Here is a 115,343-nt window from a genome sequence, read left to right on the forward strand (position 1 = left end):
CGCCGTCCTCCCCGGCCAACGTCTTGTGATCGATGCCGACCGGGTACAGCGTCTTCAGCGCAGTCCACAGCTGCTCGAGATCCCAGTCCTCGACGTATCCCTCGGCGGTGGCACCGTCGACGTAGGCGGTGACCACGTCAGTGATCATCTGCTCGACCTGGCCTTCCATGTCCTCACCCTCGAGGATCTGGCGGCGCTCCTTGTAGATGACCGTTCGCTGCTGGTTCATGACCTCGTCGTACTTGAGGACATTCTTGCGAATTTCGAAGTTCTGCTGCTCCACCTGGGTCTGAGCGCTCTTGATGGCCTTCGAGACCATTTTGGCTTCGATCGGGACGTCGTCGGGCAGGTTCAGGCGCGTCATGATCGACTCGAGTGCCGAACCGTTGAAACGGCGCATGAGCTCGTCACCGAGCGAGAGGTAGAACCGCGATTCGCCGGGATCACCCTGACGTCCGGAACGACCACGCAACTGGTTGTCGATTCGGCGCGATTCGTGACGCTCGGTGCCCAGGACGTACAGGCCGCCGGCATCGCGGACCTTCTCGGCGTCTGCCTTGACCTCAGCCTTGACCTCGTCCAGGACTGCGTCCCAAGCTGCCTCGTACTCGTCCGGCGTCGTGACCGGGTCGAGGCCCTTCTTGCGCAGCGCGATGTCCGCGATGATGTCCGGGTTACCACCGAGCACGACGTCGGTACCGCGGCCGGCCATGTTGGTCGCGACGGTGACCGCGCCGGAGCGACCGGCCTCGGCGATGATGGTCGCTTCCTTCTCGTGGAACTTGGCGTTGAGGACGTTGTGGGCAACGCCGCGCTTGGTGAACTGCTTGGACAGGTACTCCGAGCGCTCGACGCTGGTGGTACCGATCAGGACGGGCTGGCCGTTCTCGTGGCGCTCGACGACGTCGTCGACCACCGCGTCGAACTTGGCTTCCTCGGTCTTGTAGATGAGGTCACCGTTGTCGACTCGGACCATCGGACGGTTTGTCGGGATCGGGATCACACCGAGCGTGTAAGTCTGGTGAAGCTCGGCAGCTTCCGTCTCGGCGGTACCCGTCATGCCCGACAACTTGTCGTACAGACGGAAGTAGTTCTGCAGGGTGATGGTGGCAAGGGTCTGGTTCTCCGCCTTGATCTCCACCTTCTCCTTGGCCTCGATCGCCTGGTGCATGCCCTCGTTGTAGCGGCGGCCGACCAGCACGCGGCCGGTGAACTCGTCGACGATGATGACCTCACCGTCGCGGACGATGTAGTCCTTGTCCTTGGTGTAGAGCTCCTTGGCCTTGATCGCGTTGTTCAAGTAGCTCACCAGCGGCGAATTCGCGGCTTCGTACAGGTTGTCGATACCGAGCTGGTCCTCGACCAGTTCGACGCCCGCCTCGTGCACACCGATGGTGCGCTTGCGGATGTCGACCTCGTAGTGAACGTCCTTCTTCAGCAGCGGCGCGATGCGCGCGAACTCGCTGTACCACTTGCTGGAGCCGTCGGCCGGGCCCGAGATGATGAGGGGGGTTCGGGCTTCGTCGATGAGGATCGAGTCGACCTCGTCCACGATGGCAAACGCATGGCCACGCTGGACCAGGTCGTCCAACGAATGCGTCATGTTGTCGCGCAGGTAGTCGAAGCCGAACTCGTTGTTGGTGCCGTACGTGATGTCGGCTGCGTAGGCGACGCGGCGCTCGGCCGGCGTCATGCCCGAGAGAATCACACTGGTCTCGAGGCCGAGGGCGCGGTGAACGCGGCCCATCCACTCGGAGTCACGCTTGGCGAGGTAGTCGTTGACCGTCACCACGTGGACGCCGTCACCCGCGATCGCGTTCAGGTATGCCGGAAGAACACAGGTCAGGGTCTTGCCCTCACCGGTCTTCATCTCGGCGACGTTGCCGAAGTGCAGGGCCGCGCCGCCCATGATCTGCACGTGGAAGTGCTTCTGGTCGATCACGCGCCACGACGCCTCGCGGGCAACCGAGAATGCCTCGGGCAGCAACTCGTCGAGAGTTTCCCCGGCGGCATAGCGCTCACGGAACTCGGTGGTCTTGGCTTTGAGTTGCTCGTCTGTCAGGCCTTCGACATCGGGCGACAGAGATTCCACATGCTCGGCGATGTGCTTGAGCCGCTTGACCATGCGACCTTCACCAACACGGAGCAGCTTCGATAGCGACAGCGACGGCACAGTCTTCTTCGTCCTCAATCTTCGGCGACAGGGGGTCACACACTGAAAATCCGGCCGGGGTCCGAAAACTCCGGCCGGATTCCATGGTAGGCGCTACCGGCGGCGAGCGAGCAAACCCACCACCGATTGGGTCATGTCAGGCGGATCAATCCGTAGTCGAAAGCGTGACGACGGTAGACGACGGACGGCTTGTCCGACTCCTTGTCATGGAAGAGAAAGAAGTCGTGTCCGACCAGTTCCATCTCGTAGAGAGCGTCGTCGATGGTCATCGGCTCGGCCGGGTGATCCTTCGTGCGGACCACGCGTCCCGGGCCGTCGTACTCGTCCGGCTCTTGACCGTTCAGCGAAATGTCCGGTGTGACTCCGAGTGAGTCTGCGTCGACGAGGGAGGCGGTTGCCTCCGCGACGGACACCGGTCGCTTGTCGCCGTAATGGACCTTCTTGCGGTCCTTGGTTCGACGGAGGCGACTCTCGAGCTTGTCGATCACCGATTCGAAGGCGGCGTAGAAGCTGTCTGCGGACGCTTCGGCTCGGGCCACCGGGCCTTTACCTCGAGCGGTGATCTCGACGCGCTGGCAACTCTTGGCCTGTCGTCGGTTGCGTTCATGTTGGAGTTCCACGTCGAAGTGGAATATGGAGGGGTCGAAGTGTTCGAGTCGCGCCAGCTTTTCCGAAACGTAGATTCGGAAGTGATCGGGGATCTCGACATTTCGTCCCTTGACTACGACGTCGGATCTCGGAGCTGCGGCATTCTCGGAACGCTCGATGGTGGCGTCCTCGATGAAAAACGAGGCTTGCGAAGGGGTCGTCACTCGTACCTCCCAATTACGGCCCCGCCCCACGGTGGGCGGCGGCAAATTCTGCAAGTACCGAGAGGGGATCCGCCCGGCACCAGTATCGAAGTACCACCTCCTACCAGTATTTTCGGGTGTGCCGCCGACGCTAGTACGTAACGCGCGCGAGTGCCACTGTTCCAACGAAATTCATCTAAGCCCCTGCAAGGACAAGCACGAGAGTTGTCCGAATCCCACTGAGCGAGAGGGCCCGAACCGACTCTGCCGCAGTCGCTCCCGTGGTGAGGACGTCGTCGAGCAGGACGATGTCACTGTCCCCGGCAATCGAAGAGATCGCAGTGGTGTCGAGAGACACATGACCGTTCACGTTGGTCACCCGGTCGGCCGCGGACAGTCCCACCGAGTCACGTACACCTCGCGTCATCCGGAGAATCGGACAGACACGTACCGGACGACCCGCGACAGAACCAATTTCCCGCTTTCCGCGCATACTTTCGGCTATCCGGCGAACCGGATCACCCCCGCGAGATCGCGCCGCTCGGGCGCGCGTGGGAGCCGGCACCAGCACGATCGGCGGACGACCCCCGCTGCCGAGCTCGCCCCACCGTTCCAGAGTGGCCAACGCGTCGGCCACAGCGATCCCCAGAGGCATCGCGAGGTCCCGACGACCCCGTTCCTTCATCTCGATCACACTGCGCCGCCTGGGGCCGTCGTAGCGGCCGAGTGCCCAGACGGGCACGCCCGGATCCACGCGCGGACTCAGTTGAAGCGGATGATCGCGCAGCAGTTCCGCGCACTCACCGCACCACAGAGTCCCCGAGCGGCCACACCCACCACACTCGCGTGGCAACAGCAGGTCGAGCAGACCGGCACCGAATTTCTTGTCCCCCATGGCCGAATCATGAACCTGAGCACCGACATGCATCAGAGCGCAGACATTCACCAGAGCGCAGAGGCGTCAGCCAGGCAGAACCGGAATCGCCTTCTGTCCGGTCAGCACGGTCACCTCACGCCAGCGGCGATCCCCGGCGGGGTCGTTGTTGTTCAGTTGGAACACCGCACGCGCGTCGGCGACGTACTCGGTGGTCGGCGACGCATCCACGGAGGTGACGGGAGCGGTCAGGTTTCCACTCGGCAGCGCGTCCATTCGTGAGCCGTCGATCGCGACCTGGACGACCGGTATGTCGGCTCCACTGCGCGCGATCACGATGGTGTCGCTGTTGCTCCAGTCGAGTGAGAGCGCGGTACTGCCCAAGCCGGAGGCCACTGCGCGTGGACTCGTCAGGGCATAGACCCCGCTGGCGGTGCGCACGACCACAGCCAGGTAGACCTTGCCGTCGATGATCATCGCCGCTCGCACGCCGTCCCGCGACAGACGCAGTTCCGAGATCGTCGAACCGACCGACGTCAGGGCCCCGACATCGACGTTGGTGACCGACACCCGGCCAGTGCCTGGTTCACGGACGACCCGAACGACGGTATTGCCGTTCACAGCCGTCCAGACCGCGTTGTTGTCCAACTCCCACGAAGGCCTGGTGATGGCGCTGCCTTCGAGTACCGGAACGGACCCTTCGCCGTATGTCCCGAGCGACAAGTCGAATCTTGTGCCTGGATCCGGCCGAGCGGTGTCCGCGACGGCTGCCACCAACTTGCCGTCCCGTGAGAGAGCAGCCGCCGTGAGGTTGCCCGCATTGCCCGCGAAACCGGGCACCGGAGTCGCCTCTTGCTCGGTGACACTCACCAGTGAACCGTTGCGCAGTGCATGCAGTCCGACGGTTGCACTCGTGGTGGCCAGTGGGTTGGTGGATGCGACGTCGGCGGTGGTCCAGCCGTCGGCATGAGCCGCGTCCAGCGGTTCGCCGTCGATCTCCAGAACGTACGGCCCTGCCACATCGGCGTTGGCGAGCGTCCAAATGACCTGTGCTGCAAACAAACCGCGAGTAGCAGCATCCATCGGGTTGTCAAGGCGGAAGTTGATGCGCACACCACCGAGACCGACTCCGACCTGTCCCGGCTTACCGTCGGCCTTGGTGATCGGACCGATCACCGACACGCCATTGCCCAGTTCGTTTCGCACAGCCGGCGCCAGCGCTGCCTTCGGTCCGTCGATCATCAGACCGATCAGCTGAGCCGCCACCTGGTCCTGCCCGCCGGAGATCCAGCGAAGATCGGGGACGACCGTCTGGCTGGTGGGGTCGAGGAAAAACAACGACTTCCGCTGGTAAGCGCCGAGGAACTGCGGACGCTCCATGATCACGCCGGGAGGCAGATCACTGATCCGCCATTCGCCGTCGGTCAACGCCAGGGTCATCCTCGCTTCGAAGCTGCCCTCTTCGGGAACGTACAGTCCTCCCGGGTCGAGGCGACCGACCTTGTTCACACGAATCGTGTAGACGGCTTCGGTGCTGGTTCGAGAAACCGAGAGCACATCGACCTTGTCGACGATGACAGCACTTGCCGCGTCGTCCCAACGCGCCGACGCGTCCTTGGTGAGGTACTGACGGGCTGCGGCATGCCGGTTGGACGGATCGGTACTTGCCTTGACGAAGTCACGTACCAGCAGGTCCGGCTCTCGCCCCGATGCCGGTGATTCGACGGAGGTTCCGGGCACGGCTGTCGCCAGAGTTCCGATTGCCTGTGGCGACGAGGACTCCGGCAAACTCGCGCATGCACCGGTCAGCAACAGCACGCTGAGCGTTGTTGCGAGAAGTGCCAGACGGCGGCGGGTTCCGATCATGATCGATCCCCACCGTTGGACTCGTTCCGTGAGTCAGTTTCGCGCGGAGTCGGCAAGGACGATGTGACCTCGCCGACGGTATCGGCGACGATGTCGGCTTCGCTCGGCGTGCGGACGAACTTTGTGGTCGTCGGCTTGAGAGGCAGTGGGCTCGACACGACTTTCTTGCCACGGGTGCGCGAGAGCGTCAGCCGGAAGCAGGCGCCGACTCCCGGTTCGCCCCAGGCCTCGAGCTTGCCGTCGTGCAGATTCGCGTCTTCGACACTGATCGCGAGGCCGAGTCCGGTGCCGCCACTGCGGCGCACGCGGGACGGGTCCGATCGCCAGAACCGGTTGAAGACCAACTTCTCCTCGCCCGGACGCAACCCGACGCCACTGTCGCGGACGATGAAGGCGAGGGCATTGTCGTCGGCGCGAAGGCGAAGCAGAATCGGCTTCCCCTCACCGTGGTCGATGGCGTTGGCAAGGAGATTTCGCAGGATGCGTTCGACGCGGCGCGGATCGACATCTGCCATGACCGGCTCGTCGGGCATGTCCACGATCAGTTCGGTGCCGGATTCGCGGGCGAGATGGCGAACCGTGGAAACGGCCGCTCGCGCACACATACGGACGTCGAGTTGTTCGGACGCAAGTTCCGCGACACCGGCGTCGTGACGGGAGATCTCGAGGAGGTCCGCCAGTAGCCCTTCGAACCTGTCCAGTTCGGCGACAAGCAGTTCCGACGACCGACGCAGCATCGGGTCGAGGTTCTCGCTGCCGTCGTAGATCAGGTCGGCTGCCATCCGGACCGTGGTCAGAGGTGTGCGGAGCTCATGGCTGACATCGGAGGTGAAGCGTTTCTGGAGACTGCCGAACTCCTCCAGCTGGGTGATCTGTTTGGACAGACTCTCGGCCATCTCGTTGAAGGACATGGCCAGGCGCGCCATGTCGTCCTCGCCGCGGACCGGCATTCGTTCCTTGAGTCGGCCGTCTGCGAAACGCACCGCGATTCGTGAGGCCGATCGGATGGGAAGCACGACCTGCCTGGCAACCAACAGCGAAATCGCAGCCAGGAGCACCAGCAACACGGCTCCACCGATCAGCAGGGTGCTTCGAACAAGCGACAGACTCCGGTCTTCGCTGGCGAGCGGGAAGATCAGGTACAGCTCGAGTCCCGATATCGACGACGCGGTGGGGCTACCGATGATCAGCGCGGGTCCGGAGTAACCGTTCGGGTTGGACACCGTCGCGAATTGGTAACTGATCTGGCCGCGTTTGACGAACTCGCGAAGGTTGTCGGGGATCTGATCGACCGGTCCCGAACTCGTCGGCTGGCGCGGCCCGTCCCCTGGCACGATGAGCACCGGGTCGAAGGTGCCGGCCGACCCGGAGGCCTGGCCCGAGGTCTGGTTTCGACGGCTCGTCAGTCCGGATGCAGCGCTTTCCAATTGAACGTTGAGCGCCGTCGAATCGTCGACGCCCGCGAGTTGGTCTTCGACGATGCCGCGGGCTCGGTCCATTTCCTCGGTCGCCGCGGTGATCTTCGTTTCCAACAGCCGATCGGTGATCTGGCTGGTCAGCACGACACCGAGAATGACGATGACGATCAAGGACAACGTCAAAGTCGAGACGACCACTCGCAATTGGAGCGAGCGTCGCCACGTGTGCGCGAGGGTGTTGCTCATCGAGTGACACCACCGCAGAAATGGCGTCAGCCGTCGGTTGAGACGACGACGCCACCTGGAAACTCCGCTCACGGCGGTCCGGCCTTGTAGCCGACCCCCCTGACCGTCAGAACCACTTCGGGATTCTCGGGATCAGTTTCGACCTTGGCGCGCAAACGCTGAACGTGCACGTTCACCAGGCGGGTGTCGGCGGCGTGGCGGTATCCCCACACCTGCTCGAGGAGGACTTCACGGGTGAACACCTGGCGCGGCTTGCGCGCCAATGCGACCAGCAGGTCGAATTCGAGTGGTGTGAGCGAGATCTGCTCGCTGCCGCGGCTGACCTTGTGTGCCGGAACGTCGATCACGATGTCGGCGATGCTCAGCAGTTCGGCCGGCTCCTCTTCCGTGCGGCGCAGGCGAGCACGCACCCGCGCCACCAGCTCCTTCGGCTTGAACGGCTTCATGATGTAGTCGTCCGCGCCGGATTCGAGGCCGAGTACGACGTCGACGGTGTCGGTCTTGGCCGTCAACATCACGATGGGCACGCCGGAATCCGCACGCAGAACTCGGCATACGTCGATCCCGTTCATTCCGGGAAGCATGAGATCGAGCAGGACGAGGTCGGGCCGGGTCTCACGCACTGCCGCGAGCGCCAGGGTTCCGTCGCCTACCACGTAGGGATCGAAACCCTCACCACGCAGCACGATCGTGAGCATCTCGGCGAGTGCCGTGTCGTCGTCGACAACCAGAATCCTTGGTTTCATATCCCTATCGTTGCATCTCGGAGCGATGAATCAGACCGTTACGAGGCCGTGCGGCGTGCCGCGTCTTTCCCTCTACTGTGCCGGAAAGTTCGAATCCCGGCCGCAAGGGTGACCGATCACGCGAAATCCGCGAGCCTGCGCGCCAGTTCGCCCGGGTCCGTCTCCGGCCCCACGATCCACCAGGGCGAGACCCAGTCCGTAGCTGCCAACTGCTTGTAGAGCTCACCGGTTCTGGCCTGCAGGCCGCCGTCGCGCTCGTAGGCGTCGAGCTGACGCGACGCGTCCTCGGCCTCACGCGAGCGAGCACGCTGCTCGGCCAGAGCTACCGGTACGTCGAGGTACAACTGCAGATCGGGAGCGGGAAGAGCGAGTCGACCCAACTCCAATTCACGGACCCAGGCGACCATCTCGCCGTCCACGCCCTGATGCGCGCGCGCCGCGTTGTAGGCGGCGTTGGACGCCACGTAGCGATCGAGGAGAACAATGTCGTTGGCGGACAACAGGTCCGAGATCCGATCCGCCGCACCCGCGCGGTCCAGGGCGAACAGGACTGCCATCGCGTTCACGGATTCAGCCAGGTCTCCGTGCGATCCTTTGAGTGCCTCGGCAGCAAGATCCGCGTGGATCGACTTCCCGTACCGCGGAAAATCCAGAGTCGCGATCGACGTGCCGCCGCGGCGGAGTTCGCTCTCCACTTTGCCGATCAACGTTCGCTTTCCAGCGCCGTCGAGGCCTTCCAATGCCACCAGTGTTCCCACGGCGGACAAGCCTATCCCCCGGCCTGCTTGCGCAGACCGGGGGACGGCGGACACTACATCCTCAGCGACGAATCACCGGGTCAGTAGCGGTAGTGCTCGGGCTTGTACGGGCCTTCGACGTCGACGCCGATGTACTCTGCCTGATCCTTCGTGAGCTTGGTCAGCGTGCCACCGAGTGCCTCGACGTGGATCTTGGCGACCTTCTCGTCGAGGTGCTTCGGGAGGCGGTAGACCTCGTTGTCGTACTCGTCCGGCTTCGTCCACAGTTCGATCTGCGCGATGACCTGGTTGGAGAAGCTGTTGCTCATCACGAACGACGGGTGGCCCGTCGCGTTGCCGAGGTTGAGCAGGCGGCCTTCGGACAGCACGATGATCGAGTGGCCGTCGGCGAACGTGAACTCGTCGACCTGCGGCTTGATGTTGATCCGCGTGACGTCGCCGGACTTCTCGAGGCCGGCCATGTCGATCTCGTTGTCGAAGTGACCGATGTTGCCCAGGATGGCCTGATGCTTCATGGCCTTCATGTGCTCGAACGTGATGATGTCCTTGTTACCGGTGGACGTGATCACGATGTCGGCCCAGCCGATGGCCTGCTCGACTGTCTTGACCTCGAAGCCGTCCATGAGCGCCTGCAGGGCGTTGATGGGGTCGACCTCGGTGACCGCGACGCGAGCGCCCTGGCCGCGAAGTGCCTCGGCACAACCCTTGCCGACGTCTCCGTAACCGCAGACCAGCGCAGCCTTGCCGCCGATCAGAACGTCGGTGCCGCGGTTGATGCCGTCGAGCAGCGAGTGGCGCGTGCCGTACTTGTTGTCGAACTTGCTCTTGGTAACCGAGTCGTTGACATTGATAGCGGGGAACGTGAGTTCACCGGCAGCGGCAACCTGGTACAGGCGCAGAACGCCCGTGGTGGTCTCCTCGGTGACGCCCTGGACGGACTCGGCGATTGCCGTCCACTTGCCCTTGTCGGACTCGAGGGACTGACGCAGAAGTGCAAGGAAGACCTTGTACTCGTCGGAATCCTGGTCGTCGTCCGTCGGCGGGACGACGCCGGCCTTCTCGAACTGTGCGCCCTTGAGCACCAGCATGGTGGCGTCGCCGCCATCGTCGAGAATCATGTTGGCAGGCTCACCCGGCCAGGTCAGCATCTGCTCGGCTGCCCACCAGTACTCTTCGAGGGTTTCACCCTTCCAGGCGAAAACCGGAACGCCCTTGGGCTCTTCCGGGGTGCCGTGCGGACCGACGACGATGGCGGCGGCAGCGTGATCCTGCGTGGAGAAGATGTTGCATGAAGCCCAGCGGACCTCGGCGCCGAGCGCGGTCAGCGTCTCGATCAGCACCGCGGTCTGAATGGTCATGTGCAGCGAGCCGGAAACGTGAGCGCCCTTGAGCGGCAACACCTCTGCGTATTCGCGACGAAGCGCCATGAGGCCGGGCATCTCGTGCTCTGCCAGACGGATTTCCTTGCGACCGAACTCCGCGAGCGAAAGATCTGCAACTTTGAAGTCGATGCCGTTACGGCTCTCGGCCACGGGCGTTGTTGAAACTGAGGTCGTCATCTGCCTCTCCTGGTTGACGTGCATACTCTGCACAAGCCTATCGGTGTACCAGGCTATCGGTTAGACGCCCTCTCCCGCCCGCCCCTCTACTGCGCGGCCCTCGCGCGCCACGTCGATGAACGGCCCGAGCAGTATGCCCAGATCCTCCGCCACCGAAGCCTCGGACTCCGGCGGCATCGAAATGTAGCTCAGCCCGAGACGCGCAATCGCCCTGGCCAGAATTCCGGCGTCGGCGGGTGACGCCTGAATCCACCCTCGCTGGAAACTCTCCGCAAGCCGCGACGACGCGCGCTCGATGATGACCGCACTGTCGGTGGTGATCAGGCGAAGCAGGTCCGGCTTGGCCTCACCGGTGAGCAGAGAGATCACCAACGGGTCGGTTGCACTGGAGGCGAAAAACGATCCGAAACCCGCCGTCAACGCCTCGACTGCACGTCCGTCGTTCGCCACCATGGCCTCGTCCACCGCGTCGACGAAGCCGTCAGCAAGGCGAAGCGCGTACGCCTCGGCAAGCCCTTGCCTCGAGCCGAACTCGTTGTAGAGCGTCTGACGACTCACACCGGCATGCTTGGCCAGAACCGTCAGCGTCACCTCGGACCAGTCGCGCTCGGTCAACAACTCACGCATCGAATCGAGCACCGACGTACGCAGCAGCAGGCGCGACGCTTCTTTCTGCGGCAGACGAGTGGGCGTCGAAGTCATGGTGACGACACTACCGCCGCACCTAGGTCCGTTCGACGCCGACGCATCTCACCGTCGTTCGACCTCAACCATGAAGAAGTCGCTCTTCGCCGCCCCGCAGTCCGGGCAACTCCAGTCTTCGGGAATGTCGTCCCAGCGAGTGCCCGGTTCGATACCGTCCTCCGGCCAGCCGACTGCCTCGTCGTACTCGAAGCCGCATTGCGCGCACTGATACAGCTTGTAGTCGTTCATGATTCACTCCCCGCCGTTGCCGGCATCGGCTCGAAGTCCAGCTTTTCCCTCACGCCGCAGTCCGGACAGCACCAGTCGTCCGGCACGGCATCCCACGGCGTGCCCGCCGGAAACCCTTCTCGTGGTGCACCCTTCGATTCGTCGTAGACGTATTCACACACCGGGCATCGATAGCTGCTCATCACGCTGCTCCGTACCGAGCAAGGATGCGATCACGCTTGGACGGCTGAACGTTGACGCGGGTGATGTCGCCGCCGTAGTGCGCAAGGACTTTGGGATCCATCACTTTTCGCCACAGCGGTGGAACGTAGGCGAGGATGATCATGCTCGCGTACCCACTGGGCAGGTTGGGCGCACCGTCCATGCTTCGAAGCGTCTGATAACGACGCGTCGGGTTCGCGTGATGATCGCTGTGACGCTGGAGGTGATACAGGAAGATGTTGGTGCAGATGTGATCACTGTTCCAACTGTGCTCCGGTGCTGCACGCTCGTACCGCCCGCTGTCCAGACGACGACGCTTCAGTCCGTAATGTTCGAGGTAGTTGACGGTTTCGAGCAGACAGAATCCGAACACGGCCTGCAGCACCAGGAACGGCAGTACCGAGAGGCCGAAGACGGCGACGAGGACACCGAACAGTACGACGGACATCAACCACGAATGCAGGACGTCGTTGCGAATTGTCCACGGCTTCTTACCCAGTCGATCGAGTCTGGCCTTTTCCAGGGACCACGACGAGCGCAGAGATCCCCACACACTGCGCGGCAGGAAGGTCCAGAAGCTCTCACCGAAGCGAGACGACGCCGGATCCTCGGGCGTGGCGACGCGCACGTGGTGTCCACGATTGTGCTCGATGTAGAAGTGGCCGTAAAACGACTGCGCCAGAGCGATCTTCGACAACCAGCGTTCGAGATCGTCCTTCTTGTGACCGAGCTCGTGTGCGGTGTTGATCCCGATTCCTGCGACACAACCGATACTGATCGCCAGACCGATCTTGGAGATCAGCCCAAGTCCCCCGTCGATTCCGAGCCAGGACAGATCGGTCGCCGACCAGAGGTAGCAGGCCAGGACCAGGCTGACCAACTGGAACGGTATGTAGATGTAGGTGCAATACCGGTAGTACTTGTCGTTCTCGAGGCGCTCCATCACTTCGTCCGGCGGATTCTCGCCGTCCGGGCCGAAGAAGATGTCGAGGATCGGGAGCAGGATGTAGACGAGAAGCGGCCCGATCCACCACCACACCGGCGAGACCGCATTCCATCCGAGACTGTTGAACAACGCGACCAATCCGACGGCGATGAAGACCGCCGTCGGCGGCACGAGGCCGAGCAGCCAGAGGTATCTCTTCTTGTCACGCCACTGCTCGGGCGGGAGCGTCTGGCCGGATTGCGAGTCCACGTGCGTCGACACGGTCTACCTCCTCGATTCGGACCGACCCGAAAACTGTGAGTCAGTTCACTATGAGGTAGACAGTACTACTGATTTTGTACAAGTGATAGACAAATCATAAACTTTGTACATCTACTCGATTTCGCCGCGTTCACGCTTCCCGATCATCGAATGCTGCCTGCTGTAGGCAAAATAGATGACAACGCCGAGGGCCATCCAGACCACGAACCTCATCCAGGTCTCCACCGACAGGTTGAACATCAGCCACAGACACGCGAGGACGGCCAGAATCGGGACCAGCGGGACCAGCGGCACCCTGAACCCGCGAGGTAGGTCGGGACGCGTCCGACGGAGCACGAGAACCCCGATCGAGACGAGAACAAAAGCGAACAGTGTGCCGATGTTGACCATTTCCTCGAGGGTGCCGATCGGAAAAACGCCGGCGAGCACCGCGACCACGACGCCGACCAAGATCGTGATCCGCACAGGGGTTCCGTGCTTGCCGGTCGGTGCCAGGCGTCGTGGCATCAGACCGTCGCGTGCCATCGCGAAGAGCACCCTGGTCTGCCCGAGCATCAGCACCATCACCACTGTCGTGAGACCGGCCAAAGCGCCGAACGAGATGACGTTTTTCGCCCACGTGATGTCGTGGAAAGCGAATGCCGTTGCCAGGTTGGAGGTATCGCCCTCGAGCTCGGTGTATTTCACCATCCCCGTCAGCACCAGTGTCACCGCCACGTACAGAACCGTGACGATCAGGAGAGAACCCAGGATGCCGCGTGGCAGCGCCTTCTGCGGCTCCTTCGCCTCCTCCGCCGTCGTGGCGACGACGTCGAAGCCGATGAACGCGAAGAACACCAGACTGGCTGCCGCGAGCAATCCGTACCACCCGAACGTGCTGCCACCGGCCCCGGTCACGTACGAGAACAACGACTGGTGGATGCCCTCTCCCGTCGAGCCCGGCTCCGACGGCGGAATGTACGGCGAGTAGTTGTCGGTGTCGATGTAGAACAGACCGACGATGATCACCAGCAACACCACCGCGACCTTGATCGCCGTGATCACCAGTGACACCCTCGACGAGAGTTTTGTGCCGGTCGCGAGCAGGATCGTGATGACAGCGATCACCAGCACCGCACCCCAGTCGAAGGATATCGGCCCCAACTCGACGATCGGGCTGCGTGAGCCCATCACTTCGCCGAGGTACAGCGACCAGCCTTTGGCGACCACCGAAGACGCCAAGGCGAATTCGAGGATGAGATCCCAGCCGATGATCCAGGCGACGAATTCGCCGAACGTCGCGTACGAGAACGTGTACGCGCTACCGGCAACCGGGACCGTCGACGCGAATTCGGCGTAACACAGCGCTGCCAGTCCGCAGGCGATGGCGGCAATGACGAACGCGAGCGAGACCGACGGCCCGGCGACATTTCCCGCCGTCCGAGCCGTGAGTGTGAAGATGCCCGCACCGATGACGACTGCGACACCGAACACCGTGAGATCCCACGAGTTCAGTTCTTTCCGGAGTTTGGTTTCCGGCTCGTCGGTGTCCTTGATGGACTGCTCGATCGATTTGGTTCGAAACAGCTTCGACCGTCCAGATCCGGCCTGCTCGTCCTTGACAGCCATTGCCGCCTCCTTGCTGGGGACCAGCAGGTCCCACCATGGGCAAGTAGAGAGATGGCATCAGCCTAAGCCCGCAGGCGCAGCTTTGTTCAGGGTTTGTCGGGGGCCTGTAGATCTGTTTCAGGGCGATCTCCTGCGCTGAGACGATCCAGGTCCGGCTCGAGGTAGATCACCCGCGCCGCAGGCACTGCAGCGCGCACGCGAGACTCGGCCTCGTCGATCGCCGTCGCCACGTCCGAGATCGTCGATCCGATCGGCACCGCAACCTTGGCAGCAACAAGGATCTCCTCGGGACCGAGGTACTGCGTCTTGCAATGAATGACGCGTTCGATACGAGTTCCGTCGACCAGGGCGTTGAGGATCAGTTCGGTCTCCACCGCCGTTGCGCCCTCACCGATCAGCAGCGACTGCATTTCGATGATCAGAATGACCGCGATGATGCCGAGCAGGACACCGATGCACAGAGTTCCGATGCCGTCGAAGACCGGATTTCCGGTCACCATCGTGAGGCCGACGCCGCCGAGTGCAAGGACGAGACCGATCAATGCGCCGGTGTCCTCGAGCAGCACAACCGGGAGTTCCGGGCTACGAGAGGTTCGGATGAAGTTCCACCACGACGCATTTCCCTTGAGCGGTCGTGATTCCTTCGCTGCGGTCCGGAAGCTGTAGCCCTCCAGACAAATCGCTATGACAAGAATAGCGATTGCCACGAAAGCCGAATTGAGTTCTTCCGGATGTTGAATCTTGTGAATACCCTCGTAAATCGCGAACAGCGAACCGAGGGTGAAGAGCACCAGTGCAACGACGAACGAATAGAAGTATCGGTTGCGCCCGTAGCCGAACGGGTGCAGTTGATCCGCGTCACGTTCTGCCTTCTTCTGCCCCAGGAGCAGCAAACCCTGATTGGACGTGTCGGCCACCGAGTGCACCGATTCGGCGAGCATCGACGACGATCCGGTGATCAAGAATCCGGCGAACTTGGCTACGGCAATTCCGGCATTGGCTCCGAGGGCCGCCAGAATTGCCTTCTTGCCACCATGAGCCGACACAATGTCTCCTAGTTTCCGACTACGGCACTGAAAACCTGCGCAGTCGGGGTCCGTGTGCTCAGGTGTATCGCAGGCTCGTCGGCAGCGATCCACGCCGCGCGGCCTCGATCGAGGTCGAGAGTGTCGGCGCCGCACGTCGCAGTGACCGCGCCGTCGGTGCAGATCAGAATCCGCGGGCCTGAAGCGTCGACGACGATGTCCGTGGAATTAGCGTCGAACTCCAGACGCGTCAAACGAAATTCGGGCGCCGGCGTGACGTACTCGTATCTACCTGATCCTGACTGACCTGATCCAGATGACGGGGCCGGATCGAGCACTTCGATATCGGCCCCGACGAAGTCCAGAACCCTCAGCAATTCGGGCACGTCGACGTGCTTCGGTGTCAGCCCGCCGCGCAGAACGTTGTCGGAGTTGGCCATGATCTCGACCGCGAGTCCATGGAGATACGCGTGGAGATTGCCGGCAGCGAGAAACAGTCCTTGGCCGGGCTCGAGGGTGACGCGGTTGAGCAGCAGTGCCGCCAGAACACCGGCGTCGCCGGGGTACGCCTCGCTCAATTCCAGCGCGGTGCGGATCTCGGTCACGAATTCGGCGTCGTGGTGCGCGACGTAGGTGATGCACCCGGCAAGTACGGCAGGGAGCAAGGTCCCGAGCACCGTGGACGGCAGCGTGATCCATGTCGTGAACAACGCCCGCAGTCCGTCGGAATCGGGTTGGCCTTCGAGCAGACCGATGTACGGCTCCAACTCGTCGACGGCCAGAGCGCGCAGCAGTTTGACAGTCCGCGTCGGCTCGCGGAATCCGGCAAGCGCTTCGAATCTGCTGAGCGCGACAACGAGTTCGGGCTTGTGGCTGCCGTCCTTGTAGTTGCGAATCGGCGATTCCATGGGAACGCCGAGTGCGTTCTCACGACGAAAACCCTCGTCGGCTTGAACGGCGCTGGGGTGCGCTTGAAGTGACAGCGGTTCTTCCGCCGCAAGCAGCTTGAGCAGGAATGGGAGTCGCTCACCGAATGTCTCGAGGTTCTCGCGGCCGAGTTCACGTTCGGGTTCGCGGTGCAGGACCTCGAGCAACGACTCGCTTCCGGATTCGGCGATCACGCGCGCCGGGTCACCCGGGTGCGCGCCCAACCACAATTCCGCTTCGGGATGATTCGACGGAGTCGAAAGACCGCGTAGTTCGGCAATTGCCGTTCGCGAGCCCCACGCGTAAGAACGAAGTGCACCTTCGAGTTCACGCACTTACTTCGCACCGCCCGTCAACTGCACGTACGCCGCGGCCATGTCTACTCGAGACGCCAACACGAATACCTGCTCCATCTCCGATATGACCACGTTGGTCTGGTCTTCGTCTGCCGCAACCACCAGGTCGGCGTCAGCCAGTGCGTCCATCCGGCGCCTCGCCTCCCCGCGCGTGGATTCGGTCGCGAAGACGAACGCCCGCGCCGGCGGGGTCGGCAGCGCGCCGTCGAGTTGCGGATCGTGAAAGAAGGGGTCGTGGAACACCGAATCACGTGAAGCTGCGTCCGGCGCGAACAGTGCCCGCGCCGAACGAATCACCTCGGACATCTCGGCGGCAGCGGCGTTCAGGCCGGAGCTCATCAGCGCAACGCTCGAGAACTCTGCGAGTGCTGTTGTCACGGAACCACTTCCACACAGAACGACTCGCCGGCCGCTCATCCTGGTGGCCAACGACTTGGCCGGGTTGTGGAATACCTCGTTGGCCGGTCCGTCCCGCAGCGCCTCCGCATCAACTGCGTCGGCGATTCGACCGAGCACCGCCGAACGGTCCTCGATCGATCCCTTGCCCTCGATTTCGGCGGCAACCGCGAGGAAGACGGCGAGGAACCGCGTCATCGTGTGCCGGGGCGAGGCGTAGAGCCGCGGCGGCAAGGGCATGGTGCGCCCGGCCGCCACGGCTCGCATGGGCCCCTCGTCGGGAACGGCGACAACAACCTCGGCGCCGCGGCGTACGGCACTGTCAACGGATTCGACGAGGCGTGGATCACCGGCATCGTCACCGGCGACGACGATCACGTCCAACGGCCCGGCCCACGACGGCGTCCGGTCGAGTACGAGGAGCGGGCAACCGACCGAATCTCCGACGAGAGCAAGCGCGATCCTGGCTCCGTGCCGGGCGCCACCCGCGCCGGCGATCAGTACGACGCTGCGCGGACGCAGACCGGCCAATCGGGAGATCACACCCTCGCCGACGGCCGATGCGGTCGCCCGAATCTGTGCGCCGCCCATGGCTACAGACCGCAGTAGCCCTTCCGAATCGGCAGCTGACAAACCCTCGCTGTCGTCGAGGTCGAGAAGCGGCATCGGCGCTGTCATCTCACCGCACCCCCTTCTCCGTTAGCAGTTCCCGCACCATCCAGCATTCCAGCTCCACGCGGTCCGTGGTGGCAAAGCCCTCGTTCCCGAGGCCGTGGTTCCTGAGATAGTCCCCCAACTATCCCAGGGCTTCGGCTCACCGACAAACCGATCAGACTCGGATTCAAGCCCGGACGATCGCCAGAATTTCGTTCACCAATGCGTCGACATCGGCGGACGTGGGTGCTTCGACGTTGAGTCGCAGCAGCGGTTCGGTGTTGGACGCGCGCAAGTTGAACCAGGCATTTCCCTCGAGACTGACCGTGACACCGTCGAGGCGATCCACCGACTCGGTGCGGTCGGCAAATGCCGCCAGTACAGCGGCCGTACGATCTGCCGCGTCAGCCACGGTGGAGTTGATCTCGCCCGAGGCCGCGTAGCGGGTGTACTCCGCCATCAACTCGGAGAGCGGACGATCCTGCTCGCCCAGTGCCGCGAGTACGTGCAGCGCCGCGAGCATGCCGGAGTCGGCGCCCCAGAAGTCGCGGAAGTAGTAGTGAGCGGAGTGCTCGCCGCCGAACACCGCACCGGTCTCGGCCATCTCCTGCTTGATGAACGAGTGGCCGACTCGGGTACGAATAGCGACGCCGCCGAGTTCTTCGACCAGTTCGGGCACTGCCCGTGACGTGATCAGGTTGTGGATGATCGACGCGCCCGGTTCCTTCGCGAGTTCGCGCTTGGCGACAAGTGCCGTCACCGCGGACGGCGAGACCGGGTCGCCCTTCTCGTCTACGACGAAGCAACGGTCCGCGTCACCGTCGAACGCCAAGCCGATGTCCGCTCCGGTTTCGCGCACGTAGGCCTGCAGGTCGACGAGGTTGGCCGGATCGAGCGGATTGGCTTCGTGGTTGGGGAACGTGCCGTCGAGCTCGAAGTAGAGCGGCAGGACGTCGAGGGGCATCGGCCCGAATACGGCCGGCGCGGTATGGCCGCCCATACCGTTGCCTGCATCGACTGCGACCTTCAGCGGGCGCAACGCAGCCAGGTCGACCAATCCGCGGAGGTAGCTCGCGTATTCCTCGAGGACGTCCTTGGTGCTGGCGGTGCCTGCCGGTCCGTCGTACGCGGGAACACCCGAGACGACCTCGGCAGAGATGACTGCGAGGCCGGTGTCCTGACCGACCGGCTTGGCGCCGGCCCGACACATCTTGATGCCGTTGTACTTGGCGGGATTGTGGCTCGCCGTGAACATCGCGCCCGGGCAGTTCAGCAAACCGGATGCAAAGTAGAGCTCGTCGGTCGACGCCAATCCGATGTAGACGACGTCGAGCCCTTGAGCAAGCACGCCGTCACCGAAAGCCGAAGACAGTGTGGGCGACGATGCGCGCATGTCGTAGCCGATCACAACCGTCGTGGCGGCGCCGGCCTCGTCGCGGACCAGGCGGGCGAACGACGCACCGACGTCGCGGACAAAATCTTCGTCGATCTGCTCACCGACCACACCGCGTACGTCGTACGCCTTGATGATTGCAGCAACCGACTCGGCTGTTCGCCCCACTGAAAACTCTCCTTGTGCATGCACCCTCACAGACGGGAACGTCCGGGCGCATGGCGTCCGGAGATTCGCAGTACTCGGGTGTGGAAGTACTCGGTCGAGCCTAGCGTCTACGGCGACGAATCTCGCGTCAGTTGGACGGGTCGGGCAGAACGCGTAGGTGTCCACGACGCCCTGTACGGGCAGTACTCGGAGCTGCGGGACGTATGTCCTCATCTGCATCGACGTTGGACTTGCTGCGATCTCCGAGACCGGCCTCACGTACAGCTTCAGCCAAAGCGGTCAGATCGTCTTCGTCGGGAGTACTCGACGCGAATCCGCCTTCGTGGCGGACGAGTTCCCACCCCTTGGGGGCGGTGATTCGAGAGCCGTGAGTGTCACACAAATCCCATGAATGGGGCTCGGCGACGGTTGCCAGCGGCCCGACAACCGCAGTGGAGTCCGAGTAGACATACGTAAGCGTCGCGACGGCGGGGTTCTTGCACCCGGGGCGGCAGCAGCGACGCAGAGATCTCACAGGTACGGAGCCTAGCCCTCCCCACGTCCGGAACCTACTCGGACACACCGAGCAGTTTCTCCTGTCGTAATCTGGCGCCATGCCACAAGCCCGCCGCCGACGCTCGGTCACCACTCGTTCCATCGAGCGACACGGCCGTGGCCTGCGCGGACCGCTACTTCCCCCGGAGGTGCCCGCCAGGCGTACCCGCGCGGAGAAGTTCGATCTCCTGGTGCTCGACGCCTTCTCTCCCGTCGACCTCGCGTGGCACGACCGGCTGACGAAACTCGACATCGCAGTGGACGAAGTTCCGAAGATTCACGCGCACGATCCGGAGTCCGTCACATGGCCGCCGGAGGTCATCGCAGACGGCCCGGTTCCACTGTCACGACTGATTCCGGCCGGAATCGACCGTCACGGAAATACGACTCGCGCAAGAATTGTGCTGTTTCGCCGCCCATTGGAGCAGCGAGCGAAGGATCCGGAAGAACTCACGGATCTGGTGCACGACGTGTTGGTCCATCAAGTCGGCACGTATCTGGGCGTCGACCCACAGGTCATCGACCCCACGCTGCCCGACGAGGACTGATACTGCCCGACGAGGACTGACGCACTGTCAGACGAAAAAACTGATGTCACACGAAGAAGTAAATCCACACGAGGAACAAAACAGTCGTTGCTTGACCTGCAATTCCCCGTTGCAGGTCAGACTTTCGAAGACCGCCCGTCAGCCCCGACGCTGACAGAACCGATTCAGCAGCAGATCAGATGATCCCCCGCTTGAGTCGCCGACGCTCGCGCTCGGACAACCCTCCCCAGATTCCGAACCGTTCGTCGTTCGCGAGCGCGTACTCGAGGCACTCGTCACGAACTTCACAACCGAGGCAGATCCGTTTTGCTTCCCTCGTCGATCCTCCCTTTTCAGGAAAGAACGCTTCGGGATCGGTCTGCGCGCAGAGAGCACGCTCCTGCCACTGATCCTCGATGGTGTCGAACAATTCTTCGAAGCCGGTGACGAGACTCAGCACTGGCCGAGTACTCATACCGTCGAACTCACTGCTGCAGGCACCTTCTGCTGCGCCTGCTCGGGAATCGGTCTGCGGTTCGTCGCTTACTGTCATTGCGAGAGAACTGATCTCGACATTTTCATTGGGCATCGTTCCGCCTCCTCACCTGTAATAGCGCAGAATTTTCACTCCATCTTCAACCCCACCCCGTCGACCGTTCGAAACTGTGTTCGAAACCGGCCCCGCTGCAAGTGAACTCACAAGTAGCGGTTGGAATGACACATTTGAGATTACACACGTCCAGCGTGTCGCGGTCAAGCTAAACGAGATGAATCCATTAGTATTCCGGCCCTCAATTGACGGGACCTTCTGCCCGCCAGACACGACGACGCGCCGACCGCCTAGGCTCTGTTGTCGTGAACGTGACTGTATTGGTTGGCGGCGTCGGCGGGGCCCGTTTCCTTCAAGGTGTTCAAAACGCGCTCGGAATCGCCGGTGGTGAATCCCTCGAGAAATACGAAGGCCCACATCGCATCACGGCCGTCGTCAACGTCGGGGACGACGTGTGGATGCACGGTCTGCGCATCTGCCCCGATCTGGACACTTGTATGTACACACTCGGCGGCGGCATCGACACCGAACGCGGGTGGGGGCACGCCGGCGAAACCTGGAATGCGAAAGAAGAACTCGCCGCGTACGGCGCGAAGCCGGACTGGTTCGGCCTCGGAGATCGCGATATCGCAACGCATTTGATTCGCAGCCAGATGCTCCGCACGGGATATCCGTTGTCCGCGATCACCGAAGCGTTGTGCAATCGCTGGAATCCCGGTGTCGCACTGCTTCCCGTGAGCGACGACCGCAGCGAAACACACGTCGTGATCACCGATCCGGAAGACGGTGAGCAGAAGGCGATTCATTTCCAGGAGTGGTGGGTACGCCATCGGGCACAGGTGGAAACGCACAGCTTCGCTCACGTCGGCGCCGAGCAGGCCAAGCCCGCGCCAGGGGTGGTCGAGGCGATCGACGGTGCCGACATCGTGCTGATCGCACCGTCCAATCCCGTCGTGAGCGTCGGCGCGATCCTCGCGGTGCCCGGCATTCGCGGTGCCCTGCGAACAACCGCGGCCAAGGTTGTCGGCCTCTCCCCCGTCATCGGCGGAAAACCGTTGCGCGGCATGGCTGACGAGTGCCTCGAGGTGATCGGGGTCGAGACGACTTCGGAGGCGATCGGTCGCCACTACGGAGCTCGTTCGATCAACGGCATTCTCGACGGCTGGCTCGTCGACGAAGGTGACACGGCCGACATCGACGGGGTGGACGTGCGAAGCATCCCACTTTTGATGACGTCCCCCGAAGAGACCGCGAAAATGGTTCGCACGGCTTTCGAGATCGCCGGAGTCGAACTGTGACCGAGCCCGGAACCGAAGCAAGCCGCGACAGAAATCACTCTCCCGGTGATCACTCCCCCGGCGCCGCAATCGAAGTCATTCCAGTGCTCGGGCTTCCCGAGTTCCGGCCCGGAGACGACTTGGCCACCGCTGTCGTCGACGCGACGCCGTGGCTCGAGAGCGGCGACGTCGTTGTCGTCACGAGCAAGGTGTTCTCCAAAGTCGAGGGTCGCATCGTTTCCTCACCGACCGATCCGGAAGAGCGCGACGCGGCACGACGCCTCCTGGTGGATCAGGAAGCCGTCCGCGTCGTGGCACGCAAGGGCCGCACTCTGATCACCGAGAACAAACTCGGAATCGTGCAGGCCGCATCGGGCATCGACGGCTCCAACGTCGACGGTGCCGAATTGGCGCTACTCCCCGTGGATCCGGATGCGAGCGCTGCGGGTCTGCGCGCCCGAATTCTCGAGAGCACGGGCAAGTCCGTCGCCGTCGTCGTCACCGACACGATGGGTCGTGCGTGGCGCAACGGGCAGACCGACGCCGCAATCGGTTCCTCCGGCATTCCGGTCCTGCACGGCTACCTCGGAGCACAGGACAGTCAGGGCAACGATCTGATCGTCACCGAGATCGCGATCGCGGACGAAATCGCCGCTGCGGGCGACTTGGTCAAGGGAAAGCTGGGCGGCGTTCCCGTCGCCGTCGTTCGTGGGCTTCGGTTCGAGGACGACGGTTCGAGTGGCCAGGATCTGATTCGCCGCGGCCCGGACGATCTGTTCTGGCTGGGCACCGAGGAAGCTACGGCGATGGGCCGTGGCCAGGCGCTGCTGTTGCGTCGATCGGTCCGACAGTTCGCAAGTGATCCCGTCGACGCGGAGATCATTCGCAGCTCGATCGCCGAGGCACTCACCGCTCCCGCACCGCACCACACGAGACCGGTTCGATTCGTGTGGCTACGCACGGAGTCGGTCCGCACGGCTCTTCTCGAGCAGATGCGCGAGAAGTGGGCCGCCGATCTTCGCGCCGACGGTCGCAGTGACGAATCCGTCGAGGCCCGGGTTGCCCGCGGAAACATCCTGTTCGACGCCCCCGAGGTCGTCATTCCCTTCTGCGTGCCCGATGGCGCACACAGTTATCCGGATGCCGGACGAACCGCGGCGGAGTCGACGATGTTCACGGTCGCCGCCGGCGCGGCAGTGCAGGGACTGCTGGTCTCGTTGGCCACCCGCGGCGTGGGAAGCTGCTGGATCGGATCGACGATCTTCGCCGCCGATCTCGTACGCGAACAACTCGATCTCCCGGCGGATTGGCAGCCACTCGGTGCCATCGCAATCGGGCACCCCCTCGAACCACTGACTCCTCGCTCTGTCTCCGCCCCCGGGGACGCGTTGGTGGAGCTGTAGGTCCATGTCAGCCGAATCGCTGCACGCCTCCGCCAAGGGTGTCCTGGAGGGCTGGGAGACGTCCTCCGAAGCGGACGAATCGTTGCGGCACACGATGCTCGCGTTCCTCGATTCGGCTCCGGACGGCTGCCTTCGTCGCCACGCACCGGGACACATCACCGCGTCGTCTCTCGTTCTCGACGAGAGTGGCTGCCACGTCTTGCTGACCCTGCATCCCAAGGTGGGCAGGTGGATTCAGCTCGGCGGCCACTGCGAGCCCGACGACGAGACGGTGGTAGATGCGGCATTGCGGGAAGCTCGCGAGGAGTCCGGAATTCACGACGTTCGGATAGACGCGGACCTACTCTCGGCCCACACGCATCCGATCACGTGCTCACTCGGAGTACCGACTCGCCATCTCGATCTACGGTTTCTTGTTGTGGCGCCGGACAATTCACATATCGTCCGCAGCGCAGAGTCCACCGACCTCAGATGGTGGCCGGTGGACGCGCTCCCACCTACAGCGGAACGCGAGACCATCGACCACCTGGTCGCGCTCGCCCGTCAGCGCAAGAATCAGGACTGAATCGGAGAAAGCTGGGGCTGTTTGGCGCTCACGCCGTCGCCCGAAGATGTTCCCTTCACGCGCCGAGCTACCCACGGCACCAAGAACTCTCGCGCCCATTGACGATCCTCGCGACGAGTTTCGGCTTTCGTGAGGACCGGCGCAGGCCCGAGATCGGGTGGGGTCAATCCGTGTTCGACGCCGAGCACGTCGAGCACACGCGTCGCCATGTTCTCGTGCCCGGAGGGCGACATGTGGAGGCGATCCCAGTCCCACATCCGAAGGTCCTGATATTCGGAGAATCGCCAGAAGTCGACGAGGGTCGCGTCGTGGCGGTCGGCCACCTCGCGAACAAGCTCGTTGTAGATCGCCAGACGTCCGCGGAGCTTGCCGAAGAAGGCGGACCATCCGGTGTCGTACGCGGTGAACATCAGAACCCGAGCGCCGGATGCAGTGAGCTGACCGATTGCCGAATCGTAGCGGGCGACCATCGCATCGATGTCGAGCTTCGGACGCATCATGTCGTTTCCGCCGGCGTAGATGGTCACCAGATCGGGCTTCAACGCCAGAGCGGGTTCCAACTGCTCGTCGATGATCGGTCCGAGTAGGCGACCACGAATCGCCAGGTTGGCGTAGCGGAAGTCGGGATTGTTCACCGCCAGCTGCTCGGCCACTCGGTCTGCCCACCCGCGCAGACCATTGGGGAATCGTTCGTCGGCGTCGCCGACGCCCTCGGTGAACGAGTCACCGAGGGCAACGTAACGGCTCGGAAGAGAAGTCATACCCGCCAGTATTCCAGTAGGTCAGCTAACGATCACACATCTGTGCTGAAGCGCACGCCACCGTCCGGCAGCGTCACCCCCGGCCACACGCGTGCGCCGCGCAACAATTCACACCGCGCACCGATGTCCGCGCCGTCTCCGATGACAGCGTCGCGGACCAGCGCTCGGGGTCCGATACGGACGCCGAATCCGAGGATCGATCGTTCGACCACCGCCCCGGCTTCCACAACGGCGCCGTCGAAGAGAATTGCACCGTCGAGGCGAGCGCCTGCACCAACTTCTGCGCCTCGACCGACAACCGTGCCGCCGATCAGAACAGCGCCCGGCGCGATTCCGGCTCCGGGGTGAACCAGCGACTCGCCGCGCGGACCTTCGAGAGCCGGCGAAGGTGCGATACCTCGCACCAGGTCGGCGGAACCGCGAACGAAGTCCTCGGGGGTTCCCATGTCACGCCAGTACGACGAGTCGACGTGGCCGAACACCCGCTTGCCCTCGGCCAGGAGATTCGGGAACACCTCGCGCTCGACCGATACCGGTCGTCCTTCGGGGATCTGTTCGATGATCTCGCGCTTGAAGACGTAGCAGCCGGCGTTGATCTGATCCGTCGGCGGATCCTGGGTCTTCTCCAGGAATGCCGAGACTCGTCCGTCCTCGTCGGTCGGAACACAACCGAATGCTCGCGGGTCTCCCACACGAACCAGATGCAGGGTCACGTCGGCGTCCGTCTTCTCGTGGGTCTCGAGAATGCCGTTCAGATCGGTGCCACCGAGCACGTCGCCGTTGAACACCATGACGTTGTCACCGCGCAACTTCGGCAGCACGTTGCGGATTCCGCCACCGGTGCCGAGAGGTTCGGTCTCGAAGACGTAGTCGATCTCGAGGCCCATCTTGGAGCCGTCGCCGAAGTAGTCCTCGAATACCTCTGCCTTGAAGGACGTTCCGAGCACGACGTGCTTGATTCCGGCTGCCTCGATGCGGGCGAGCAGGTGCGTCAGGAACGGAAGGCCGGCTGTCGGAAGCATCGGCTTGGGCGCCGACAGCGTCAACGGACGCAGCCGAGTGCCCTTGCCGCCTACCAGGATTACGGCGTCGGTCGGATTCGGATCGGACATCATTTTCCCCCGTGGTTCGAAACTGATGGGTTGTCGGTCGAGTTGTCGGTGCGAGCGCGCTCGCGAACTGCAGAAGCTACGGCGATCTTGGATCGCACCGCGAGGCCACCGCGCAAGGCAAGTCGTAGCGGAGCCTGCCACCAGTGCGGATGGCGATCAGCCTGGAACTGGTACGCACTGCGATGATGGGCAGGCAACATCAGTTCCGGATGACGTCCTGCCGCATGGCCTTTGGCATGGGTGACGACGGCCGAGGGGACGAATACGTTGAGCCACCCGGCTTTTCCGAGGCGGTCACCGAAGTCCACGTCCTCCATGTACATGAAGTAACGAGAGTCGAAACCTGAGATGGTGTCGAAGGCGTCGCGTCGCACCAGCAGGCACGACCCGGAAAGCCACCCCACTGCACGCTCGGTGACGGCCTCGTTCTCCTGACGGTAACGAGCAGTCCACGGGTTCTTCGGCCATACGGTACCGAGCAACGCGTGCCCGACGCCCGAGGTGATGTCGGGCACCGTTCGCGCCGACGGATAGACACTGCCGTCCGGTTCGAGGACCTTCGGCCCCAGTGCACCGGCCCTTGGCCACCGATTTGCCGCAGCCACCAATTCGTCGAGTGAACCGGGTGCCCATTGGACGTCCGGGTTGGAAATCACGACGAATTCGATCGACGAATCGATCTCCGCTACAGCCCGATTTATCGCTCCCCCGTACCCGATGTTTCCGCCGGTTCGAAGCAGACGGACATGCTCGTACTTGGCATCGGCGGCCTCGGGGGCACCATCGGTCGACCCATTGTCGGCCATGATGACCTGGGGTTTTTCTGTCGTCGCCACAGCGAGCGTGCTCAAGAAATTCTCGAGATGCTCGCCTGGCGAGTAGGTCACCGTTACCACGGCCAGCTTGGGACTCACGCCGGTCAGCCTAGCCGTCCGCGGCCACTGTCCCGAACAATGCTCACGCCAGAGCGGCGTGCAGAGCCTCTCGCCACGGACGCAGCGGCGTCATTCCCGCGGTAACCCACGCGCGCTCGGACAAGACCGAATATGCCGGGCGAGAGGCAGGGCGTACGAACTCCGCACTACTGCACGGGCGCACCCGAGCAGGGTCTGCGCCGATCTCCTCGAAAACAGCTCGCGCCAACTCGTACCAACTTGCTTGCCCGCCGTTGGTCACGTGGAATGTCGACGCACCCGTGAAGTCCAGCAGCGCGAGTTCGACGATGCCGCCGGCCAGATCGACGCTGTACGTGGGCGACCCGATCTGGTCGTCCACGACGTTCACGAATTCGCGTTCGGCTTCGAGCCTTCGCATCGTGGCGACAAAATCCGTGCCGGCACCGGAATACACCCACGCGGTACGGACAACGGCCGCGTCAGCCCCCGACTCTCGAACAGCGATCTCGCCGTCCAGTTTGGTTCGGCCGTAGACCGTCGCGGGACCGGTCGGTGCATCGACGCCGTATGGCGAGCTTGCATCGCCCGGAAAGACGTAGTCCGTCGAAACGTGGATCAACCGCGAACCCACCCGCGCACAGGCTTGCGCGAGATTCCGCGGCCCGATCTCGTTGACCGCCCTCGCCGCTTCCTGGTCGGTCTCGGCAGCATCGACGGCCGTGTACGCAGCGCAGTTGACCGGCAGCACCGAACCAGGCGAGACGAAGTTGTCGACCGCTCGGCTGTCGGTGATGTCGAGCTCGCGGGAACCGACGGCCGTCACAGTGTGACCCGCCGACGTTGCGAGAGCATCGATACGTGTTCCGAGCTGCCCTCGGGCGCCGGTGAGCAGGATATTCGTCACACGGTTCAGTCTGGCACGCCGCGTCGAGGTACCCGCGGCCGAGCATCGGACCAGTAACCTGAAGGAGTGTCCCACCAGCAACCGCAGCGCCGCGCGCGTCCACGACCTGCGCCGATTCGGACCAAGACGAGCCCGGCTCGCATAGCGGTCGCGGTGCTGTCCGTGCTCGTTCTGCTGGTCACCGGGTTCGCATGGCGGGGTGTGGACTCGTTGAGAAACAGCCTTGCCACTGCCAGCGGACTCGGCCTCGGTGGCGGCAAGGACGGAGCAATCGACATTCTGATGGTGGGAACGGACAGTCGAACGGACGCGCACGGCAACCCGCTCTCACAAAGCGAGCTCGACTCGTTGCGCGCAGGTGAGGAAGTTGCGTCCAATACCGACACCATCATCTTGATCCGCGTCCCCAACGACGGGAGTTCCGCGACCGCGATCTCGATTCCCCGCGACGCGTACGTCAACGTCCCGGGTATCGGTATGTCGAAGATCAACGCCGCGTTCGGTGCCACCAAGGAAACCGAGCGGCTGAAGTTGGTCAACAACGGGTCGTCCGACAGCGACGCAGACAAGAAGTCGACCGAAGCCGGCCGGACCGCGCTCATCGGAGCGGTGGCGAATCTGACCGGCATCACCGTCGATCACTACGCCGAAGTCGGACTACTCGGATTCGTCCTGCTGACCAACGCAGTGGGCGGAGTCGACGTGTGCCTCAACGCGCCGGTAGACGAACCGATGTCCGGAGCCAATTTCGCGGCCGGGAAACAGACACTCGACGGCGCCGACGCGCTGAGCTTCGTGCGACAACGACACGACCTTCCTCGCGGCGACCTGGACCGGATCGTTCGCCAGCAGGTGTTCATGGCTTCTCTCGTCAGCAAGGTACTCAGCGCAAAAACCCTCAGTGACCCCGGCAAGCTCAGTCAGCTGACCTCGGCTGTCCAGCGTTCCGTCGTGATCGACGACGACTGGGACATCATCGAGTTCGCCAAGCAGTTGCAGAATCTGGCCGGCGGCAAGGTGCAATTCGAGACCATTCCCGTTCTCGACATCAACGGCATGACCGACTACGGCGAGTCCATCGTCAAGGTCGATCCCAAGGCCGTCAAGAAGTACATCGCGGGATTGGTCGGCGCCGACAGCGAGGACTCGGAGGAGACCTCCGAAGCACCGACCACGGTGAATGCGTCCTCGATCACGGTCGACGTCGCAAACGCCAGTGACGTCGCAGGGTTGGCCAGCGGTGTTTCCGAAGCGTTGAGTGCCCTCGGGTACAAGCAGGGTCAGGTCGGCAACAACACCGGCTCGGACGTCACCGAATCGACGGTGTTCGCAAAGTCCGCGGACGACGACGCAGCACTCGCGGTGGCCGAGGCACTCGGCGGTCTGACGGTCAAGGAGGATTCGTCATTGTCCTCGGGCAAGGTTCGGGTTGTCATTGCCGAGGACTACAGCGGCCCGCAGTCCGCGGACGCGGTATCCCCGTCCGAAGGAGCGACAAGCACGACTGAATCGTCGAGCACCACCGAGACCAGCCCCACTCCCGCCCCTCCCGGTCCGCCGATCGACGCGGCCTCCAACGGCCCGCGCTGTGTCAACTGAACCGCTGCGTAAGCTGATTAGGTGCCTTCGCCTGTAGACAACCTGACCGACGCCCTCCTCGGACCGATCCTGGCTGCCGACCCGGCCGGCCCTCGCGTGACCTACTACGACGACGCCACCGGCGAGCGCATCGAATTGTCTGCGAGCACTCTGGCCAATTGGGCGGCAAAGACAGCGAACATGGTTCGCGACGAGTTCGCTCTCGAGCCCGGCAGCAAAGTTGCCGTGCTGCTTCCCGCGCACTGGCAGAGCGTCGCCGTCTTGCTGGGTGTGTGGTGGGCAGGCGGTGAGGTGGTCCTCTCCCCCGACGCCGACGCCGAACTGGCTTTTGTCACTGCCGACCGACTGGACGATGTTGCGGACGTACCGGAAGTAGCCGCACTCTCCCTCGACGCGTTCGGCAAAGGTTTGAGCGATCTTCCGCTCGGCGTCGCCGACTACGCAACCTCCATCCGTGTGCACGGCGACCAGTTCCGTAGCGCCGGGGCCGGTTCGGCGCTGGAAGGCCGGTCCGTAGCGGACACGATCGACGCGGCACGGGCATCGGCGAAGAACGTCGAATTGGTGTCGACGGATCGTGTCCTCTCCAATCGCACGTGGGACACGGCAGACGAAATGATCGACGGGCTTCTGGCAGTTCTCGCCGCGGGTGCCTCACTCGTGCAGGTGGCCCACCCGGACGCGGAAGCTACCGCGCGCCGAGTGGGCACCGAGAAGGTCACGAAACAGTTCTGAACGCTAGCTCGCGAGAGCTGTCACCGGTGACACCAGCCCCGCCCGCCTAGCGGGGAGCAGTGACGCGATCACACCGCAGATTCCGCCGATCAACACGATGGCTACCAACTGCACCCACGGCACTGCGCTGAGGGCGACGTCCTCGATCCCGAAAACCGATGCGGTACCGGCTACACCGAACACCATCCCGAACAGCACTCCGATCACCGATGCGACTCCTGCCACCAGCAGTGCTTCCCAGATCAACATGGCTCGAATTCCCTTCTTGGTCAGTCCGAGTGCGCGAAGCAGTCCGGATTCGCGGCGCCGTTCGAGAACGGACAGTGCCATGGTGTTTCCGACGCCGATCAAAGCGATCAACACCGCTACCGACAGCAATCCGGCAACCACCATGAGCATGGTGTCGAGGATCGAATCGAGAGCTGAACGCATCTCGGTCATGCCCTGAACATCGCTGCCCGGCGCTTCCTGGCGTGCCAGTTCCGTGATGCGGTCGGTGGCGGCCAAAGCCTGTTCGTCAGTATCCGTCCCCAGCCTTACCCAGTACGAATCGGTGGTCGGCGCGGTGGCCGCTGCACCGAGATCGCCTCGATCCAGTAGTGCTGGTTGACCTTTCACGCCCTCGACCACGCTGACGTTCACGACGCCGCGATCCCCACGCACCGTCGCCGTATCGCCCGCCGAGAGCTTGTATTCGGTCAGGTCAGCGGGCGAGAGCACCAACTGACCGGCCGCGGGTACCGAGATCTCGGTACGCAGAACATCTTTCACCCGAGCAGCGTCGACGCCGAATCCGGCCAACGAACCGCGCCCGTCGATCGTCAGTTCGGCCTTGTCCAGACCGCTCACCGCGCCGACACCGTTGACCGCGGCGATGTCTGTGCCCAACCCTGCGGGAAGCGGTGCCGAACCTGAACTGCTCACCATGACGTCGACGGGGAATTGACTGTCCATCGCCGCGGGTGCGGCTTCCTTGACCGTCGCGATTCCCACGACGAGCGTGCTCGTCAAGGCCACACCGATCAACAATGCGGTGGCTGTCGCCGAGGTGCGGCGTGGGTTCCTACCGGCGTTGCCTGCTGCCAGGCTTCCCACCGGACCGATCAGTCTCGCCAACACTCCGCCGGCCGCATTGATCAGTGCAGGCACGATTCGACCGGACAGCGCCGCGATCCCCAGGAACGAGAACAGTCCACCGGCGGTTGCGGCCGGCACCTGCTGATTCGTCACTCCCAGGACGGTCATCGCGATGCCCGCGAGCAGGGTCACGACGCCGAGAACCCGGCGCACCACCGATACCTGAACGCTCTCAGGCTTGGACTCCATCGGCTGCAGTGCTGCCAGCGGGGAGAGCCTCGTTGCCGCCCGCCCGGGCGCAGATGCAGCGAGCATCGTCATCACGATGCCGACGGCAAGACCGACGAGCACGGTCACCGGGGTGACGCTCAGTGACGAAAGAGGAACCGGCACATCTGCGGCCGTTGCTACGCGACCGATTGCCCAGGCAAGTCCGACACCGAGTCCGACGCCGATCACCGAGGCGATCACGCCGACCGCCGCGGCTTCACTGCGAATGCTCCGGCGAACCTGTTTGGCCGTGGCGCCGACGCATCGCAGCAACGCAAGTTCCTGAGTGCGCGCCGCGAGCAGCACGGCAAATGTATTGGCGATCACCAGCGCGGCAACAACAACGGCGATGGCGCCGAAGGCGAGCAACACCGTGCTGAGGATCTTGGTGCCGCCCATGTATTCGGCTGCGGCGTTGTCTGTGGCTTCTTCGCCGGTCAGCACGGTGGAGTCCGCGGGCAGCGCGCTCGCGATCGAATCCACGAGTTGTTGCTGAGAGCGTGAACCGTCACCGGCGACACGGAACTCACGTTCGGCACTGTCACCGGCCCACGCGCTCACCTGCTCGGCGGTGGTGAATATCTTGATCCCGCCCAGTCGTTGCGCCGAACCGGAGAGGTCGACCAGTCCGACTACCTCCGCGGTGGGTGCGGCGGCACCGACCGTCGAATCCCGTGCCGTGACTGTGATTCGGGCACCGATCGGTATCCCGGAGTCCGCGCTCACCAACACCTGCCCCAGACCGGCCGGAATCGATCCCTCCGACACCTTCTCCCAACGCAATTCGGGATTGTCGGCAATCGAGAGCGCATCCCCGTAGGACGCGCCCTTTGCCTCGGAGTCGACACGAACATACGTCGACACGTCGTCGGCCACCGCCGAGACGCCCGGCACCGCGCTCAGCAGAGCTTCCGTCACGCCTGGACCGGACGCGACGACATCTGTGGTTTCGTATTGCGTCGCAAGTGATTTGCTCACACTCGCGTCGACCGTCGAGCTCAAGGTCAAAGTCGCGACGATGTATCCGACGGCGATCACCACCGCGAGTATCGACGCCACATAGCGCCCGGCATGTGCCCGCGCCTGCGCAAAAGCCAGACCTCTCATCGCAGTGCACCCGAAACTGCAGGAACATCGGCCAGGTCGTCGGCACCGAGAGCTCGCATGGCACCGATCACCGAGTCGACGGTGGGATGGTCGATCTCTCCGGCAATACGCCCGTCCGCGATCAACACGACTCGATCCGCGTACGACGCCGCCACCGGATCGTGCGTCACCATGACGACGGTCTGACCGGTCTCCCGGACACTGGTCCGCAAGAGTCCCAGAACCTCTGTCCCGGAACGGGAATCCAGGTTGCCGGTGGGCTCGTCGGCAAAGATCACGTCGGGCTGCGGCAGTAGTGCGCGGGCGACGGCTACGCGTTGCTGCTGACCGCCCGACAATTCGTGCGGCAGGTGATCGAGACGCTGCGACAGGCCCAGCTTGCCGATCACCTCGTCCATCCACTCGGGCGAGGGTTCACTACCTGCCAGCTTCATCGGCAGCAGCATGTTCTCCCGAGCAGTGAGCACCGGTAGCAGGTTGAACGCTTGGAAGACGAATCCGATCCGCTCGCGTCGCAGTTCGGTGAGCTCCGTGTCGCCGAGTTTCGTGACTTCGGTGTCGCCCAGGAAAACCTGCCCACCCGAGACCGTGTCGAGTCCGGCCAGGCAGTGCATGAGCGTCGACTTTCCGGAGCCGGACGGGCCCATGATCGCGGTGAACCGCTCGCGACCGAAGTCCACGTCGACTCCGCCGAGCGCGTGAACCGTGGTCTCACCGGTGCCGTACACCTTGGTGACACCGCGGGCAGTGATCGCCGGCACTGCGGCTGGTTCCGTCGTGGTGTGCGCATGCATTTTTTGCCCTCCGTAAAGCTTCTCGCTATGACGGAATCGACGTTATTGCAGCGCAAGTGGTCTCCGCGTCGGAGTGCGGGGCGATCTTGGAGAGCCCGGTGTCATCCCGGGGTAGGACTGGACAGGGCGGCGTGTCAGCCCTCGGTGCCGAGGAGATCTGCGCGCCGGACAAGTCCGATCTGGAAGGCGAAGACGACTGCCTGTACACGATCACGAGAATGAGTCTTTGAAAGAACCCGTCCGACATGGGTTTTCACTGTCGTCTCGGAGACGTGGAATTTCGCAGCGATCTCCGAATTCGACAGCCCGTACGCCATGGCTTCGAGCACCTCGACCTCGCGCGGCGTCAACTCTTCGGGCAACTGCGCTTCGGGCGCCGAGCCTTCCAGAAGTGGCCCGACGTGCTGAAGCAGTCGCCGAGTGGCCCGGGCTTCGATCACCGCGTCCCCGCGGTGCACGGTGCGGATGGCGTCGAGCAACTGCTCCGGTGGCACGTCCTTGAGCAGGAAACCACTGGCGCCCGCCCGGATAGCCGACATCACGTACTCGTCGTTGTCGAAGGTGGTGAGCACCACGACCTTCGGCGCATCGGGGTCGGCCAGGAGCCGACGAGTCGCCTCGATGCCGTCCATCTTCGGCATCTGGACATCCATCAGAACGACGTCGACATGACGGGCGGCCAACTCGGTCAGCGCCTGCTGACCGTCCGAAGCCTCGACAACCACCGACAGATCCGGCTGTGAGTCGATGACCATTCGAAAACCTGCGCGGACCAGCTGCTGATCGTCGATCAGTGCCACTGCGATCGGAGCCACGTGTTCGTCCATGCCACTCACCTTAAGACCTTCGGACGTTTCAAGACCTACCCAGACGTTCGTTCGTACGGCAAGACGGCCCGGACGCTGTATCCGCCGCCTGATTTCGGTCCGGCGGTCACTTTGCCTCCGTGCAGCTTGGCTCGCTCGGCCATTCCGATCAGTCCCTGTCCGCCTGGTGACGATTCGACCAGCGCGGCGCTGCCGCCTCGTCCGTCGTCGGTGATACCGAGAACGAGTTCGGTTTCAGCCCAAGTCATCTCGACGCTAGCCTGTGCTCCAGGCCCCGCATGTTTGAGAACGTTCGTCAGCGATTCCTGCACGATGCGATACGCCGTCAACCCCGCACCCGCAGAGAGTTCGCGTGGTTCCCCGGTCACACTGACGGCGATGTCGAGGCCGCTGCTGCGTAACTCGTGGAAGAGACTGTCGATGTCGCCGGCGCCCGGGATCACCGAGAAATCCCGGGGCGTGTCCTCACGCAGGACGGACAGCAGCGATCGCATGTCGGTCAACGCTTGGCGGCCGGTGGAGGCAATTGTTTCGAGTGCCTGAATTGCAGCCTGAGGATCCTTGGCCGCGCTGTAGCGTCCACCGTCGGCCTGAGCGATGACAACGGTCAACGAATGCGCGACGATGTCGTGCATCTCGCGCGCAATCCTCGAGCGTTCGCTGATCGTCGCGATTTCCGCTTCCTGCGCACGCTCGAGTTCGAGCAACCGTGCGCGCTCGGTCAGACCTTCCAATTGTTTGGTGCGAACTCGACGCAAATCACCGAACGCCCAGACCGCGAGCATGAAGATCATGACGGCCACGGACTGCATGACCTGCGAGGACACCGGGATTCCGTCGTAGCCGAAGTATCGAACAGTTCCGGCAATCGAGCCGAGCAACGCGAGCACCAGCCCGGTGAGTGAACTCCACCGAGCGCCATAGGCCGCCAGCGCGTACAGGGAGATGGGGACGACAACGGCCGATGCGAGCAGTGTGTTGCCGATGAAGATCACGTGTAGAACTGCGAATCCTGCGATCACCATGCCGGAGAGTTCGGGGCGCGAGCGTCGCCACGCCAACGGAACGGTCATACCCAGCGAGATGAACACCGCCAGCGGACTCGCCTCGACCGCAACGACAACGCTGAACAGTGCGGCAACCGTCGCAATGCAGATGTCCACACCGCGAGCATGATCCGCGCTCCAGCGGACGAAGCGTTCACTAGTCGGAAAACGAGCCATGCCGCCAAGAGTAGCTTTTACTGACGAGCTTTCACTCAGGTGCGGTAACCGCCGTCTTCGAGACCGGCCTCGATTTCGAAGCGGTTGCGCGGCCCGCGATGACGCAGTTCCTCACGCAGGTACAACAACCCGAATATGATTCCGTACCTGGCCCATTGGTCCGCATGAACGGCCTCGTGACGAAGGACGGATCGAGTCGTGTTCCGCCGGGTGAGATATACACCACCGAGAGTTGTTCCGCCTCTGGCGAACCCGCAGCGCAGTCCGGAGGCGACAAAGATTCCGGACTCGTCGTCGAAGCGGATGTCCGCGCCGAGAATCCTGGCGTACAGCAGGGCGACACGGGTGACGAACGCGGACTGCGCGCTGCCCCGACTCGCTCGGATCAGCGGCAGCCCGCGTCGTGCACACACGAGAAGATCAGCCCAGCAGTTTTTCGCGGAGCGCCTTGTCCTTGTCGAGCACCATCGACTCGAGGCTCTCCTGGAACGCCACCATCCGCTGCTGCAGTGCGAGATCCGAAGCACCGAGAATCCGAGCAGCCAGCAGACCGGCGTTGCGAGCGCCACCGATCGACACTGTCGCCACCGGGACGCCGGCCGGCATCTGGACGATCGAAAGCAGCGAATCCATACCGTCGAGGTACTTGAGCGGCACCGGAACACCGATGACGGGCAACGGCGTGGCCGAGGCAACCATGCCCGGAAGATGCGCGGCGCCACCGGCACCGGCGATGATGACCTTGATTCCGCGGCCGGAAGCTTCCTTGGCGTAGTCGAGCATCCGCTGAGGCGTGCGGTGCGCCGAGACAACACCGACCTCGAAGCGGATACCGAACTCGGCCAAAGCTTCGGCTGCAGCTTCCATGGTCGGCCAATCCGAATCGCTGCCCATGATCAGGCCGACCTGCGCGCTCTCACTCACCGTGTACATCCCATCCGTCGGTCCAAACTGCGTACGAAAGCCAATGTGCTGCGCGCTCGGCGCGTTCCCGAACTGCGGCAACGTAATTCGGATCGTCGATGGATCCGGCGACGCCCACGATGTTGACGTGTCCGATCTTGCGATCCTTGCGCTCACCCTTGCCGTACAGGTGGATCTTCGCGTCAGGCATCCGCGCGAACAGGTGATGGACGCGCTCGTCCATCGTCATCTCGGGAGCTTCCGGCGCACCGAGAACGTTGGCCATCACGGTGACCGGCGCGATCGGCGACGTATCTCCGAGCGGGTAGTCGAGAACCGCGCGCAGGTGCTGCTCGAACTGAGAGGTGCGGGCGCCGTCCATCGTCCAGTGACCGGAGTTGTGCGGGCGCATCGCCAACTCGTTGACCACGAGAGTGCCGTCGGTCGTCTCGAACAGTTCGACGGCCATGGAGCCGACCACACCGAGCTCCGACGCGATGCGCAGCGCCAACTGTTCAGCTTCCTCGGCAACGGCACTCGAAAGCTCGGGGGCAGGTGCGATCACGACGGCACACTGGCCGTTGCGCTGAACCGTTTCCACGACCGGCCAAGTAGCGCCCTGTCCGAACGGCGACCGCGCCACCATGGCGGACAGCTCCCGACGCATCGAGACCATTTCCTCGACGATCAGCGGAACACCCTTGTTCAGCTGCTCGGTGACGATGGCTTCTGCTTCGTCCTGATCGTCGGTGATCCAGACGCCGCGGCCGTCGTAGCCTCCGCGTGTTGCCTTGATGACGAGCGGCCAACCGTGTTCGGAGCCGAAACGCACGACGTCTTCCGCCCACGTCACTTCGGCGTACGCGGGTACGGGTGCGCCCAGTTCGGCAAGTTTGCGACGCATGAGCAGTTTGTCCTGAGCGAAGATCAGAGCCTGCGGCGGCGGCTGAACGTTCACGCCTTCGGCAACAAGAACCTCGAGGTGCTCGGTCGGCACGTGCTCGTGGTCGAAGGTCAGTGCATTGGAACCGACCGCTGCACGGCGGAGAGCATCGAGGTCGGTGTGGCTGCCGAGCACGACGTCGGGGCTGACCTGAGCTGCCGGCTCGTCCGAAGTCCCGGAGAGCACTCGGAGCGTCTGGCCCAGTGCCACCGCCGCCTGGTGAGTCATCCTGGCCAACTGTCCGCCACCGATCATGGTGACGACGGGCATGGATGCTTTTGCCGGTCGAGGGGTGGTCGGGCGGGCGGGGATCTGCGCGGGATCGTTGTTGCCGGTCACGGCTCTCTATGTTGTCATGTGCCGCGTTCGCCCGTTCATTCAGCGTTCCCAATCTGTGATTCTGCTGATGAATCCGCGGCAAATTGGTGGTAACGCGGTTTCGTTTCGTAAACTCATCTGTTGTGCCATTTGTCGACGGGGTCATTGCCCGCATACCCCAACCGTTTCGTGACATCGCTCTGCGTCACAGCGAGCTGATCAAATTCGCGATCGTCGGCGGAACGACCTTCCTCATCGACTCGGGCATCTTCTACACACTCAAGCTGTCGATCCTCGAATCCAAGCCGATCACGGCCAAGATCATCGCCGGCGTCGTCGCGGTGATCGCGTCGTACATTCTCAACCGCGAGTGGTCGTTCAAGAACCGTGGTGGCCGTGAACCAGCGCACGAAGCTGCGCTGTTCTTCATCATCAGCGCCATCGGTGTCGTCATCAGCTTCATCCCGCTGTACATCTCCAGTTACGTCTTCAACCTGCGCGTACCCGAAGTCAGCCTGGCGACGGAGAACATCGCCGACTTCATCAGTGCATATGTCATCGGCAACCTGCTGCAGATGGCGTTCCGATTCTGGGCCTTCCGCAAGTTCGTGTTTCCCGACGAGAATCCGGAACCGCTCGAGCTGTCCGACACCACAGGATTGTCCGAAACCACAGCGTTATCCGAAACCACGGCGCCTGACCCGGTAATTCCTGATGCCGAAGAGGAGCTCGGGCACTCCTGAGTTTTCCGTCTGCGCCGACCTTTCGGTCAGCGCGGTTCGCGGTGCGGAACGACGTCCGCGGTCGGCGCCGTGTTGGCCACCGGCAGGAAGACGGCGAACAAGGCAGGCTTACGCCTCTGCAGTTCCAGTCGGCCCCCGTCGGCTTCGATCAGTGCACGTGCGAGCGCCAACCCGACGCCGGTGGACCCCGCCCCCGAAAATCCTCTGTCGAAGATGTGCGGCGCCAGATCGTTCTCCACACCGGAGCCTTCGTCGGTGACCTCGACGCACACCATCGAGTCACGGCGAGACGAACTGCGACCCGTACCGTCGATCAATCGCACCGACACCGTGCACGTGCCTTCACCGTGTTCGAACGAATTGTCGACCAGAACGGAAACAGCTTCACGCAGACGCGAACCTGTGGTCGCAGCCATCACCGTGCGATCGCCGCGTAGGCGCAGCCTGCGTCCCTCTCCGTCGAACTGAGCCTGCCAGTCGCGAGTCACCTGTTCCAGCTCGCCGACTACCGACACCAGACTCGCCGATGACCCACTGGTGCGCGACGAGCGAATCAGGTCGTCGATTCCGTCGGTGAGCCTGTCCACTTGCGCCATGGCTTCCTCGGCCTCGTTCACGACGTCAGGATCTTCGTGAACGGACAACTCGTCCAGGCGCAGCCGCACTGCAGTCAGTCGACTGCGCAGTTGATGCGAGACATCCGCAACCAGCGCGCGCTCTCGTTGCAGCCGCACCGAAATCTCCACGGTTGCCGCATCGAGGACGTCGGACACGCGGTCGAGTTCGGGGATGTCGTGCCGACGAGGATCCGGCCGGAAGTCGCCTTCGGCGAGGCGCGCCGCCCGGTCGGCCACATCCTGCAGCGGATCGGCAAGCCGACGCGCAGTGACCACAGCAACCACGGTGCCTGCCGTGATGGACAGAAGCACGAGCACGCCGACAGCCATCACCGCCTGCTTCTGCTGGGTGCGCAGGTTCTCCGACGGCACCTCGAGACGCAACGAGCCGGACGTTCCCATCGCGAGCGATTCGACGAGTGCGTTCTTGACCGTCGCCTCACCGACGTCGACGCGTGCAGCGCCGTCGACGACGGTCGGATACACGACGACGAGGCGCCCGTCGTTCGGGGTGAGAACCTTGAGCGAATCGGTGTTCAACGCACCTTCGACGAGTCCGTTCGTCCCCTCTTGCGCGATGACCTCAGCGGCCATCCGGTCGAGGCGCACCCGGAGATCACTTCGCGTCACGTCCTCCACCCAGAGCCACGCCGTGTAGATCAGCGGAACCCCCAGCAGCAACGCCGTCATGATCACGACAGCGAGAATCGACTGCAATATGCGACGCCGCATGCCGGCAGTTCCTGATTCTCGAGAAGTTAGTCGGTGTTGATTCGGAAACCGACACCGCGGACGGTGGCAATCCTGCGTTCCACGGCGGGGCCCTCGTCGCCGATCTTGCGGCGCAGCCACGACATGTGCATGTCGAGCGTCTTCGATCCACGAAGCTCGACGTCGCCCCACACCTCACGAAGGATCGTATCGCGCGAGACCACTTCCCCGGCGTGCTCGAGGAGGACCCGCAGAAGCTCGTATTCCTTGTTGGCCAAGGCGATTTCGGAGCCGTTGACGAGTACGCGTCGTGCCGCGGGCTCGAGCCTGATGCCACCGACCTCGACGATCGTGTCCTCGCGGCCACCGTGGCGACGCAGGAGTGCTCGCACACGTGCCATCAACTCGGCGAGACGAAACGGCTTGCTGACGTAGTCGTCGGCGCCCGCGTCCAACCCGACCACGAAGTCGACTTCGTCGGTCCTGGCGGTCAACATCAGCACGGCGAGCGAGGTGCGATGCGCACGAATCTGTCGGCAGACCTCGAGGCCGTCCATGCCCGGAAGGCCGAGATCGAGAATCAACAGGTCGAAATCACCTTCGAGCGCCTGCTGCAACGCAGCGGGTCCGGTCGGTTCGACCGTCACCGAATACCCTTCACGCCCCAAGGCGCGGGAAAGGGGTGCAGCAATGGCCTCGTCGTCTTCGGCTAGCAATACGGCAGTCACACGAACAGACTACGGACAACACGCCTTTGCACGTTGATTACCAGCCATTTCGATCATTCGGGTCGTCGTTTTCACCTGACGGCCACTGCGGTGCCTGCGATGGTGGCTGCTGCATGGAATCGAAAACCTGGTGATACAGCAGGGCGTGAACGTGCTCGACGTCAGGAATGTCGTCGAACTCGAGCGGATCGTCACTGGCAGATGCGATGACCAGAGTTCCGGTCTTGAGCATTCGATCGATCAGGCCGTGACGGAACTGAACATTGCTGATCCGCCCCATGGGAATGTCGATACCCGTGTGCGTGAGCACTCCGTGGCGGATGAGCACTCGCCGATCGGTGACGATGAAATGCGTGAACTTCCAAACCGTGAAGGGCGCAACCGATCGCCAGGCCACGACACCGAGCCAGATGATTCCGACGGCAATGGACGACACGGTGCGAGCCGTGCCGTCCAATCTCGTCTGTGCGAGGCCCAACAAGAACCCGGCGACGGCCGTCGCAAGTACGAACGTCAGCGCCGGAAGCACCAACATCTTCCAATGAGGATGGCGATGCAGTATCAGTTCCTCGTCCTGAGCGAGGGCGTCTTCGGGATATCCCATGACGGGAAGTCTGCCACCCCGCACCGACTTTCAGGCACACCGACTTTCAGGCACACCCGTCTTCAGGGCAACGCTCAGGGCTGCGCGATCTTTCGCAGCACCAACGGGGTCACGACGATGATGATGCCGTACAGCACCATCCACACGCCGACCACGATGCGGAAGACGTCGAGCGAGAGTTCGGGCTGCAGAAGGACGATTGCACCCGCGACGATGCTGATGACTCCGAGCACGATCGACAGACCGCGATCGACGGTGTGCCCGGACGCCGCGTCGACCAGATCGAGAACGCCACGGAATACCCACCAGGCACCGATCACCAACGCGATCAGAACCACCGTCTGCAAAGGGCTACGGAGAACCAAGAATCCGAGGAGCACTGCCAACGCGCCGGAGATCGCGACGAGCGTGCGAGTTCCACCCGAAGCCGTCACGTCCGCGAACGAACGGATGATCTGAACGATTCCGAATCCGAACAGCTGGATCGCAATGACAACCGCGACCACGAACAGGGTGGCATCCGGCCACGCGAGTACCGCGATACCCAGGCCCAATGTGAGGACACCGAGCAGCACCGTCACGCCGGTGAGTACGCGGCGAGCGCTCTCGGCCGTCTCGGCTTCGGTCGGAACAACGATCGGTGTGGTCATGACGCCCCTAGGCAGCTCGGTAAATCCCGCAGTTGAGTGAAATGAAGGACGGACGGTTGGTTCGAAAACCGGTCCGGGCCAAAAATTAGCACTTTGGTGCCAGAAAATCCGGCAACGTTCACGATTCGGTGACCGGGGCGGCGCGAAGGTGCGTGATATCACCTGCTGCGACCGCAAAGGTCTCCCCATCTGTTCCCTCGATTTCGATGACGACGCGTCCGGAAGTGTCGACGTCGGTCGCGATACCGAACACCTCCTTGTCGCCCGGCAAAACCGCGCGGACTCGTTTGCCCAGCGTCCCGCAGCGCTGCCGGTATTCGGCAGCCAACACAGATGTATCCCATTTCGACGATTCCCAAGCACGGAATTGCGTCGCCAATTCACGGGCGATTGCGCGAACGAGAGTGTCGCGGTCGACAGTCGATGCTTCTTCGATCAGCAGTGACGTAGCGGTCGGGACGGGCAGCTCCTCGACGCCGAGGCTCACGTTCAGCCCGATCCCCACCACCACCGCGGGATCGGGCGCCGTCCTCGCCACCTCGGCCAGAATGCCGGCGACCTTCTTGTCACCGATGAGAACGTCGTTCGGCCACTTGAGTTCTGCGGGTACTTCGGCCACGTTGCGCAGCGCGTCGACGACCGCGATTCCCGACAGTAGCGGGAGCCAACCCATGTCCGCGAGATTCATTCCGGGCATCGACAGCAGAACCGACATCGAGATCTGCGCTTGCGGCGGACTCACCCACGTGCGCGAATGACGGCCACGGGCACTCGCCTGATACTCGGCGATCAGAACGTGACGGTCGGCATCCGGATCTGCCGCTCGCGCAAGGAGATCCGCGTTCGTCGAACCGGTCTCCTCGACAACGTCGAGGCGGTTCCAGAAAACGCGCGCGTCGTCGTTGTCACTGCGCACCAGTGCGCGTCGTAGGGCATTGCCGTCGAGGGGCGGTCGGTTCAAGTCGGTCCACATAGCCCCAGCCTATGACGACAGCGAGAATGTACTGGTCAGTAGCTTGAGCCTGCAAGACAGCGACAATCGGACCTGCCTTCGAAGCCCCCCACGCACTCTCGTTAAGCTCACGTCCATGACCACTGTCCAAGAGCCGAACGCGCCGGAGGCGGCGGCCGCACCCGATATCCACACGACCGCGGGAAAGCTCGCGGACCTGCGGAATCGCCAAGCCCAGGCGCAGGCACCGAGCGGCGAAGCCGCCATCGACAAGGTGCACGCCAAAGGCAAGCTGACCGCCCGCGAGCGCATCACCGCCCTCCTCGACGAGGGCTCCTTCGTCGAACTCGACGCACTGGCACGGCACCGAAGTGTGAACTTCGGTCTCGCTGACAACCGCCCGGTCGGCGACGGCGTCGTCACCGGTTACGGCACCATCGACGGCCGCGACGTCTGTGTCTTCTCACAGGACGCCACCGTTTTCGGCGGATCGCTCGGCGAAATCTACGGTGAGAAGATCGTCAAGGTCATGGACCTCGCGATCCGCACCGGACGGCCCCTCGTCGGCATCAACGAAGGTGCAGGCGCGCGCATTCAGGAAGGCGTCGTCTCGCTCGGCCTCTACGGCGAGATCTTCCACCGCAACGTCCAGGCCTCGGGTGTCATCCCCCAGATCTCACTGATCATGGGACCCGCCGCCGGCGGCCACGTGTACTCCCCCGCACTGACCGACTTCGTCGTGATGGTCGACGAGACTTCCCAGATGTTCGTCACCGGCCCCGACGTCATCAAGACAGTCACCGGTGAAGACGTCACGATGGAAGACCTCGGTGGTGCTCGCACCCACATGGTCAAGTCCGGCGTCGCCCACTACGTCGCTTCCGGCGAGCAGGACGCACTCGACTACGTCAAGGACCTGCTCAGCTACCTGCCGTCCAACAACCAGGCAGCGGCTCCCCGCGGCGAGATCACCGACCCCATCGTCGGTTCGATCGAAGACAGCCTGACCGCCGAGGACATCGAACTCGACACCCTCATCCCGGACTCGGCCAACCAGCCGTACGACATGCACGAGGTCATCCGTCGCATCCTCGACGACGACGAGTTCCTCGAGGTCCAGGCCGAGCGCGCGATGAACATCATCGTCGGTTTCGGTCGCGTCGACGGACGCTCGGTCGGCATCGTCGCCAACCAGCCCACCCAGTTCGCGGGCTGCCTCGACATCGACGCCTCGGAGAAGGCCGCTCGCTTCGTGCGTACCTGCGACGCGTTCAACGTCCCGATCATCACCCTCGTCGACGTTCCCGGTTTCCTCCCCGGAACCGAGCAGGAATACAACGGCATCATCCGTCGCGGCGCGAAGCTCCTCTACGCGTACGGCGAGGCAACGGTCGGCAAGATCACGGTCATCACCCGCAAGGCTTACGGCGGAGCGTACGACGTCATGGGCTCCAAGCACATGGGCGCCGATGTGAACCTGGCATGGCCGACCGCTCAGATCGCCGTCATGGGTGCATCCGGAGCTGTCGGATTCGTCTACCGCAAGCAGCTTCTCGAAGCCGCGAAGAACGGCGAAGACGTCGATGCACTGCGCCTCAAGCTGCAGAACGAGTACGAGGACACACTCGTCAACCCGTACGTCGCCGCTGAGCGCGGATACGTCGACGCTGTCATTCCTCCGTCGCACACCCGCGGACAAATCGTTTCCGCATTGCGACTGCTAGAGCGCAAGGCCGTTTCCCTTCCGCCCAAGAAGCATGGGAACATTCCCCTATGACCGCAACCACCGAGGACATTCTCAGCGAAGATGTCGCACTGGCGGAGACCGCACCGACCAACGGTGCGGTCGTCGAGGGAACCGCGACGGATGCTTCGCTCACGGAGCTGACCGAGACGTCGACCTCCGACGCGTCGGTCATCAAGATCGTCAAGGGTTCGCCCACGGACGTCGAGATCGCGGCACTGGTCAGCGTGCTTGCTGCGGCTGCCGGCAGCGGTCAAGCTCCCGAGTCGAACGTTCCCGCGGAGACCTGGGGCGATCCGACTCAGTTCCACCGCACGCGTGCGCCGTTCTCGCCGTACGCGTACCTGAACCCCGCGATCCGTCGCAGCTGACGATCACTCTGCTGACGTGACTCAACTGGTTCTAGCTTCAGCGTCCCCGGCTCGCCTCGCAGTTCTGCGGGCGGCCGGGGTTTCGCCGCTTGTGCGTGTCTCCGGCGTCGACGAGGACAAGATCGCCGACAACCTCGGACCCGACGCCGCCCCCGAAAAAGTCGTGACGGTACTGGCGGAGGCCAAGGCCGCCGAGATCGTTCCCGGTCTTGCCGCCGACAATCTCACCGACGTAGTCGTTGTCGGGTGCGATTCGATGCTCCTGATCGACGGGCAACTTCAAGGCAAGCCGGGCAGCGTCGATATCGCCCGAAAGCGATGGGCCGCAATGGCCGGACGCAGCGCCACTCTCTTGACCGGGCACTGTGTCCTACGCGTCGCCGACGGCCGCATCGTCCGCATGGCCTCGGATCACAGCGCAACAGTGGTTCATTTCGCGCAACCGTCCACCGAGGATCTCGAGGCATACCTGGCAACGGGCGAGCCGCTCCAAGTCGCCGGAGCATTCACGCTCGACAGTCTCGGCGGCTGGTTCGTGGAGAGGATCGAGGGTGATCCCTCGAGTGTCATCGGTATCGGATTACCTTTGGTACGAACACTTCTCGAGCGTGTCGGGGTTTCCGTCTCGGATCTCTGGCGCACGCAGAGCATCTTCTGACGCGTTTTCTCCAAGCACGTTTTCTCCAAGCACGTTTTCTCCAAGCACCACTGACCAGCCCCGCATCGGGTCCATGCCGATGCGAAGCTGGTCGTTTTTGTTGTCACCGAAAAGGTTTGACCTTTCAGGTTTTGAAGGTGGTGTTCGCCGGCCTCGGTTGCTGCTGCGGGTCGATCGAGGGCGGCGGAATGAACCACGGTTTGTTGTCGACACCGATACGGATATCCCATTTCCCGACGAACCCTGATTTCCGGTGCATCAACCGGTGGTGCGAACGGCACAGCAGGACCAGGTTGTTCATCACCGTCGGGCCGCCGTTCGCCCAGTGCCGGATATGGTGCGCATCGGTCCACGCCGGTACACATGTGCAACCCGGGAACGCACAGCCTCTGTCTCGGGCAATCAACGCCACTCGCTGTTCGGCGGTGACCAACCTCTTCCCTGGTTTCGCATCGAGCGGCGCGCCGTGATCGTCGAGCAGGACGGTGGAGAGGAAACAATCACACCCGAGAAGCCTGGTCTGCGACACCGACAGCGGTCCCAGCCAGGGCATGTGCCCGACATCAAGATCGGACAGCTCCAGTGAGCCGTCATCACCCGAATCCGAAGACTGTGCGGCACAATCCCGATGCTCAGCCAAATCACGAGCATTGATGTGCACGTTCACATGCGGACGCTGACCACCATCGGTACCGGTCTTGGCGCAATCGAGATAACGCCGGATCAGTTCGGTGAACCCATCCGCAGTCCGCTTCGCCGCCGACCGAGCATCGGGAGTCCCGTCCGGTGCCGGGGTCGGCATCGTCAGATTCGACAACGCCGACAGCAACATTTCCCCGGTGAGGGCATCGAAATCCCCACGCACCACCACCCGACCATTGAGCGTCGACGCGATCCGCAACTCATTGAGATCGACATCTTCAGCGGGCGGAATCTCATCCGATTCGAACAACCGCTCCAACGTCGCGATCACGTTCCGCACCTTCGTCGTCGTCGCCTCCACACCCGACGCAGCAGCCAACAACAAATCGATACAGCGAGGGAGCGCCTCCTCCGGCATCCCCTTCGGCGGTGATTCACAGAACGCCACGATCAACACCGCGTGCTCGAACGAGCAATCCCCGCCATCGAACCGAGCAGCCACCGCCGGAAACGGCCGCAAAGCCGCACCCAACGCGGCGATCTTTTTCCCGTCCCGAACCTGCAGCATGGTGTTCGCCGCCAACCACGAACCGACCCCGCGACTGGCGATCACCTGATCATCCGGGCGCAACGACAACTCGTCCACCACCGCCACCCGCACAGCTTCCAGGCGCAGAATCTCCGCACTCGCCTCGACAGCAGCAGCACGCAACTCAGAAGCAGACAACCGCCACAACCGTCCGCGCAACCCCACCGCAGAACCAGACACCACATCCGACAACAAGACACTCATTGAATCCCCCGATCCCCTGCACACAGGGTACTCGAACACCCGTTCGAGTCAAGGGCAATTTTCAGACCGGCGAATTGACCCGCGGCAGAGCAGTCGACGCCAATCCGATACCGAGCGCAATTGCTGCGATGATCGCGAGCACACGGCGCTGCGCTTGGAGAAATGCTTCGCCGGCCGCCGCGCGAGTCGATGCGTACGCGGCATCAACTGCCACCTGAACGGATTGACCCCCGGCACCGGCGGAGCCGTCCCGGCGACATTCCGGCGCCACCTCCATCGGTGTTCCGGATGCCAATTGGCTTGTTGCGCAATCGACAAAGGCCTTTTCGGCGATGTCGATCAGGCCGGGACCAACGCCGGCAGCTTCAAGGTTCGCAACGTACTCGGGCCGCTCCCCCTGCACTGCTTGCGGAGCTTGCCCCGCGACGAGCGAGAAGAACACCACTCCGATCAAGGCCAGTCCGATGGAGCTGCCAACCTGCTGAACGGTAGGAAGCAGTCCCGACACCGAACCCGCGTGCGCGGGTTCGACCGTCGCAAGGATCGCGGTTTGCAGTGGTGCCACGAACAGTCCGAGACCTGCGCCACCGAGAAGCAGCGGACCGGCGAGCGCGAGCCAGCGTGGATCGGTTCCTTCGCGTTCGAGGATGATCGACAGCGCGATCAGCGAGCCGGCAAAGACGACCATCCCCAGGATCAGAACACGGTTTCCGAGCATCCGGTACACCGCCGATGAGAGAACCGCCGCCACGCCCATTCCGACGGCCCACGGCAGCGTCATGACGCCCGCTCGCAATGCGGAGAACCCGAAGCCGAACTGAAGGGTGAGACTGATGGTGAAGATCAAGGAAGTCAGGGTTCCGAAGAAAACGAACGCAAGAACCGCGCCGATTGTGAAGGCTCGGTCGCGGAAAAGCTCGAGACGAAGGACCGGATCGCCGCCTCGTTTCGCCAAACGCGATTCGTAGAGCACAAACGCCACTGCCACCGGCGCCGACATCGCGAGCATTACGACAAGACCTGTGGGCCATCCGCGCGCCCTTCCCTCGGCCAGGGGAAGGATCAGCAGGAACAGCGCCAGTGATGACAGTGCGGCGCCGATGAGGTCCAGTGAGCGCACATGCTCAGCGCGAGCATCGACGAGATGGAAATATCCGAGAATCAAGGCGGCGATGCCGATCGGGATGTTGACGAAGAAGATCAGGCGCCAGCCCCAGTCGAACAGATTCCACTCGATCAGCAGCCCGCCGATCAGAGGCCCGCTGACCGTTGCGAGCCCGATGGTCGCACCGTAGATCCCGAAGACTCGCGGATGCCTGGCCTTCGGAAACAGACCCGAGATGATGGCGAACGTCTGGGCGGACATCGAACCGGCCGCCAATCCTTGCAGACCCCGGAAGACGATCAACATCGTCGCGCTCTGCGCGAGCCCGCACAGCAACGAGGCAACCACGAATACGGACAAGGCGGTCAGAAAAACAACTCTACGGCCGAACAGGTCCCCCAGCCGCGCTGCAGTGATCAACGAACACGCGAAAGCCAGGATGTACACGCTGACCATGAGCAACTGCGCCGATACGCCTGCTTGAAGATCGACGGCGATACTCGGAAGCGCGACGTTGACGATGGTCGCGTCGAGCAATTGCATGAACGCCGCCGCCAGACTCGTCGCCAACCCGAGCCAGGGCGTCAGAGAACCAGCTCGCCGCCCGCCCTTGTGGTCGGCGCCGACAGCGTCACCTAAAGGGTCCGGAAGCACCGAATGATCCTAATCGAACACAACGCTTCTAGAACCTGTTCTTGTTTAGATTGTAGTATTTCGGACAATTCAGTCCCCCAGATGGGATAGTTCGTCGTCTGCCCATTTTCAGAGCAGGCTTCTCGACGACACACGCAGGAGTTCTACTCGATGGATCTGAACTTGATCACCCATTGGCACCCGCTTCCTGGGCGGGTAATCGAATGGGGCGTCACGCATGCTTCCGCTCAACGAGCCGCCGAAGCCGAGATCGACCGAGAACTACCCCCGACCACGATGCAGGATCGCCACCTGCGACGCGCCCGCGTCACCGCAGAGAAGGGCGATCCGCAGTCTCCGTGGATCGGTATCGCCTTCGATTTCGCAGGAACACTGGACCGCGACGCCATGACGCGAGCACTTCAGCGCTACATCCGTCGCCACGACACGCTGCACAGCTGGTTCTCGTTCGACGAAGCAACCACCGACGCTGCGGACACCTCGTTCGAGGTCCGTCGACACGTGGTGCCGGTCGAAAGCATCGAACTCGAGTACCGCGTCGGCGACGACGTCTCCGAATCCGAGGCGATCCGCGCGCTCGTCGCGACCAAGTTCGCCACCGAAACCAGCGCGCTGCAGTGGCCGGCCTTCGTGTTCGGTGCCGTCGAGCACCACCATGCCGACCTCGAAGCCGATCCGAGCTTCACCCTGTTCCATGCAGTCGACCACGCCCATTCGGACATGAACTCGATGGTGCTGATGTACGCAGAATTGCGTCAGCTCTACGCCGCGGAAACGACCGGATCGCATCCCGAGCTCGGGCCGGCCGGAAGTTACGCACAGTTCGGTCGCGTCGAACGCGAGCGAACAACCGAACTGACGATGCAGTCACCCGAAGTGCACCAGTGGCTCGGTTACCTCATGCGCAGCGGCGGCTCGTTCCCCGGATTTCCGCTCCCGCTCGGGGCCGAAGACGCGCCCAAACCGGCTATCGGTTCACGCTTCGACCTGGCCGACGACATCGAGTGCGAGAAGTTCGGTGCGGTTTGTAAAGCCAACGGCGCCAACTTCATCGGCGGAATGTTCACCGCGCTCGCGATTGCGGAATTCGAACTCGCCGGACGCGACAAGTACATCGCCCTCTCGCCGGTCAGCACACGAACCGAGGCCGACTCGTTTGCGCAGGGCTGGTACATCAACCTGATCCCGGTCGGCATCGACGTCGACGACAAGCGACGCTTCACCGAGTTGGCAAAGCTCGGGCAGCAGGGGTACCACGACGGCAAGGCACTCCTCGATGTCTCTGTGCAGCAGGTCATCGATCTGGTTCTGTCGAGCTTGGCCGAGTCGGATTCCGCACCCGGCGGACTGTCGAAGACGCTCACCCCGCCGCCGATCGTCTCGTACATCGACGGCCGACGCATGCCGGATCCATACAGTTACGCCGAGACGAAGGCAACGGGAATCGTCGGCGGCAAAGAGACTCAGATCGCGTCGATGTGGATCAACCGGATGCACACCGGAACCTGGATCGCCGTGTCTCACCCCGACACCCCCATTGCCCACGAATCGGCCACCCGCTTCGCCGAGCATGTCTCGAAGATCATCAAAACTGTTGCAGCTCAAGGCGACTACTCGTTCGTGGCACCAGAGGGAGTGGCCTGATGCATGTCACCTCGATCGATCGATACGGACTCGACCCCGGAATCGTCACCGAATGGTCGCTTCAGCCCGCGGACGGCGCCGTCACCGAGTCGGAAGTACCACCGTCGTACAACCAGCATTTTCACCTCGAGACTGCGCGAACACACGGCATGGGCCGGAGTGTGTGGATGGCAGCCGCATTCGACCTTCCCGGAGAACTGAATCGGCCTGCACTCGACCTCGCGCTGCGCCTGTTCATCAGTCGCCATGACACTCTGCACACAGGATTCGAGGTGGGCGAGTTCACCACCACCCGAATGGGACTCGATCCAGACGGCACACACATCGAGACTTCGGAACCTCTGAAATTCGATTCGACCGAAGACCTCCGAGCGCATCTCAAGAAGCGATTCACGACGGTATGCGATCCACTGACCTTCCCTGCATACACGTTTGCCACGGTCGAACGCGAAGAGCATTACACGGTCCTGAGCGCGTTCGATCACACACTCGTCGACGGCTACTCGTTGGTCATCGCTCTCGGGGAACTGCGACAGATCTACGAGGGACTGATCGCCCTACCCGACCTGACCGACCACGAGGCCGTCGACGCAGTGATGAGCCGACTGGGTGACCCGGGAAGTTTCGTGCGGTACTGCGAACTGGAGGCAGACGCTCTGCTTCCCGTCGACAACGACCCTCGAATCCGAGAGTGGGCAAGGTTCTACGAGATCTGCGGTGGCACATCACCGAGTTTCCCCTTGGATCTCGGCGTCGAGGGCGGAAAGCCCGCGCCGCAGGGCGCCGATGTGCGCGTGCTGCTCGACGAGGAATTGACTGCGACGTTCGACGAGATCTGCCTATCCGCCGGCGGTAGCGTGTTCACCGGAATCCTCACTGCGATGGGACTTTCCGTCCACTCGTACACCGGGCAGTCGACGCTTCCGCTGCAATTTCCGCTTCACATTCGCAAAGATCCGCGTTGGGCCGACGCGATCGGCTGGCTCACCACCAGCGCGCCGATCACGGTCCAGATCACTCCCGATGCGGATTTCGGTGCATCCCTTGCACATACGCACGCGTCGTTCCGAGTTGCGTTGACGCTCGAGGGCGTCACCATGGCCCAGGTTCGAGATGCTTTGGGCGACAAGATTCGACGCACGCGCACCGACGTCTTCATGGTGTCCTACATCGATTACCGCAAACTACCCGGCACAGACGATCATGATCTCCTCAACGCCCATCACATCAGCAATGTGACGGTCGCCGACGATGCCCAGTTCTGGATTTCGCGAACGAACCGTGGTCTCTCGCTGCGTTCACGCTTTCCCGACACCGAGACGGCAAACGACACCATGGTGAATTTCCTCACCGAACTCGACCGGATTCTGAGAGAGGTCTGCGCCCGGGGCGTGACGCCGATCGGAAGTGTCACCGAACAATTGAGAGATTCGAGCGTCGGAGCAGGAACACCGAGGATTTAGGGTCGGCAACGGGCACGAGCAGGCAGAACCTGCTTCCGGGCGTCTCACCTTGCGCACAGCGCATAGAATCGATGAAGTCCGTGTTCGAACCGAACGATTCGTCTTCAGGAGTACGCCCGTGCCCGTTGCCCCCGATCCCTCAACCGCGTTTGCCGAGTTCGCGCATCCCGACCGGTTGGTCTCGACGGAATGGCTCTCGGCGAATCTCGGTGCGCCGGGCCTCAAGGTTGTCGAATCCGACGAAGACGTGTTGTTGTACGACGTCGGCCACATCCCCGGAGCCGTGAAGATCGACTGGCATCTCGACCTCAACGATCCGGTCACCCGCGACTACATCGACGGTGCGAAGTTCGCAGAGTTGATGAACCGCAAGGGCATCGGCCGCGACGACACCGTGGTCATCTACGGCGACAAGAGCAACTGGTGGGCGGCCTACGCACTGTGGGTCTTCACTCTTTTCGGCCACGAGGACGTCCGTCTTCTCGACGGTGGCCGCGATGCGTGGATCGCCGAGAACCGCGACACCGCTTTCGACGTTCCCGACATCACGTCAACGGATTACCCGGTCGTCGAGCGCAACGACGCTCCCATTCGCGCATTCAAGGACGACGTTCTCGCGCACTTGGGCGACGGGCCGCTCATCGACGTGCGATCTCCGCAGGAGTACACCGGCGAGCGCACCCACATGCCCGACTACCCCGAAGAGGGTGCGTTGCGTGGTGGACACATTCCCAGCGCGCTCAGCATCCCGTGGGCGAAGGCAGCGGCACCGGACAGCCGCTTCCGCACCCGTACCGAACTCGGCGAGATCTACGGCGACCTGTCGGCCGACGACAACATCGTCGCGTACTGCCGCATCGGTGAGCGTTCCAGTCACACCTGGTTCGTGTTGACTCATCTTCTCGGCTACCCGAACGTTCGTAACTACGACGGTTCGTGGACCGAGTGGGGCAATGCCGTGCGCGTCCCGATCGTCCAGGGCGAAGAGCCCGGCGCCGTTCCGTCCTCTGTATCGGCGTCATGAGCGCTCTTCCTTCGGCTCTGGCCGAGATCGTCGACGACTTCGCGGCCGTCGGCGCCTCGGACAAGCTCACCCTTCTTCTCGAGTTCAGCCGAGAGCTGCCGCCGTTGCCGGCGGAGCTCGAGCAGAGCGCGATGGAGCCGGTCCCCGAATGTCAGTCGCCGCTCTTCCTCTCGGTCGACGATTCGGATCGCGACAACGTCCGTCTGTACTTCAGCGCTCCCCCCGAGGCTCCCACGACGCGTGGTTTCGCATCGATCCTCGCGCAGGGGCTCGACGGCCACAGCGCCGACGAGATCCTCGGTGTACCCGACGACTTCTATTCGGCGCTCGGTCTCGCAGAAGCCGTGAGCCCGCTCCGTCTGCGCGGAATGTCGGCCATGCTCGCGCGCATCAAGCGGCACTTGCGGGGCTGAAAACATGGAGTTCACCGAACTGGCCGACTATGCGATTCCGGCCGGCGCACTCGTCGAATGGTTGCCGTGCGCAACCGGGCCCTGGGTTCCGGATCCGCGGCCCGTCTCCTACATTCACGAGGCACATCTCAACCGTTCCGCTGCAGGCGCAGGCGACAAGTCTTGGCTGGGAACAGCTTTCGAGATTTTCGGCCCGCTCGACGTCGATGCGTTCCGAGTCGCTCTCGGCCGGTGGATCGACCGTCACGAAGTTCTGCGCTCGCATACCGTCCTCGAGCCCTCGAGCGGCGAGATCACCCGGCACACGGTCCCGCTCGGCGGAATCGACATCGGGGTCGTCAGCCACGGCTACGACGCGTCCAGCCAGGACAACTTCGACCACCTTCACCGCCTGTTCGACGATTACGCGTCCCCGCACAGTTGGCCGTCGTACGTCTTCGCGACGTTGACGCCCCGCGGTGGCGACGGTCCGTTCACCGTGTTCTTCGCGGCGGACCACTCGATCATCGACGGGTTCTCGATCGTGCTGGTCGCTCACGAGATCGCAGCTCTGTACCGCGAAGCCTCGACCGGTAGTGCTGCAAATCTGTTTCCGGTGGGCAGCTACGTCGATTTCGGTGCCGTCGAACGCGAGCAGATGGCCGACATGGAAGCCGAGAAGGCTGCGGTCGAGATCTGGCGAAATGCTCTCGGCCCGGACGGTCTACCCCAGTTCCCGCTACCGATCGGTGACCGTGGAACCGATTCTCAGAACGGCCTGTCGACCTGGCTGCTCGACGCCGACCAGTCCAAGGCCTTCAGTTCGACGTGTGCAGCCACCGGCGTGGGGTACTTCGCCGGACTTCTCGGCGGACTTGCCGCTGTAGGTCGCGAAGTCGCCGGATCCGATCGATTCGAGGTCGTGACGCCAGTTCACACCCGCAGCGCTCAGGAGTGGGCGGGTGCGCTCGGCTGGTTCGTCGGACTGTGCCCGGTCGAGTTCGCCGTTGGATCGGACTGTTCGTTCGGCGACCTCGCGACACGCGCCGCCGAATCCATCGCTTCGGTCAAGCCTGCCGCAGCTGTCCCGTTCGATCGGATCGGTGAGCACCTCGAAACCCCGATCCGACCGCGATTCGTCGTGTCCTACATGGACGTTCGCTTCGTGCCCGAAGCCGCACAGTGGCCCGAATGGAACGCCAGAGCACTTCGAAGCAAGGCATATACGCACGACGTCTACATCTGGATCAACCGCACACCCCAGGGACTCAACCTCGCGGTCAGGTACCCAGGCAACGAGACGGCGAACGCCGCGGTTCACGCCTACGTGGCCGCACTGCGCCGGACCATCGAAGAAATCGTCACCGAACCGGACGCCGCCACCTCCGACAGCTACTCATCGGTAGTTTTCGAAACCGTTTCCTAAGCCGGAGTGGGCTTTAGCGATCCGGTTACAACCAGCGCCGAAGCGATGCATACACTCCGAAGTGATGCCAATCCCCCGATGGTGAAATCCCAGAGGAATACACCGCGGAGACAGACTATGCGAACCACAGGAGGCTCAGTGCCCAGTCATGCCAGCGCGCACATTACGAAGGTGCTTGTCGCGAACCGCGGTGAAATCGCGGTACGGGTCATCCGGGCGGCCAAGGATGCCGGCTACGGCAGCGTTGCCGTTTACGCCGAGCCCGATGCAGACGCGCAGTTCGTGAAGCTCGCAGACGAGGCATTTGCCCTCGGTGGACAGACGTCCGCCGAGTCCTACCTCGTGTTCGACAAGATCCTCGACGCAGCCAAGAAGTCCGGCGCCGACGCCATCCACCCCGGCTACGGTTTCCTCTCCGAGAACGCCGACTTCGCCCAGGCCGTCATCGACGCGAACCTCATCTGGATCGGTCCGTCACCGCAGTCCATCCGCGACCTCGGCGACAAGGTCACGGCACGCCATATCGCAGAACGCGCGAAGGCGCCGATGGCAGCAGGCACCAAGGATCCCGTCAAGGGCGCCGACGAGGTCGTCGCATTCGCCAAGGAATACGGCGTCCCGGTTGCGATCAAGGCTGCCTTCGGTGGCGGTGGACGCGGCATGAAGGTCGCCCAGACCATCGAGGAAATCCCCGAGCTGTTCGAGTCGGCCACCCGTGAGGCCATCGCAGCCTTCGGTCGCGGCGAGTGCTTCGTCGAGCAGTACCTGGACAAGGCCCGCCACGTCGAGGCTCAGGTCATCGCCGACCAGCACGGCAACGTCGTCGTCGCCGGTACCCGCGACTGCTCGCTGCAGCGTCGCTTCCAGAAGCTCGTCGAAGAGGCTCCCGCTCCCTTCCTGACGGACGACCAGCGCGCACGCATCCACGCATCCGCCAAGGCCATCTGCAAGGAAGCCGGCTACTACGGCGCCGGAACGGTCGAGTACCTGGTTCAGGGCGACACCATCTCCTTCCTCGAGGTCAACACCCGCCTGCAGGTCGAGCACCCCGTCACGGAAGAGACCGCGGGCATCGACCTCGTGCGTCAGCAGTTCCTCATCGCCAACGGCGAAGAACTCTCCATCAAGGAAGATCCCACCCCGCGTGGACACTCCTTCGAGTTCCGCATCAACGGCGAAGACGCCGGCCGCGGCTTCATGCCTGCCCCCGGCCCGGTCTCCGTCTACCGTGAGCCCACGGGCCCCGGCGTTCGCGTCGATTCCGGTGTCGTTGCCGGCGACGTCATCGGCGGACAATTCGACTCCATGCTCGCCAAGCTCATCGTCACCGGCGCCACCCGCGAAGAAGCCCTCCAGCGGGCATCGCGCGCTCTGGCCGAGTTCGAGATCGACGGCCTCGCGACCGTTCTCCCGTTCCACCGCCACATCGTCGAGAACCCGGCGTTCATCGGTGACGGCGAGAAGTTCGACATCTACACCAAGTGGATCGAAACCGACTGGGTCAACCCCATCGAGCCGTACGCAGGCGCCGGTGCTCCCGTAGACGACGAGGACGAGGCTCTGCCGCGTCAGAACGTCGTCGTCGAGGTCGGTGGACGTCGCGTCGAGGTTTCCCTCCCGGGCCAGTTCTCGCTCGGCAACGGCGGCGGCGCTGCCTCCGGTGCGATCCGCAAGAAGCCGAAGGCGCGCAAGCGCGGCGGCGCCGGCGGAGGTGCAGCATCGGGTGACGCTGTCACGGCTCCGATGCAGGGCACCGTCGTCAAGGTTGCAGTGACCGAAGGCCAGGAAGTCGCAGAAGGCGATCTGATCGCCGTTCTCGAAGCCATGAAGATGGAAAACCCCGTCAACGCGCACAAGGCCGGTGTCGTCACCGGACTGTCCGTCGAGCCGGGTGCAGCAATCACGCAGGGAACGGTTCTCGCAGAACTGAAGTAGGGCCTCCGGCCCCGTGCGCCTTTCCGGTAGTCCCCACTACCGGAAAGGCGCACAGTCGTTTGAGTAGGCTGTAACGATGGCTGACGTCCCCGACATTCGCATCGGCACTGCAGAACGCGAGCAGGCACTCGATCTCCTGAGCGAGCACTTCGCCGCAGGCCGCCTCACCGTCACCGAGTTCGACGAGAGAAGCGGAATCGTCAGTGCCGCAACAACTCGCAGTGAACTCGTTCCGGTGTTCGCCGATCTTCCGGGCAACTACCAAGCCCCCGGCACCGCTCCCCTGTCGATGGTGACGCCTCCCGACGCACCGGCGGAGCGAGGCTTCAACCCCGACTGGTCCGGTCGCGTCATGGCCGTCGTCCCGATTCTCGCGGTGATCCTGTTCTTCGTCACCGGTACCTGGTTGTGGTTCCTCGCGATTCCCCTGGCCGGTGCACTGCTGTTCGGTACCGACCGGGAACGCAAAGCCAAGCGCCGCCGCGAGCGGGACTCCGACTGATGGAGCCGATCGAGATCAACGCAGGCGGCTGGTATCTACGCGCACTACGCGCAGACGAGCGTGTGGACGACCGCCCCGCCCTTGCCGATGGTGGTATCACCGACCCCGACTACGTGAGTCAGCGAAGCGCTCAGTGGCACGAAAACAGCGTCTACTCCTGGGCAGTGTGCCAACCCAACACCGGTGAGCTTCTCGCCGAGGTCGTTCTGACGCCTCTCGACTCCACCGCCCTGCTCACCGGCTGGGCCCGCGACGGGCACACCGAGGCGCTCACGACGGCCGCCGACGCCGTCACCAGATTCGCCGAAGGTGCACTCGGACTCGTCGTCGTCGAGGGGCAGACGAATTGAAGAACAACCGATACTGGCCGTTGGCGATCGCCGTGGTCATTGCCCTGATCATGCTCTTCTCCCCGGGTTCCACCGTGCCCTCGAGCCCGGAGAACACCGACAAGATCACTCACACGCTGATGTTCGCGGTATTGGCGATCACCTCGTTGCACGCGCGGATCCCGGTGTGGCTCACGGCTGTGTGGTTGTTGATCTTTGCCGCGACGTCCGAGGTTCTTCAAGCAGCGCTGCCCATTTCGCGTTCCGGTTCGATCTGGGACGGCAGCGCCGACCTGCTCGGCATCGCCATCGGGATCGGTATCGTCAGCCTCTTGACGAGGCGACGAACTTCCCGCCGAGACGAGCCGAGCAGGTCCTGATCAGCTGAGCAGGTTGCTCCGCAATTGGTCCTGGGTCGACGCGTCGATCTTCAAGCCGTCGGTGAAGTAGGCCTCGATGGATCCGTGTACCTGCGCGAGCTCTGCCATCGACGCCTCCAGGTACTCGCGCCTGACACCGAGGACACCCTCGAGCAGGGTCGGGTCGATCCCCTTGGCCTCGAATCGCTCGAGGAGCGGCGCGAACATCGGCAACAAAATCTTGTTGGTTTCGAGGTAGTCCGCGAAGACCGCGTCCTCGGAGGCACCCAGGAACAGCAGTAACGCGGCCGCTGCCCAACCCGTGCGATCCTTGCCCGTGGTGCAGTGAATGAGTGCCGGCGAGCTGGGCGGCTGCGCCAAGTCGACGAACAGTTGCCGGTACGACGCGACCGCACTCGGCAAGGTCACGAAATCGCGGTAACTTCCCTGAAAGTACTCGAGCGCCTGGCCGCTGCCCAACGCTTCGGCAGCAAACGCCGGGTCGGCGATCATCTGCTGCATCTGAGCCGGAATGGCGCGATACTGCTTGTCCGCCAATACGTCCAGGCCGATTTCTCGGATACCGTCCGGCGTCAGATCCGGTGCCGTCTCGCGTTCGGATTCGGTGCGCAGATCGTAGATCGTGACGATGCCCAGATCGGCGAGGGTCTGTGCGCCGTCCGCACTGAGCGATGCCAGATCGGTGGAACGAAACACGCTCCCGGTGCGGACGGTGCCACCGAAGCTCGATTCGGGGCCACCGATGTCTCGGAGGTTCGCCAGGGACGGTACGACGGAAGACAGCTTCGGAGTATCGGTCATACCTGAGAATGTATCGGTCGCCGAGAAACCGTGATCGGGGAAGAGCAGCCGGAGAAATAAGATCGAGACACATCATCTCCCGTAATTGCTGCGCTACAGATCCGTAACATGCTCAAGTAATCCTGTGGACATGCCTACAACGAATTCCAGTGGTCTCGGAGCCTTCGATGCGCTCGGTGACCACCAGGCAGTCGCGGCGCTGCTCGAGTGTTGCCATTCCGCCGTGTGGGCACAGGAAATCGCCTCGTCTCGCCCGTTCGCCGATCTGGAAGCTCTGTTCGACAAAGCAGATGCGGTGCTGGCCGAGCTTCCCGAGTCCGAGATCGACGACGCTCTCTCCGGCCACCCACGAATCGGTGAGCGAAGCGAGAGCGCGGCCTCTACCCGTGAACAGTCGGGAGTCTCTTCGGCGACAGAAGACGTACTCGCGGAACTTCGACGGAAGAACGCCGAGTACGAAGAGACATTCGGCCATGTTTACCTGGTCTGCGCGTCGGGGAAATCTGGAACGGAGCTCCTCGACATCCTTCGAGGTCGTCTCCGAAACGACCCGGCGACCGAGCGTTCCGTGCTTCGAACCGAATTGGCCGCCATCAGTCGGATCAGACTCGCCCGTCTGATCGATGCACTCGCCGGAGGCACAGCATGAGCAAGACCCTCAGCACGCACGTTCTCGACGCGACGACGGGCAACCCCGCGGCGGGGATTCGCGTCGAACTTCGTGATCGAGACGGCGCCTCCGTCACCACTGCGGAGACCGACTCCGACGGCCGCATCCCCGAACTTGCTCCCGGTGGCCTGACCGCCGGTCACTACACCCTGACTTTCGACACCGGAACGTATTTCGAGACCAACGGACAAGAAAACTTCTACCCGGAAGTGACAGTGACCTTCCGGGTGGACGACACGGCACGGGGCTATCACGTCCCACTGTTGCTGTCTCCCTTTGCTTATTCCACCTATCGCGGGAGCTGAACACGTGACTACCGAAAACATCACGACCGGCAACATCACAACCGGCAGTACGAACACCGAACGGTTGAGCGGATCGATCGAACTATCGGGTCACCAGTACGGCAAAGCGGAAAATCGAGTAGTCCGAATCTATCGAGACACCCCCCGTCACGAAATTCACGACATCAACGTCTCCACCTGCCTGCGTGGAGATTTCGCCGACGCGTACCTCACCGGTGATCAATCGAAGGTTCTGCCGACCGACACGCAGAAACAAACGGCCTACTCCTACGCCAAGGAAAAGGGTCTGATCTCGATCGAGACGTACGGACTCGAACTCGCCCGTCATTTCGTCGACGACATCGAACCGGTCAGTGGCGCGCGGATCGAGATCGAGGAATACGCCTGGGAGCGTGCGATTGTCGACGGCAGCGAGCACGACTACACCTGGATTCGGAAGGGTCAGGAAGTTCGGACGGCGTCGATCACCATCGCCGATACCGGGACATGGGTGATCGGCGGCCTGAAGGACCTGGTGATCCTCAAATCGACCGGTAGTGAGTTCTCGGGTTTTCTCGAAGATCCGTACACCGTTCTCGAGCCGACCGACGACCGCGTCATGGCGACGACGTTGGTCGCCCAGTGGCGATTCGTCACCACCGACGTCGACTGGGAATCGGTCTACACGGGCATCAAGGCACAGATCGTCAAGCAGTTCGCACAGGTACATTCACTTGCCCTGCAGCAGACGCTCTTCCACATCGGCAAGGCAATCCTCGAGGAATTCCCGATCATCGCGGAGGTTCGACTGTCCGCACCCAACAAGCATCATTTCGAATATGCACTCGGCCGCTTCGGAGTGGAGAACGACAACGAGGTGTTCCACGCTGCAGATCGCCCGTACGGCCTGATCCAAGCTGCGGTCAGCCGATCCGACGCACCAGACGCGGGACCGTCGTGGACCACCTACGCCGGTTGGTTGTCGTGACCGAATCAGCTCTCGGGGCAACACTCGTCGTGGCGGGCGCTCATGTGGTCACGATGGACGGCGACCGCTCCGAGTACTCCGACGGCTATGTGGTGATCTCGGGCAACAAGATCGTCGACGTCGGCGCCGGAACGCCACCCGAATACCCGGGTGCGCAAGTGATCGACGGGAGTGGTTGCCTGATCACGCCGGGTCTGGTCAACACACATCATCATCTCTACCAATGGATCACCCGAGGCCTGGCCGCGGACTCGACGCTTTTCGAGTGGCTGACCACCCTGTACCCCGTCTGGGCGGGTATCGACGCCGACGCCGTCCACGTGGCGGCCACCGGCGGCCTCACGTGGTTGGCGAAAACCGGATGTACGACCACCACCGACCACCACTACGTCGTTCCCCGCGACGCCGGCGACGTTTTCGAGGCCGAGATCACCGCGGCTGCGCAGGTCGGCCTTCGATTCCACCCGTGTCGTGGGTCGATGGATCTCGGCCAGAGTTCCGGCGGCCTGCCACCGGATCACGTCGTGGAAAAACTCGATGACATCCTGACCGGCACGCAGTCGGTGATCGACCGTTGGCACGACCCGAATCCCGGATCGATGCTGCAGATCGCGGTAGCTCCCTGCTCACCCTTCTCGGTGACGGAGGCATTGCTCCGCGAGTCCGCGACGCTGGCCCGCGAAAACGGCGTGCGTATGCACACGCATCTGGCCGAGACACTGGACGAGGAGAGATTCTGCCGCGAGCATTTCGGTTGCACGCCGGTCGAATACATGGAACGAGTCGGCTGGGTGGGCCCGGACGTCTGGTACGCCCACGCAGTCCATCTCGACGACGCCGGTATCGAGACGATGGCGCGAACCGGAACTGCGGCGGCGCACTGCCCGACCTCCAATGCGCGCCTGGGAGCCGGTATCGCCCGTGCCGCCGATCTGGTGAACGGCGGGGTCACCGTGGGGCTCGGCGTGGACGGCGCGGCGAGCAATGAAGCTTGCAGCCTGATCGAGGAGTCTCGTCATGCACTTCTGTTTGCTCGCTCCAAGGGCGGACCGCAGACGATGACGGTGCGAAAAGCCTTGGAATTGGGAACCATCGGCGGCGCACGAGTTCTGGGCCGAGAGAGCGAGATCGGATCGATCGAGGTCGGAAAACTTGCCGACCTGGCGGTGTGGAAACTCGACACCGTCGCGCATGCCGGCATCACCGATCCAGTGGCGGCGCTCGTACTCGGCTCGACTCCCCCGCTGAAGTTACTGCTCGTCAACGGGCGAATCGTAGTTGCCGACGGACGAGTCACCACCGTCGACGAGGACGTCGTGGCCTCGGATGTCGCACGCGCACACCGCGATCTACTCGGAAAGGCTTGAGGTCGCGATGGACCTGCACAGCGTCGACGAAGTTCTGGTGCCGCGGACCCGCGCCGAACTCCCCTGTGCGTCACCCGGCATCGGGTTCATCGGTGGCGGCACCTGGCTGTACTCGGAACCGCAGCCGCACCTGACCACCCTTGTCGACCTTGCGGGCTTCGACTGGGAAGCTGTGGCGGTCGGCGATCTCGGTCTCGAGATCGCGGCCACCTGCACCATCGAGGAACTGTGCCGCGCCGAACTTCCCGCATCCTGGCGCGCCGCAGCGCTGTTCCAACACTGCGCTGACGCACTGCTCGCATCGTGGAAGGTGTTGCGATACGCGACAGTCGGCGGCAACATCGCGCTCTCCTTCCCGGCCGGAGCGATGACGACTCTGTGTACCGCTCTCGATGCCGAACTGACGATCTGGCGTCCGGACGGTACCGAATACTCGTTCCCCGTAGTCGATTTCGTTATCGACGATTCTCGAAACGTACTCAGGTCCGGCGAGATCATCCGCAGTATTCGGATTCCCGTGCATGCATTGACTGCACGTACCGCGATGCGAAAGCTGGCTCAGACGTCACTCGGGCGATCGGCCGTAGCCGTGGCCGGACGCTGCGGCGCCGACGGTTTCACGCTGGCGATCACCGCCGCGACCCGCCGTCCGTACGCTCTCAAATTCGACGAACTCCCCGACGCCACTGCACTTGCGGATGCGTTGCGCAGCAGGATTCCGGAAGACGCCTACTTCACCGATGTCCATGGAACTGCGCCGTGGCGGAAGGCGATGACCGAGCTTCTTGCCGAAGAAATCCGAGGTGAACTGGAATGAAGTACTCGGTGGACGGAGTTCCGCGCGACGACCAGCCCCGCCCAGGACAGTGCCTGCGAACTTTCCTCCGCGAGCACGGAGCGAACTCCGTCAAGAAGGGGTGCGATGCCGGAGACTGCGGCGCCTGCTCGGTGCTGGTCGACGGACACCCCACCCATTCGTGCATATTTCCCGCCCATCGCATCGACGGCCGCGACGTCGTCACCGCCTCCGGTCTCGGAACACCGGAGAAACTTCACCCCATTCAACAGGCATTCGTGGACGCGGGCGGATTCCAATGCGGTTTCTGTACAGCGGGAATGGTAGTCACCGCATCAGCGTTGTCGGTCGAGCAAAAATCCGATCTCGCGTGCTCGATGAAAGGTAACCTGTGCCGCTGCACCGGTTATCGGTCCATTCGTGACGCTCTCGCCGGTACATCCAATACGGAGACTGCCAAAATAGGCGGGGCACAAGGGCGTTCGATCGCAGCACCGGCGTCCGCGCGCATCGTCACGGGAACCGAGCAGTACACCATGGACTTCTCCCCGGGTGAGAAGCCGGTCGACCTGCTTCACGTCGCAGTACTCGGCAGTCCGCACGCACACGCACACATAAGCCGGATAGACACGGCAGCAGCCGAAGCGGCGCCGGGCGTCACCGCGGTCCTCACTTTTCATGACAGTCCGGACGTGCTGTTCTCGACCGCCCGGCACGAGGACCGCAACGACGATCCGGACGACACGCGCGTGTTCGACAGCACCCTCCGTTTCCGCGGCCAGCGCGTAGCCGCGGTCATCGCCGAAACCCCGACGCAGGCGGAACGTGCACTCTCGCTGATCGAAGTCGACTATGAGGTACGCGACGCGGTATTCGAACCAGATCTGGCGCGTTCCCCCGGCGCTCCACTCCTGCACGGCGACAAGGACGAGAGCTCGCGGATCGCCGAGGCCCCCCGCAACGTGGTTGCCGCGCTTCACGATGGCGTCGGCGATCTGGACCGTGCGCTCGCAGATGCGACTGCAGTCGTCGAAGGTACGTGGAAAACTGCGCGAGTCCAGCACGTGGCCTTGGAAACTCACGGCGCAGTGGGGTGGCTCGACGAGGAGGGCCGTCTCGCCATCAGAAGCAGCACACAGGTGCCGTTTCTGGTTCGGGACGAATTGGCCCACATCTTCGATCTCGATCGCAGCCGAATCCGGGTGTTCGCAAAACGGGTAGGCGGGGGTTTCGGCGGGAAGCAGGAATTACTCACCGAGGATCTGGTCGCACTGGCCGTCTTGAAGACCGGCAAGCCCGTAGCCTACGAGTTCAGCCGAAGCGATCAGTTCACCATCGCACCGTCACGGCATCCGATGCGAGTATCGGTGCGTGCGGGAGCCGACGCCGACGGAACTCTCACTGCGCTCGCTATCGACGTGCTTTCCGACGCGGGGGCGTACGGGAACCATTCGATCGGAGTCATGTTCCATGGGTGCGCCGAATCCATGGCGGTCTATCGCGCTGCGACCAAACGCGTCGACGCCGAAGCGGTCTACACGAACAACGTTCCCTCCGGGGCCTTTCGTGGTTACGGGCTCGGCCAGATCATCTTCGCCGTCGAGTCGGCCATGGATCAGCTCGCGGATCGTCTCGGCATGGACCCCTTCGAGTTTCGGCGGCGCAACGTCGTCGTTCCCGGAGACGATTTTGTCGACTGGCACGTCGAGGACGGTGATCTCGAGTTCGGCAGCTACGGGCTGGACCAGTGCATCGACCTCGTCGACAGTGCACTGTCAAGCGGACGCGGAGAGGCTGCACCGACTGGGTCGCGTTGGCGGATCGGTCGGGGCATGGCAATTGCCATGATCGCGACGATCCCGCCGCGTGGTCACTTCTCCGACACCACCGTCGCGCTCGAGGCCGACGGTCGGTACGTCGTGAACATCGGCACCGCTGAGTTCGGCAACGGAACCACTACGATTCACCAACAGATCGCGGCCACCGAATTGCGGACGACAGTCGATCGCATCACGATTGTTCAATCCGACACCGATGCCGGCGGATACGACACCGGAGCGTTCGGGTCGACGGGAACGGTGGTCGCCGGAAAGGCGCTCCTGATCGCCTGCGAGCGCCTTCGCGAGCGGATACTGACCCGTGCGGTGCGATCGAGCGGTCGCGGCGCGCAGATCGACGACCTTTCGCCGGACGGTGTCGAAACGTCCCACGGTTTCCTCGATTTCGCGACGCTACTCGAAGGTGGCCCGCTCGCCGCTGACGGTCGCCACGACGGGACACCGCGCTCGGTCTCGTTCAACGTTCACGGTTTTCGCGTTGCCGTCGACACGAACACCGGCCGGGTGAAGATCCTGCAGTCGGTTCAGGCCGCCGATGCCGGCACCGTCATGAACCCGGCACAACTGCGAGGGCAGGTGGAAGGCGGTGTGGGACAAGCGCTCGGCGCTGCGCTGTCGGAGGAGATCGTCATCGAAGAAGGTCGGGTGATCAATCCGCAGTTGCGCAATTATCACGTTCCCCAGATCGGGGATCTGCCGATCACCGAAGTAATGTTTGCCGACACGTACGACAAGCTCGGGCCTTTCGGCGCGAAATCGATGAGTGAGGCCCCCTTCAATCCTGTAGCACCGGCGTTGGCAAACGCGATTGCCAACGCGTGTGGAGTGCGTATGTACTCCACACCGATGTCACCGGATCGAGTGTGGGAACAGCTGCAGAGGCCCTAGGTCTCGCGTGCGAGCACGCGCTCGACCGCGTCGACCGCGTCGTCCAGCTCACTGGTGGTCACCGTCAGCGCGGGCCGGAATCTGATTCCCCTCTTCCCGGTGGGCAGTATCATCACGTGCTCGTCTTCACGCAGTCGCTGTACGACGCGATCGCGAAGGTCACTGTCTTCCAGAGTGATCGCGCACATGAGGCCACGACCGCGCGGCTCGGTTGCCGCCGCGTACCGCCCGCAGACTTCGGTCAACCGGGCAAGGAGATGCGCACCCGTGAATCGCACGCGGTCGATCAGTCGGTCCTGCTCGACGACTTCGAGTATCCGCCGGGCACGAACCATGTCGGTGAGGTTGCCACCCCACGTCGAATTGATCCGAGAACTGACGTGAAACACGTTGTCATGCACTTCATCCACGCGCCCGCCGGCCATGATTCCGCACACCTGCGTTTTCTTGCCGAACGCCACCACATCCGGACTCAGACCCAATTGTTGGTAGGCCCAGGCAGTTCCGGTGATTCCGCAACCGGTCTGTACTTCGTCGAGAATGAAGAGGGCGTCGTTTTCGTGGCACAACTCCTGCATCGCCTGCAGAAATTCCGGCCTGAGGTGATGGTCGCCGCCCTCGCCCTGGATCGGTTCGGCGATAAAACAGGCAATGTCGTCGGGGTTGTCAGCAAAAGCTCGGCGCGCTTGATCGAGAGCTTGCCTCTCCGCAGCTTCGACATCGCGGCCGTCTGCCAGGTACGGCGAGTCGATACGTGGCCAGTCGAACTTGGGGAATCGCGCGACCTTGCCCGGTTCGGTGTTGGTGAGCGACATCGTGTAACCACTGCGGCCGTGAAAAGCCTCGGTCAGGTGCAGGACCTTTGTCCCCAGATCTGCTGACAACCCGCGGCTTTCGTTCCACCGACTCTTCCAGTCGAAGGCAACCTTGAGTGCATTTTCCACCGCCAGGGCTCCGCCGTCGACGAAGAACAAGTGTGGGAGTGCCGAATCCCCCAGTACCCGAGCGAAAGCCGCAACAAAGCGCGCCATGGGTTCGGTGTAGATGTCGGAGTTACTCGGCTTGTTGGAGGCCACGACAGCCAACTCCTGTTGAAACTCCTCGTCGCCTGCGATCGCAGGGTGATTCATACCCAGGGCCGAAGAGCCGAAGAAACCGAACATGTCCAGATACTCGGTTCCGTCTCGCAGGTCACGGAGATAGGAACCCCGCGACCCTTCGACGTCGAGAATCAGATCGAATCCGTCGACGAGGATGCTGGCCTTCAACACGTCGTAGACCGGAAAGAGCGCACTGTCACCGAAGTCTCGCATCGCAGTACTCATACGCGAAGGCTATGTCAATTTTCCGGGAGTGTCGATAGAGGACCGTAAAAGTTATTGAACAAGCGTCATTCGCCGTAAAAAGTTTGTAGGATGATGGTGCTTCGTGTGTTGACGTTGGCTGCCGTACGGATCTCCTGCAGCAATCGCTCCAACGCCCGAGGTGACGCCACCCGGACCAGGAGGACGTAGCTTTCGCTCCCGGCTACCGAGTGACACGAGACGACCGCCGGCAGATGACGCAAGCGGGCAGGCGCATCGTCGGGCTGCGAGGGATCGAGAGGAGTGATGGCGACAAATGCGGACAGATTGTGACCGAGTGCCTCCGGATCGATCTTCGCGGAGTACCCACGGATCACCTTGCGAGATTCCAAACGACGCACTCGCGACTGGACTGCGGAGATCGAGAGTCCAGCCTTCTCAGCAAGACTCGCGAGAGTGGCACGGCCGTCCAAGACCAATTCACGCATCAAGAGTCGATCGGTTTCGTCGACCGGAACACCGGCAACGTCACTGGTTTCTGTTTCTCGCACCTGCGCAGGCTAACGCAATCGGACATTCGTATGGTTGAAACCTGGGAGCTACGTGCACGGTTCGCAGCGGCCCTCGCCAAGATGTATGGCGACGAGGTCCCCGCTTACAACACCTTGGTAGATGTAACGATGCAGGTGAACCGTGATTTTGCCGCCGAACATCCGGATTCTGCGGAGCGCCTGGGCAGCCTGGCGAGAGTCAGCGCCGAGCGTCACGGCGCCATCAGACTGGGGACTCTCGACGAACTACGTGACGTAGCCACCGTCTTCGGCGGATTCGGTATGTTTCCGGTCGGCTATTACGACCTCCGGCTCACCGACTCCCCCATTCCCGTTGTCTCGACGGCATTTCGCCCCACCGATCCCGCCGAACTCGCCCAGAACCCGTTCCGCGTTTTCACCTCGGTGCTGACCAGTTCCGATTCCAGGTTCTTCGACACCGACCTCGAGCGTCGGATCACCAGGTTCCTGCGTCGCCGGACCCTGTTCTCTCCCGAACTTCTGCAGTGGGCACGGCAATCGAGTCGCGAGGGCGGGCTGACGGAGCCCGAGGCGACACAGTTCGTCGATGCAGCGACCTCGGCGTTTCGGCTCGGCACCGATCCCATCGACGCGGGCTGGTACCGCGAACTCGCCGCAATCTCGCCGGTCGCTGCAGACATTGCGGGGCAGGGCTCGACCCACGTCAATCACCTCACCCCGCGAGTGCTCGACATCGACGAGTTGTACCGCCGCATGACCGAGCGCGGTATCACCATGATCGACCGCATCCAAGGCCCGCCGAGATGGAGCGGACCACCACTACTTCTGCGGCAGACGTCGTTTCGTGCATTGGCCGAAGACAGACTCTTCCGTCAGCACGACGGATCGGTCACCACTGAGCCCGTCCGCGTCAGATTCGGCGAGGTGGAGGCACGCGGAATCGCGTTGACCCGCAGCGGGCGAGCGATCTACGACCGACTGATCGCCACGCCCGAGGACGCCGATTGGGACAGCGAATTTCCGCACTCCGAAAGCGAACTCGATGCCGCGGGGTTGGCGTACTTCACGTACCGAAACGAAGGAACTGTTGTCGTCCGCGACCCGATCGTCTACGAGGACTTCCTACCTGCCTCCGCGGCCGGGATCTTCGCATCCAATCTCGATTCCGTGACCGGATTCGTTTCCGATGCGCCCGGCGCCGAATACGGGCAGGATCGATTGGAGGGCGCCATCGACCGCACCATCGAAGATCCGTTCGAGCTGTACCGCGCACAACAAGAGGCGTCACGTGCCGTGCTGCCTCCCGCCCACAACAACAGAGGACTCCCCAGTGAACCTGCCTGATTCTTCGAGCCTCGCCGATCGCGCCGAAAGCGCCCTTGCCGCGTGCGGTGTCGAGTGGCCCGCCGGCGACCTGAGCGCACGAACCCCCATCACCGGTACGCAACTGCGTACCGTTCGGCAGCACTCCGGTAGAGAAGTCGACGACGCCGTCGACGCGGCGCATCGCGCGTTCCTCACCTGGCGCACCGTCCCCGCTCCGGCGCGCGGCGCGGTCGTGCGCCGGCTGGGCAGCCTACTGACCGAGCACAAGGATGACCTCGCGGAAATCGTGACGTTGGAGGCCGGGAAGGTCACCTCGGAGGCTCTCGGCGAGGTACAGGAGATGATCGACATCTGCGAGTTCGCCGTCGGTCTCTCCCGGCAGCTCTACGGACGCACCATGCCGTCCGAGCGTCCCGGACACCGGTTGACGGAAACGTGGCACCCTCTCGGCGTTGTCGGAGTCATCTCCGCGTTCAACTTTCCCGTCGCGGTGTGGTCGTGGAATACCGCCATTGCTCTCGTGTGCGGCGACGCCGTCGTCTGGAAGCCTTCGGAAACCACTCCGTTGACCGCGCTGGCATGTGACGCGCTCCTGCGACGCGCGCTCGCGGATTGTCAAGCACCGATCGACGTTCACCAGTTGGTCGTCGGCGGACGTGACGTCGGTGAGGCTCTCGTGGACAACCCACTCGTGGCCTTGGTCAGCGCCACCGGTTCCGTGAGGATGGGCCGCGCCGTGGCTCCGCGGGTCGCCGAGCGCTTCGGACGAAGTCTCCTGGAACTGGGTGGAAACAACGCCGCAGTCGTCACGCCGTCGGCGGATCTCGAGCTTGCCGTGCGCGGAATTGTCTTCTCCGCCGCTGGAACTGCCGGGCAGCGCTGCACCTCACTGCGCCGGCTCATCGTTCACGAGTCGATCGCCGACAACGTCGTCGACCGCGTTGCGTCCGCGTACGCGCAACTTCAGGTCGGTAGTCCCTTCGATTCCGGTGTTCTGGTCGGGCCGCTGATCAACGAAGCCGCGTTCGAGACGATGCAGAAATCGCTCTCGGCCGCACGCGCGGACGGCGGAACTGTGGTGTGTGGCGGGGACCGCGTCGGCGATTCCGGGTTCTACGTGACACCTGCCCTCGTTCGTATGCCCGCACAGACCGAGGTGGTGCGGGCGGAGACTTTTGCACCCATCCTCTACGTCTTGACCTACACCGACTTCGACGACGCCATTGCGCTGCACAACGGCGTACCTCAAGGACTTTCGTCCTCGATCTTCACACTCGACCAGCGAGAAGCAGAGCGCTTCCTCGCCGCCGACGGCTCCGATTGCGGCATCGCGAACGTGAACATCGGAACGTCCGGTGCGGAGATCGGCGGCGCATTCGGCGGGGAGAAGGAGACTGGCGGCGGACGCGAATCGGGTTCGGATTCGTGGAAGGCATACATGCGCCGAGCCACCAATACCGTCAATTACTCGGACCAGCTTCCGCTGGCTCAAGGGGTCGAGTTCGGCTGAACACCTGCCGGGCGAAATCGGTGATCGCGTCGATCAACTCCGGGAGCGCCGACAACTGCGGTGCATGGTCGGTGCCCAGGCTGACCACCTGGGCACCGGGGACAAGTCTCTGCATGGCGCGTTGAGCCTCGATCGGCACGGTTCGATCCAGCGTGCATTCGACATACAACCTCGGCACGGTTCCGAATCGCTCTTCCGTCCAGACCGGTGCCATCAGGCGGGCTGACTCCAGTTGTGGAACGAGCATGCGCGCGGCGAAGATCGCATCAGCCACCGGCGCTTCGTGGAAGAACACAGCGGCGCCGGCTTCGGGCGGTATCACCGTCGCATCCCCGTCGTCGGCGGGGACCAACCAACGTGAGATCCCGACCGGACTTTCCAGACCGAGTTCGATGCAGAGCATCCCGAAGTCCGTCTGCGATGGAAGCATCATCCCTGCGACGTACACAAGACCCGTTACCCGCGAAGGCAGCAACTCAGCCACCTGTGAGGCCACGATGCCACCGCCGGAGTGACCGACGAGGGCGCACTGCCCGTCCAAGGACTCGACAACTGCCACAACATGTTCGGCAACGACATCGAGATCGATCACGTCGTCTGAGTTCCAACTTCCCGAGCCGGGAAGCTCCACCACAACAGGATTGAAGCCGGCCGATTTCAGTGGGCCACACACACGATCCCAGACCCAACCGCCGGCCCATGCTCCGTGGATCAGGACGATGTTCCGTGCACTCACTGCTTGACCTCGAGCTCTGCAGCCGAAAGTACCCGAGCCGCCTCACGACCTGCGGCGGCGTTGGACTTCCCCTGCCTCGACCCGGCCAATTTGGCCTTGATGTGATCGCGAACGGTAATGGGTTCGTACTCCAAGCCGGAGTCGTCCTGAAAACTCGGCAAGGTCGCAATCACCGCGTCGACGTTTCCGTCATGGAAGAAGGCCGCCGATCGCCGGCGCTTGATGGTGCCGTTCACCACCGGAGGCGCAACTCGGTGCAGCGTGGACATCCACCTGTCGTTGGTCAGTCGCGCGGTGAGATCCCCGAGGTTGACCAGTAGCGCGCCGTCGTGCGGCCAGACATCGTGCCAGCGTCGGTCGCTCCCGAGTACTTGCAAACCTTCGACCTGATCCGCCCACAGCACGGTGACCAGCCCGAAATCGGTATGTTCGCCCATCCCCTTCAACTCACCGTCCAACGTCACCGTCCCTTCGGGTAACGCGTAGTTGTTCATCCGCAGTACGTCGATGGAGTGGTCGGTGATCGACTCGAAGAATCCTGGGGTCAGCCCGAGCGCGTCTTCGAAAATGGTGGTCAGTGTGCGTGCCACCCGCTCGCCATGGGCGTAGTAATTCTCCACCCGCGCCGTGAAACCAGACACTGCGGGCCACAGGTTGATTCCGTAATCGTCCTCCGACAGTTCGAGTTCGGTGAATGATCGGGCTTCGGTTCCGACGTTGAAGGCCTCGAAAAAGTCGTTCATTCTGGTCGCGGATTCGACGCCGAGGCTCAGGCTCAGCGACTCACTCTTGGGCGGGCTGTACCCACGATTCGCGCCCTCGATTCGGTAGCCCGACTTCGTCTCCATCGGCAGCCCGAAGAAGTCGTCCATCGCTTCGGCGAGGCCGGAAGAAACAGCGGCCGGAACACCGTGGCCCCGAATCTGCATGAAACCTACAGTCCGACAAGCATGGTCGACTTCGGCAGCCACTCGCGCCTTGTCCTGGTCGGCACCACCGAGCACGTAAGGCGAGATGTCGACGACGGGCACTTCGAAGGGATCAGACTGGGACTGTGACACTGGCGTCTCCTGCAGAGCTGGTGGCGGGTTCAGATTTTGCAGTGGCATGGAGGCTCTCTCGCGATCGCCTCGCGAGTTCACCGAGTCGGGTGTGATTGAACAGCAGATTGAGCGAAAAGGCCGAGGCCGCAGCCAAGGTGATGCCGCTACCGAGGAGGATCTGAGCCGAGGAGGGGAATCGCTCGAACATCCCTTCCGCAAATTCCGGAAGAATACCGATCCCCACCGATACAGCGGCGATCGTGGTGTTGATCGGGTCGCTGAGATCGACCTTGCGCAGCGTGTTGATTCCGACCACGGCGACAGTGGAGAACAAGATGATTCCGACGCCGCCGACCACCGGATCAGGCAGGGCTGCAACCACTTCACCCATTCGCGGGATGAGGCCGAGGACGATCAGAATGGCACCGCTGGTAGCGGTCACGTACCGGCTGTACACCCGGGTCGTGGCAACGGCGCCGACATTCTGCGAGAAAACGGTGTCGACAAAGGCATTGAAGATTCCGCCCAGAACTCCCGACATCCCGTCGGCCACCAGCCCTCGTGCGAGATCTGCTTTCTTCAAAGGCTTTCCGGTGATCTCGCTGACCGCCAGCATGCTCGCCGTCGATTCTGCGAAGACGACTGCCATGACGATACTCATCGCCACCACGGCGGTGACGGGAAACTCCGGAGCGCCGAAGTGGAACGGCATCGGGAAGCCCACCCAGGCCGAGCCGCCGACGCCACTCAGATCGATCAGGCCCATCGGGATGGCGATCACGGTGCCGATCACCAGCGCCATCAGTACACCGAGCTGCGTCCACATCCCGCGGCCGAGGCAGATGAAGGCCACCGCGACCACAACGACTGCGGCAGCCAGCGCCAGATTCTTCGGGTCGGCGAACGACGGGGAGGTGGGGTCGTTTCCGACGATCAGTCCTCCTGCGACACCGATCAACGAGATGCCGATGACTGTGAGGACGACGCCGGTAACCAGGGGTGGGAAGTATCGGACGATCTTGGCGAACGGCACGGCCAAGGCAATGCCGACTACGCCACCGACCAGCATGGACCCGTACACCGCCTGCAGGCCGTACTCCTTGGCGATCAGAATCATCGGCGTCAGCCCGGCGAAGGTCGCCCCGCAGACGATCGGCAGCCGGACACCGGCGACCTTCCCGACGCCCAGGCTCTGAATGATCGTGATGATGCCTGCAACGAGCAGGTCCGCGCTGATCAGCATCGCGACTGTGCTGCGGTCCAGCCCTACGGCGGCACCGAAAACCAGCGGAACCGTGATGCAGCCGGTGTACATGATGAGGACGTGCTGAAGAGCAAAAGCAGACTGGCGGGCAAATGGGAGCCGCTGGTCGACAGGATGGATGGCCATGCGCCGATCTCCGTCCGAAGCTGGAAGTGTTTCGTGTACGGGACTATTCAGCACGTCGATAATTTCTTACCGTGGTCGAATTTGTTTCGTCTGTGTAATCAAAACTTTCACCAGAGCACTGCTATCTTCGGCACATGGACGACGACCAGAAGGCGATAGCGACCGCAATCGGGGCCGCCGTGCGGACGGCGCGAAAAGAAGCCGGACTGACGTTGCGCGAGGTTGCCGTGAAGTCGGGCTTGTCCCAGCCCTTCCTGAGCCAGACCGAAAACGGCCACGCAGTACCCAGTGTCATGAACCTTCATCGCCTCGCGCAATCGCTCGGCACCACGGCGCACGCACTCTTGGCACAGGGTGAGCGAACTCCGTCCAGCCTCGTCCGCGCCGGCGAGGGGCGAACCTTCGAACTGGCACACGATTCGGTGATTCGATTCTGCTCCACCGGCTCACGGACCATGGAACCCAACGAGATCACGGCAGCACCTCATTCCGAGGCAGGTGAGCACACCGAGCACGCCGGCGAAGAGTTCATTCATGTTCTCGAAGGATCTGTCGAGGTCGAGGTGGGACTGGACGAGCATCACGTTCTTCACGTAGGCGACACCCTCCTCTACACCTCGACCATCCCGCACCGGTGGCTCAATCGCACCGATGCGGTCGCGAGGTTCCTCATCGTGAGTTCGCCGCCCTCGTTCTAGATGCGCGGCTGTAGTTCCACACCACAACCCCCCGCTCACGGCTTACCCTGACAGCGTGACCATGTGGCCGGAACTTGCGCGCGAAATCGCCGATACCGTTCTGTTTCCCGTCGCCGACAGCGTCGACGCCGACGGAGAAATCCCCAGCAGCCATTTCGACGCGCTCGCAGCCGACGGCTTCTACGGCATCGCCGCCCTCGGTGAGGGTGGCCCCAGCAGCGAAGAACTGGTCGAGGTCCTCGAAACCTTGTGCGGCGGTTGCCTCGCGACGACGTTCACCTGGATGCAGCATCACGGCGTCGTCGGAGCCCTGGCGGCGAGTCCCAATGCACCTCTGCGCGAACAATACTGGGACGGTCTGGTTTCCGGCACGATTCGCGGTGGGGTTGCCTATGCCGGCGCCATCCCCCGCCCACCGCTCCTGTGGGCGAAGCGGGTGAACGACGGCTACGTCCTCGACGGGATCGCCCCCTTCGTCACCGGTTGGGGCATCGTCGATGTTCTCTTGGTGTCGGCGCGCGACGAGTTCGACAATTCCATCGTTCATTCCGTCGTACCGGTGGGCGAGGCCCCGGGTCTGACGATCGAGGAGCTTCCACTGATCGCGGCGCGCGGGAGCAACACCGTCCGAATCGTGTTCGACGCTTTCGAAATTCCCGATACCGACGTCTGTGCTGTCGTCAGCGACGAACAATTCCAGAGCACCCAGCTCCCCGGCTTGTGGCTCAACGGCGCGATGGCCATGGGCATCACCCGCCGCGCTGTCACCGAACTTGCGGATCTGGGAGTCGACACCGACGCGTTCGAGGAACAAGCCACCCGGGCGCGCGCCGATCTCGATGCAGCACTGCGCGACGGCGGCGACATGTCGGCCGCCCGCGCCCGAGCGTCGGAACTTGCGATACGCGCGTCGGCCGCACTCGTGACTGCGACCGGAAGCCGCGCTCTGGTCGGCAGCAACACCCCCGAGCGGCTCATGCGTGAAGCCACCTTCACTCTTGTCGCGGCTGGTCGCCCGGAGATCAAAACAGCTCTCGTGGAACGACTCAGCGGATACTGAGTACGCAAGGTTGTACTCGATTACGCTGGGGCTCATGACCAGTGGAGAACCAGTACTCATCCCGGCCGGAACCGTGTTCACGCCGGAGGACCTGACGTTCTATGCCGATCGCGACTCCCGCAGTCTCGACGACGCCATCGCCGAAGCCGACCTTCTTGTCAGTTGCCCACACTCGGGTTCCGCGATTCCAGCAGAACTCTCACGTTTTCTCGCACCCGAGTTCACACAGCGGCTGCAGTTCGACTTCACCGACATGTCCACCAGTCCCATCGTGCGCCGTTGGGCCGAAATCGATTCGCGCATCGTGTACGTGGAGAATCCGCACCCTCGCATGATTCGCGATCCCAACCGTGCGAAGCCCGAAAACCTGGAAGCGTCACTGCGCGAAGCATTCGCCCGCGTCCACGAGGCCGGTGCCGGCAACAAAGCGGACCTCACCGGCGTCGACGCAGTTCGCCCTGTCACCTTCTCGTTCTACCCCCTGCTGCTCGAGCCGACCGACGACGCGGGTTGGAAGGACCTCGCCGAGACCTTCACCGAGACAGCTGAACACGGTTTGGGCGTCTACGAGAGAACTCGCGACGCACTGATCGAAGCCATGGTGGCGAAGAGCTTCGAACTCGGTCGATCGTTCACGACCTTGTCGTTCCACGACACGATGAACCACACCACCCGGCAGGACGGCGCCGTCAATGTCGAACGGCCGGAAGCAGATCGGCTCCCCGACGTCGTCGCGCTCTCCAATCGTGGCGACCACGACGGCAATCGACGCGGCGACAATCCCGTGACGATGGATCCGGAGCTCATTCGCACACTTGCGATCTCACATCGCAAGGGATTTCAGGTCGACGATCCGGATGCCGTCGCTCTCAATCAGCCGTACCTCGGCAGTTTCGAAATCATTCGAGCCGGAGCCAGATTCGCCGAATTGAGCGCCCGCGCCGCCGAAGCCGGGATCACGTTGAGCGCGGTTCAGGCCGAATTCAAACGAGAATTCCTACTGGGAGACGAACTGGCCGCCTACATCATGGAACCCGGCGTCGACTGGCCTACACCCGACGCCGAACGGGTGGACCAGCTCGCCCACGCGTGCAAGGCGAGCTGGGACCACTACCGCAACAGCTGACTCAGCGCTGTCACTCAGGGCTGACTCAGCCGCAATACTCAACCGAGCACCACTCCGAACAACGCGCCGGCCGCAATCGTCGTGACGGCCAAGATGATGGTCGGCAGGAAGAACGAGTGGTCGACGAGCTTGGAACCGAGCTTCGTGCTGCCCGAGAGGTCGAAGTTCGCAGCCGCGATCTGCGAACCGTTTGTCGGCAACAGATAGACGCCGGCAAACGCTCCGGCCCACATTCCGCTCACCAGACCGGGTGCAATCCCGGCAGCGAGACCGATCGGCACGATGGTCCTCGTAGCGGTCGACTGACTGGTCGTCAGTACACAGACCAGGAAGACACCGAGCGCGAAGATCCACGGCGCGGCGTTGACCCAGTCGCCGACGGTGCTCGTGATCAGCTCGGAATGGGCGCTGATGAACGTGTCCGTCAGCCATGCCAGACCGAACAGCGCGATGGCCGAGACCATACCGGCACGGAACACCGTCGACGACGGCACGTCGGCGACATTCGGGCGGCACACCAGCAGGATCAACGTACCCACGACGAACATCAGCATTTCGATGATCGGTGTCATCCCCATCGGAGTACCGTCGGCAGCTTCGGGACGAATCCCCTTGAACAGGCCGAAGATCACGATAGCCAGGACGCCGGCGAGGAAGATCAGTGCCGCGTTTCGTCCGGTCTTCGTCGAGACGAGTTCGGTCTTGGAGGCTGCACCAGGTCCGGCCAATTCGCCCGACTTCATCTTCGCCTGTATCTCCGGGTCGTCGTCGAGATCTTTGCCGAGTCGGTTGACCGCGATGGAGGAAAGGACGATGCCGACAACAGCAGCCGGGAAGGTGATCTTGATGATGTCGATGAGTTCGAAATCGTAAGGCGGCACGTCGGTCAGCGTGACCATTGCCGCCATTGCCGCGGACACCGGACTACACGCCAGCGCCACACCGGTCGAGACAACTGACAGCGACAGCGGTCGTGACGGCCGCACACCGTTCTTGTACGAGACGTCGTAGATGACGGGGAGCAGTGGGTAGAGGATGTTGGACGTGCCGGCACCGACCGAGAACAGGAATGACACCAACGGCGCGATCAGCGTGATCTGTTTCGGGCGAGATTCGATCAACTTGGCCGCGATGGTGACCATCCAGTCGATACCACCGGCCGCCTGCATCATCGACGACGCGAGGACGACGGACAGGACGATGAGGAGAGCGTCGACCGGCGGACTGCCGACGTCCTCTCCGAAGACGAACACGAGGACGGCAACACCTGCGCCGCCCCACAGACCGAGAGCGACACCGCTCGATCTGGTACCCATGACAATCGCCCCGAGCACTACCGCCAGCTCGAGGACAATCTTGACTGCTTCCATCAGGCACTCGCCTTCTCGATAACAAGAGAATCGCTATAACAGGGCAAATAGTATGCTCTGCGCTTCGGCTGCAGGCACGAACACGCTGTCGGTGGGAAGGGGCAATATGGTGGTCGTGACCAACGTCCTCGGTAGGTTCTCGCCCGCCACACGCGAGTGGTTCGGCGGCGCTTTCAGCGCTCCGACTGCTGCGCAGCTCGGCGCCTGGGAATCCATCGCGAGTGGCTCTCACACACTTGTCGTCGCGCCCACCGGCTCCGGCAAGACATTGTCGGCGTTCCTGTGGGCCCTCGATCAACTCGCCGCCAAGGACGAAGGCGAACGCGCCACCAAAGTCCTCTACATTTCGCCGCTCAAAGCGCTGGGTGTGGACGTCGAGCGGAACCTTCGCGCGCCGCTGGTCGGCATCACGCAGACGGCGAAGCGTCTAGGCCTCACTCCGCCCGAGATCACCGTCGGTGTCCGTTCCGGTGATACGTCCCAGGCCGATCGGCGCTCGTTGATCAAACGACCCCCGGACATCCTGATCACCACGCCTGAGTCGTTGTTCCTGATGCTCACCTCCGCTGCCCGGGAAACACTGGTCGGTGTCGACACCGTGATCGTCGACGAGGTTCACGCGGTGGCGGGCACCAAGCGCGGCTCTCACCTCGCGCTCTCACTGGAACGCCTGGACGGCTTGCTCGAGCGTCCGGCGCAACGCATCGGATTGTCGGCCACTGTCCGTCCGCACGAGGAGATCGGGCGGTTCCTCGCCGGTTCGGCACCGATCCGAATCGTGGCTCCGCCTGCCGCCAAGACCTTCGACCTCACGGTCCGTGTTCCCGTCGAGGACATGACCGAACTGGGGATCGCGACGCCGGACGACGGTTCCGAATCTCCCACCCCGCAAGCCGGTTCGATCTGGCCCCACGTCGAGGAACAGATCGTCGACCTCGTTCTCGACCACCGATCGTCCATCGTGTTCGCCAACTCTCGCCGCCTCGCCGAACGATTGACAGCCAGGCTCAACGAGATTCATGCAGAACGCATCGGTCTGGCCGTCGAGAAAACATCTCGCCCGCCCGCGCAGATCGGGGCTCCCACCGAGGTCAACTACGGCGCAGAACCCCTCCTTGCTCGCGCCCACCACGGATCGGTCAGCAAAGACCAGCGAGCCCTCATCGAAGACGACCTCAAATCGGGTCGATTGCGATGCGTCGTCGCCACCAGCAGTCTCGAACTCGGAATCGACATGGGCGCCGTCGACTTGGTCATCCAGGTGGAGGCACCGCCTTCGGTTGCCAGCGGCCTGCAACGTGTCGGCCGCGCCGGCCACCAGGTCGGTGAGATATCGCGAGGCGTCGTCTTCCCCAAGCATCGCACCGACCTGATTCATTGCGCGGTGACGGTCGAGCGCATGGTCGAAGGCAAGATCGAAGCGATGGCCGTTCCGGCCAATCCCCTCGACATCCTCGCTCAGCAAACTGTTGCGGCCACCGCTCTCGAACCGATCGACGTCGACGACTGGTTCGAGACCGTGCGCCGAAGCGGTTCCTTTGCAACGCTTCCCCGTTCGGCGTACGAATCGACTCTGGACTTGCTGGCGGGGCGGTACCCCTCGGACGAGTTCGCCGAATTACGTCCTCGCCTTGTCTGGGATCGTGAGTCCAACACGCTCACGGGCCGCCCGGGTTCGCAGCGTTTGGCCGTCACTTCCGGCGGCGCAATCCCCGACCGCGGCCTCTTCACCGTCTACATGGTTGGCGAGAAAGCGTCCCGCGTCGGCGAACTCGACGAGGAAATGGTCTACGAATCCCGGGTCGGCGACGTCTTCGCGCTCGGCGCCACCAGTTGGCGGATCGAGGAGATCACCTTCGATCGGGTTCTGGTCAGCCCCGCCTACGGCATGCCGGGTCGTTTGCCCTTCTGGCACGGCGACGGACTCGGTCGCCCCGCCGAACTCGGACAGGCGTTGGGGCAGTTCGTCCGCGAAACGGCTCTCGGCAACGAAGCCGACGTCGTCGAGCGTTGCCGCGTGGGCGGGCTCGATCACAACGCGACTACCAACCTGATCCAACTCGTCGGTGAGCAGAAGAATGCCACCGGGCAGGTGCCGTCGGATCGAACCCTGGTGGTCGAACGCTTCCGCGACGAACTCGGTGATTGGCGTCTGGTGCTGCATTCCCCGTACGGCCAACGGGTTCACGCACCGTGGGCCCTCGCCATCGGGGCGCGCCTGCAGGAACGATACGGCGTCGATTCCAGCCCGACGGCCTCCGACGACGGCATCATCATCCGACTCCCCGACACCGAGAACGAACCTCCCGGCGCCGAACTGTTCACCTTCGACGTCGAGGACATCGAAGATCTGGTCACCCAGGAGGTGGGCGGCTCCGCGCTCTTCGCTTCCCGATTCCGCGAATGTGCCGCCCGCGCACTGCTTCTCCCCCGCCGCAATCCCGGAAAACGTGCACCGCTGTGGCAGCAGCGTCAGCGGTCGGCGCAACTGCTGGACGTCGCCCGCAAGTTCCCGACCTTCCCGATCCTGCTCGAGACCGTACGCGAGTGCTTGCAGGACGTTTACGACCTGCCTGCACTGAAGGAATTGTTCGGCAAGATCGAGAAAAGGCAGATTCGAATCGTCGAGGTGGAGACGGCCTCTCCGTCTCCGTTCGCCAGTGCGCTCCTGTTCAACTACGTGGGTGCGTTCATGTACGAGGGCGACAGCCCCCTCGCCGAGCGACGCGCCGCCGCTTTGTCCTTGGACTCCACGCTGTTGGCCGAACTCCTCGGCCGCGTCGAGCTGCGCGAGCTCCTCGACGCCGGAGTGATCGAGCAGGCCGAACGTGAACTGCAACGGCTCGTCCCTGACCGAAAGGCCAAGGACCTCGAGGGTGTTGCCGATCTCCTCCGCATGCTCGGCCCGCTGACCACCGAAGAAGTCACCGAACGCTGTCTCGAGGACCCGGTCTCATGGCTCGAGAAGTTGGTTACGGACAAACGCGCCCTCCACGTCTCGTATGCGGGCGAGAGCTGGTGGACCGTCGTCGAAGATGCAGCGCGGCTTCGCGATGGACTCGGCGTTCCCCTACCCATCGGCGTTCCGGCCGCGTTCATCGAGCCGGTCGATCAACCACTCGACGACCTCCTGAGCCGGTACGCCCGCACCCACGGTCCCTTCACTCTCGCCGACGCGGCTGCACGCTTCGGTCTCGGAGTATCAGTCGCGCGTGACGTTCTCGGTCGGCTCGCGCTCGAAAAGCGGGTCCTGGAAGGTGAATTCCGCCCGTCTGCAACCGGGAGCGAATGGTGCGACGCCGAGGTCCTGCGTCGCTTGCGGCGACGCTCGCTCGCCGCGGCACGGCAGGAGGTCGAGCCGGTCAGCACCGCGACGCTCGGGCGATTCCTTCCCAGTTGGCAGCACGTAGGCGGCACGCTGCGAGGAATCGACGGTGTTGCAACGGTGGTCGATCAACTTGCCGGCGTTCCGATTCCGGCGTCCGCTCTCGAATCGTTGATCCTGCCGAGCCGAGTTGCCGACTACTCTCCCGCGATGTTGGACGAACTCACGTCGACGGGTGAAGTCCTGTGGTCCGGATCGGGAGCTATCTCGGGCAAAGACGGGTGGGTAGTGCTGCACCCCGCCGACCTGGCACCGATCACGCTCAATTCGCCCGCCGACACCGACGTCTCGGAATTGCAGAAGCGCATCCTCGACCTGCTGTCCGGCGGCGGTGCCTACTTCTTCCGCCAGTTGGTCGACGCGTTGCGAACTACGGAGTCGGCTGCGGACACGGTCGACAGTGCGGTGACGACGGCACTGTGGGAGTTGGTGTGGCTCGGACACATCGGTAACGACACCGTTGCACCGCTGCGCGCACTTCTCTCCGACACCACCAGAACAACAACCAGTCACCGATCACCTCGCCGTGTTCCGCGGGCCCGTCCGTACCGCGGAATGGCCCGCGCTTCCACGCCCGCGCGCACGGGACCGGCAACTGCCTCCGGTCGGTGGTTCCAGCTGCCAGGTATCGAACCTGACCCCACTATCCGGGCGCACGCCACGGCTGATCTGCTGCTCGAACGATACGGCGTCGTCACCCGCGGTTCGGTGATGAGCGAGAACGTGCCGGGCGGTTTCGCGTTGATCTACAAGGTACTGAGCACGTTCGAGGACAACGGGCGCGCTCGACGCGGATACTTCGTGGACACCCTGGGCGGCGCTCAATTCTCCACGCCTCCCGTGGTGGACCGCTTGCGGACGTTCGGTGATTCCATCGAGGGGCGCCACACCTCCTCGGCTGCAGTCACTCTCGCGGCGTGCGACCCGGCAAACCCGTACGGCGCGGCGCTGCCGTGGCCGGCGTCGGGGGGCGAAGAGTCACCAGGACACCGACCCGGACGAAAAGCCGGCGCACTGGTAGTTCTGGTGGAGGGTGAGTTGGTTCTGTTCGTCGAGCGCGGCGGTCGCACGATCCTGACATTCACCGACGACGGCGGAACGTTGCGCCTGGCAGCACTGTCACTTGCTCAGAAGGTGACTTCTCGCGCCATCGACAAGTTGGTAGTGGAGAAGGTCGACGGAGAGACCATCCACGGCAACGATTTTGCTCCGGTCCTGGTCGAAGCCGGCTTCGCGGCCACCCCTCGCGGATTCCGGTTGCGGTCATGAGGATTGGGGTCATGATGATTGAGATCGTGGAAGTTGAGATCCTGAAGTGTGGGTGCGGCGACCATGCCTGAGGGCGATACCGTGTGGCGGGCCGCCAATGAACTGCGCGCTGCCCTGGCCGAGAAGGTACTCACCACCTGCGACGTCCGCGTTCCTCGTTACGCCACGGTTGATCTCTCGGGCCACCGCGTGGATTCCGTCGCCAGCCGCGGAAAACATCTCCTGATCCGAGTGGGCGAAGCGTCCATTCACACGCATCTGAAGATGGAAGGTCAGTGGCAGATTTATCGCCCCGGCGAGCGCTGGCGCCGACCCGCTCATCAAGCGCGCATCATCTTGGCCACCGAAGACTCTGTAGCAGTTGGCTTTTCACTGGGAATCACCGAGATCCTCGAACTCGGGCAGGAACAGGAGGCCGTCGGACATCTCGGACCGGATCTGCTCGGGACCGATTGGGACAGTTCCGTGGCCGCCCGAAATCTTCGGGCTGCCGACTCCGTACCGATCGGAATCGCGCTCCTGGATCAGCGGGTGATGGCCGGACTGGGCAACGTGTACCGAAACGAGATCTGCTTCCTACGAGGTATTCACCCGAAAACGCCGACACATCTCGCGGGGAATCTCGACGCGATAGTGGATCTGTCTTTTCGCACCATCAACGTCAACAAGTCGCGTCGCATCCGGGTCACCACCGGCGACACCCGCCCCGGTAGGCAGACATGGGTGTACGGCAGACGCGGAAAACCATGCCGCCGTTGCGGAACTCGCATCAGAGAAGACACCCTCGGACCGGATCAGCTCACCGAGCGAAATATCTTCTTCTGCCCGGCCTGCCAGCCCTTCACGCCTGGTTAGCGTTGATCAGCAGCCTGACGCAGTGGCGGACAAATCGATCACGGTCCACGACGATCGTGCCGTCCAGATAACCGATGAACAGTGTGAACAACGCCCCGACCAGTCCGACTGCCACCAGTTGCTTGTCCACGGGATCAGCGATCTCGGACAACTGGTCGTACACCAGGTCGACGAACGCCGGCATCGATTCGATACCGCGGCCGCTCAGAACGGGTTCCGAGAGCGGGGCGATCAGGAGCACTCTCCCCATCGCCGGATCGTCGACCATGAGCTTGACGAAAGCGTCGACCGCAGCGGTGGCGACGGCCTCGGATGTCGTCTCCGACTCCACTGCCGACGCAAGCGCCGACTGCGCACGCTCGGCGACAAACGTGTGGACCGCGACAACGTACTGATCGCGATCGGTGAAGCTTTCGTAGAAGTACCGCTCGGTCAAACCGGCGGCCTTGCAGACCGCACGCACGTTGACGGCCGGACCGTCGACCGCACCGAGCAGTGTCACTCCGACGTCGAACAACGTCGCCTTTCGAGTGGCCCTGCGTTCTTCGATGCTCACAACTTCCCCACTTCGCCGACACTTGATCTTCAATGCACCCGGCATTCGATCCTTGACTACCGCTGTTGTCGATCCTAATCTGACAACATGCGTAGTCAACTTGACGACAGCAGCACCCCGGTTCCCCTCGGTCCGGATTCCCTGACGTGGAGGTATTTCGGCGACTGGCGCGGGATGCTGCAAGGCGTCTGGGCCGGTTCGATGCAGAACATGCACCCCGGCCTCGGCGCCGGAGTCGAGGAGCATTCACAATTCTTCGACGAGCGGTGGGAACGACTGTACCGCTCGCTGTATCCCATTGCAGGCGTGGTCTTCGACGGCGATCGCGCGCAGCAGACAGCCGAAGAAGTCCGCGGCTATCACACACGAATCAAGGGCGTCGACAAGTTGGGGCGTCGGTATCACGCACTCGATCCCGATACTTTCTACTGGGCGCACGCAACGTTCTTCATGGGCACAATCGTCACTGCCGAGAACTTCTCCGGTGGCTTGACCGAGGCCCAGAAACGTCAGCTCTTCACCGAGCACATTCAGTGGTACCGCCTGTACGGGATGAGCATGCGCCCTGTTCCCGAGACCTGGGAAGCATTTCAGGAGTACTGGGACCACATGTGCCGCAACGTACTCGAAGACAACAAGGCGACCCGCGACGTCCTCGACCTGTCGGGACTCGGCAAGCCCCCGTACATGACGTGGCTACCCGATCCGTTGTGGCGGCTCGCCCGAATCCCCCTCGCCCGCGGATTCGTGTGGCTGACGGTCGGAATGTACGACCAACCGGTTCGAGACCTACTCGGCTACTCGTGGACCAGTCGCGATCAGAAAATTCACAACGCTGTCGGCCGCACCGTCAACGCCGTCTTCCGTCTGGTGCCGTGGCGATACCGGTATCAGCCACGTGCTCGCGCGGGATGGGATCGAGCTGACGGCCGAATCCCCGCCGATGCACCACTGGTCCACACACCGGCGCGCAACCTGCCCCCGCTCGAGCAGCGAGATAACCCGATGCACTACAGCCCCAGGGTCTGATCTGCCATGCTCTGAACATGGAGTGGGACCTGCGAACCCTGCTGAACCGTCCGATCACGTCTCACGGTGCGCCGCTGGGACAAGAACGTGTGGCGGCGAGGACCACCGCGTACATCTACGGCAACATTCTTGTCCTCGCCGCACTCATACCGGTGACGAAATCTCAGGAATCGCTCGGCGCCGCGATTGTGGTCGGCACGGCATTGTCGACATACATCGCCCACACATTTGCCGAGGGCGTCGGCGAGAGCATTCGCAACGATCGCCGACTGACGACCGCGGAGAGAATCGACTCGCTTCGCGATTCCGTCCCGATCCTCACCTCTGCGGTTGTTCCTGTCGTCATTCTCGCGACGGCGTGGTTCAACTTCCTGGAACCACGGACGGCGCAGTTGATCGCGGAAATCGTCTTGATCCTGCGGATCGGTTCCACCAGTTACGTGATCAGCCGACTGCACGGCGAGAAAGTCAGTACGAACACACATCTGGCAGCCTTCGGCCTCGCTGCCGTCGCCACCCTCATAGTCGGGTTGAAGATAGTGCTCACTCATTGACGAGCCACAAGTGCAAAAGAAGTCAGACCGGTCGTATATAACTAAGACGGGCAATTCGCAGAAACCTAGCAATCGGTAATTTCGATGTGCGGTGATCGACGACTAACTCGGCCCACTTCTATCAAGTAGGCAGAGGAGCAGCCCGCAATGACAACACCACAGTCGCCGTATCCCTGGAACAACGACCCCAACCACACGACACCTCTCCCTCCGCCCCCTCCTCCGCCGCCGGGCATCACACCCGGTCAGGCTCCGTACTCGGGACATCAGCCTGCTTACACCCCGCCCCGGCCCCCATACGGTCAAGGCACTGGATATTCGCCGATGCCTCCCCGCCCGCCGAAATCGTATGCATGGCTGTGGGTCCTACTGGGAGTTGTCACAGTCGCACTCGTCGCCGTCGTGGTCTACGTATGGGTTCTCCCTCTCGTCTTGAACGACAATTCCGACGAGAACACCGCACGCACGGAAACCGTGGTGATCACCTCACCTGCGGCCGCGCCGCAGAACGGCGTCGTCACACCCGCGCCCAACGAGTCGGTCCCTGCCAGCGCAGCGCGTTGTGGATCGGTGTTCTCGAACAACGAATTCACGACGTCCGCCGTCGGCACCAGCGTGACGTCTTGTGAGTTCGCCGAAGAAGTGCGCTACCAGTACGTGAGCCAGGGTCGACGCGGCGGCCCGGTCTCCATCAGCGCGGTCAGTCCGGTCACGGGAACTCGGTACTCGATGAACTGCGCCGGCAACAAAGTCGTCACGTGTACCGGCGGAAACAACGCGGTGGTCTATGTCTATTGAGCAGTGCGTCGAGGCTCGAAGCGGGACGCGCCGACGACTCCTGGCGGTTGCACTCGCCACTGCTTCTGCAGCAGCCCTCGCGGGCTGCACGATTCCGACGCGAGACGAGTCGTCGGAGAAGGTCGAGACGATCACCGAGATCGTCGTCGTTCCACCGGAGCCGACAGAGACTCCTGCCGCCCCGGGCAACGGTGTCGGCCCGCTCGCCGGATTCGAGGCCCTGGGCAACACCCTCGGCGGCGCCGTGGGTATCGCACTCGTGCCCGTCGGCGGAGGTCAGTCACTCGTTGCCGGCGAGTGGCAGAACGGAGTCGCCTGGTCCACCATCAAAGTCCCACTGTCCATCGCAGCCCTCCACGAAACCGACAACACAGAACTCACAACGGTCAAGCAGGCGATCACCACCTCCGACAACGAATCAGCCGAAGAACTGTGGCGAGGCCTCGGCGATCCGACCACTGCCGCAGCGAAGGTCGAGTCAGTCCTCGTGGCCTCCGGCGATATGTCCACCACCGTGGAATCACGCACGCTACGACCAGAATTCAGCTCGTTCGGTCAAACACAATGGCCACTTGCCGTCCAAGCGCAATTCGCCGCCACCCTGCCATGCCGGAGCGACGCCACCGAAGTCTTCGGGCTCATGGGCAGCATCAGCCCCGACCAACAGTGGGGCCTGGGAGTGATCCCGGCCGCTCGATTCAAAGGTGGGTGGGGGCCGGACGACGACGGCGGCTATCTGGTCCGCCAATTCGGGATCATCAGCAGCGGCACCGGACAACTCGCTGTCGCCATCGCAGCCAAGCCGGACTCGGGCACTTTCGCCGACGGTACTGCGATGCTCAGCGACATCGGCCGCTGGGTAGGCGAACGAGCGCAGGCTTTACCCATCGGCGGCACCTGCCAACCGAGCTGAAGTACTGCCGGTCGAGGGAGGTACTGCCGTTACCCGGCTGAGCAGTCACTCCCGCCGAACCCCCGGCCGCCGCTACCGTGGACGACATGAGCATCCCGAGTCTGAAACTGAACAACGGCGTCGACATCCCAGCGCTTGGCTTCGGCGTGTACCAGACGCCGCCGGACGAAACACTCGCCGCCGTCGAGTCCGCGCTGTCGACGGGTTATCGCCATATCGACACTGCCGCGGCCTACGGCAACGAGAAGGGCGTCGGTGAGGCGATCCGGCGATCCGGACTCGATCGCGCGGACATCTTCGTCGAGTCGAAGGTCTGGATCACCGACTACGGATACGACGAGACTCTGCATGCCTTCGACAAGAGCGCAGGCAAACTCGGTGTCGAACAACTCGACCTTCTGATCCTCCATCAGGCGTTGCCGAGCGAGTTCGAGCGCACGATCGACGCGTACAGGGCGTTGGAAACGCTTCTGGCCGACGGCAAGGTCCGCGCCATCGGAGTCAGTAACTTCATGCCGGATCACCTCACCCGACTCCTGGACGCAACGTCCGTGGTGCCGGCGGTCAACCAGATCGAGGTTCATCCGTACTTCAGGCAGTCGACTTTGCTCGAGGCCGACGCCGATCACGGGATTCTGTCTCAGGCCTGGTCACCGATCGGCGGAATCACGTTCTACCGCGACGGCTCCCACGGCTCGACCCTCGAGGACGCCACCATCGGCGCCATCGCGACCGCGCACGGCAAGTCGCCTGCACAGGTGATGCTGCGCTGGCACCTCCAGCAGGGCCGCCAGGTGATCCCCAAGTCGGTGACTCCCTCGCGGATCGCGGAGAACTTCGACGTGTTCGACTTCGAACTCACCGCCGAAGAACTCTCCGCAATCGACGCACTCGACACCGGAGTTCGCGGCGGTCCCGAACCCGAGGTCATCACCCGCGAGAAGTTCGGAATCGAGATTCCCGAAGCCTGAACCCGGCAGCTTGAACAACACAGCAGCCCCAGTGATCTAGCTGGCGCTCCACCCGCCGTCGATGGTGTACGAAGCCCCCGTCACCATCGACGCCTCGGTCGATGCCAGCCACCCCACCAGCGATGCCACTTCTGTGGGCTCGACCATCCGTTTGATCGCGCTCTCAGTGAGCATCACCTTCTCGACAACCTCGGATTCACTGATTCCGTGAACCTTTGCCTGGTCGGAGATCTGGGATCGCACGAGTGGTGTCAGGACGTAGCCCGGATTGACACAGTTACTGGTGACACCGTGTGGGGCACCCTCGAGCGCAACAACTTTCGACAGGCCTTCGAGTCCGTGCTTTGCCGTGACGTACGCACTCTTGAATGCCGAAGCGCGGAGCCCGTGGACCGAGGAAATGTTGACGATGCGCCCGAATCCTTTGCGGTACATGTACGGCAGGGCCGCTCTGACCAGGAGGAACGGCGCTTCGACCATGAGGCGTTGAATCTTCCGGAAGTCCTCGACGTCGAAATCCTCGATGGGACTGACCCGTTGAATGCCGGCGTTGTTGACAAGTACGTCCGTCTCGAGTGCCAGATCCACGAGTTGGTCGGTGTCGAGGAGATCGACGGCCCACGCAGTGCCGTCGATCTCGTCGGCCAGCGCCTTCGCGGCGACGTCGTCGAGATCAGCGACGGTGACGTGGGCGCCGCGGGCGGCAAGGAGTCGAGCACACGCCTCGCCGATACCGCTGGCACCACCGGTGACCAGTGCCGTTTTGCCGGAGAGCGTCATGCGGAAACACCGGCCCGCTCGTCGGCGAGCACTCGTGCGTCGGCGGCATCGACGGACTCGAGCGAGATTCCCTTGGTCTCCCGCGCGAAAACGACTGCGACGATGGTGACCAGGGATGCCAACAGGAGATAGATCGCGATGGGGACCGAGGAGTCGAACTTGCTCAGCAGTCCGGTCGCGATGATCGGAGCCAGTGAACCTGCCACGATCGACGTGACCTGATATCCCAGGGAGACACCGGAATAGCGCATCCGGGTCGGGAACATCTCGGCCATGATCGCGGGTTGGCCGGCGTACATGAACGCGTGGAACACAAGCCCGATGATGATTGCCGACAAGATGACTGCATTGTGCCCGCTGTTCATCATCGGAAAGGCGAAGAATCCCCATGTTCCGGCGGTGACGGCGCCGATCATGTACACCGGGCGTCGACCGATCGTGTCGGACAGTTTGCCCACCAACGGAATCACTGCGAAGTGCACGGCATGTGCCATCAGCATCCACCAGAGGATGTGCGCCGTGTCCGCATGAACGACGACCTTGAGGTAGGTGATCGAGAAGGTCACCACGAGGTAGTACATGACGTTTTCGGCGAAACGCAGGCCCATCGCGGTCAACACTCCGCGCGGGTAACGCTTGACCACCTCGAAAACGCTGTACGAGGTTGCCTTGACCAGTTCTGCTTCCTTCTGCGCCGCAATGAAAATGGGAGCGTCGGTGACCTTGGTCCGAACGTAGTACCCGACCAGAACGATCACCGCGGAGAGCCAGAAGGCAACGCGCCAGCCCCAACTCATGAAGGATTCGTCCGAGAGCGTCGACGTCAGGATCAACAGCACGACAGTGGCCACCAGGTTGCCCATCGGCACGCCGGCCTGAGGCCAGGACGACCAGAACCCGCGAGATCGATTCGGGCTGTGCTCGGCGACAAGGAGTACCGCCCCACCCCATTCGCCGCCGACAGCAAATCCTTGGATGAAGCGCAGCGTGACCAGCAGTGCCGGCGCCCAGTAGCCGATCTGACCGTAGGTCGGTAGGCAGCCCATCAGGAAGGTCGCGGCACCGACCAGCAGCAAACTGAACTGCAACAACTGCTTCCGGCCGAACTTGTCTCCGAAATATCCGAAGACGATTCCGCCGAGTGGCCGGGCGGCGAATCCGACGGCGTAGGTGATGAAAGCCGCGATGATCGCATCCAGCTCGTTGCCGCCGCCAGGAAAGAAGACTTTGCTGAAGACCAGCGTGGCCGCCGTGCCGTACAGAAAGAACTCGTACCACTCGACCACGGTGCCCGCCATCGAGGCGCCGACCACCTTCTTCAGCCCCGATGGTGGGGCTTGGCTCTCGGGTTTCGGCATGTTGTCGACGCTCATCGTGGACTCCCTCGTCTTCAGTTCGCGATTCGCCTGCTCTTCACGATCAGGAATGTGACCGCTCGCACATTTTTTGTGACTCGATGAGTATCGGTGCAGATTCTTGGCACGACAATGACAAATCTCGCACCATACAGGTGCAAAAATGCAGATATGACACTCGGACTGAGCCCGGACGACCTACTGGTGCTTCTCGCGGTCGGTCGCACCGGCCGCTTCAACACCGCCGCCGACGACCTGGGCCTCAACCACACCACCATTTCGCGCCGCATCGCCTTGCTCGAGAAGAGCCTCGGCGGCCGTGTACTGGTCCGCTCGTCCGGCGGCTGGGAGTTGACCGACCTGGGCAGACAAGCCCTCAGCGCGGCCGAGCGCATCGAGGCCGCGGTGAACGAACTGGCACTCGACTCCACCGGTCAGCAGCAACTCGACGGCGCCGTGCGGGTCTCGGCCACCGACGGCTTCAGCGCATACATCGCGGCCCCCGCCGGCGCAGCGGTTCGCAGACGCCATCCTCGCGTGAGCGTGGAGATAGTCGTCGCGACCAGAAAGGCGTCGCAGATACGCTCGGGGCTCGACATCGAGGTTGTTGTCGGCAAACCTCAAGTTCACCGCGCCGAGGCCGTCCATCTGGCCGACTACGCGCTGGGTTTGTACGCCTCCCGAGAGTATCTACGTCAGAATGCTGTTCCCGAAAGTGCCGAAGAGCTGGCCGAACACTCGCTCGTGTATTTCATCGACTCGATGCTGCAGGTCGACGAACTCGATCTGGCTCGCAAGCTCACGGTTTCCATGCGCGAGGCCGTCACGTCCACCAACGTGTTCGTCCACATCGAGGCAACGCGCGCGGGTGCCGGCATCGGCTTGCTCCCCTGCTTCATGGCCGAGCAGCACGACGATCTGATTCGCGTGCTGCCGGCTCACATCGAAGTCAGACTTTCGTACTGGTTGGTGGCTCGTTCTGAATCCTTGCGCCGACCGGAAGTCGCAGCGGTGGTGACGGCACTTCGAGAGACGGTGGATCTCAAGCGATCTCAACTCCTCGGCTCGCCCGGGGCGAACGAAGCGCTCAGTCCAGAGTCGAACGATGCTGGACGATGACCTTGCGCGCCAACTCGGCGATCTTGACGTTCATGTTCTGCGAGGTTCGCACCAGAATGTCGAAGGCCTCGTCGTCGGACACCCGATGCAAAGCCATCAGCAGACCGACGGCCTGACCGATTTCGCGACTGCTCGCCAGGCCGCGCCGCAGCGAGTCGGCATCCTCTCCTCGGTTCAGCGCGGTGACGGCCACGGATGCAAACGATGCCAACATGATCGCGTGGTCGGCAACAGTTTCCGTGAATGCTCCCGGAGTGTCGGAGAAGAGGTTGAGGGCACCGAACTTCTGACGATCGACCATCAGTCGGAACCCCATCGAGCCACGAATGGGTGTCTCTGCCACGACTTTCCGAGCGAACTCGGGCCACTGATTCGGAGTGCGAAGATCTGACTCGAGCTGCGGCGCCTCCGTGTCGAGGGCGTCGATGCACGGCCCCTCACCAGTCGCACGTTCGAGATCGTCTGCATGCTCGGCGATCTCATCGCTTGCCGCTACCGTGACGTTGGTGTTTCCCCGTCGCAGCATCAGGCTTGCGTGATCGCAACCGGGAATCAACTCGACAGCCGCCGAACAGATCGCGGAGTACACCTCGGCGCTGTCTGCGGCGGAGTAGAGGATCTCCGCCAACGCCGCGAACACTGCCGTGGGTTCTGTCAGTGCTTGGTCGCGCTCAGCCATCTCCATACACCTCGGGGTCTACCGTTCATCGAATTCTTCACCGAACGGTACAAACCTTACTTACTCGAGCGGATGGGGTCGCCGCCGCTCGCCGATTCCCGCCCGTCCGTCCCCTGAAAAGCTTCCGTAGCCGCGCGGTGATGCAGAGCCGTGACGGTGGTGATCTGCTTGGACACCAGGTCGTTGAGCTCGCGGTACTGCTCCTCCGTCTCCCCGGCCGGAATGTCTCTCAGGACCTCCCACATCGCACTCTTGCCGCACAGAGCGGTCCGCATGATCTCGAGAGTTGCCAGCTTCACGAGACGGTTGCGCCAGATGGCGTCGACATGGACGAGGCGCCTGATCCGATTGACCGTCGCGTCGATCTTGGAGTACCGCGGCAGAGATATGCCCTGGGTGTCCTCGATCAGTTGCAGCAGCTGCTCGATCTCGTACTCGAGCTCACCCGGCAACGAGTCCAGCTCACCGTCGGCCCACGCGCCGTACGAGTCCGAGAGTGACCGCGAGAGTTGCAGCCCTACCATCGCTCCGCACAGGTGAGTGACCAGATAAGCAGTGGCTATGTGTTCCTCAGCAGATCTCGACCGACTACCGAACATTGGGATCCTCCTGGGCGACGCTCGACCGGTCTGTGCTGACACGGGTGGTGATTCGACATCCGCCTACCCGCGACAGACCGAGAACAAACGACGGGCGACTCAGACCCGATCCGGCACCACGACGACGGGTTCGAGGATCTCGGCCCGAGACTCCGGCGCTGCGGCGCGCAAGGCGTCGGCCGACTCGTCGTCCGGCTGGGTCTGCGACTCGATCTCCGCTTCGACGCGCGCTCGGTACGTGTCGACCTCGCGCTCGACGGTGGCGGGATCCCAACCGAGAATCGGAGCAACCAATCCGGCAACCTGTTGCGCACAGTTGACACCACGATGCGGGTACTCGATTGCGATGCGCATGCGGCGAGCCAGGATGTCGTCGAGGTGCAATGCACCCTCCGCCGCGGCGGCGTACACAGCCTCGACCTGAAGGTAATCGGGGGCATCTGTGATGGGCTGCAACAACTCCGGCGTCTGTCGGCCGAGTTCGAGGACCTCCGTGATGAGTGAACCGTAGCGGTCGAGCAAGTGCTTGACGCGATACGGATGCAAGCCGTACTGCTCGCCCAGTTGCACAGTCTGATTGATCAACGCGAAGTATCCGTCGGCGCCGACGAGCGGCACCTTCTCCGTGATCGACGACGCCACTCGCGCCGGAATGTCTTCTGCTGCGACATCGACGGCGTCTTCCGCCATGACCCGATACGTCGTGTACTTTCCACCGGCGATGGCGACCAGGCCTGGAGCCACACGGGCAACGGCGTGCTCGCGCGAGAGCTTCGACGTCTCGTCGCTCTCACCGGCAAGCAGCGGACGCAGGCCTGCGTACACACCGTCGATGTCGGCGTGCGTCAGCGGCGTGACCAGAACGGAGTTCACGTGGCCGAGGATGTAGTCGATATCTGCTTTGGTTGCCGCTGGGTGAGCGAGATCCAAGTTCCAGTCGGTGTCCGTGGTGCCGATGATCCAGTGACTGCCCCACGGAATGACGAACAGCACCGATTTCTCGGTACGCAGGATGATGGCGGCTTCACTGACGATGCGATCGCGCGGGACGACGATGTGTACGCCCTTCGACGCTCGCACCCGGAACCGTCCGCGCTGACGTGAGAGGGCCTGGATTTCGTCCGTCCAGACACCGGTTGCATTGATGACGACGTGACCCTTGACCTCCGCGGTACGGCCGTCTTCGCAGTCGCGAACACGAACTCCCGAGACCCGGTCCGCTTCACGCAGAAATCCCACGACCTGCGTCGACGTTCGGACGACCGCGCCGTAGTGGGCGGCGGTCCGTGCAACGGTCATGGTGTGCCGAGCGTCGTCGACGACGGTGTCGTAGTACTGGATGCCACCGGTCAGTGAACTGCGCTTGAGGCTCGGCGACATGCGCAGTGCGCCCGCCCGCGTCAAGTGTTTCTGGGAGGGGACCGATTTGGCGCCGCCCATCCGGTCGTAGAGGAAGATTCCCGCGGCCATGTACGGGCGTTCCCACACTCGGTGAGCCAAGGGGAACAGAAACTTCAGCGGCTTGACCAGGTGCGGAGCGAGCGTGGTCAGCGAGAGTTCGCGCTCACGCAACGCCTCACGAACGAGGCCGAATTCTAGTTGCTCGAGATAGCGGAGACCGCCGTGGAACATCTTCGACGAGCGACTGGACGTACCGGATGCGTAGTCACGGGCCTCGACCAACGCAACCTTCAGCCCGCGGGTGGCCGCATCGAGGGCCGCTCCGACACCGACGACACCACCGCCGACAACGACGACGTCGAATTGCTCGGTCTGAAGTTGTTCCCAAGCAGCTTCGCGCTGCTGCGGGCCGAGAAACTGCGCACCTTGCTGCTTACTCAACCCGGTCTCCTGTAAGTCGACGACGAATCCGTTTACAGGCTAGTAGCTTGATCCACATACTGCGACAGCGCACGGATTACTGCGAACACGCCCGAACCTAGGAGCACAGTGAATCAATACATCGCCGCCATCGACCAAGGCACGACGTCGAGCCGCTGCATGATCTTCGATCACGACGGCGCCGTGGTGAGCGTTGCGCAGAAAGAACACGAGCAGATTTTCCCGCGAGCAGGTTGGGTCGAGCACGATCCGGTGGCGCTGTGGATCAACACTCGGGAGGTGGTGGCCGGCGCTCTCGCGAAGGTCGATCTCACGCGGGCCGACATCGCTGCCGTCGGAATCACGAATCAGCGTGAGACGACCGTCGTTTGGGAACGTTCGACGGGTAAGCCGATCTACAACGCGATCGTGTGGCAGGACACGCGCACGGATCAACTGTGTGTCGAACTGGGCGGCGACGAGGGTCCGGACAAGTATCGAGACAAGACCGGACTACCACTCTCGACCTACTTCGCCGGGCCGAAGATCCGCTGGATTCTCGACAACGTCGACGGTGCGAAAGCAAAAGCGGAGGCCGGCGAATTGTGCTTCGGCACTGTCGACACGTGGATCGTGTGGAACCTGACCGAGGGCGTCCACGTGACAGATGTCACCAATGCGTCACGCACGATGCTGATGGATCTCGAGACCCTCCAGTGGGACGAATCGATCTGTGCGGACTTCGGAATCCCGATGTCGATGCTCCCGGAAATCCGTAGTTCCTCAGAGGTCTACGGCACAGGACGTCCACGCGGCAATCTCGCCGGTGTGCCGGTCGCCGGAATCCTCGGTGACCAGCAGGCAGCCACATTCGGCCAGGCCTGCCTCTCCGAGGGTGAAGCCAAGAACACCTACGGCACCGGCAATTTCATGCTTCTCAATACTGGCACGAAGCCGGTGCACAGCAAGCACGGACTACTGACGACCGTCTGCTACAAACTCGGCGAAGCCCCTGCCGTGTACGCACTCGAAGGTTCCGTCGCCGTGACGGGTTCCTTGGTCCAGTGGCTTCGAGACAATCTCGGAATCATTCAGAACGCCAAGGACATCGAGCCGCTCGCCGCAAGTGTCGACGACAACGGCGGCGCCTACTTCGTGCCCGCGTTCTCCGGGCTGTTCGCACCTCGGTGGCGACCGGATGCCCGGGGTGTCATCGTCGGTCTGACGCGCTTCGTCAACAAGGGACACCTGGCCCGCGCAGCGCTCGAGGCGACGGCATACCAGACCCGCGAGGTCATCGACGCCATGCGAGCGGATTCGGGAGTCGAACTGTCCGCACTGAAGGTCGACGGCGGCATGGTGGTCAACGAAACCCTGATGCAGTTCCAGTCGGACATCCTCGGAGTTCCCGTCATCCGTCCGGTGGTCAACGAAACGACAGCTCTCGGTGCTGCATACGCAGCGGGCCTCGCCATCGGTTATTGGGCCGATACCGAAGACATCCGCAACAACTGGGCCGTCGGCAAGACGTGGGAACCGGCGATGGACGAGTCCGAAAGGTCACGGCTGTACGCGGAGTGGAACAAGGCCGTCGAGCGGACGTACAACTGGTCCGAGTAATCACCCCGATCCTTCCATACCGGAAGAGCTGATCATGGTCGCCTATTGATACTCCTGAGGTATCAATAGGCGACCAAGTTGGTATTGGACGTGACCTACACCACTCTGCGAATCTCATTCAGGCACGCCACGTTTCGGCGCCGCGAATGTTGCAGAGAAAGGTCGCCACGCATGAGTTCACCCACTCGCAGTTCCGAGGAGATCAACGCCAAGGCGCGAAGAGCCGGTATCGCTTCGTTCATCGGAACCACTATCGAGTGGTACGACTTCTACATCTACGGCACTGCCGCTGCCCTGGTATTCGGCGACATCTTCTTCTCCGACACTCTCCCGAACGGAGTCGGAACTCTCCTCGCCTTCATCACGCTCTGGGCAGGCTTCCTCGCCAGGCCGATCGGCGGGATCATCTTCGGACACCTCGGCGACCGGATCGGACGCAAGAACACTCTCGTCATCACCTTGATGATGATGGGTGTCGCCACGGTAGGCATCGGACTCCTCCCCACCTACGCACAGGTCGGGATCTGGGCGCCGATCGGTCTGGTCACCCTTCGCGTCATCCAAGGAGTCGCGGTCGGTGGCGAGTGGGGCGGCGCAGTGCTCATTGCCAGCGAAAATGCACCGAAGGGCAAGAGCATCCTCTACTCCGCGTTCGCCCAACAGGGCTCACCCGCCGGAAATCTGTTGGCCACCATCGCGTTCTTCCTTCTGTCCTCGATGCCGACGCCGTCGTTCCTCCTGTACGGATGGCGCATCCCGTTCATCATCTCGGCGGTGCTGGTCATTCTCGGGATGATCATTCGCCTCAAACTCGAAGAGTCGGACGAGATGAAGGCCGTTCTCGCACGCAAGAAGGTCGTCAAGCTTCCGCTCGCCGAAGTCTTGCGCAAGCATTGGGTACTGGTTCTCCTCGGCGCCGGCGCACTTCCCCTCGCCCAGGTCACCTATTTCAAAAACACCTTCGCATTGTCCTGGGCTACAAAAGAACTCGGATACGATCGAGGAACCTTCCTGGCCGCCATCGCGATCGCGCTCGTCGTGCAGTTCATCGTCCAACCTTTCGGTGCCGTCCTGGTCTCCAAGATCGACATGCGAAAAGCCATGTGCCTGATGGTGATACCGGAGTTCGTCCTCATGCCCGCCATGTTCTTCGCGATCCGAACCGGGAACTTCACCATCGCAGTCGTCGCGATGTGTCTGGCCACGATCCCGCACTCGATGTTCTACGGCGCCATCGCCGGCGTTCTCGCTCGTGCCTTCCCCGCCAACATCCGTTATACCGGTCTGTCGACGGCGTACCAATTGTGTTCCCTTGTCGTCGGCGGCGGAACTCCCGTACTGGCGCAGTGGATGCTCAACACGTCAGGCAATATCGTCGGGGTCGCGATCGTATCCGGGCTGTACGCCCTTGTCTCGCTGATCTGCACCCTGCTCCTGCTCCGACGTACCGGCTACAACGCGGGCGAACTCTCGACGGCCGAACAAGCGGACTACGACGAACTCGAACTCGAAAACACTCTTGTCAATACTGCGAACTCACCGAAGTCCGAAGCGGGTGAGATTCCTACCGGTCGGGCAACCGTCTAGGCCAGGGACGGCAGCGCCTGCTCGGACAATTTCAACACTTCGAGAAGAGCAGGTCTGTCGTCTCCCTCTCGCCAGGCGATACGCAGTTGAAGAGGAGGAGGTGGGTCCATGACCGGAACAAAGACAACATCAGGATTCACGATGCTCTGGGCCACCGAGGAAATGGTCAACGAGCATCCGATTTCCGCGGACACCAGCGCGATCAACGACATCGAATCCGGTGCCGTCTGCACGATGCGAGCCAGGAACCCTGCGTTCTTCGAGGCAGTGAGCAGAGACTCCCGCAGAATCGAACCTGGCTCCGCCGGAAGCGTCACCCAATTCTCGGACTCCAATTCGATCAACCGAACCGAGTCCCTCGACGCCAACGGGTGGTCTTTGGACATGGCCACCAGAAAGTTCTCCTCGGCGATCAATCTCGACGTGATCCCGAGCGGCGGTACGGTCCACCTCACCATCCCGATGTCGAGTCGTCGATCGAGCAGCATCAACAACGCCTCGTTCGCGAAAGCAGAACTGTCGAGCACGAATTCGATACCGGGATTGGTCTTTCTCACCAATTTCGCCCACCGCCCGACGAGCAGATGCGAAGAAGTCCCCGCGAAACCCAGGCGAACGCGACCTGTCGTTCCCTTGCCTGCCGCAGACACCGCGATCTCGGCCATCCGGCACGCGTCCAGAATCTCGCGCGCCGGAAGCAGCAGCGCTTCACCGGCAGCAGTGAGCCGCACAGTTCGAGTGCTCCGATCGAACAACGGCGAACCGAGCTGTTTCTCGAATTGCCTGATCGTTCGACTCAGCGGCGGTTGCGCAATCCGAAGCCGCTGCGCCGCACGGCCGAAATGTAGCTCCTCAGCCACCGCGAGAAATGCGTTGATCTGATGAATTTCCACCCGACATTGTTGCGCCACACCGGCCGAACATGTCAAGTTCCGAAACCGACCGAGTGCGCGAAAGAACAAGAAGAGGTACAGACGTGGACAAGACCCTCTCGATGAAAGAGGCCGTCGGCCGATACGTCGAAGACGAGATGACCGTTGCGCTGGAGGGATTTTCGCATCTCATTCCTTTTGCCGCGGCACACGAGATCATCCGGCAGGGCAGAAAGGACCTCACCCTCTGCCGGATGACGCCGGACATCGTTTCCGATCAACTCGTCGCCGCCGGCTGCGTCCGAAAGCTGGTTGCCTCGTTCTTCGCCAGTGGCTCCGCAGGTTCTCTGTACGAGTTACGCAGACGCATCGAGAACCAGGACCCGCTCCCCCTCGAAGTCGAGGAATACAGCCATTACGGCATGGTGTGCCGGTATCAGGCGGGAGCGGCCAGACTTCCCTTCTTCCCGCTGCGGTCGTACGCCGGTAGTGATCTACCCGCACTCAACCCACAACTGAGACTCGTCGAGGATCCGTACGGAGGCGGGAGCGTCTACGTTGTGCCGCCGTTGAATCCGGATGTGACGATCATCGGCGCACAGCGAGCGGACACGTCCGGGAACGCACAGATCTGGGGCATCGCCGGGGTGCAGCAAGAAGCCGTTTACGCCGCGAAGAAGGCGATCGTCGTTGTGGAAGAGCTTGTCGACGACGAGGTCATCAGGTCAGATCCGAGCCGAACTCTGATTCCCTCGCACGCCGTCGACGCGGTTGTCGTCTGCCCGCGCGGCGCGCACCCGTCGTACGCACAGGGATACTACGACCGCGATTGCGGCTTCTACCGACGCTGGACCGAGATTTCCAAAGACCCTTCGTTGCTGAGAAATTGGCTCGACGAATGGGTGTACACACTCGGCGATCACGACGAATATCTCGCCAAGCTCGGAGCCGACTACTGGTCGGATCTCGAGGTCGGATCAAAACTCTCCACACCTGTCGACTACGGGAGCAGACTGTGACCACCACGATTGTCAGCGGTAACACCACCTCCACCGAAACGATCGTCGCCGTCGCGGCACGCGAGTTGGCGGGTAAGCGCCGGGTCTTCGCCGGAGTCGGGCTCCCCACGCTCGCAGTCGATCTCGCGCGCCACACGTCGAATCCGGACGTAGAACTGATCTACGAATCCGGAGTGTGCGGCGCGCATCCGTCGGCGATGGCCGAAGGTATTGCCGACTCCGTCGTGGTCTCCGGCGCCGAATCCGTGCTCAGTATGGCCGCACTCTTCGGTTATGTCCTGCAAGGTGGCAACGTCGACGTCGGTTTTCTCGGGGCCGCTCAAATCGATCGAACGGGAAGCCTGAACACAAGTTTCATCGGTGACTGGAAGAACCCGACGGTCAGACTGCCCGGAGCAGGCGGGGCCGTCGAGATCATCGCGAACGCGGCCGAGATCTTCGTAGTGATGCGTCGCCACGACCTCAGTTCCTTTCCGGCCGCGCTCGACTTCTGCACCTCACCCAGCCCCGCCCGCGCCCACGCCAGCGGAAAGGGCATCATGCCGGCAGGTGCAGGAGTGACAAAGGTGTTCACCAACCTCGGTGTCCTGACACACCAGGGCCCCGGCGGCGAGTTGGAGCTGACCAGTGTCCACGAAGGCATCTCGGTCGATCAGGTGCGAGAGGCGACGGGATGGGATCTGGCCGTCGCCGACCACGTCACCGTCACCACCCCACCGTCCGGTACGGAGATCGATCTGCTCCGCAACACTATCGACAAAGTCAGGCTGTACCTGCGGTGACACTGTCCCGGAGCCTGCCGACGGCGTCGACCAGCACGGCTTCGGGATACGTCGCGAAACACAGTCGAGCGCTTCGACCGAGGCCAGCTTCGACCGCGAAGGCCGAACCTGGGACAAATGCCACGCCATGCTCGAGCGCGGCACCCAGGAGTTCGGTGGTGTCGACATCGTCGACGAAATCCATCCAACAGAACATCCCGCCGCGGACCTCGGAAAAGCGTGCACGCCCACTCAATTCCGTCTCGGCGGCCGTGACCAACGCCTTCGCCCTCGCGCCGTACCCCGCTCGAAGCACGTCGAGATGCGCGTCGAACCATTCGACGTCGGAGAAGAGGTCTGCGGCGATCTGCTGGGTGAGCGAAGACCCGCACAGGTCAGCGCCTTGCTTGATCAGTTCGACCGCCTCGCAGACCTTTCGGTCGCCGTGCAGCCAGCCGACGCGCAGCGCCGGTGCCAACACTTTGGAAGCACTGGACAGCCGAATCACCCTGTCCGACAACGCCGCCAGCGGTGCGGGCGGTTTCTCGCCGAAGTACAGTTCGCCGTACGGGTCGTCCTCGAGCACCCAGAACCCGTATCGGTCCGCCAGTGCCGCCAAGTGCGCTCGCCGCTGCGCCGAAAGCACCGCGCCGCGCGGGTTGTGGAAATTGCTCACGGTGTGAACAACTTTGGGCCGAAGACCGGCGGCAAGTTTCGTCTCGAGCGCGTCGGTATCCATTCCGTCCTCGTCCAGCTGGACGGGAACGAGACGGGCCTGCGCCGTTCGAAAGACCTGCAGCGCACCGGTATATGCCGGTTCCTCCACGACCACGACGTCACCGGCGTCGAGGAGGACCTGCGCGAGCAAGCTCAAACCTTGCTGAGAACCGTGGGTGATCACGACTTCGGACACGTCGAGTGTCCGCCCGATCTTGGATGATTCGCGCTCGGCGATCACCTCACGGAGGCGCCGCAGGCCTGACGTCTCGCCGTATTGAACGGACGAGGGGTCACCGAGTGCGTCGTGGGCTGCCTTCGAGATTCGCTCCCGCGGAATGAAATCGGGATCGGGCAGTCCGCCGGCCAAGCTGATGACGTCGGGCCGGGCAGTCAGGGTGAGCAGATCGCGAATTGCAGAACTACGGAGTCCGTCCATACGAGCAGACAGCGCGGCGTGTGTCATATGAAGCTCCCAGGCACGCAGAATGAAGGTCAGAGGAAAAACACCCTGAGCCGTCCTGGGTCAACGGGGCGGGAGAGCGCCGAGATACCGACCCTTGATTCGGTCGGCATCTCGACTATCCCACCAATACTTCAGTATGTGAAACAGAGTTCCCACATTGTAAGAAGACTCTGGTCGGTTGTCAGTCCAGGTCGTCGTGACGCATGAGCTGACGAGCAGCCTCGGTGATCGATCCGGTCAGCGACGGGTACACCGAGAACGTCTGCGCCAGGTCGTTGACCGTCAGGTTGTTCTGTACGGCGATCGCGATCGGCAGGATCAGTTCCGAAGCAGTGGGTGCGACCACAACACCGCCGATGACCACGCCGGTAGCCGGGCGGCAGAAAATCTTCACGAATCCGCGACGCAAACCGGACATCTTGGCGCGCGGGTTGGTGTTGAGCGGCAACATGACGGTGCGCGCAGGCACCTCTCCGTTGTCGATCGCTGCCTGCGAAACACCCACCGTTGCAATTTCGGGGCGTGTGAAGACGGCCGACGCGACGGTCTTCAACTTGATCGGGCTGACGCCTTCACCCAGTGCGTGGTACATCGCGATACGTCCCTGCATCGCAGCCACCGACGCGAGCGGGAGCAGTCCGGTGCAGTCACCGGCAGCGTAGATACCGGAAACCGTGGTGCGCGAGACCCGGTCGACACGCAGGTATCCACCCTTGTCCAACTCGATGCCGACCCGCTCCAGGCCGAGACCGTTGGTGTTGGGGACGGAACCGACGGTCATCAAAGCGTGGCTTCCTTCGACCGTGCGGCCGTCGGAGAGCTTGACGACGATGCCCTTCTCGGTGCGCTCGACGGCGTCCGCGCGGGCGTGCTTGACGAGGGTGACACCGCGCTCGGCGAGGGCGTCCTCGAGCACGAGCGCCGCATCGGCATCCTCGCCGGGCAGAACACGGTCGCGACTGGACACGAGCGTGACCTTGACGCCCATCTCGGTGTACGCGGAGACGAACTCGGCACCGGTGACACCGGAACCGACCACGACCAGGTGCTCGGGAAGCTCGTCCAAGTCGTAGAGCTGGCGCCACGTCATGATTCGCTCACCGTCGGGCTCGGCTCCCGGGATGATGCGGGGGCTGGCGCCGGTGGCGATCAACACGACGTCTGCGTCGATGGTCTTCTGCTCGCCGCTTCCGAGCGTCGCGCGAACCTGGTGTGCTGCCATGCCGAGGAGTGGATCGGTCAGTTCGGCGGTGCCGGAGAGAACCTCGACGCCTACCGTCTGCAACCGTGCGCGAATGTCCGAGGACTGGGACAACGCGAGACTCTTGACTCGGGAGTGGATCTTCGGCAGTGACACCGAAGCCTGCTCCGGATCCAGAGTGATGCCGAGGTCGGATGCACGACGCATGTCGGTGCGGATCCCGGTGGACGCGATGAACGTCTTCGACGGGACACAGTCGAACAGCACACACGCACCGCCGACGCCGTCCGAATCGACCAGGGTGACCGTGGCCCCGTGCTGCGCGGCTACCAGTGCCGCCTCGTAGCCGGCGGGTCCGCCACCGATGATCACGATCCGGGTCATGTGTCCTCCAAGTCCTCGCGTGGCCGGCAGGGGTCTCCCGTCGACCAGTGTCACGCTATTCGAGCACCACGTGTCGCGCAGTGCTTGTACCAGATTACTTGCGTCCGGTGGTCCGCTTCGCCACACCCTCGGACCACGGTTTAGGCTTGCGCCCGTGTCGATTTATGCCGCCTACGGTTCCAACATGCATCCCGAGCAGATGTTGTTGCGCTGCCCACACTCCCCCATGTCCGGGACAGGGTGGCTGCGAGGCTGGCGCCTGACCTTCAGCGGCGAGGACCTCGGCTGGGAGGGTGCTCTCGCCACCGTGGTCGAAGATCCCGATTCCAGTGTTTTCGTGGTGCTCTACGACGTCCCGGAAGAGGACGAAGTGAGTCTGGACCGCTGGGAAGGTGCCGAACTGGGTCTGCACCGCAAGATCCGCGTGCGGGTCGACACCGCCGGCGACGCGGTACTTGCGTGGCTCTACGTCATGGATGCGTACGAAGGCGGACTGCCGTCGGCCCGCTACATCGGCGTGATGGCCGACGCCGCCGAGATTGCCGGAGCGCCGGCCGAGTACGTACGAGAGTTGCGGACGAGAAACAGCCGCAATGTCGGTCCGGGTAACGGTGTTACCGATTAGATAGCTGTCCTGCTCAAAGCAGCAGGAAATACGCGAGCACTGCCAGTGCTGCGAGCACCACCACAACCGTCACGCCGATGAGCACACGCTTGGAACCGCGCGACTCCGATTCGCCTGCGACAACTGCAGTTTCCGGCTCGGCGGTCGCCACCCCGGCAGCGGTTTCTGCCGCCACCTTCTCGCGTCCCAGGGTGTCGAACACCTCGGTCACGTCGTGTGAAGGCGGCAATCCGATCGGCACGATAGTGTGCGACGTCGAGGTGAATCCGGCAGCCAGAATTGCGGCTCCCAGCGCAGCCGACTGCTCAGGTCCGGGACCGAGTTCACATCTGACACCGAGCTTTTCGGCAATCCCGGCCGCTATGGACATCATGGCCGCTTTGTCTGTCGCCGGTTCGCCGTCACCGGTGACGACTACGGCGTCCAGGTTCTCCGGCATCCAACCGAACGCACCCAGAGCCGTCGCGAGGCGTGAACTCGGCGAACTCCCGTCGCCGGCAAAGCCGAATGCACGGCCGGCCGCGACACCAGAACGCACGAGGGTGACCGCTGCCCCGGTGTCGTCCACGTGATAGATGCCGATGAGCGTGCCGGCGAGTGCCGCGATTTCCGACTCGAACCACGCCGACACGGCCTCGGCATCCGAGACGAGTGTGACTCGTTCGAGGCCCGCGTAGACCAGCGAATCCTGCATGAGGGCCGCTGTCGACGAGTCCCAGCGTGACGGGTAGGTCGCGACGATGTCGGGCGCTCCCCCGCTTCGACCACCACGATCGGGCAGCGGCTCGCATTCCTGCAACAGACAGCGAATCGAGGTCGCCACCAAATCCTCGGCGCGGTAACGAGTATCGGCAGTTCCCGCGACGCCACTCGGGTCCCCGACGCGACCGACAAAGCCCGACCAGCTCTCGGCGAACTCACGGCCCGCACCCAGTTGCTCGGTCCCACCGAGCACCGTCGTGCCGTCCTTGCGTTGATTGAGGATCGTGTCCCTGACCAATACCACCGGATCGGCCGAACCCGGATCGTTCGACGCAACGACAGCCGTCGACACCAATGTGCCGATTCGCACTCCCACACCTATGGACATGCCCGTACCTTCACTCGAACGACACGAAAAACGGTACCCCCGACGGGAACCGGAACTATCCCAGAACCAGGCTCGTCAGAACCTTCACACCGACGCCGAGTGCTCGCTCGTCGAGATCGAAAGTGGGTTGGTGGATGTCGAGCTGATCGCCCTCACCCGACCACACGCCGAGCCGCGCCATGGCACCCGGCACGGTTTCGAGGTACCACGAAAAGTCTTCGCCACCACCGGATTGCGGGGTGTCCGCCAAAGCATCTTGTCCGACGGTCGCGATGGCGTCCTCGAACATCCGAGTGGACACCTCGTCGTTGACGACCGGAGGCACTCCGCGACGATAGTTGAGTTGGTAGCGAACTCCGGTGGGTGCGAGCAGTCCGTGGACGATTTCTTCCACGAGCGGTTCGAGCAACTCCCAGGTGTCGTGATCGCCGGTACGTACCGTGCCCGTCATCATGCCGGTCTGCGGAATCGCGTTGGGCGCCTGACCTGCGCTGACCGCGCCCCACACCATGACGGTTCCGGTACGCGGATCGATACGACGGCTGAGCATTCCCGGCAGCCCGGTCACGACGGTGCCGAGCGCGTAGATCAGATCCGTGGTCAAATGCGGCCGCGACGTGTGCCCACCCGGAGAGTCGAGGACGACCTCGATCGTGTCGGCAGCAGAGGTGATCGCACCCAGGCGCATTCCCACCTGGCCTGCCTCGAGTCGCGGATCGCAGTGCAGAGCAAAGATTCTGGACACACCGTCGAGCGCGCCCGCGGCGATGACGTCGAGTGCTCCGCCAGGCATGACTTCCTCGGCGGGCTGGAATATCAGCCGAACCCCGACGGGAAGTTCGGGCAGCGTGGCCAGAGCCAGTCCGGCGCCGAGCAAGATGGTGGTGTGGGCGTCGTGCCCGCATGCATGGGACACACCGGGGACCGTGGACGAGTACGTCGCCCCGGTCGCTTCCTGCATCGGCAAAGCGTCCATGTCGGCGCGCAGTGCGATTCGTGGACCCTCCGGTCCGATATCGCACGTGAGACCGGTGCCACCGGGAAGGATCTTCGGCGACAATCCAGCGGCAGTGAGGCGGGTGGCGACGAATTCGGTGGTCGCGTATTCGCGGCGAGCCAACTCCGGGTTGGCATGGATGTGTCGACGCCACGCGACGAGGTCGTCGGTGTGCGCGTGAATCCACGTGTCGATTGCCGCGTTCACCGGCGATCTACCCCTTCCAACAGACGGGCGCGTTGTTCTGGATCGGACGCTACCCGGACAGCAGTGCGGGCCAACGCAATTGCACCGTCGACTACCGCTCGATCTGCGGAGGTGGTGATACACGCAGCCGCGAACTCCGGCTGATGTGTCACTGCCCCCGATGAATCCAAGCCTATGACCGGGTGAATTCCCGGAATCACATTGGTCACATTACCCATATCCGTACTACCCAGTGGACGGGAGCGCTCCCATTCCGCTGCCAGTGGCACCCGCCCGAGATCGACGATCTGTTCACGGTACGCCGCCGCCAGCCACGGATCGGGGGTCAACTCGGTGTAAGTAGGCGATACCGTGCGGATTTCGTGGGTGCACCCGGTGCCGAGTGCACCCGAGGCGAAGCACGCGTCGGCACGCTCGGACAGATTGGCCAACGACGCGGCCGTTTCGGCACGCAGGTAGTAGAGCAATTCGGACCGAGCCGGAACGATGTTGGGAGCCGTGCCGCCGTCACTGACGATTCCGTGAATCTGCTGACCTGGCTGCAGGTGCTGACGCAACAGTCCGACCGCCACCTGAGCGAGCGTCGCTGCGTCGGCGGCGTTACGCCCGAATTCCGGCGCAGCAGACGCATGCGCCTCGCGACCGTGATAGCTCACGGCGATGTCCGCCAAGGCCAGCGAGGTCGCACCGATGATGTCGATCGGCCCTGGATGAACCATCATGGCGGCGCCGACGCCGTCGAAGGCACCACGCTCGAGCATCAGGACCTTGCCGCCACCGGTTTCCTCAGCCGGAGTACCGATCACTCGGATGGTGATCCCCAGTTCGTCGGCCACGGTAGCCAACGCGATGCCGGCCCCGACCGCGGCGGCGGCAATGATGTTGTGCCCACAGGCATGACCGATCTCGGGCAGCGCGTCGTACTCGGCGCAGATCGCGATGACCAACTCTCCGCTGCCGTAGGTGGCATCGAAAGCCGTCGGCAGATCGACGATCCCGCGAGTGACCGCGAAACCGTGCTGCGCCAGCAGGTCCGACACTTTGGCAGCGCTGCGGAACTCCTCGAAGGCGAGTTCCGGGTCGCTGTGAATCGAATGCGACAGCGCAATCAGATCGGCCTCTACGGACCTGACTGCGCTGTCGACATTCTGGTTCACGCGATCATTGTCTCACCCGAAGGAGAAGTTGCTCTTGTCAGTCACCTGAGCGAGGTCTGCAAGAGCATCGCGGTGGATGCCTGCCTTGATTCCCGCCAAGTTCTTGCCGTGAGTCGACGTCAGTGCCGACGCCTTGGCCACAGCAGCGGCGAGTACTCCGTCGCCGTCGACCGTTTCCTGCACGATGCCGGCAGCAAGTGCGTCGGCGCCGCCGAATCGACGCCCCGTCGTCATCGCGTCGACCGCCGTCTGCTTGGGCAGACGACTGTTCAGCAGTGCTGACATGCCGACAGTGAACGGCATGTTCAGTCCGACCTCGGGGAGGCAGTAGAAGCCGCGGTCCGCGCGCATGATCTGGAAATCGTGCGAGGACGCGAGCATGGCGCCGGCGCCGAACGCGTGCCCCTGCACGGCCGCGACCGTGGCCATCGGGAAGGTCAGCAAACGGCTGTAGATGGTGTGGACCTTGTCCAGGTAGCCGGGGAGACCGTCGAGATTGCCGAAGATCCACGTCGTGTCCAGGCCGTTCGTGTAGAACTTGCCCGTCGCCGTCGTCACCAGGGCTGCGGGCCCCTCGCGCGCTTCGACCTCGTCCAACTTGCTGTGAACAGCGTCGATCCACTCAGGGCCGAAGCGGTTCTCGTTGTCCGTTTCGCCCTCGTTGCCGAGGTACAGGATGAATACGTCGCCGTCGCGTTCGAGATAAGGCATGGATGGGAGAGTAACGCCCGCCAACTCACCCGGCGAACCGACCCGACTCCTCAGTAGGGTTGCTCACATGGGAACGATCGCCGAGGCCGCCGCCGCTGCTCTGTCCGCCATGACTGGCTCTTCGTCACCGTCAGTCGCCATCGTGCTCGGGTCGGGGTGGACCGATGCCGCAGACGTGTTCGGCGACGCCGGTGCGGACGTGACAGCCGAAGTCTCGATGGCGGATCTTCCTGGCTTCGCCCCACCGTCCGCTCTCGGCCATGCGGGCACCATTCGTTCGGTGCGCGTCGGAAACACCGAAGTCCTGCTGCTGCTCGGGCGCGCGCACGCATACGAGGGCCACGATCTCGGTACCGTCGTCCACCCGGTCCGGACAGCCATTGCTGCCGGTGCCGAAACGGTCATCCTCACCAATGCGGCCGGCGGTATTGCTGAAAACTACACAGTCGGTCAACCGGTGCTGATCAGTGACCACCTGAACCTGACGGCCCGCTCTCCCCTCGTCGGCGCAGAGTTCGTCGACCTGGTCGACGCCTACTCGCCGGAACTGCGTGCGCTGGCTCGCTCGATCGACCCGGACCTTGCCGAGGGTGTTTACGCCGGGCTTCCCGGTCCGCACTACGAGACTCCAGCCGAGATTCGAATGCTTCGTACACTCGGCGCCGATCTGGTCGGCATGTCGACAGTTCACGAGACCATCGCGGCTCGCGCGCTCGGCGCTCGCGTTCTCGGCATCTCCATGGTCACCAATCTGGCCGCCGGAATCACGGGCGCCCCGCTCGACCATCAGGAAGTGCTGGCGGCAGGCAAAGCCTCGGCGGCCCGGATGGGAGTGCTGCTGCGTCAACTGGTCGAGCAGCTGTGACACCACTGAACGTCACCGAGTGGATCGACGCCGATCCGGACCCAGTTACCCGCGCAGAATTAGCAGCCCTTTCGGAACATGAACTGACCGAACGCTTTTCCGCACCACTGACGTTCGGCACTGCTGGGCTTCGCGGGCCGGTGCGCGGCGGACCCAACGGAATGAACCTCGCGGTCGTCATCCGGACCACGGCCGGTCTGGCGGCCTGGCTGACAGCTCGCTGCCAGGGCGGGTCCCGCGTTGTGGTCGGCCGCGACGCCCGGCTCGGTTCAGAGGCATTTGCTCTGGCCGCCGCCGAGGTCATGGCAGCCGCCGGGTTCGAAGTGACCCTGCTCCCCCGCCCACTGCCGACACCGCTGGTGGCGTTCGCGGTGCGCAGGCTCGGGGCAGCGGCAGGTATCCAGATCACCGCCTCCCACAATCCTGCCGCCGACAACGGTTACAAGGTGTATCTCTCGGGCGGAGCGCAACTCGTCTCCCCCGCCGATCGTGAAATCGAGAGCGAGATCGCTCGCATCGGTAGTGCCGCCGACGTCGCGCGAGCATCGGTGATTCCGGCCGACAACTCTCTGGTCGAGGAGTACATCGCCCGCATCGCGACCCTCCCGCACGGCGACGCACGCTCGATCCGGATTGCGCTTACGGCAATGCACGGCGTCGGCGGCGAGACTGCGGCCGCGACTCTGCGAGCAGCAGGATTCGAGGACCTGCACGTCGTGGCGGAGCAGTTCGATCCCGACCCCACGTTTCCGACCGTCGAGTTCCCCAATCCCGAAGAGCCCGGCGCCGCAGACCGCCTGCTCGCCCTTGCCCGAAGTGTCGACGCGGATCTGGCGATCGCACTCGACCCGGATGCCGACCGCTGCGCCGTCGGAGTTCGCGACGGTGATCAGTGGCGCATGTTGCGCGGCGACGAAACCGGGGTGCTCCTGGCCGACCACGTACTGAGCACGGCGCCCGAAGATTCGTTGGTGGCGACGACGATCGTCTCCTCGACCCTGCTCTCGAAGTTGGCGAGAGCCCGCGGAGCCAGGTTTGCGCAGACACTCACCGGTTTCAAGTGGCTCACGCGTGCCGGCGACGGACTCGTCTACGCCTACGAGGAAGCGATCGGGCACTGCGTCGATCCGGATGTGGTGCGGGACAAGGACGGAATCTCAGCTGCCGTTCTGGTGGCTGACTTGGCTGCCACCCTCGCGGGCAGCAACAGAACCCTGTTGGACGTTCTAGGCGACTATGCCGTCGAATTCGGACTGCATTGCGGGGACCAAGTATCCCGCCGCGTCGAGGACTCGAGTGACATCGCGGAAATGATGAAACGGCTACGCGCCGATCCGCCAAGCCAACTCGCGGGCGAGCCGGTCACGACCGAGGACTTGTCCCTGGTTCGCGGTGGTATGCGCACCGACGCAGTGATATTCGACGGACCGTCGATCCGCCTGGTGGTGCGCCCGTCCGGAACCGAGCCCAAGCTCAAGTGCTATCTCGAAGTTGTCGTCCCGGTGGCGAACCGCGCCGACCTCGCGAACGCAGTAGAGCAGGCGAAGGCCCGGCTGGCCGAACTCCGAACCTTCGCCTTTTCGCTCTAGCGGGGTCCGAACTGCCGATCGCCGGCGTCACCGAGACCGGGGACGATGAAAGCGTTCTCGTCGAGTCCGTCGTCGATGCTCGCGATGACCAGACGAACCGGGTGGCCGGACGCTGCCAGCGCGTCGACGCCGGCCGGAGCGGCCACGACGCACACTGCCGTGACATCCGTCGCGCCACGCGCAACCAGCAAGTCGATGGTGTGCACCATCGAACCACCGGTGGCGAGCATCGGATCGAGCACGAACACCGGGATCCCGGACAGATCCGCCGGCAGGGATTCGAGGTACGGAACCGGCTGATGAGTCTCTTCGTCACGTGCCATTCCGACAAAGCCGACGCCGGCCGACGGAATCAGCGCACTCGCCTGTTCGACCATGCCCAGACCGGCCCGCAGCACGGGTACCAACAACGGCGGCTTCGCGAGCCGGATGCCCGTCGTCGCTGCCACCGGGGTGTCGACCGGGAACTCCTCGACCTCCGCGTCACGCATGGCCTCGTAGACCAGCATGTGCGTGAGCCTGCGAAGTGCGGAACGAAAAGTTGCGTTCTCACTGCGTGCATCACGCATTGTCGTCAAGAGGGCCGCCGCGAGCGGATGGTCGACTACGTGCGTTTGCATGACCATCAGAATAGTTCCTCGGGAACCGGAGCACCCCGCGCGGCGTCCAAGAAGGAGTAAGCGCAACGGGGGGAAGACAAAGTTGACAAGTCTGGATCTGGACACTGAAAGCATCGCGGAGTTCGCCACGCGGTTGGGCACTGTTGCCGACAACGTCGCGCAAGCTCGACAGGACGCGGCGGGTGGCGATCACTTGGCTCTGTCCACTGTGCTGGGGCTGATCGGCGGCGACTTCGTCGATGTCGCGAGCCGAGCACAGCAAGCGCACATCGACGACATCGATCGACTGTCCGCTGTGATCTCCAGCGTCCAGTCAGCCACCCGCGACGCTCACGCCGTCTATCTCGACTCCGAGGAATCGGTACGAAGGACTCTCGCTGAAGCCGCACGCTCATGATCGACGTCGACGCACTCGCACGACCGATCATCGACCTGGTCGACACTGTCGGGACTGGTGTCCCCAGCGCAAGTGGACCCGACGTCGGCATCCGAATCGCCACGGACGCCCTCGAGATCGCCTACCAACTGGGAAGCGCGGCACTGAGCGAACTGGCGTCCTCTCAGAGTTCGTCGACTGCCCTCACTGCTGCGGTGACCAAAACCGAGCAGACGCAGACGTCGACGCGAAACCTCGCCGATCGTGGGACCGACATCGCCGGCGTCGTGGACGAAGCGACAACGTCCGTGTACGCGGGAATGACCGAACTCGGTGAGATTCTCCAGTCCTTTCTGACACTCGCGATCAAGGCCGGGCCGACGCTGATGACACCGATGGGCCAATTGATGTTGTTGTCGGCCGCGTTGGAGCACCTCGGACGCGCGGTATCGGTTATCGAGCGGGTACGCGGTGAGTTGGCCGGGTCGACCGACAAGATGTCCGCACTCGTCCCGTCCGTCCCGATACCCGATCCCGCACCTGGGGTCTCCGAGTCGGCGGGTGGTTCCGGTTCCGCAAGTGGTTCCGGTTCCGCAAGTGGTTCCGGTTCCGCAAGTGGTTCCGGTTCCGTCGGTGGCGTTGAGGTCGAACTTCCCGACGGCTCGATTGCCACCGCACCGAACGCCGAGGCCGCTGCTGCCGTACGCAACGCGCTCACTCAACAGGGTGTCCCGTACGCCTGGGGAGGCACGACACCCGGAGTCGGTCTGGACTGCAGTGGTCTGACGCAATGGGCGTACGGCCAGGCCGGAGTCGATATTCCGAGGTTGGCTCAGGAACAGGGAATCGGGAACCAGGTCGATCAGAACAATCTGATGCCGGGCGACCTCGCGGTCTGGGACGGACACGTCGCCATGGTGATCGGCAACGGTCAGATGGTCGAAGCCGGCGATCCTGTCGAGATCAGCGCCATCCGAACCACGAACAGCGGCATGGACTTTCACGGCTTCTACCGTCCGACGGAATGACAGGGAATCATGCCCGAGAACAAGCGCGAATCACCGCCGATCATCACAGCCGTAGCCGTCAACCGCGCCGGAACCATCGCGGTCCGCGCCACGGAGCACGCCGTGCCCGTGGACCTGCGGATCAGCCAGGACGAACTGCGGTACGGCGGGCAGCGGTTGGCGCAACAGATACTCACGCTGTGTTCGAAAGCAGCAATCGAAGCCGGCGCCCGCCATCGTGTGGAGCTCGAGGAGACCGGAGTCCCGGCAGCGATCCTCGATCGGCTCGGTCTACCGACCCGAGACGAACTGGCCGATGTCGACGCCGCCGAGGGCCAGAACCTTCCGTCGAGCTGGATGCGTTCGATATGAGCGAGATTGATCGAATCATGGAGCTGGCGAAACACCGGACGGGACTCTTGCAGGACGCCGTCGACGGGGTCGGCGCTCTTCGGGTAGTCGTCTCGAGCGAGGGTGGGATAGTCACGGCGACTGTCGACGGGCTGGGCGCTCTGGTCGACCTACGGATCACCGACGCAGTCACCGCGATGAATTCTCAGACGGTGGCCGCATTGACGGTGGCCACGATTCACCAGGCAGTTCAACAGTCCAACGACGAACGCGAGCGACTGGTCAGTGAGCTCCGAGTAGCCCTGAAACAAACGTGACGAACCCCCGCTATGCCTTTCGCGCTGCGGTGGATAGGCTTCCGCCCATGGCTGGAGACATCGTCCCTATCGAAATCGGACTCACCGACGGAGACCTCGTCACTTTGTGGGCACCTCGCTGGCGCGAGGGCGACGACGAGTGGGAAGCGTTTCTCGGCCATGAGGAAGACCTCTACGGGTTCTCCTCCGTCGCGGAACTCGCGGCCTTCATCCGAACGGACTCCGACAACGACCTGGTCGAGCATCCGGCGTGGGCCGTCGTCTCCGGACTGTCGGCAGCCGAGTTGGAACCGGAAGAGAACTTCACGTTCGACTTCGTCGGCGTGCCGGAACTGGCCGCAGGTGACCCTGAGGCACTGGTGGTCTCGGAACTCGAAGACACCCTGAACATGGCTCGCAACATCGGTGAGGTGTGCGAACTCGACGCGGTCATCCGCTTCTTCAGCGGCCATCCGGTACTCGGCGCGCTTGCCACCGGCGCCGGCACCTTCGAAGGCCGCGAAGGCCTGGAGCTGTGGGACCAGGTCGGCGCTGCGATCGTCAAGGACTGGGACGCCGTTCTCGACGCCATCGACAAGGTGGTCACCTCCCCGAAGGTCGATGCAGCTGCTGTGGCGGTCGCCGAAGCTGAACTGCTCGCTGCCGCCGAGAACACCGTCGACGCCGACGATGTCGCCGAGGAGGGCGAGGACGAGGAATTCGACGAAGACGACCTCGAAGAGGACGAAGACGAAGTCGAGACCTTCTGGGGTGAGGTCGGTGTCGACCCGATCCGCATCATCACCTCGGCCGAGACGTTCTACACTCTGCGCTGCTACATGGGAGATCAGGCGATCTTCCTCGGCAAGGACGGACTGATCACCGTCTTCCGTAGCGAGCGCGCACTCGCTCGCTACCTCGCCGACAACCACGAACACGATCTCTCGCAGGTCAGTACGTACGGCGAAATTCAGAATGCGGCCGTCGACGGTTCACTCGAAATCGAGGTCACGGACGAGAACGTCTACGTTCTGCCCGGCATCGCCGACGACCTCGCCCAGGGCCCGGACGTCGTAGATGCCGAGCAGCTGGAACTCGCAGTCGAATTGTTCACCGATGCAGCAGATTTCGCCGACGACGACTCCACCGAGGAGGCTCTGTCCGCGTCGAACGAGCTGGGTTGGTACGTCTCGTACCTCCTCAACCCCGATCCGTCGCGGATGGCTCCGAGTGCGCCGTTCACCAAGGAATCCGAGGCCTGGCGCGAACTCGAGCGCGAGTTCGAGGCCCGGCTTCGATCTGAGTAGTCGGGCGCACGTCATCTAGCCGATGAGCACGGCGTAGCCCGGCTTGATGACGTCGTCGATCAACGCGAGGCGCTCGTCGAACGGGATGAAGGCCGACTTCATCGCATTGATGGTGAAGCGTTCGAGATCGGTCCATCCGTAACCGAAGGTCTCGACCAACGCGGCCATTTCCCGGCTCATGGTGGTGTCGCTCATCAGCCTGTTGTCGGTGTTGACGGTCACTCGGAAGCGCAAGTCCGCCAAGAGTCCGAACGGATGGTCCGCCAGGGCGGCTACGGCTCCGGTCTGCACGTTCGAACTCGGGCACAGTTCCAGGGGAATGCGCATGTCACGGACGTAGTTCGCGAGCCGACCCAACTCTGCCCCACCTTGCACTCCTACGTCGATGTCGTCCACGATCCGCACGCCGTGGCCCAACCGATCCGCTCCGCAGAAGGCGATGGCTTCGTGGATCGACGGCAACCCGAAAGCCTCACCCGCGTGAATCGTGAAGTGGGCGTTCGCGTCACGCATGTACTCGAAAGCGTCGAGGTGCCGGCTCGGTGGGTTACCGGCCTCGGCACCGGCGATGTCGAAACCGACAACCCCGCGGTCCCGGAATCGCACAGCGAGTTCGGCGATCTCCCGCGACCGGGCGGCATGCCTCATCGCCGTGAGAAGACAGCCGATGCGGATCTCCCGTCCCGCGACCCTGGCAGCGGATTCGCCGGCCCGGAAACCTTCGAGAACGTGCTCGACGACCTCGTCCAAACTCAGGCCTTGTTCCAGGTGCTGCTCGGGCGCAAAACGGACCTCGGCATAGACGACGTTGTCGTCGGCCAGATCCTCGGCACACTCACGTGCCACCCGTGCAAGCCCTTCGGGGGTCTGCATCACGGCGACTGTGTGCGCGAACGTTTCGAGGTAGAGCTCGAGCGATCCACTGTCAGCGGCAGTTCGGAACCATTGCGCCAGTTCGGATGCCGTATTCGCCGGCAGCTCGTCGTAGCCACATTGCTCGGCCAGTTCGAGAACGGTCTCGGGTCGGAGTCCTCCGTCGAGATGATCGTGGAGAAGAACTTTGGGTGCGCTGCGGATCGTGGTCAACTCCGGTGCGTTCATTCGCCAACGCTAACGCGAATCACCCACAATTCGCTCGATGAGCAACGGTCGCGAAACGGTGTCGGAATCGGTCCCGATCGACCATCCACCGCCGAGGCTTCGTCGCGCTGCATCAAATCTCTCGGGAGTGTCGGTGTGCAATGTCATCAGCGTCTGCCCGGCACGGACCACGTCGCCAGGCTTTGCATGCATCTCGATGCCGGCACCGGCCTGAACGGCTTCGCCCTGCCGTTCGCGTCCGGCTCCCAGTTTCCAGGCCGCGATGCCCACCGCCATGGCGTCGAGTCGGGTCAGTACGCCGTCTCGGTCCGCGGT

110 protein-coding genes (2 of these 110 running past the window's edge) are annotated in these 115,343 nt (G+C 63.1%); 50 read left to right on the forward strand and 60 right to left on the reverse strand.

Annotated elements, in window-relative coordinates; all coding sequences use genetic code 11:
* The 18 genes from secA to ABIE52_RS11045 all read right to left on the reverse strand — a co-directional run.
* Positions 1-2,173: the 5' portion of a preprotein translocase subunit SecA gene (gene secA / locus ABIE52_RS10960; protein WP_007731191.1), read on the reverse strand. It extends 671 nt beyond the left edge of the window; only the first 2,173 of its 2,844 coding nucleotides appear in the window; its start codon is at positions 2,171-2,173; its stop codon lies beyond the left edge, outside the window.
* 131 nt (positions 2,174-2,304) lie between these two features.
* A complete protein-coding gene (gene hpf / locus ABIE52_RS10965; RefSeq protein ID WP_003940893.1) occupies positions 2,305-2,985 on the reverse strand; it encodes a ribosome hibernation-promoting factor, HPF/YfiA family in 681 nt (226 codons plus the stop codon).
* 175 nt (positions 2,986-3,160) lie between these two features.
* Complete coding sequence (locus ABIE52_RS10970; protein ID WP_003940811.1) at positions 3,161-3,892, reverse strand: ComF family protein; 732 nt, start codon at positions 3,890-3,892, stop codon at positions 3,161-3,163.
* A 33-nt stretch (positions 3,893-3,925) separates the two neighbouring features.
* Positions 3,926-5,704 (reverse strand): MtrAB system accessory lipoprotein LpqB, encoded by a 1,779-nt coding sequence (gene lpqB / locus ABIE52_RS10975; RefSeq protein WP_003940768.1) that lies wholly within the window; start codon positions 5,702-5,704, stop codon positions 3,926-3,928.
* Complete coding sequence (gene mtrB / locus ABIE52_RS10980; RefSeq protein ID WP_042450112.1) at positions 5,701-7,440, reverse strand: MtrAB system histidine kinase MtrB; 1,740 nt, start codon at positions 7,438-7,440, stop codon at positions 5,701-5,703. Before mtrB ends, lpqB begins: the two co-directional genes overlap by 4 nt.
* Positions 7,437-8,114, reverse strand: a complete 678-nt coding sequence (mtrA, locus tag ABIE52_RS10985) for an MtrAB system response regulator MtrA (protein ID WP_003941013.1) — start codon at positions 8,112-8,114, stop codon at positions 7,437-7,439. Before mtrA ends, mtrB begins: the two co-directional genes overlap by 4 nt.
* Positions 8,115-8,230: 116 nt before the next feature.
* Positions 8,231-8,872 (reverse strand): dTMP kinase, encoded by a 642-nt coding sequence (locus tag ABIE52_RS10990; protein ID WP_007731190.1) that lies wholly within the window; start codon positions 8,870-8,872, stop codon positions 8,231-8,233.
* A gap of 80 nt (positions 8,873-8,952) precedes the next feature.
* Positions 8,953-10,431, reverse strand: coding sequence for an adenosylhomocysteinase (ahcY, locus tag ABIE52_RS10995; RefSeq protein ID WP_192712544.1), 1,479 nt, complete (start codon positions 10,429-10,431; stop codon positions 8,953-8,955).
* A 60-nt stretch (positions 10,432-10,491) separates the two neighbouring features.
* The gene (locus tag ABIE52_RS11000) at positions 10,492-11,133 is read right to left on the reverse strand and encodes a TetR/AcrR family transcriptional regulator (protein WP_003941024.1); all 642 of its coding nucleotides are present in this window, start codon (positions 11,131-11,133) and stop codon (positions 10,492-10,494) included.
* Between the two features lie 48 nt (positions 11,134-11,181).
* The gene (locus ABIE52_RS11005) at positions 11,182-11,364 is read right to left on the reverse strand and encodes a rubredoxin (protein ID WP_003940894.1); all 183 of its coding nucleotides are present in this window, start codon (positions 11,362-11,364) and stop codon (positions 11,182-11,184) included.
* Positions 11,361-11,546: a rubredoxin gene (locus tag ABIE52_RS11010; RefSeq protein WP_003940827.1), complete on the reverse strand. Its 186-nt coding sequence runs from the start codon at positions 11,544-11,546 to the stop codon at positions 11,361-11,363. The genes ABIE52_RS11005 and ABIE52_RS11010 overlap by 4 nt, the downstream gene beginning before the upstream one ends.
* Positions 11,546-12,772: an alkane 1-monooxygenase gene (locus ABIE52_RS11015; RefSeq protein WP_161120853.1), complete on the reverse strand. Its 1,227-nt coding sequence runs from the start codon at positions 12,770-12,772 to the stop codon at positions 11,546-11,548. The genes ABIE52_RS11010 and ABIE52_RS11015 overlap by 1 nt, the downstream gene beginning before the upstream one ends.
* A gap of 111 nt (positions 12,773-12,883) precedes the next feature.
* Complete coding sequence (locus tag ABIE52_RS11020) at positions 12,884-14,380, reverse strand: amino acid permease (RefSeq protein WP_030535015.1); 1,497 nt, start codon at positions 14,378-14,380, stop codon at positions 12,884-12,886.
* Positions 14,381-14,466: 86 nt separating this feature from the next.
* Positions 14,467-15,426: a cation diffusion facilitator family transporter gene (locus ABIE52_RS11025; RefSeq protein WP_003940794.1), complete on the reverse strand. Its 960-nt coding sequence runs from the start codon at positions 15,424-15,426 to the stop codon at positions 14,467-14,469.
* 8 nt (positions 15,427-15,434) lie between these two features.
* On the reverse strand, positions 15,435-16,667 hold the full coding sequence (gene manA, locus ABIE52_RS11030) for a mannose-6-phosphate isomerase, class I (RefSeq protein WP_065455514.1): 1,233 nt from the start codon (positions 16,665-16,667) through the stop codon (positions 15,435-15,437).
* Positions 16,668-17,762: a hypothetical protein gene (locus ABIE52_RS11035; protein WP_030535017.1), complete on the reverse strand. Its 1,095-nt coding sequence runs from the start codon at positions 17,760-17,762 to the stop codon at positions 16,668-16,670. It abuts the gene before it with no gap.
* A 163-nt stretch (positions 17,763-17,925) separates the two neighbouring features.
* Positions 17,926-19,299: a phosphomannomutase/phosphoglucomutase gene (locus ABIE52_RS11040; protein WP_003941022.1), complete on the reverse strand. Its 1,374-nt coding sequence runs from the start codon at positions 19,297-19,299 to the stop codon at positions 17,926-17,928.
* A 127-nt stretch (positions 19,300-19,426) separates the two neighbouring features.
* On the reverse strand, positions 19,427-19,813 hold the full coding sequence (locus ABIE52_RS11045) for a DUF3499 domain-containing protein (protein WP_007731177.1): 387 nt from the start codon (positions 19,811-19,813) through the stop codon (positions 19,427-19,429).
* Positions 19,814-19,892: 79 nt separating this feature from the next.
* Here ABIE52_RS11045 and ABIE52_RS11050 point away from each other — a divergent pair, with 79 nt between their 5' ends.
* Positions 19,893-20,381 carry a metallopeptidase family protein gene (locus ABIE52_RS11050; protein ID WP_003940797.1) on the forward strand — a complete coding sequence of 163 codons (489 nt, stop codon included), beginning with the start codon at positions 19,893-19,895 and terminating at the stop codon, positions 20,379-20,381.
* A 175-nt stretch (positions 20,382-20,556) separates the two neighbouring features.
* Here ABIE52_RS11050 and ABIE52_RS11055 read toward each other — a convergent pair whose 3' ends face one another.
* Positions 20,557-20,835, reverse strand: a complete 279-nt coding sequence (locus ABIE52_RS11055; RefSeq protein ID WP_020907098.1) for a WhiB family transcriptional regulator — start codon at positions 20,833-20,835, stop codon at positions 20,557-20,559.
* 380 nt (positions 20,836-21,215) lie between these two features.
* Here ABIE52_RS11055 and cofD point away from each other — a divergent pair, with 380 nt between their 5' ends.
* The 3 genes from cofD to ABIE52_RS11070 are packed head-to-tail and all read left to right on the forward strand — an operon-like array spanning position 21,216 to position 24,155.
* Positions 21,216-22,208: a 2-phospho-L-lactate transferase gene (gene cofD, locus ABIE52_RS11060; protein WP_003940958.1), complete on the forward strand. Its 993-nt coding sequence runs from the start codon at positions 21,216-21,218 to the stop codon at positions 22,206-22,208.
* Complete coding sequence (locus tag ABIE52_RS11065) at positions 22,205-23,590, forward strand: coenzyme F420-0:L-glutamate ligase (protein ID WP_003940947.1); 1,386 nt, start codon at positions 22,205-22,207, stop codon at positions 23,588-23,590. Before cofD ends, ABIE52_RS11065 begins: the two co-directional genes overlap by 4 nt.
* A 4-nt stretch (positions 23,591-23,594) precedes the next feature.
* The gene (locus tag ABIE52_RS11070; protein ID WP_003940680.1) at positions 23,595-24,155 is read left to right on the forward strand and encodes an NUDIX hydrolase; all 561 of its coding nucleotides are present in this window, start codon (positions 23,595-23,597) and stop codon (positions 24,153-24,155) included.
* Here ABIE52_RS11070 and ABIE52_RS11075 read toward each other — a convergent pair.
* The 4 genes from ABIE52_RS11075 to rfbD are packed head-to-tail and all read right to left on the reverse strand — an operon-like array spanning position 24,146 to position 27,828.
* On the reverse strand, positions 24,146-24,916 hold the full coding sequence (locus ABIE52_RS11075; RefSeq protein WP_003940765.1) for an SGNH/GDSL hydrolase family protein: 771 nt from the start codon (positions 24,914-24,916) through the stop codon (positions 24,146-24,148). The genes ABIE52_RS11070 and ABIE52_RS11075 overlap by 10 nt on opposite strands.
* 32 nt (positions 24,917-24,948) lie before the next feature.
* Entirely contained in the window at positions 24,949-26,031 is a 1,083-nt protein-coding gene (gene manB / locus ABIE52_RS11080; RefSeq protein WP_037125580.1) for a mannose-1-phosphate guanylyltransferase, read from the reverse strand.
* On the reverse strand, positions 26,028-26,942 hold the full coding sequence (locus tag ABIE52_RS11085; protein ID WP_003940999.1) for a glycosyltransferase family 2 protein: 915 nt from the start codon (positions 26,940-26,942) through the stop codon (positions 26,028-26,030). Before ABIE52_RS11085 ends, manB begins: the two co-directional genes overlap by 4 nt.
* Before the next feature lie 43 nt (positions 26,943-26,985).
* Complete coding sequence (gene rfbD / locus ABIE52_RS11090; RefSeq protein ID WP_354541485.1) at positions 26,986-27,828, reverse strand: dTDP-4-dehydrorhamnose reductase; 843 nt, start codon at positions 27,826-27,828, stop codon at positions 26,986-26,988.
* A 66-nt stretch (positions 27,829-27,894) separates the two neighbouring features.
* Between rfbD and ABIE52_RS11095 the strand changes: the two genes are divergently transcribed.
* Together ABIE52_RS11095 and ABIE52_RS11100 are read left to right on the forward strand one after the other, a co-directional pair.
* Positions 27,895-29,427, forward strand: a complete 1,533-nt coding sequence (locus tag ABIE52_RS11095; RefSeq protein WP_269609992.1) for an LCP family protein — start codon at positions 27,895-27,897, stop codon at positions 29,425-29,427.
* Positions 29,428-29,448: 21 nt separating this feature from the next.
* Positions 29,449-30,162, forward strand: coding sequence for a TIGR03089 family protein (locus ABIE52_RS11100; protein WP_054827248.1), 714 nt, complete (start codon positions 29,449-29,451; stop codon positions 30,160-30,162).
* Positions 30,163-30,165: 3 nt separating this feature from the next.
* Here the strand turns inward: ABIE52_RS11100 and ABIE52_RS11105 are convergent, their stop codons facing one another.
* The 7 genes from ABIE52_RS11105 to ABIE52_RS11135 form a co-directional block, all read right to left on the reverse strand.
* Entirely contained in the window at positions 30,166-32,616 is a 2,451-nt protein-coding gene (locus ABIE52_RS11105) for an ABC transporter permease (RefSeq protein WP_192712546.1), read from the reverse strand.
* Positions 32,613-33,410, reverse strand: a complete 798-nt coding sequence (locus tag ABIE52_RS11110) for an ABC transporter ATP-binding protein (protein WP_042450120.1) — start codon at positions 33,408-33,410, stop codon at positions 32,613-32,615. Before ABIE52_RS11110 ends, ABIE52_RS11105 begins: the two co-directional genes overlap by 4 nt.
* Before the next feature lie 134 nt (positions 33,411-33,544).
* On the reverse strand, positions 33,545-34,237 hold the full coding sequence (locus ABIE52_RS11115; RefSeq protein ID WP_003940960.1) for a response regulator: 693 nt from the start codon (positions 34,235-34,237) through the stop codon (positions 33,545-33,547).
* Positions 34,238-34,272: 35 nt separating this feature from the next.
* Positions 34,273-35,460: a sensor histidine kinase gene (locus tag ABIE52_RS11120; RefSeq protein WP_007731164.1), complete on the reverse strand. Its 1,188-nt coding sequence runs from the start codon at positions 35,458-35,460 to the stop codon at positions 34,273-34,275.
* Between the two features lie 35 nt (positions 35,461-35,495).
* The gene (locus ABIE52_RS11125; RefSeq protein ID WP_054187635.1) at positions 35,496-35,873 is read right to left on the reverse strand and encodes a hypothetical protein; all 378 of its coding nucleotides are present in this window, start codon (positions 35,871-35,873) and stop codon (positions 35,496-35,498) included.
* A gap of 7 nt (positions 35,874-35,880) precedes the next feature.
* Complete coding sequence (purE, locus tag ABIE52_RS11130) at positions 35,881-36,393, reverse strand: 5-(carboxyamino)imidazole ribonucleotide mutase (protein WP_065455511.1); 513 nt, start codon at positions 36,391-36,393, stop codon at positions 35,881-35,883.
* Positions 36,377-37,576: a 5-(carboxyamino)imidazole ribonucleotide synthase gene (locus tag ABIE52_RS11135; protein ID WP_207623930.1), complete on the reverse strand. Its 1,200-nt coding sequence runs from the start codon at positions 37,574-37,576 to the stop codon at positions 36,377-36,379. The genes purE and ABIE52_RS11135 overlap by 17 nt, the downstream gene beginning before the upstream one ends.
* Positions 37,577-37,767: 191 nt before the next feature.
* Between ABIE52_RS11135 and ABIE52_RS11140 the strand changes: the two genes are divergently transcribed.
* On the forward strand, positions 37,768-38,367 hold the full coding sequence (locus ABIE52_RS11140; RefSeq protein ID WP_007731156.1) for a GtrA family protein: 600 nt from the start codon (positions 37,768-37,770) through the stop codon (positions 38,365-38,367).
* A gap of 26 nt (positions 38,368-38,393) precedes the next feature.
* On the opposite strand, the gene ABIE52_RS11145 is transcribed toward ABIE52_RS11140, so the two are convergent.
* The 5 genes from ABIE52_RS11145 to ABIE52_RS11165 form a co-directional block, all read right to left on the reverse strand.
* Positions 38,394-39,716 carry a sensor histidine kinase gene (locus ABIE52_RS11145; RefSeq protein WP_007731154.1) on the reverse strand — a complete coding sequence of 441 codons (1,323 nt, stop codon included), beginning with the start codon at positions 39,714-39,716 and terminating at the stop codon, positions 38,394-38,396.
* Positions 39,717-39,742: 26 nt separating this feature from the next.
* Entirely contained in the window at positions 39,743-40,423 is a 681-nt protein-coding gene (locus tag ABIE52_RS11150) for a response regulator transcription factor (RefSeq protein ID WP_003940916.1), read from the reverse strand.
* A gap of 37 nt (positions 40,424-40,460) precedes the next feature.
* Entirely contained in the window at positions 40,461-41,027 is a 567-nt protein-coding gene (locus tag ABIE52_RS11155; RefSeq protein ID WP_003941034.1) for a PH domain-containing protein, read from the reverse strand.
* A gap of 74 nt (positions 41,028-41,101) precedes the next feature.
* Positions 41,102-41,677: an HdeD family acid-resistance protein gene (locus ABIE52_RS11160; protein ID WP_003941007.1), complete on the reverse strand. Its 576-nt coding sequence runs from the start codon at positions 41,675-41,677 to the stop codon at positions 41,102-41,104.
* Positions 41,678-41,795: 118 nt separating this feature from the next.
* The gene (locus ABIE52_RS11165; RefSeq protein WP_003940755.1) at positions 41,796-42,650 is read right to left on the reverse strand and encodes a biotin--[acetyl-CoA-carboxylase] ligase; all 855 of its coding nucleotides are present in this window, start codon (positions 42,648-42,650) and stop codon (positions 41,796-41,798) included.
* A gap of 115 nt (positions 42,651-42,765) precedes the next feature.
* Here ABIE52_RS11165 and ABIE52_RS11170 point away from each other — a divergent pair, with 115 nt between their 5' ends.
* Genes ABIE52_RS11170 through ABIE52_RS11180 form a run of 3 tightly spaced genes read left to right on the forward strand, consistent with a single transcriptional unit; the run spans position 42,766 to position 45,402 of the window.
* Positions 42,766-44,406: an acyl-CoA carboxylase subunit beta gene (locus ABIE52_RS11170; RefSeq protein ID WP_003940853.1), complete on the forward strand. Its 1,641-nt coding sequence runs from the start codon at positions 42,766-42,768 to the stop codon at positions 44,404-44,406.
* Positions 44,403-44,744, forward strand: a complete 342-nt coding sequence (locus ABIE52_RS11175) for an acyl-CoA carboxylase subunit epsilon (RefSeq protein ID WP_007731147.1) — start codon at positions 44,403-44,405, stop codon at positions 44,742-44,744. Before ABIE52_RS11170 ends, ABIE52_RS11175 begins: the two co-directional genes overlap by 4 nt.
* A 16-nt stretch (positions 44,745-44,760) precedes the next feature.
* Entirely contained in the window at positions 44,761-45,402 is a 642-nt protein-coding gene (locus tag ABIE52_RS11180) for a Maf family protein (RefSeq protein ID WP_007731146.1), read from the forward strand.
* A gap of 124 nt (positions 45,403-45,526) precedes the next feature.
* Here ABIE52_RS11180 and ABIE52_RS11185 read toward each other — a convergent pair whose 3' ends face one another.
* Both ABIE52_RS11185 and ABIE52_RS11190 read right to left on the reverse strand, forming a co-directional pair.
* Complete coding sequence (locus tag ABIE52_RS11185; RefSeq protein ID WP_192712547.1) at positions 45,527-46,837, reverse strand: HNH endonuclease signature motif containing protein; 1,311 nt, start codon at positions 46,835-46,837, stop codon at positions 45,527-45,529.
* A gap of 61 nt (positions 46,838-46,898) precedes the next feature.
* The gene (locus ABIE52_RS11190; RefSeq protein ID WP_003940674.1) at positions 46,899-48,596 is read right to left on the reverse strand and encodes an MFS transporter; all 1,698 of its coding nucleotides are present in this window, start codon (positions 48,594-48,596) and stop codon (positions 46,899-46,901) included.
* Positions 48,597-48,746: 150 nt separating this feature from the next.
* Here ABIE52_RS11190 and ABIE52_RS11195 point away from each other — a divergent pair, with 150 nt between their 5' ends.
* The 9 genes from ABIE52_RS11195 to ABIE52_RS11235 all read left to right on the forward strand — a co-directional run bounded on the left by ABIE52_RS11195 (position 48,747) and on the right by ABIE52_RS11235 (position 57,691).
* Positions 48,747-50,240, forward strand: coding sequence for a condensation domain-containing protein (locus ABIE52_RS11195; RefSeq protein ID WP_042449584.1), 1,494 nt, complete (start codon positions 48,747-48,749; stop codon positions 50,238-50,240).
* Entirely contained in the window at positions 50,240-51,703 is a 1,464-nt protein-coding gene (locus tag ABIE52_RS11200; protein WP_050654892.1) for a condensation domain-containing protein, read from the forward strand. The genes ABIE52_RS11195 and ABIE52_RS11200 overlap by 1 nt, the downstream gene beginning before the upstream one ends.
* A 118-nt stretch (positions 51,704-51,821) precedes the next feature.
* Positions 51,822-52,727: a sulfurtransferase gene (locus tag ABIE52_RS11205; protein ID WP_003940962.1), complete on the forward strand. Its 906-nt coding sequence runs from the start codon at positions 51,822-51,824 to the stop codon at positions 52,725-52,727.
* A complete protein-coding gene (locus ABIE52_RS11210) occupies positions 52,724-53,140 on the forward strand; it encodes a SufE family protein (protein WP_003940804.1) in 417 nt (138 codons plus the stop codon). Before ABIE52_RS11205 ends, ABIE52_RS11210 begins: the two co-directional genes overlap by 4 nt.
* Positions 53,141-53,144: 4 nt before the next feature.
* Positions 53,145-54,545, forward strand: coding sequence for a condensation domain-containing protein (locus ABIE52_RS11215; RefSeq protein ID WP_192712548.1), 1,401 nt, complete (start codon positions 53,145-53,147; stop codon positions 54,543-54,545).
* 138 nt (positions 54,546-54,683) lie between these two features.
* Positions 54,684-56,480 carry an acetyl/propionyl/methylcrotonyl-CoA carboxylase subunit alpha gene (locus ABIE52_RS11220; RefSeq protein WP_030535031.1) on the forward strand — a complete coding sequence of 599 codons (1,797 nt, stop codon included), beginning with the start codon at positions 54,684-54,686 and terminating at the stop codon, positions 56,478-56,480.
* 76 nt (positions 56,481-56,556) lie between these two features.
* Positions 56,557-56,982: a DUF1707 SHOCT-like domain-containing protein gene (locus tag ABIE52_RS11225; RefSeq protein ID WP_003940708.1), complete on the forward strand. Its 426-nt coding sequence runs from the start codon at positions 56,557-56,559 to the stop codon at positions 56,980-56,982.
* On the forward strand, positions 56,982-57,332 hold the full coding sequence (locus ABIE52_RS11230) for a hypothetical protein (RefSeq protein WP_003940792.1): 351 nt from the start codon (positions 56,982-56,984) through the stop codon (positions 57,330-57,332). Before ABIE52_RS11225 ends, ABIE52_RS11230 begins: the two co-directional genes overlap by 1 nt.
* The gene (locus ABIE52_RS11235) at positions 57,329-57,691 is read left to right on the forward strand and encodes a VanZ family protein (protein WP_003940977.1); all 363 of its coding nucleotides are present in this window, start codon (positions 57,329-57,331) and stop codon (positions 57,689-57,691) included. The genes ABIE52_RS11230 and ABIE52_RS11235 overlap by 4 nt, the downstream gene beginning before the upstream one ends.
* On the opposite strand, the gene ABIE52_RS11240 is transcribed toward ABIE52_RS11235, so the two are convergent.
* Complete coding sequence (locus tag ABIE52_RS11240) at positions 57,692-58,492, reverse strand: tyrosine-protein phosphatase (RefSeq protein WP_007727222.1); 801 nt, start codon at positions 58,490-58,492, stop codon at positions 57,692-57,694.
* A 130-nt stretch (positions 58,493-58,622) separates the two neighbouring features.
* On the opposite strand from ABIE52_RS11240, the gene uraD reads away from it, so the two are divergent.
* The 6 genes from uraD to ABIE52_RS11270 all read left to right on the forward strand — a co-directional run bounded on the left by uraD (position 58,623) and on the right by ABIE52_RS11270 (position 65,323).
* Complete coding sequence (gene uraD / locus ABIE52_RS11245) at positions 58,623-59,141, forward strand: 2-oxo-4-hydroxy-4-carboxy-5-ureidoimidazoline decarboxylase (protein WP_065455203.1); 519 nt, start codon at positions 58,623-58,625, stop codon at positions 59,139-59,141.
* Positions 59,138-59,467, forward strand: coding sequence for a hydroxyisourate hydrolase (gene uraH, locus ABIE52_RS11250; protein ID WP_007727227.1), 330 nt, complete (start codon positions 59,138-59,140; stop codon positions 59,465-59,467). Before uraD ends, uraH begins: the two co-directional genes overlap by 4 nt.
* A gap of 64 nt (positions 59,468-59,531) precedes the next feature.
* A complete protein-coding gene (pucL, locus tag ABIE52_RS11255; RefSeq protein ID WP_065352890.1) occupies positions 59,532-60,434 on the forward strand; it encodes a factor-independent urate hydroxylase in 903 nt (300 codons plus the stop codon).
* Positions 60,435-60,487: 53 nt separating this feature from the next.
* Entirely contained in the window at positions 60,488-61,801 is a 1,314-nt protein-coding gene (locus ABIE52_RS11260) for an 8-oxoguanine deaminase (RefSeq protein WP_234551715.1), read from the forward strand.
* A 7-nt stretch (positions 61,802-61,808) separates the two neighbouring features.
* A complete protein-coding gene (locus ABIE52_RS11265; protein ID WP_030535037.1) occupies positions 61,809-62,618 on the forward strand; it encodes an FAD binding domain-containing protein in 810 nt (269 codons plus the stop codon).
* A complete protein-coding gene (locus ABIE52_RS11270) occupies positions 62,615-65,323 on the forward strand; it encodes a molybdopterin-dependent oxidoreductase (RefSeq protein ID WP_065352215.1) in 2,709 nt (902 codons plus the stop codon). The genes ABIE52_RS11265 and ABIE52_RS11270 overlap by 4 nt, the downstream gene beginning before the upstream one ends.
* Here the strand turns inward: ABIE52_RS11270 and lat are convergent.
* On the reverse strand, positions 65,320-66,648 hold the full coding sequence (lat, locus tag ABIE52_RS11275; protein ID WP_047271731.1) for an L-lysine 6-transaminase: 1,329 nt from the start codon (positions 66,646-66,648) through the stop codon (positions 65,320-65,322). The two genes, ABIE52_RS11270 and lat, sit on opposite strands and share 4 nt — an antisense overlap.
* Before the next feature lie 65 nt (positions 66,649-66,713).
* The gene (locus tag ABIE52_RS11280; protein ID WP_192712550.1) at positions 66,714-67,178 is read right to left on the reverse strand and encodes an Lrp/AsnC family transcriptional regulator; all 465 of its coding nucleotides are present in this window, start codon (positions 67,176-67,178) and stop codon (positions 66,714-66,716) included.
* Positions 67,179-67,208: 30 nt separating this feature from the next.
* Between ABIE52_RS11280 and hglS the strand changes: the two genes are divergently transcribed.
* Positions 67,209-68,504 (forward strand): 2-oxoadipate dioxygenase/decarboxylase, encoded by a 1,296-nt coding sequence (gene hglS, locus ABIE52_RS11285; protein ID WP_030535040.1) that lies wholly within the window; start codon positions 67,209-67,211, stop codon positions 68,502-68,504.
* Positions 68,491-69,996, forward strand: coding sequence for an L-piperidine-6-carboxylate dehydrogenase (amaB, locus tag ABIE52_RS11290; protein WP_042922141.1), 1,506 nt, complete (start codon positions 68,491-68,493; stop codon positions 69,994-69,996). The genes hglS and amaB overlap by 14 nt, the downstream gene beginning before the upstream one ends.
* On the opposite strand, the gene ABIE52_RS11295 is transcribed toward amaB, so the two are convergent.
* From ABIE52_RS11295 to ABIE52_RS11305, 3 genes are read right to left on the reverse strand one after another with little or no spacing between them, the layout of a single operon-like run.
* A complete protein-coding gene (locus tag ABIE52_RS11295; RefSeq protein ID WP_064074931.1) occupies positions 69,947-70,732 on the reverse strand; it encodes an alpha/beta fold hydrolase in 786 nt (261 codons plus the stop codon). The genes amaB and ABIE52_RS11295 overlap by 50 nt on opposite strands.
* Positions 70,729-71,793: an isopenicillin N synthase family dioxygenase gene (locus ABIE52_RS11300; protein ID WP_065352214.1), complete on the reverse strand. Its 1,065-nt coding sequence runs from the start codon at positions 71,791-71,793 to the stop codon at positions 70,729-70,731. The genes ABIE52_RS11295 and ABIE52_RS11300 overlap by 4 nt, the downstream gene beginning before the upstream one ends.
* Positions 71,774-73,165, reverse strand: coding sequence for a uracil-xanthine permease family protein (locus ABIE52_RS11305; RefSeq protein ID WP_007727244.1), 1,392 nt, complete (start codon positions 73,163-73,165; stop codon positions 71,774-71,776). Before ABIE52_RS11305 ends, ABIE52_RS11300 begins: the two co-directional genes overlap by 20 nt.
* A 134-nt stretch (positions 73,166-73,299) precedes the next feature.
* On the opposite strand from ABIE52_RS11305, the gene ABIE52_RS11310 reads away from it, so the two are divergent.
* Genes ABIE52_RS11310 through ABIE52_RS11320 form a run of 3 tightly spaced genes read left to right on the forward strand, consistent with a single transcriptional unit; the run spans position 73,300 to position 76,049 of the window.
* Entirely contained in the window at positions 73,300-73,863 is a 564-nt protein-coding gene (locus ABIE52_RS11310; RefSeq protein WP_158170563.1) for a helix-turn-helix domain-containing protein, read from the forward strand.
* 55 nt (positions 73,864-73,918) lie between these two features.
* Positions 73,919-74,923: an acyl-CoA dehydrogenase family protein gene (locus ABIE52_RS11315; protein ID WP_081377504.1), complete on the forward strand. Its 1,005-nt coding sequence runs from the start codon at positions 73,919-73,921 to the stop codon at positions 74,921-74,923.
* A gap of 34 nt (positions 74,924-74,957) precedes the next feature.
* On the forward strand, positions 74,958-76,049 hold the full coding sequence (locus ABIE52_RS11320; protein WP_042922139.1) for an N-formylglutamate amidohydrolase: 1,092 nt from the start codon (positions 74,958-74,960) through the stop codon (positions 76,047-76,049).
* A 38-nt stretch (positions 76,050-76,087) separates the two neighbouring features.
* Here ABIE52_RS11320 and ABIE52_RS11325 read toward each other — a convergent pair whose 3' ends face one another.
* On the reverse strand, positions 76,088-77,419 hold the full coding sequence (locus tag ABIE52_RS11325; RefSeq protein ID WP_003940851.1) for an anaerobic C4-dicarboxylate transporter family protein: 1,332 nt from the start codon (positions 77,417-77,419) through the stop codon (positions 76,088-76,090).
* Positions 77,420-77,525: 106 nt separating this feature from the next.
* Between ABIE52_RS11325 and ABIE52_RS11330 the strand changes: the two genes are divergently transcribed.
* The gene (locus ABIE52_RS11330; protein ID WP_042449813.1) at positions 77,526-82,073 is read left to right on the forward strand and encodes an ATP-dependent helicase; all 4,548 of its coding nucleotides are present in this window, start codon (positions 77,526-77,528) and stop codon (positions 82,071-82,073) included.
* 63 nt (positions 82,074-82,136) lie between these two features.
* Complete coding sequence (locus ABIE52_RS11335; protein WP_030535047.1) at positions 82,137-82,928, forward strand: DNA-formamidopyrimidine glycosylase family protein; 792 nt, start codon at positions 82,137-82,139, stop codon at positions 82,926-82,928.
* Here the strand turns inward: ABIE52_RS11335 and ABIE52_RS11340 are convergent.
* Positions 82,915-83,484 carry a TetR/AcrR family transcriptional regulator gene (locus ABIE52_RS11340; RefSeq protein ID WP_007727263.1) on the reverse strand — a complete coding sequence of 190 codons (570 nt, stop codon included), beginning with the start codon at positions 83,482-83,484 and terminating at the stop codon, positions 82,915-82,917. The two genes, ABIE52_RS11335 and ABIE52_RS11340, sit on opposite strands and share 14 nt — an antisense overlap.
* Before the next feature lie 87 nt (positions 83,485-83,571).
* On the opposite strand from ABIE52_RS11340, the gene ABIE52_RS11345 reads away from it, so the two are divergent.
* The 5 genes from ABIE52_RS11345 to ABIE52_RS11365 all read left to right on the forward strand — a co-directional run bounded on the left by ABIE52_RS11345 (position 83,572) and on the right by ABIE52_RS11365 (position 87,749).
* Positions 83,572-84,513, forward strand: coding sequence for an oxygenase MpaB family protein (locus ABIE52_RS11345; protein ID WP_050654885.1), 942 nt, complete (start codon positions 83,572-83,574; stop codon positions 84,511-84,513).
* 17 nt (positions 84,514-84,530) lie between these two features.
* Positions 84,531-85,067, forward strand: coding sequence for a hypothetical protein (locus tag ABIE52_RS11350; RefSeq protein ID WP_003940745.1), 537 nt, complete (start codon positions 84,531-84,533; stop codon positions 85,065-85,067).
* Positions 85,068-85,214: 147 nt separating this feature from the next.
* A complete protein-coding gene (locus tag ABIE52_RS11355) occupies positions 85,215-85,865 on the forward strand; it encodes a serine/threonine protein kinase (RefSeq protein WP_230587435.1) in 651 nt (216 codons plus the stop codon).
* Entirely contained in the window at positions 85,855-86,778 is a 924-nt protein-coding gene (locus ABIE52_RS11360; RefSeq protein WP_102999358.1) for a hypothetical protein, read from the forward strand. The genes ABIE52_RS11355 and ABIE52_RS11360 overlap by 11 nt, the downstream gene beginning before the upstream one ends.
* Positions 86,779-86,864: 86 nt before the next feature.
* Complete coding sequence (locus ABIE52_RS11365) at positions 86,865-87,749, forward strand: aldo/keto reductase (RefSeq protein ID WP_058226546.1); 885 nt, start codon at positions 86,865-86,867, stop codon at positions 87,747-87,749.
* Between the two features lie 36 nt (positions 87,750-87,785).
* Here ABIE52_RS11365 and ABIE52_RS11370 read toward each other — a convergent pair whose 3' ends face one another.
* Positions 87,786-88,529 carry a 3-hydroxybutyrate dehydrogenase gene (locus tag ABIE52_RS11370; RefSeq protein ID WP_058039068.1) on the reverse strand — a complete coding sequence of 248 codons (744 nt, stop codon included), beginning with the start codon at positions 88,527-88,529 and terminating at the stop codon, positions 87,786-87,788.
* Positions 88,526-89,902 (reverse strand): MFS transporter, encoded by a 1,377-nt coding sequence (locus ABIE52_RS11375; RefSeq protein ID WP_003940819.1) that lies wholly within the window; start codon positions 89,900-89,902, stop codon positions 88,526-88,528. Before ABIE52_RS11375 ends, ABIE52_RS11370 begins: the two co-directional genes overlap by 4 nt.
* Before the next feature lie 153 nt (positions 89,903-90,055).
* Between ABIE52_RS11375 and ABIE52_RS11380 the strand changes: the two genes are divergently transcribed.
* A complete protein-coding gene (locus tag ABIE52_RS11380; protein ID WP_192712551.1) occupies positions 90,056-91,003 on the forward strand; it encodes a LysR family transcriptional regulator in 948 nt (315 codons plus the stop codon).
* On the opposite strand, the gene ABIE52_RS11385 is transcribed toward ABIE52_RS11380, so the two are convergent.
* From ABIE52_RS11385 to ABIE52_RS11395, 3 genes are all read right to left on the reverse strand, one after another.
* A complete protein-coding gene (locus tag ABIE52_RS11385) occupies positions 90,972-91,688 on the reverse strand; it encodes a GAF and ANTAR domain-containing protein (protein ID WP_003940742.1) in 717 nt (238 codons plus the stop codon). The genes ABIE52_RS11380 and ABIE52_RS11385 overlap by 32 nt on opposite strands.
* A gap of 50 nt (positions 91,689-91,738) precedes the next feature.
* Positions 91,739-92,281, reverse strand: a complete 543-nt coding sequence (locus tag ABIE52_RS11390) for a hypothetical protein (RefSeq protein ID WP_003940921.1) — start codon at positions 92,279-92,281, stop codon at positions 91,739-91,741.
* A 99-nt stretch (positions 92,282-92,380) separates the two neighbouring features.
* The gene (locus ABIE52_RS11395) at positions 92,381-94,123 is read right to left on the reverse strand and encodes a glycerol-3-phosphate dehydrogenase/oxidase (RefSeq protein WP_125050568.1); all 1,743 of its coding nucleotides are present in this window, start codon (positions 94,121-94,123) and stop codon (positions 92,381-92,383) included.
* Positions 94,124-94,231: 108 nt separating this feature from the next.
* Here ABIE52_RS11395 and glpK point away from each other — a divergent pair, with 108 nt between their 5' ends.
* A complete protein-coding gene (gene glpK / locus ABIE52_RS11400) occupies positions 94,232-95,722 on the forward strand; it encodes a glycerol kinase GlpK (RefSeq protein ID WP_007727296.1) in 1,491 nt (496 codons plus the stop codon).
* 171 nt (positions 95,723-95,893) lie between these two features.
* Positions 95,894-97,309 (forward strand): MFS transporter, encoded by a 1,416-nt coding sequence (locus tag ABIE52_RS11405; RefSeq protein ID WP_064443409.1) that lies wholly within the window; start codon positions 95,894-95,896, stop codon positions 97,307-97,309.
* On the opposite strand, the gene ABIE52_RS11410 is transcribed toward ABIE52_RS11405, so the two are convergent.
* The gene (locus tag ABIE52_RS11410; RefSeq protein WP_030535055.1) at positions 97,306-98,202 is read right to left on the reverse strand and encodes a LysR substrate-binding domain-containing protein; all 897 of its coding nucleotides are present in this window, start codon (positions 98,200-98,202) and stop codon (positions 97,306-97,308) included. The genes ABIE52_RS11405 and ABIE52_RS11410 overlap by 4 nt on opposite strands.
* Before the next feature lie 83 nt (positions 98,203-98,285).
* Between ABIE52_RS11410 and ABIE52_RS11415 the strand changes: the two genes are divergently transcribed.
* Both ABIE52_RS11415 and ABIE52_RS11420 read left to right on the forward strand, forming a co-directional pair.
* On the forward strand, positions 98,286-99,200 hold the full coding sequence (locus ABIE52_RS11415; RefSeq protein WP_238592560.1) for a CoA transferase subunit A: 915 nt from the start codon (positions 98,286-98,288) through the stop codon (positions 99,198-99,200).
* Positions 99,197-99,982: a CoA-transferase subunit beta gene (locus ABIE52_RS11420; RefSeq protein ID WP_003940707.1), complete on the forward strand. Its 786-nt coding sequence runs from the start codon at positions 99,197-99,199 to the stop codon at positions 99,980-99,982. Before ABIE52_RS11415 ends, ABIE52_RS11420 begins: the two co-directional genes overlap by 4 nt.
* Here the strand turns inward: ABIE52_RS11420 and ABIE52_RS11425 are convergent.
* Positions 99,963-101,144 (reverse strand): aminotransferase-like domain-containing protein, encoded by a 1,182-nt coding sequence (locus ABIE52_RS11425; protein WP_192712552.1) that lies wholly within the window; start codon positions 101,142-101,144, stop codon positions 99,963-99,965. The two genes, ABIE52_RS11420 and ABIE52_RS11425, sit on opposite strands and share 20 nt — an antisense overlap.
* Positions 101,145-101,325: 181 nt before the next feature.
* Positions 101,326-102,729, reverse strand: a complete 1,404-nt coding sequence (locus tag ABIE52_RS11430; protein ID WP_003940987.1) for an NAD(P)H-quinone dehydrogenase — start codon at positions 102,727-102,729, stop codon at positions 101,326-101,328.
* 154 nt (positions 102,730-102,883) lie between these two features.
* Between ABIE52_RS11430 and ABIE52_RS11435 the strand changes: the two genes are divergently transcribed.
* Positions 102,884-103,354, forward strand: a complete 471-nt coding sequence (locus ABIE52_RS11435; protein ID WP_003940753.1) for a gamma-glutamylcyclotransferase family protein — start codon at positions 102,884-102,886, stop codon at positions 103,352-103,354.
* Between the two features lie 13 nt (positions 103,355-103,367).
* On the opposite strand, the gene ABIE52_RS11440 is transcribed toward ABIE52_RS11435, so the two are convergent.
* From ABIE52_RS11440 to ABIE52_RS11455, 4 genes are read right to left on the reverse strand one after another with little or no spacing between them, the layout of a single operon-like run.
* Positions 103,368-104,444 carry a hypothetical protein gene (locus ABIE52_RS11440; RefSeq protein ID WP_030535059.1) on the reverse strand — a complete coding sequence of 359 codons (1,077 nt, stop codon included), beginning with the start codon at positions 104,442-104,444 and terminating at the stop codon, positions 103,368-103,370.
* A gap of 55 nt (positions 104,445-104,499) precedes the next feature.
* Positions 104,500-105,648, reverse strand: a complete 1,149-nt coding sequence (locus ABIE52_RS11445; protein WP_003940741.1) for a M20 family metallopeptidase — start codon at positions 105,646-105,648, stop codon at positions 104,500-104,502.
* A complete protein-coding gene (locus ABIE52_RS11450) occupies positions 105,645-106,805 on the reverse strand; it encodes a M20 family metallopeptidase (protein WP_083057788.1) in 1,161 nt (386 codons plus the stop codon). Before ABIE52_RS11450 ends, ABIE52_RS11445 begins: the two co-directional genes overlap by 4 nt.
* A 12-nt stretch (positions 106,806-106,817) precedes the next feature.
* Entirely contained in the window at positions 106,818-107,516 is a 699-nt protein-coding gene (locus tag ABIE52_RS11455) for an enoyl-CoA hydratase-related protein (RefSeq protein WP_192712553.1), read from the reverse strand.
* A 67-nt stretch (positions 107,517-107,583) separates the two neighbouring features.
* Here ABIE52_RS11455 and ABIE52_RS11460 point away from each other — a divergent pair, with 67 nt between their 5' ends.
* The gene (locus ABIE52_RS11460) at positions 107,584-108,381 is read left to right on the forward strand and encodes a purine-nucleoside phosphorylase (protein ID WP_192712554.1); all 798 of its coding nucleotides are present in this window, start codon (positions 107,584-107,586) and stop codon (positions 108,379-108,381) included.
* Positions 108,378-109,970 carry a phospho-sugar mutase gene (locus tag ABIE52_RS11465; protein ID WP_192712555.1) on the forward strand — a complete coding sequence of 531 codons (1,593 nt, stop codon included), beginning with the start codon at positions 108,378-108,380 and terminating at the stop codon, positions 109,968-109,970. Before ABIE52_RS11460 ends, ABIE52_RS11465 begins: the two co-directional genes overlap by 4 nt.
* Here ABIE52_RS11465 and upp read toward each other — a convergent pair.
* Positions 109,967-110,590 carry a uracil phosphoribosyltransferase gene (gene upp, locus ABIE52_RS11470; RefSeq protein WP_007727319.1) on the reverse strand — a complete coding sequence of 208 codons (624 nt, stop codon included), beginning with the start codon at positions 110,588-110,590 and terminating at the stop codon, positions 109,967-109,969. The genes ABIE52_RS11465 and upp overlap by 4 nt on opposite strands.
* 82 nt (positions 110,591-110,672) lie before the next feature.
* Between upp and ABIE52_RS11475 the strand changes: the two genes are divergently transcribed.
* From ABIE52_RS11475 to ABIE52_RS11495, 5 genes are read left to right on the forward strand one after another with little or no spacing between them, the layout of a single operon-like run.
* The gene (locus ABIE52_RS11475; RefSeq protein WP_192712556.1) at positions 110,673-110,987 is read left to right on the forward strand and encodes a type VII secretion target; all 315 of its coding nucleotides are present in this window, start codon (positions 110,673-110,675) and stop codon (positions 110,985-110,987) included.
* Positions 110,984-111,994 (forward strand): C40 family peptidase, encoded by a 1,011-nt coding sequence (locus ABIE52_RS11480; protein WP_192712557.1) that lies wholly within the window; start codon positions 110,984-110,986, stop codon positions 111,992-111,994. The genes ABIE52_RS11475 and ABIE52_RS11480 overlap by 4 nt, the downstream gene beginning before the upstream one ends.
* Positions 111,995-112,003: 9 nt before the next feature.
* Positions 112,004-112,345 carry a hypothetical protein gene (locus ABIE52_RS11485; RefSeq protein ID WP_054188157.1) on the forward strand — a complete coding sequence of 114 codons (342 nt, stop codon included), beginning with the start codon at positions 112,004-112,006 and terminating at the stop codon, positions 112,343-112,345.
* Complete coding sequence (locus ABIE52_RS11490) at positions 112,342-112,641, forward strand: YbaB/EbfC family nucleoid-associated protein (protein WP_192712558.1); 300 nt, start codon at positions 112,342-112,344, stop codon at positions 112,639-112,641. Before ABIE52_RS11485 ends, ABIE52_RS11490 begins: the two co-directional genes overlap by 4 nt.
* A gap of 47 nt (positions 112,642-112,688) precedes the next feature.
* Entirely contained in the window at positions 112,689-113,927 is a 1,239-nt protein-coding gene (locus ABIE52_RS11495; RefSeq protein WP_003940713.1) for a SatS C-terminal domain-containing protein, read from the forward strand.
* Positions 113,928-113,942: 15 nt separating this feature from the next.
* Here ABIE52_RS11495 and ABIE52_RS11500 read toward each other — a convergent pair whose 3' ends face one another.
* Both ABIE52_RS11500 and ABIE52_RS11505 read right to left on the reverse strand, forming a co-directional pair.
* A complete protein-coding gene (locus ABIE52_RS11500; protein ID WP_050654872.1) occupies positions 113,943-115,028 on the reverse strand; it encodes an adenosine deaminase in 1,086 nt (361 codons plus the stop codon).
* Between the two features lie 9 nt (positions 115,029-115,037).
* A protein-coding gene (locus ABIE52_RS11505; RefSeq protein ID WP_042923519.1) for a thymidine phosphorylase crosses the window boundary here: on the reverse strand, positions 115,038-115,343 show its 3' end. 990 nt of this gene lie beyond the right edge of the window; the window shows 306 of its 1,296 coding nt (coding positions 991-1,296); the start codon falls outside the window, past its right edge; the stop codon is at positions 115,038-115,040.

The organism is Rhodococcus sp. OAS809, assembly GCF_040546695.1.
Lineage (GTDB): Bacteria > Actinomycetota > Actinomycetes > Mycobacteriales > Mycobacteriaceae > Rhodococcus_F > Rhodococcus_F qingshengii.

What these genes read in the sequence shown, in the direction of transcription:
- ABIE52_RS11185 (WP_192712547.1), bottom strand. Translation starts at nt 46,837, where the DNA reads ATGAGTGTCTTGTTGTCGGATGTGGTGTCTGGTTCTGCGGTGGGGTTG.
- ABIE52_RS11145 (WP_007731154.1), bottom strand. Translation starts at nt 39,716, where the DNA reads ATGCGGCGTCGCATATTGCAGTCGATTCTCGCTGTCGTGATCATGACG.
- ABIE52_RS11360 (WP_102999358.1), top strand. Translation starts at nt 85,855, where the DNA reads ATGTCTATTGAGCAGTGCGTCGAGGCTCGAAGCGGGACGCGCCGACGA.
- ABIE52_RS11270 (WP_065352215.1), top strand. Translation starts at nt 62,615, where the DNA reads ATGAAGTACTCGGTGGACGGAGTTCCGCGCGACGACCAGCCCCGCCCA.
- upp (WP_007727319.1), bottom strand. Translation starts at nt 110,590, where the DNA reads ATGCAAACGCACGTAGTCGACCATCCGCTCGCGGCGGCCCTCTTGACG.
- lpqB (WP_003940768.1), bottom strand. Translation starts at nt 5,704, where the DNA reads ATGATCGGAACCCGCCGCCGTCTGGCACTTCTCGCAACAACGCTCAGC.
- ABIE52_RS11070 (WP_003940680.1), top strand. Translation starts at nt 23,595, where the DNA reads ATGTCAGCCGAATCGCTGCACGCCTCCGCCAAGGGTGTCCTGGAGGGC.
- ABIE52_RS11375 (WP_003940819.1), bottom strand. Translation starts at nt 89,902, where the DNA reads ATGAGCGTCGACAACATGCCGAAACCCGAGAGCCAAGCCCCACCATCG.
- uraH (WP_007727227.1), top strand. Translation starts at nt 59,138, where the DNA reads ATGAGCAAGACCCTCAGCACGCACGTTCTCGACGCGACGACGGGCAAC.
- ABIE52_RS11485 (WP_054188157.1), top strand. Translation starts at nt 112,004, where the DNA reads ATGCCCGAGAACAAGCGCGAATCACCGCCGATCATCACAGCCGTAGCC.
- ABIE52_RS11230 (WP_003940792.1), top strand. Translation starts at nt 56,982, where the DNA reads ATGGAGCCGATCGAGATCAACGCAGGCGGCTGGTATCTACGCGCACTA.
- ABIE52_RS11370 (WP_058039068.1), bottom strand. Translation starts at nt 88,529, where the DNA reads ATGACGCTCTCCGGCAAAACGGCACTGGTCACCGGTGGTGCCAGCGGT.
- ABIE52_RS11020 (WP_030535015.1), bottom strand. Translation starts at nt 14,380, where the DNA reads ATGGCTGTCAAGGACGAGCAGGCCGGATCTGGACGGTCGAAGCTGTTT.
- ABIE52_RS11345 (WP_050654885.1), top strand. Translation starts at nt 83,572, where the DNA reads ATGCGTAGTCAACTTGACGACAGCAGCACCCCGGTTCCCCTCGGTCCG.
- ABIE52_RS11490 (WP_192712558.1), top strand. Translation starts at nt 112,342, where the DNA reads ATGAGCGAGATTGATCGAATCATGGAGCTGGCGAAACACCGGACGGGA.
- uraD (WP_065455203.1), top strand. Translation starts at nt 58,623, where the DNA reads ATGCCTACAACGAATTCCAGTGGTCTCGGAGCCTTCGATGCGCTCGGT.
- ABIE52_RS11430 (WP_003940987.1), bottom strand. Translation starts at nt 102,729, where the DNA reads ATGACCCGGATCGTGATCATCGGTGGCGGACCCGCCGGCTACGAGGCG.
- ABIE52_RS11500 (WP_050654872.1), bottom strand. Translation starts at nt 115,028, where the DNA reads ATGAACGCACCGGAGTTGACCACGATCCGCAGCGCACCCAAAGTTCTT.
- ABIE52_RS11135 (WP_207623930.1), bottom strand. Translation starts at nt 37,576, where the DNA reads ATGCCCGTCGTCACCATGATCGGTGGCGGACAGTTGGCCAGGATGACT.
- ABIE52_RS11010 (WP_003940827.1), bottom strand. Translation starts at nt 11,546, where the DNA reads ATGAGCAGCTATCGATGCCCGGTGTGTGAATACGTCTACGACGAATCG.
- hglS (WP_030535040.1), top strand. Translation starts at nt 67,209, where the DNA reads ATGGTTGAAACCTGGGAGCTACGTGCACGGTTCGCAGCGGCCCTCGCC.
- ABIE52_RS11160 (WP_003941007.1), bottom strand. Translation starts at nt 41,677, where the DNA reads ATGACCACACCGATCGTTGTTCCGACCGAAGCCGAGACGGCCGAGAGC.
- ABIE52_RS11350 (WP_003940745.1), top strand. Translation starts at nt 84,531, where the DNA reads ATGGAGTGGGACCTGCGAACCCTGCTGAACCGTCCGATCACGTCTCAC.
- ABIE52_RS11260 (WP_234551715.1), top strand. Translation starts at nt 60,488, where the DNA reads ATGGACGGCGACCGCTCCGAGTACTCCGACGGCTATGTGGTGATCTCG.
- ABIE52_RS11365 (WP_058226546.1), top strand. Translation starts at nt 86,865, where the DNA reads ATGAGCATCCCGAGTCTGAAACTGAACAACGGCGTCGACATCCCAGCG.
- ABIE52_RS11310 (WP_158170563.1), top strand. Translation starts at nt 73,300, where the DNA reads ATGGACGACGACCAGAAGGCGATAGCGACCGCAATCGGGGCCGCCGTG.
- ABIE52_RS11495 (WP_003940713.1), top strand. Translation starts at nt 112,689, where the DNA reads ATGGCTGGAGACATCGTCCCTATCGAAATCGGACTCACCGACGGAGAC.
- ahcY (WP_192712544.1), bottom strand. Translation starts at nt 10,431, where the DNA reads ATGACGACCTCAGTTTCAACAACGCCCGTGGCCGAGAGCCGTAACGGC.
- ABIE52_RS11305 (WP_007727244.1), bottom strand. Translation starts at nt 73,165, where the DNA reads ATGGCCATCCATCCTGTCGACCAGCGGCTCCCATTTGCCCGCCAGTCT.
- ABIE52_RS11405 (WP_064443409.1), top strand. Translation starts at nt 95,894, where the DNA reads ATGAGTTCACCCACTCGCAGTTCCGAGGAGATCAACGCCAAGGCGCGA.
- ABIE52_RS10970 (WP_003940811.1), bottom strand. Translation starts at nt 3,892, where the DNA reads ATGCATGTCGGTGCTCAGGTTCATGATTCGGCCATGGGGGACAAGAAA.
- purE (WP_065455511.1), bottom strand. Translation starts at nt 36,393, where the DNA reads ATGTACACGGTGAGTGAGAGCGCGCAGGTCGGCCTGATCATGGGCAGC.
- ABIE52_RS11035 (WP_030535017.1), bottom strand. Translation starts at nt 17,762, where the DNA reads ATGACAGCGCCGATGCCGCTTCTCGACCTCGACGACAGCGAGGGTTTG.
- ABIE52_RS11075 (WP_003940765.1), bottom strand. Translation starts at nt 24,916, where the DNA reads ATGACTTCTCTTCCGAGCCGTTACGTTGCCCTCGGTGACTCGTTCACC.
- ABIE52_RS11440 (WP_030535059.1), bottom strand. Translation starts at nt 104,444, where the DNA reads ATGTCCATAGGTGTGGGAGTGCGAATCGGCACATTGGTGTCGACGGCT.
- ABIE52_RS11380 (WP_192712551.1), top strand. Translation starts at nt 90,056, where the DNA reads ATGACACTCGGACTGAGCCCGGACGACCTACTGGTGCTTCTCGCGGTC.
- ABIE52_RS11330 (WP_042449813.1), top strand. Translation starts at nt 77,526, where the DNA reads ATGGTGGTCGTGACCAACGTCCTCGGTAGGTTCTCGCCCGCCACACGC.
- ABIE52_RS11005 (WP_003940894.1), bottom strand. Translation starts at nt 11,364, where the DNA reads ATGAACGACTACAAGCTGTATCAGTGCGCGCAATGCGGCTTCGAGTAC.
- ABIE52_RS11455 (WP_192712553.1), bottom strand. Translation starts at nt 107,516, where the DNA reads ATGCCTTATCTCGAACGCGACGGCGACGTATTCATCCTGTACCTCGGC.
- ABIE52_RS11105 (WP_192712546.1), bottom strand. Translation starts at nt 32,616, where the DNA reads ATGAGAGGTCTGGCTTTTGCGCAGGCGCGGGCACATGCCGGGCGCTAT.
- ABIE52_RS11335 (WP_030535047.1), top strand. Translation starts at nt 82,137, where the DNA reads ATGCCTGAGGGCGATACCGTGTGGCGGGCCGCCAATGAACTGCGCGCT.
- mtrA (WP_003941013.1), bottom strand. Translation starts at nt 8,114, where the DNA reads ATGAAACCAAGGATTCTGGTTGTCGACGACGACACGGCACTCGCCGAG.
- ABIE52_RS11325 (WP_003940851.1), bottom strand. Translation starts at nt 77,419, where the DNA reads ATGGAAGCAGTCAAGATTGTCCTCGAGCTGGCGGTAGTGCTCGGGGCG.
- lat (WP_047271731.1), bottom strand. Translation starts at nt 66,648, where the DNA reads ATGAGTACTGCGATGCGAGACTTCGGTGACAGTGCGCTCTTTCCGGTC.
- ABIE52_RS11195 (WP_042449584.1), top strand. Translation starts at nt 48,747, where the DNA reads ATGGATCTGAACTTGATCACCCATTGGCACCCGCTTCCTGGGCGGGTA.
- ABIE52_RS11120 (WP_007731164.1), bottom strand. Translation starts at nt 35,460, where the DNA reads ATGGCTCGTTTTCCGACTAGTGAACGCTTCGTCCGCTGGAGCGCGGAT.
- ABIE52_RS11355 (WP_230587435.1), top strand. Translation starts at nt 85,215, where the DNA reads ATGACAACACCACAGTCGCCGTATCCCTGGAACAACGACCCCAACCAC.
- ABIE52_RS11210 (WP_003940804.1), top strand. Translation starts at nt 52,724, where the DNA reads ATGAGCGCTCTTCCTTCGGCTCTGGCCGAGATCGTCGACGACTTCGCG.
- ABIE52_RS11115 (WP_003940960.1), bottom strand. Translation starts at nt 34,237, where the DNA reads ATGGACGAACACGTGGCTCCGATCGCAGTGGCACTGATCGACGATCAG.
- ABIE52_RS11240 (WP_007727222.1), bottom strand. Translation starts at nt 58,492, where the DNA reads ATGACCGATACTCCGAAGCTGTCTTCCGTCGTACCGTCCCTGGCGAAC.
- ABIE52_RS11165 (WP_003940755.1), bottom strand. Translation starts at nt 42,650, where the DNA reads ATGTGGACCGACTTGAACCGACCGCCCCTCGACGGCAATGCCCTACGA.
- ABIE52_RS11425 (WP_192712552.1), bottom strand. Translation starts at nt 101,144, where the DNA reads ATGACACACGCCGCGCTGTCTGCTCGTATGGACGGACTCCGTAGTTCT.
- ABIE52_RS11055 (WP_020907098.1), bottom strand. Translation starts at nt 20,835, where the DNA reads ATGAGTACTCGGCCAGTGCTGAGTCTCGTCACCGGCTTCGAAGAATTG.
- ABIE52_RS11175 (WP_007731147.1), top strand. Translation starts at nt 44,403, where the DNA reads ATGACCGCAACCACCGAGGACATTCTCAGCGAAGATGTCGCACTGGCG.
- ABIE52_RS11215 (WP_192712548.1), top strand. Translation starts at nt 53,145, where the DNA reads ATGGAGTTCACCGAACTGGCCGACTATGCGATTCCGGCCGGCGCACTC.
- ABIE52_RS11390 (WP_003940921.1), bottom strand. Translation starts at nt 92,281, where the DNA reads ATGTTCGGTAGTCGGTCGAGATCTGCTGAGGAACACATAGCCACTGCT.
- ABIE52_RS11155 (WP_003941034.1), bottom strand. Translation starts at nt 41,027, where the DNA reads ATGGGATATCCCGAAGACGCCCTCGCTCAGGACGAGGAACTGATACTG.
- ABIE52_RS11265 (WP_030535037.1), top strand. Translation starts at nt 61,809, where the DNA reads ATGGACCTGCACAGCGTCGACGAAGTTCTGGTGCCGCGGACCCGCGCC.
- ABIE52_RS11050 (WP_003940797.1), top strand. Translation starts at nt 19,893, where the DNA reads ATGCCACAAGCCCGCCGCCGACGCTCGGTCACCACTCGTTCCATCGAG.
- ABIE52_RS11480 (WP_192712557.1), top strand. Translation starts at nt 110,984, where the DNA reads ATGATCGACGTCGACGCACTCGCACGACCGATCATCGACCTGGTCGAC.
- ABIE52_RS11000 (WP_003941024.1), bottom strand. Translation starts at nt 11,133, where the DNA reads ATGACTTCGACGCCCACTCGTCTGCCGCAGAAAGAAGCGTCGCGCCTG.
- ABIE52_RS11110 (WP_042450120.1), bottom strand. Translation starts at nt 33,410, where the DNA reads ATGCATGCGCACACCACGACGGAACCAGCCGCAGTGCCGGCGATCACT.
- ABIE52_RS11460 (WP_192712554.1), top strand. Translation starts at nt 107,584, where the DNA reads ATGGGAACGATCGCCGAGGCCGCCGCCGCTGCTCTGTCCGCCATGACT.
- manB (WP_037125580.1), bottom strand. Translation starts at nt 26,031, where the DNA reads ATGATGTCCGATCCGAATCCGACCGACGCCGTAATCCTGGTAGGCGGC.
- ABIE52_RS11320 (WP_042922139.1), top strand. Translation starts at nt 74,958, where the DNA reads ATGACCAGTGGAGAACCAGTACTCATCCCGGCCGGAACCGTGTTCACG.
- ABIE52_RS11225 (WP_003940708.1), top strand. Translation starts at nt 56,557, where the DNA reads ATGGCTGACGTCCCCGACATTCGCATCGGCACTGCAGAACGCGAGCAG.
- ABIE52_RS11200 (WP_050654892.1), top strand. Translation starts at nt 50,240, where the DNA reads ATGCATGTCACCTCGATCGATCGATACGGACTCGACCCCGGAATCGTC.
- ABIE52_RS11385 (WP_003940742.1), bottom strand. Translation starts at nt 91,688, where the DNA reads ATGGAGATGGCTGAGCGCGACCAAGCACTGACAGAACCCACGGCAGTG.
- ABIE52_RS11170 (WP_003940853.1), top strand. Translation starts at nt 42,766, where the DNA reads ATGACCACTGTCCAAGAGCCGAACGCGCCGGAGGCGGCGGCCGCACCC.